The following is a 112,336-nucleotide window of genomic DNA, read 5'->3' as shown; positions in this document are numbered from 1 at the left end:
ATCGCCATTGCGTCACCCTGACCTACGAATGGCGAGGCGAGTGGGCGACAGCCCCCGCGTCTCGCACCGCACCCGACTGATCCGGCCCCGGACTGTTCCAAAATCAGCACGCGCAAGCGTCAATTGTGACGATTTGACTTTTGTAATCGCGAGTGACACTTTGAGCACAGGAACGGCGGCGGCCGTTCTACCGCCACGGAAAATCCCCCTCCCCGGCGGCGAGAGAGACGAACCTCCCATAGCCCGGCCCGTCGTGGCCGGGCTTTTTTTACGCTGCGCTCCTGCTAGACGAAAGGCATGACCCTCCGCCTCGCTACCTGGAACATCAACTCCGTCCGCTTGCGCATCGACCAGGTCGCACGCTTCGTCGCCGAGCGCGCGCCCGATGTCCTGATGCTGCAGGAGATCAAATGCACCACGGACCAGTTCCCGCGCGGCGCCTTCGAGGAGATGGGCATGCCCCATCTGCGCGTGGCGGGCCAGAAAGGCTGGCACGGGGTGGCTATCGCCAGCCGCCTGCCGCTTGAGGACAGCGACACCTTCCAGGTCTGCAAACTGGGCCACGCCCGCTGCGTCTCGGCTCGCGTCGCCGGAATCGACGTCCAGAACTTCTACATCCCGGCCGGCGGCGACGTGCCCGATCGCGCGCTGAACCCCAAGTTCGATCACAAGATGGACTTCTACGAACAGCTGACCGCCATCGTGGCCAAGCAGGACAAGTCACGGCCCCTGGTCATGGCCGGCGATTTCAACATCGCGCCGGGCGAAGGCGACGTATGGAACCACCGCTACATGTCCAAGATCGTCAGCCACACCCCGCTGGAGGTCGAAACGCTGAACCGGCTTCAGGAGACAGGCCGTTTCGCCGACGTGCTGCGCGACCGTTTCCCCGAGCCGCAGAAACTGGCCAGCTGGTGGAGCTATCGCGCCGCAGACTTCCGCAAGTCCAATCGCGGCCTGCGCCTGGACCACATCTGGACCTCGCCCGGCCTGACCCCCGCCGTGGTCAAGGACACCGCCCGCATCCACGACGATGTCCGCGAATGGGAACGCCCCAGCGATCACGCGCCGGTGACGGTCGATCTGGACGTCTGATCCCTAATAGACGGGGACCGGCTTGGTCGCCGTCACGGCCTTGCCGCCCCGGCCGACCATTTTCGCCGCGCGGGCCAGGCGCGTCACCGCCTCGTCCAGATCGGCCTCGGGCAAGGTGTAGGGCAGGCGCAGGCGGCGTTCGAAGGCGCCGTCGACGCCGAATCGGGGGCCGGCGGCGAGGCGCAGGCCTTCGGCTTCGGCCCGGATCGTCAGGGCGGAACTGATCGGCGCGGGCAATCGCGCCCACAACGACAGGCCCCCGGCCGGTCGGGGACAGACCCAGTCCGGCAACTGCTCCGCCAGCCGCGCCCGTAGATGATCACGGCGTGCCCGCAACAAGGGCCGGCGCGCCGCCAGGGCCTTGCCACCGTCGTTCAACAGTTCGACCGCCGCCAACTGTTCAAGGATCGGCACACCCAAATCGAAGCTGGCGCGGCTCTGGGCCAGGCGCTGGATCACTGCCCGGTCGGCGCGGATCCAGCCGATTCGCAGGCCGCCCCAGACGCTCTTGGACATCGAACCCAGCCGAACCACGCGCGGCGCGTCGACGGCGGAGGCGCTGAGCGCCGGTGGTCCGCTCAAGGTCAGCTCGACAAGGGTTTCGTCCAGCACCAGCAGGGTTTCGGACCCCTTCAATCCCGCCAGCAAACGCGTCCGGTCCGCCGCCCGCATCATCCGCCCGGTCGGATTGTTGTGGTCCAGCACCAGATAGGCCATCGCCGCGCCGCTGCTGCGACAGGCCGAGACCAGTCCCTCGACGTCCCAGCTCTCCTCGCCTTCGCCGTCGGGCAAGGCCACCGGCACGGCGCGACCGCCCGCTGCCAGAATGGCGTCGATGGCCTGCGGATAGGTGGGATGATCGAACACCACCGGCGCGCCGGGCCGTGTCGTCAGCCGCAGCAGATGGACCAGGCCGTTGTGGGCGCCGTGGGTGATCAGGATCTGGCCCGGCGAGGTCGGCAGGCCGCGCCGCCGGTATCCCGCCGCCACCGCCTCACGCAGTTCCTCCAGTCCCGCCGTCTCATAGCCGTGTCCCGGCAGATTCGCTGGCAATCGCTCCAGCGCACGCACATAGGCGGCATGGACATTCGGATCGGCCGGCAGGACGGCGGCGGTCAGGTCGATCAGGCCCGACTTTGCGGACACCTCTGCGGCGGCCTCGCGGCCTGGTCCCGGCCCGGCCGGCAGGCTGGTACGCGCCGCCGCCCCCTGCCCGCCCGTCAGAAAGCCGTCATCCCGCAGTCGGCCATAGGCGGCCGACACGGTCGTGCGGCTCAAACCCAGCGCCTGCGCCAGTTCGCGCTCGCCAGGCAATCGCGCCGCCAATGGCAGTCGACCATCAAGAATCAGAAGCCTTACCGCCCCCGCCAGCTGGAGATAGGCCGCCCCGCCTCCCTGCGCGCGCCAGGCGCCGAGATGGCGGGTCAGGGAGACAAGGCCTATGGAACGGAGCGACATGGGGCCAGAATGCCATAACTGGCTCTGTTTTTCATAGCCAGATTGGCTCATTTGGTCTGTTTATGACCCGTCGCCTGATCCAGCTCTTCGCCGGCCTCGTCCTTTACGGCCTGTCCATCGCCCTGATCGTGCGTGCCGATCTGGGGCTGGATCCATGGGACGTGCTGAACCAGGGCGTGTTCGAGCGGTTCGCCGGGCCGGCCGGAATCAGCTTCGGTCTGGTGGTCAATCTGATCGGTATGGCCGTGCTGCTGCTGTGGATTCCCCTGCGTCAAAGGCCAGGTATCGGCACGGTCGCCAATGTCCTGGTCATCGGCACGGTCGCCAACTTCGGCCTAGACTGGATCCCGTCGGACCTGGGCCTACCGCTGCGGGCAGGCCTGCTGATCTCCGGCATCGTCCTGAACGGTGTCGCCAGCGGCGCCTATATCGGCGCAGGTCTTGGCCCCGGCCCGCGCGACGGCCTGATGACCGGCATCGTAGCCCGTACGGGCTGGCCGGTGAAATGGGTGCGGACGGCCATCGAACTGGGCGTCATCGCCGTGGGCTGGTTACTGGGCGGCTCCGTAGGGCTGGGCACGGTGCTTTATGCCGTGACCATCGGGCCCCTGGTCCACGTCTTTCTACCGCTCTTCACGACTCGGCCGAAGACGGCCGACTGAACCTTACGGCTGCAGCCGATATCCGCCCGCATCGGTCAACAGTAGGCGTGCGTGGCCGGGCTCCGGCTCGATCTTCTGGCGCAGGCGATAGATATGGGTTTCCAGCGTGTGGGTCGTAACCCCGGCGTTATAGCCCCAGACTTCGGTCAACAGCTCTTCGCGCGACACCGGCTTGGCCCCGGCGCGATAGAGGTATTTCAGGATGTTGGTTTCCTTTTCCGTCAACCGCACCTTCTTGCCCTTGGCGTCCATCAGCACCTTGGCGGCGGGACGGAACTCGTAGGGGCCGATGGAGAAGACCGCGTCCTCCGACTGTTCGTGGCTGCGTAGATGGGCGCGGATGCGGGCCAGCAGCACCGCGAACCGGAAAGGCTTGGTGACATAGTCGTTGGCGCCGGCGTCCAGCCCCAGGATCGCGTCTGCGTCGGCCGATTGCGCCGTCAGCATGATCACCGGGGTAGAGACCCCGTCCTTGCGCAACAGGCGACAGGCCTCGCGGCCGTCCATGTCGGGCAGGTCCACGTCCAGCAGGATCAGGTCGGCGCGGATCTCGCGCCCCATCCGCACCCCATCGGTCGCGGTCGCCGCCTGCTGGGTCTTGAACTCCTCATGCAGATTCAACTGCTCGGCCAGCGCCTCGCGCAGGTCGTCGTCGTCGTCGATGATCAGAATGGTCTTGGGCGTAGGCATGAACAGACAATGGCGAGGCTTGGCCCCCGCGCCAAGGCTTGGGGGTGCGAATTCACATCGGGTTACGGCCTAGAGGGGCTTTAAGGTCGATTTCGTTCCCCGAACAACGCGGTTCCGACCCGCACATGGGTCGCGCCGCACCGGATCGCAGTCTCGTAATCGCCGCTCATCCCCATCGACAGGACCGACAGACCATTCTGTTCGGCCAGATTGCACAACATCTTGAAATGTGGCTCTGCGTCCTGATCCGCCGGGGGAATGCACATCAAACCGTCGACCGTCAGCCCATAGGTCTCGCGCGCCGCAGCGATCAGGGCGTCGGCCGCGTCGGGCAAGACGCCGGCCTTCTGAGGCTCCATGCCGGTATTGACCTGAACCAGCACGCGCGGCGATCGGCCGCGTTTCTCGGCCGCCTGGGCCAGGGCGCGGGCCAGCTTCTCCCGATCCAGCGTCTCGATCACATCGAACAAGGTGACGGCGTCCTCGGCCTTGTTCGTTTGCAACGGCCCGATCAGCCGAAGTTCCAGGTCCGGCAGCGTCGCGCGGCGTTCCGTCCAGCGCCCCTGAGCCTCCTGCACCCGATTTTCGCCGAAGATTCGCTGCCCCGTCGCCAGGATCGCATCGATAGCCTCGGGCGGCTGGGTCTTCGACACGGCGGTCAGGGTCACGCTCGCTGGGTCGCGACCGGCCGCGCGGCAGGCGGCGTCGATGCGGGCGCGGACGGCGGCGACCCTTTCGGCGATGGACGACGGAGCTAAAGCGGGGGAAGAAGAGGTCATGACCCTGCCGGCCGGTTACAGCGACGATGCGCGCGCGCTCTGGGATGCGGCGACCGCTCTAAACCGCGCCGCCGCCGCTGTCAGCCCGCAGGTCGCCGGCCTGCCGCCTTTGCTGTTCGTCACCGACCCCGATCGCACGCCCCGCCCATGGGAGACGGCGCGTCGCCTGCCGTCCGGATCGGCGGTGGTCTATCGGGCGTTCGGCGCGGCCGACGCGCTCGATATCGGGCGGCGTCTGCGCACAACGACGACGGATCGCGGGGTGAAGCTACTGGTCGGGCTGGACACGGAACTGGCCGAAGCGATCTCGGCCGACGGGCTTCATCTGCCCGAGCGCGAGGCGGCGCAGTCGCCGGCCGTTCGTGCAGCCCGGCCCGGCTGGATCCTGACCGCCGCCTGGCATGGGGCGCAGGACCCTTGGACCCAAAGCCTCGATGCCCTGATCCTGTCGCCGGTTTTCACTGCTGGTGGATCATCAGCCGACAAGCCGAACCTCGGCCTCGCGGAATTCAGAAGCCGGTGTCTAAACGCCAGCCTCCCAGTCTACGCTCTAGGCGGAATCGGACCTGACAATGCCGCATGCTTGATCAGAACGGGCGCCTGCGGCCTGGCCGGCGTGGACGCAATCCAGTCGGCGTTTTGCGCAGACGGATAAACCAGCGCTCGCGTCGAACCCGAGGGCGGCGAAATCAGAACTTGAAGATCGTTTCCAGACGCACGCGCGGTTGGGCGCGGCCATTGGTTTCGGGCGCACGGGCCGGATCGGCCTCGGGTGCGCCCACGGCGGCGGCGGCGCCGACGCGCAGGCGGTCGTTCAGACGGTAATAGGCGCCGGCTTCGACATCGCCCCAGTCGGTCTCACGACCGACGGGCTGGTTCAGGTTGAAGTCCAGGCCCCAGCGACCATTGTCGTTCAGTCGCAGACCGCGACGTTGGGGAGCGGAGGCGTTGCGCTGGGCAGCCTGGGCTTCCGACAGCGACACGGTGGGCGATCCACTTTGGGCAAGCGCCGACGTCGACGCGGCAAGCGCCGACGTCGCCATCATCACAGCCAGGAAACCACCGAAACGCATAACCAAACCCTTCGAACCCCGCCCAAGAGGCGACGTTTCAACCCCGGACCGACCTTATATGGTCGTGAACCCGGCGATTAGACACCGGGCGTCCTTGCGGTCAACGGAATGACCGCTCGATAACAAGGTTCCCCGTCATTGTTGTCAGCGCATGTGTCTCAAGCGTCACGGGATTTGGTCTGAATCCCGCCCGATGACATGGTCCTGTCGCAAAACAGCGCGACGCCGGATGCGACCGCCGCAGACTTCGCCTTGTCATCGCCCCTTTTCGCCGTGTTATAGAGCCACGCAGTCGGCATTCTTCCTTGGCCGTGCGCGCGTGTGGGCGAGGGCTCTCACGTCCCTGAGTTTACGGAGACTTCTCTTGATGAGCCTCAACAAGGCCCTGGTTCGGAACGTCGCGGTCGTCCTGGTCTCGGGCGTGGCCCTGGGGGCGTCCCTGTCGGCCTGCTCAAGCATTCCCTTCGTCGGCGGCAAGAAGTCTGCGCCCAAGACGAACGTGCAACAGGGCATCGGCGTCAACGCCTTTCTGTGGCGCGCCTCGCTCGACACCCTCAGCTTCATGCCGCTGCTGACGGCCGATCCGTGGGGCGGCGTCATCAACTACGACTGGTACATCAACCCCCAGACGCCGAACGAGCGCTTCAAGGCGACCGTCTTCATCCTGGACACCCGTCTGCGCGCCGACGCGCTGAACGTCACGGTGACCAAGGAAGTGAAAGGCGCCGATGGGCAATGGACCGCCGCCCCGGTCGCCGCCCAGACCGAGGCCGATCTGGAAAACGCCATTCTGACCAAGGCGCGCCAGCTGAACCTGTCTAATGCTGGCTGATCGCCAGCATTAGATTCTTTGTAGGCGCTATCGCCCTTCGGGCTACTTGAGCGCGACGCGCCCAAGAGTTTGTGGGACGCATTACTTCTTGGGCGCTGTCGTCCTTCGGGCTAGTTCAGTCGGGAGGGCGTCAGCGCCCTTCTGACTTTCAGGACGACCGTGGCCCGTTACGAACCCAAGACCGCCGAACCTCGCCAACAGGCCCGCTGGGCCGAGGCGTCCGCCTTCGTGACGAAGGACACCGGCCGTCCGAAATACTATGTGCTTGAAATGTTTCCCTATCCGTCGGGAAACATCCACATGGGCCACGCCCGCAACTATGTGATGGGCGACGTCGTGGCGCGCTCAAAACGCGCCCAGGGCTTCGACGTTCTGCACCCCATGGGCTGGGACGCCTTCGGCATGCCGGCCGAGAACGCGGCCATGGAACGCGGCATCCATCCCAAGGGCTGGACCTATTCCAACATCGCCACGATGCGCGAACAGCTGAAGCTGCTGGGCCTGTCGCTGGACTGGTCACGCGAGTTCGCCACCTGCGACCCCGAATACTATGGCAAGCAACAGGCCTGGTTCCTGGAGCTGTATCGGCGCGGCCTGGTCTATCGCAAGGACGGGACGGTCAACTGGGATCCGGTCGACAACACCGTCCTGGCCAACGAACAGGTCATCGACGGCCGCGGCTGGCGTTCCGGCGCCCTGGTCGAGAAGCGCAAGCTGAACCAGTGGTTCCTGCGCATCACCGACTATGCCGACGACCTGATCGACGGTCTGAAGACCCTGGACCGCTGGCCCGAAAAGGTCCGGCTGATGCAGGAGAACTGGATCGGCAAGTCCAAGGGGGCGACCCTGTGGTGGCCTATCGCCGAGGCGCCCGATTTCCTGCCCGCCTCGCCCGAGGGCGAGCCGAACCACGCCCGCGACCCGATCAAGGTCTATACCACCCGCCCCGACACGCTGTTCGGCGCCAGCTTCCTGGCCCTGGCCCCCGATCATCCTCTGACCAAGGCGATTGCCGAACATCGGCCTGACGTCGCGGACTTCATCAAGGCCTGCGCCCAGACCGGGACCAGCGAGGCTGACATCGAAAAGGCCGAGAAGCTCGGCGTCGATCTGGGCGTCCGCGTTCGCCACCCCTTCGATCCGGACAAGACCCTGCCCGTCTGGGCGGCCAACTTCGTCCTGTCCACCTATGGCTCGGGCGCCATCTTCGGCTGCCCCGCCCACGACCAGCGCGATCTCGACTTCGCCCGCAAATACGACTTGGCCGTGACCCCGGTAGTCAAGCCTGACGACGCCGAAACCGTCGAGATCGGCACAGAGGCCTATGTCGGCCCCGGCCGTATCTTCAACTCCGACTTCCTGGACGGGCTGGACGTGGAAACGGCCAAGGCCGCCGCCATCGCCGAGGTCGAGGCCGCCGGCCAGGGCCGGGCCGAGACCATCTATCGCCTGCGCGACTGGGGCGTTTCGCGCCAGCGCTATTGGGGTTGCCCGATCCCCATCATCCACTGCCCGTCCTGCGGCGTGGTCGAGGTTCCCGCCGACCAGCTGCCGGTGGTCCTGCCTGACGACGTCACCTTCGACGTGCCTGGCAATCCTCTGGATCGCCACCCGACGTGGAAACACGTCAAATGCCCGTCGTGCGGCGTAGACGCCACGCGTGAGACCGACACGCTAGACACCTTCGTCGACTCCAGCTGGTATTTCGCCCGCTTCACCGATCCGAGCGCCGAGGCGCCGATCGACAAGGCGGCCGCCGACCGCTGGCTGGCGGTTGATCAGTATATCGGCGGGGTCGAGCACGCTGTCCTGCACCTGCTGTACGCCCGCTTCATCACGCGCGCGCTTTCCGACGCCGGCATGCTGTCGGTGAAGGAGCCGTTCGCGGGCCTGTTCACGCAAGGCATGGTGGTTCACGAGACCTATCGCCGCGCCGACGGCGCCTGGGTCGAGCCGACCGACGTGGACCTGAGCAATGACAATGGCGTCCGTTCGGCCCGCCAGCTGTCGACCGGCGAGACCTTGGTCATCGGCGACATCGAGAAGATGTCCAAGTCCAAGAAGAACGTCGTCGCCCCGGCCGAAATCCTGGAAAGCCACGGCGTGGACGCCGGTCGTCTGTTCGTCCTGTCCGACAGCCCGCCCGAGCGGGACGTGCAATGGACGCCCGGCGGCGTCGAGGGCGCCAGCCGCTTCGTCCAGCGCGCCTGGACCCTGTTCGACACCTACGATCCCACCTTCGCCGGCGAGGACAAGGCCAACGCCGACCTGCTGCGCGAGACGCACAAGGCCATCAAGGCCGTGTCGGAAGGGGTCGAGGGCTTCCGCTTCAACTCGGCCATCGCCAAACTCTACGCCTTCGTCGCCACCATTCGCGACAACGCCCAGGCCGGCGGCGACGCCAAGCGGCAGGCCCTGTCGGCCCTGGCCCGCCTGATCGCCCCCTTCACCCCGCACCTGGCCGAAGAATCCTGGACGCGGCTGGGCGAAGAAGGGATGGTTCTGGACGCGCCGTGGCCCGTGTGGGACGCTGCGCTGGCGGCCGACGACGAGGTGGTCCTGCCCATCCAGATCAACGGCAAGCGTCGCGCGGAAATCCGCGTGCCGCGCGGCATGGAGCCCGCCGAGGTCGAGGCCATCGTCCTGGCCGACGAGACCGTGCAGGCGCGGCTGGAGGGCCTAAGCGTGAAGAAGATCGTCGTGGTCAAGGACCGCATCGTCAATCTGGTGGCCGGCTGATGCGTATCGTGGCGACCTTCGCGGTCCTGTCCGCACTGGCGGTGTCCGCCTGCGGCTTCACCCCCATGTACGCCGAACCGGCCGTGGGCTCGTCCCTGCGCCGCATCGCCGTCACCACCCAGGATGACAGGCTGGGCTATCGCCTGCGCGAACAGCTGGAGGACGCCCTGGCCTGGGATCGGTCAGCCACGCCGCTTTATCGCCTGACCACCCAGGTCCGGCAGAACCGGCGCTCGCTGGGTCGCCGGATCGACGACACCGCGACCCGCTACGAACTGACGGTCAAGGCGACCTGGACCCTCACCCCCGCCGCCGCCGGCGGAACGCCCGTCAGTGGGACCGAGACGGTCACCACCACCTACGCCGCCGCCGACCAGCCCTATGCCGCCATCGCCGCCCAGCAGGACGGCGAGGAGCGTGCGGCATCCGAGCTGGCCCGGCTGATCCGGCTGGACCTGATGCAGGCGCTGTCGAACCCGTGATCCTGGCCAAACGCCCCGAGATCGATCGCTTTCTGAAGGCGCCCGATCCGGCGATCCGGGCGGCGCTGATCCACGGCAAGGACCGGTCCGGCGTCGCCGAACGGGCCGAGGTCCTGTGCCGGACCGTCACCCCCGACCTGAACGACCCCTTCAACGTCACCGTCCTGACCGACAGCGACATCGACGGCGATGAGACGAAGCTGGAAGAGGCTCTGACGGCCATGTCCCTGATGGGCGGCCGTCGTCTGGTTCGGATCCGTCTGTCCACGCTGAAACCCGGCGTCGACAAGGCCGTCGCCGCCGCGCTCAAGATTCACGCCGAGGGCGGCTACAATCCCGACGCCATGATGGTGGTCGAGGCCGACCAGCTGGGTCGCGAGTCCGCCTTGCGAAAGACCGCCGAGAAGGAAAACGGGGCCGTCGGTATCGTCTGCTATGAGGACGAAACTGGCGATGTCGCCCGCATGGTCCGCGAGGCCCTGGCCGCCGACAAGGTCGGGCTGACCTCCGACGCCTTGGACCGGTTCGTCGCCCGCCTGCCGCGAGAGCGCGGCCTGATGCGCCAGGAGATCGAGCGCCTGGCCCTGTTCATCGGCCCCGGCTCCGGCAAGACGCTGGATATGGACGCGCTGGAGCATCACCTGGGCGTCGAACCGGACGCCTCATTGTCCGACGCCGCGCTTCAGGCCTTCGGAGCCCGGCCCGGCCCGGCGCAAGCGGGTCTAAGACGCGCCTTCGCCGAGGGGGAGTCCTCGGTTCTGGCTGTACGTTCGGCCGCCATGCATCTGGGAAAACTACGCCGGATCAATATCCTGCAGGCTAACGGCGCAAACGCCAAGGAGGCCGCAAAGGCCGCCGGCGTCTTCTGGAAACAGGAGGCGGAAATGCTGCGTCAGGCGCGATCCTGGCGGCTCGAAGCGCTGGACGAGGTGCTGGACAGCATCAACACGGCCGACGTGGCCACCAAGACCACGGGCATGCCAGATCAACTGATCGCCGAACGCCTGCTTCTGGAAATCGCCGGGCGGGCACGCCGGCTGGGGCTTTAAGAAACGCCCTCTCCCCTGCCGGGGGGAGAAGACGCAGCGTAGTCAGCCCCGCTTGGACGCCTTGCGGAACGCGGGCTGAGCCATGGCGACATTGCGCGCAGAAACGCTCTTCTCTTCGGCCTTGGCGCCGGCTTGGGCTTTGAAGCCGTGGCCCGCCTTGGCCTTCTTGGCGGCGAGCGCCTGTTTCAGCTTTTCGGCGGCGGTAGGTGTGTTGTCTTCGGTCATGCGCCCATCCTAGCACACATGGCCGTTCAACCCCGCATCAAACGGCGGCAGAGATCGTCCAGCTGCTCCAGCGAGCCATAACGGATGGTCAGGTCACCCTTGCCGCCCTTGTCCGACAGCTGGACCTTCAGGCCCAAGGCGTCGGCCAGATCCTGCTGAAGCGCGACCACATCGGCCGCCCCCTCCCCGCCCGAAGACGAGGATGCAGCCTTGGCCTTGATCGGCTTGGGCCCTTCGACCGCGCGACGGGCCAAGGCCTCGGTCTCGCGCACGCTCAACCCATCGACGAAGGCGATGTCCGCCAGTTGGCCCGGGTCCGGCGTATTGATCAGCGCCCGCGCATGGCCGGCCGACAGCTTGCCTTCGCGCACATAGAACAGCACCCGCTCGGGCAGTTGCAGCAGGCGCATGGTGTTGGCCACGTGGCTGCGGCTCTTGCCGACGACGCCCGCCACCGCATCCTGGGTCCGGCCGAACCGCTCCATCAGGACGCGGTAAGCTTCCGCCTCCTCCAGCGGGTTCAGGTCGGCGCGCTGGACGTTCTCGACGATGGCGACCTCGAACACCTCCACGTCGTCCATCTCGTGGATGACGATCGGCACCTCGGTCAGGCGTGCGGCCTGGGAGGCGCGCCAGCGGCGTTCGCCGGCGATGATCTGCCAGACGCCGTCCTCGCCCGGATGGGTCCGCACCAGAATCGGCTGCAGCACGCCCTTGTCGCGGATAGAGGCGGTCAGTTCCTCCAGATCCTCCTGGCGGAAGGTCTTGCGCGGCTGATCGGGGTTGGGCTTCAGGCTCTCGATCGGCACGCGTTGCACGCCGGCCGGCACGGGTGCGTCCGACGCCACGGGGGCCTCGGCGTCCTGCCCCATCAATGCCGACAGGCCGCGGCCCAGACCTCTTTGTCGTTCAGCCAAGATACTGTTCCGTTTCCAATAAAACTCAGGCGGCCAGCTTCAGGCGCTGGCGTTCGCGCTTCACCACTTCCTTGGCCAGACGCAGATAAGCCTGGCTGCCGGCGCATTTCAGATCATAGATCAGGGCCGGCTTGCCGAACGACGGCGCCTCGGCGACGCGGACGTTGCGGGGAATGACGCTCTCATAGACCTTGTCGCCGAAGTGGGCGCGCACGTCGTTGGCCACCTGCCCCGACAGGGCGCTGCGGCGGTCATACATAGTCAGGACCAAGCCCTGGATCTCCAGCGACGGGTTGAGGCTGTGCTTGACCATGTCGATCGTCCGCATCAGTTGGCTCAAGCCCTCCAGCGCGAAGAACTCGCACTGAAGCGGCACCAGCACCGCATCCGCCGCCGCCATCGCATTCAACGTCAGCAGGTTCAGCGACGGCGGGCAGTCGATCAGCACATAGTCATACGCGGTAGGGCCATCGTCATGCGCTCGCAGCGCATCTCTCAGCCGATAGGACCTGCGATCCGCTTGGCTCAGTTCGATCTCCACGCCTGACATATCGGCATCGGCCGGCACGATCCAAAGACCGGGCACCGTCGTCTGAACGGCCGCATCGTCGATGGATCGCTGATCCACCACCACATCATAGATGGTGACGCGGCGTGTTTCACGTGGAACACCCAGGCCGGTGGAGGCATTACCCTGCGGATCCATGTCGACGATCAGCACGCGTTCGCCAATGGCGGCCAAGGCGGTGCCCAGATTGATGGCCGTCGTGGTCTTGCCCACCCCGCCCTTCTGGTTCGACACCGCGAGGACGCGGGCAGGTCTCTTTCTAGCGCTTTGTGTGGGCACGTCGGAGACTCCGAATTGTAACGATACGGCCGCGCACGTCGCTTTGCGACGGGGCCAGTTCAGCTTCGAAATGCCAGGATTTACGCGCCTCGATCAACTCGGATTCGGCCTTCTCTCCCTTGAGGAACAGACCTTGTGCACCCCTTTGGAAGTAGGGCTGTGCATAACCCAGCAGTTTCTCCATCGGCGCCACGGCCCGGGCGGTGACGATGTCGCAGGTCACGTCCTGTTCCTCGGCGCGGCCGATGATGACGGTCGCCGGCAGATCGAGCGCATCAACGACGTCCTGAAGGAACCGGCACCGCTTGCCCAGACTGTCGATCAGCCAGACATGCGCCCCTTCCCGCCGCTTCATCAGGATCGCCAACACCACGCCCGGAAACCCGGCGCCGGCCCCTAGATCAGCCCAGGTCCGCGCCTCTAACGCATGCGCCAACAACTGCGCACTGTCCCAGACATGGCGGTTCCAGAAGTCCGTCAGGCTGTCGGGTCCGACCAGGTTCATCACCGCATTGGCGTCGCCGAGACGAATTCGGAACGCTTCAAGGTCTTCCATCTGTTGCGGCGTCGCGCCCGTCCTGGCCTGGAAAGCGGCCTTCTCCGTATCGAGCATCAAGCGGCGACCGAGGCTTTGGGCGCCTTCTTCGCATGGGCGAGCAGGGCCGTCAGGGCCCCGGGCGTCATACCCTCGATCCGCCCGGCCTGACCAAGGGTGCGAGGCTGGACACGCGCCAGCTTCTCCTTCACCTCGTTGGACAGACCGCCGATGGCGGCATAGTCGAGATCAGCAGGCAGGATCATCCCCTCCTCCGTCCGCAAGGCCTCGGCGTCGAGCGCTTGCCGATCAAGGTAGTTGGCATATCCAGCGTCGATCGCGACCTGCTCGCGAACGTCAGCGCTCCAGTCCGCGATGGACGGACAAGCGGCGATGAAGTGATCAAGGGTGACATCGGGGAAGGCCAGAAGTTCGCGCATCGACCGACGACGCCCATCCGCATTCACTGTGATTCCCAGGGCTCCCGCTTCGTTAGGCGTGAACAGTGTTTCACGTGAAACGGCGCTCGCCCCGGCCAGCTCCGCCGCCTTGGTTTCGAACAGCGTCCGGCGCCTGTCGCCCACGATTCCCAGCTTAATCGCTAGCGGGGTCAGGCGCTGATCGGCGTTGTCCGAGCGCAAGGTAAGCCGATACTCTGCGCGACTGGTGAACATGCGATAGGGCTCGGTCACGCCTCGCGTGACGAGATCGTCGATCATCACGCCGATGTAGGCCTTGTCGCGTCCGAGCACGGCCGCGTTCTGTCCCGCCGCAGCACGGGCTGCGTTCAGCCCCGCCATCAGACCTTGGGCGGCGGCCTCCTCATATCCGGTCGTGCCGTTGATCTGGCCGGCCAGATAGAGGCCTGGCCTCTTCTTGACCTCCAGCGCGGGGCTCAGCTCGCGCGGATCGACATAGTCGTATTCGATGGCATAGCCATAGCGGAACACCTCCACGGCTTCGAGACCGGGGATGGTGCGCAGGAAGGCCAACTGGGTCGGCTCGGACACGGAGGTTGAGATCCCGTTCGGATAGACGGTCGGATCATCCAGGCCCTCAGGTTCAAGGAAAATCTGATGGCTGGTCTTGTCGGCGAACCGCACCACCTTGTCCTCGATCGATGGGCAGTAGCGCGGCCCCCGTCCAGACAGCTTGCCGCCATAGACGGCGCTCTCGCCCAGGTTCTCGGCGATGATCCGGTGCGTTTCTTCCGTGGTGTGTGTCACGCCACAGGCAATCTGCGGCACGGTGATCTTGTCGGTCAGGAAGGAGAAGGCCGACGGGGTCTCGTCCGCCTGCTGCATCTCCAATCGGTCCCAAGCGATGGTGCGCCCATCCAGCCGCGCGGGCGTGCCGGTCTTCAGCCGTCCCATCATCAGATCGGCGGCATGCAGGTCGGCGGCCAAGCCCGTGGATGGCTCCTCGCCGTGGCGACCGGCAGGAATCCGCTCGTCGCCCCGATGGATGACGCCGTTCAGGAAGGTGCCCGTCGTCAGGACAACCGCCCCGGCCCGCACCGTCTCTCCGGCTCCCGTCGCCACTCCGACCACACGATCTCCGTCCAGGATCAGGCTCTCGGCAGTGCCCCCCATCAGGGTCAGGTTTGGCGTCGCCTTCAGTTCGGCCTGCATGGCTTCGCGATACAGCCGTCGGTCGATCTGGCTGCGTGGGCCACGCACGGCGGCGCCCTTCGACCGGTTCAGCAAGCGGAACTGAATGCCCGACACGTCGGCAAGGCGCCCCATGATCCCGTCCATGGCATCGATCTCGCGCACCAGGTGTCCCTTGCCCAGACCGCCGATGGCCGGATTGCACGACATCTCGCCGATGGTTTCCAGCTTCTGGGTCAGCAGCACGGTGCGGGCGCCCGCACGCGCAGACGCCGCAGCGGCCTCACAGCCGGCGTGGCCGCCGCCGATGATGACGACGTCGAAAAGAAGATCGGTGGGAGAACTCATGCGGGGCACATAGTCCAATTGGTTCGACTTCGCCACCTTCAGCCCTGGACAGACCGCCAATGTTTCACGTGGAACACCGGTATTACTTTCCGATGCAAAAGGTCGAGAAAACCTGACCGAGTATGTCCTCGACACCAATTGCGCCGGTCACACGAGCCAAGGCATCCGCCGCCCGACGCAGATCGTCGCCCGCCATCTCCGGCGCGACATCCAAGGCGATGCGTGCCGCGGTCACCGCCGACAGCGCCTCGGTCAGACGCAGCCGATGACGCTCACGCGTGAGTGCCGGAAAATCCGCACCCGCGAGATCGGCGGACAGCCGTGCGGCGATCCAGTCGTGAAGCTCCGGCAAGCCCTGCCCGCTCTCGGTGCTGACCGACAGAACCTCCAAACCGCTGGTGGTGTGAATGCTTCCAAGATCGGACTTGTTGGCGACCACCAGGTCTCTTGGCTGAGCATAGTCGGCCGCCACCCCGTCCGGATCACCGGGCGCGCGGACCCACAGACGAAGGTCCGCCTGTTCCGCACGAAGACGCGCGCGGCGAACGCCTTCGGCCTCGACCGGATCGTCGCTTTCTCTCAGGCCCGCCGTATCCGACAGGGTCACGGCGTAACCGCCGATCACCAGATCGGCGTCCAGCACATCACGGGTGGTGCCGGCGATCGGCGTCACGATGGCCGCCTCTCGTGCGACGAGGGCGTTGAACAGCGACGACTTGCCGGCGTTCGTCTCGCCGATCAGGACGATGCGATAGCCGTCGCGCACCCGTTCGCCCCGCCGCCCGGTATCGACGGCACGGCGCAGATCGTCGGCGAGACGATCCAGCACCGGCCCGGCGGTGCGCGCCAGATTGTCCGGCACCTCTTCGTCGGGGAAGTCGATCTCCGCCTCGACCAGAGCCAGGGCGTGAAGCAGGTCGCGGCGGAAACCGGCGTAGGTTTCGCTGAGTTTTCCGTCCAACTGCCCCAAGGCCTGTTTGGCCTGGGCGCTGGTCTCGGCGTCGATCAGGTCGGCGACCGCCTCGGCCTGGGCCAGGTCCATGCGGCCGTTCTGGAAAGCGCGGCGGGTGAACTCGCCAGGTTCGGCTGGACGAACGCCGAGCGCGATCAAGGCCCGGCTGGCGGCCTCGACCACGGCGCGTCCGCCGTGCAGATGCAGTTCGGCGGAGTCCTCGCCGGTGTAGGAGTTTGGCGCAACGAAGCGCAGGACGAGGGCCTGATCGATGTGATCGCCATCGTGGGTCAGATCGCGAACCGCAGCCATTCGCGGCTTCAGCTTTGTCGCGCCGAGCGCCGTCAATGCTGGTTCGACCGCTGGCCCCGACAGGCGGATGACGGCGATGGCCCCTCGGCCGGGCGGCGTCGCGAGGGCGAAGATGGTGTCGGTCATTGGGATCCTCCCCCTCCCCCGATGGGGGGAGGAGACAGGCGGGTCATGGCTTGACGGCCGCTTCCATCAGGCGACGAAACTGGTCCTGAGCCTGAAGACCGAAACTGGTCCATGTCTTCATCAGCTCCTCGGGCTGCATGGCGGCGACATTGGTCTCCATCCGCTTCTGCATCTCGGCGACCATGGCCTCGTTCAGCGGGGTCACGTCAGGCAGCCCCAGGAAGGCCCGAGCCTCCGCTGGGGTGCAATCCACTTCGACATTGACCTTCATCGCACCGTCTCCTGTTTCACGTGAAACGTCCGAAGACGGATCAGGTGTTCATCGACTGGAAGAAGTCCGAGTTGTTCTTCGACTGGCGCAGTTTGTCGAGCAGGAATTCTATGGCGTCCTGCGGACCCATGGGGTTCAGGATGCGGCGCAGGACATAGGTCTTGGCCAGCTGATCCTTCGGCGTGATCAGGTCTTCCTTGCGCGTCCCGGACTTCAGCACGTCGATGGCCGGGAAGATGCGCTTGTCGGCGACCTTACGGTCCAGCACGATTTCCGAGTTGCCGGTGCCCTTGAACTCTTCGAAGATCACCTCGTCCATCCGGCTGCCGGTGTCGATCAGGGCCGTGGCGATGATGGTCAGCGAACCGCCCTGCTCCACATTCCGCGCCGCGCCGAAGAACCGCTTCGGCCGTTGCAGGGCGTTGGCGTCCACACCGCCGGTCAGGACCTTGCCCGACGAGGGTACGGTGGCGTTATAGGCGCGGCCCAGGCGGGTGATGGAGTCCAGCAGGATCACGACATCCTTCTTGTGCTCGACCAGGCGTTTGGCCTTTTCTATCACCATTTCGGCGACGGCGACGTGACGCGTGGCCGGCTCGTCGAAGGTCGAGGCCACGACCTCGCCCTTCACGGTGCGCTGCATGTCGGTGACTTCTTCCGGCCGCTCGTCGATCAGCAGGACGATCAGGATGACTTCCGGGTGGTTCTTCTCGATCGACTTGGCGATGTTCTGCAGCATCACCGTCTTGCCGACGCGCGGCGGCGCCACGATCAGGCAGCGCTGGCCCTTGCCCAGGGGGGCGACGATGTCGATGACCCGGCCCGAGCGATCCTTCAGCGTCGGATCCTGGATTTCCATGTTCAGCCGCTCTTCGGGATAGAGGGGCGTCAGGTTGTCGAACAGGACCTTGGTCTTGACCATCTCGGGGTCTTCGAGATTGATCGTGTCGACCTTCAGCAGGGCGAAGTAACGCTCGCCTTCGCGCGGCGCCCGCACGGCGCCGTGGACGGTGTCGCCCGAACGCAGGCCGAAGCGGCGGATCTGCGATGGCGACACATAGACATCGTCCGGTCCCGGCAGATAGTTGGCGTCCGAACTGCGCAGGAAGCCGAAGCCGTCGGGCAGGATTTCCAGCACCCCGTCGGCGATGATCTCGACTTCCTCGTCGGCCAGGGCCTTCAGGATGGCGAATAGCAGGTCCTGTTTGCGCAGATTGGAGGCGTTCTCGACCTCCAGCTGTTCGGCGAAGGCGACCAAGTCGGCCGGCGTCTTCTCGTTCAGCTCAGCCAACGTGATGCGGCCGTTGGCGACGACGGGTTCCCCGTCCTCCTCGTCATCGGCCGTGGTGTCCACGCCGGAATCCGCGCCAGCGGCCTCGCCGGCTTCGTGTTCGGCGCCGTGATGGGTCGGGGCTTCAGCCTCGGCGTTCTCGGTCTCGGGGGTGTCGGGATTGGTATCGCGGACGTCGGTCATGATGCAGGCTCGCGGGCGCACACGGCCAAGAGGCTGCGGCGCGGGTCTCTGAAAATGTCTGGCCGTAAGGCCAAAGGGAGGCGCGACGGGCTCCCGCTGGCTCAAGGCCTGCAGGCGTCACGAAAAGAGAGGGACCGGCGACATAGATGCCGAACGGCTCGCCGCCAGCGGAACCACAGCCGGCGGGTCAGGTCAAGCGGAGCCGCTTATCGGAACGTCCACTCCGTCGTCACCGACAGCACCATGATGATGGCCAAGACGAAAGGAACCTCATTGGTCATGCGCCAGAATTTGCCGGAATATCTCGACGTCCCCGCCGCGATCTTCTTCCTCTGCGCCGAAAGGAAACCATGCCAGCCGCTGAGCAGGAAGACCCCGGCCAGTTTGGCGATCATCCACGGCTCGGCCAGGAAGCCCGCGCCGCGCGCCGAGACATCGATGTGGATCAACCAAAGGCCGAACACCCATGCCAGAATCATCGCCGGGTTCAGGATGATACGCAGCAGCCGCGTCTGCCACAGGCGCAACAGACCCTGCATCTCGCTTTTCAGCGGTTCGGGCTTGGCGTTCTGCTCGGCGTCATAGGCGTAGAGCCGAGGCAGGAACAGCAGACCGGCCATCCAGGCGATGACGGCAAGGATGTGCAGGCCGCGCGCCAGGTCGTAGGTATTCATGCCGCCTGTCTCCCGTTGCGATACGGACAGGCCTTCCAGTCCGCCTTGCATCCCTGACCGAACGGCGCGATGCCGGTGCGCGACAGGGCGCTGACCGCCGCATCGGCCAAGGCGTCGATGAACAGGGGTTCGATCCCGACCGCCGGCGCCCGCAGATAAGGACTGGCCTCTTTTTCATGGGCCAGTTCGCCGTATTCGATATCCAGCTCGACCAGGGTCTCAATATGCTCTGAGACGAAGGCGATAGGGGTGACGACCACGCCGACACCGTTACTGGCGGCATGTTCGATGGCCTCGGGCGTCGAAGGACCGAGCCATTTCATGGGTCCCACCCGGCTCTGGTAGCAGATGGCGTGGTCGATCGGTCCGCGACGCGCCTCGATGGCGGCGACCACGGCGGCGACGGTCGTCTCGATCTGTTCCTGATAGGGATCGCCCTTGCCCGTCACCAGCTTCTCGGGAATGCCGTGGGCGGAGAACAGCACCCGCACCGGCTGACCGACAGCCTCGTCCAGCTTCTCGCCTATGGCCTGGGCCTGGGCCTCGACCCAGCCCGTCGCAGCCGGATAGCAGCAGACGGCGCGGCTGACGCCCGAGCCACTGTAGACGGCGTTCCAGGCCTTGAGCGAGGATTGCGTCGTCGTGGTCGAAAACTGCGGATACAGCGGCAGCAGCACCACCTCGTCCGGTCCAAAGGCGGCGACCTCGGCGGCCGTCTCCTCGGTCAGCGGGTCCCAGTAGCGCATGGCGATGAAGACCCGCACCGTGTCGTCCGACAGCCGGGCGTTCAGCACCGTCTCCAGCGCCCCGGCCTGGCGGCGGGTTTCCGGCAGCAGGGGCGAACCCCCGCCCATCAGGGCGTAGTTGGCCTGGGCGCTGGTCTCGCGTCGGCTGGAAATCAGCTTGGCCAGCGGCGTGCGTACGATCCCCGGCAGGCCGATGATGGCCGGGTCGTTGAAGAGGTTGAACAGGAACGGCTTGACCGAGGCCTGGTCGTCCGGACCGCCCAGATTGAACAGCACCACCGCGATGCGGCGGCCTTGGGTCGCTTCGGTCATTGGGCGCCGATCCGTTTCAGAACCTGTTCGACATGGTCGATCGGCACGTCGGGCAGGATGCCGTGGCCCAGGTTGAAGATCCAGGGCCCCTGCCCCCAAGCCTCCATCAGTTGGTCGACGCGGCGGTCCAGCAGGTCGCCGCCGGCGCGCAGCAAAAGCGGGTCGAGCGCGCCCTGGATCGGCTTGATCTGCTGCACCCGTTTCCCAACCTCCAGCGGACAGGCCGTGTCCAAGGCGACGGCGTCCACCTCCACCTCCTGCGCATACCGCTCTGCAAGCGCCGCAGAGCCTCGTGGGAAGCCGATCAGGGGCACGGTGACACCCAACTCCCGCGTACGCCTCACCAGCGCCTGGTGGGGCTTCAGGACCAGTCTTTCGAACAGATCGTCGGGAAGCCCCTCGGCCCAGCTCTCGAAGATCTTCAGCACCTGGGCGCCAGCGTCGGCCTGCATCTTCAGATATCGCGCGGTGGCCTCGACCAGAACCTCAAGCGTCTCGTCCACACGCCTGGGATCGGCATAGGCGTAGGTCCGGGCCTGGGCGCGCTCGCCCTTGCCGATGGTCCGGTGCTCGCCGTCCAGCATATAGGTCGCGACCGTCCAGGGCGCGCCGGCGAACCCGATCAGGGCCCGCTCGGGCTCCAGCGCCGCGCGCACGATCGACAGGGTCTGGCCCACCGCCGACAGATGCTCGCCCGCTCCCGCAGACAGTTCCGCCATCCGACCGGGAATGGGCATTTCGCCGAGCCTTGGCCCCTCGCCCGTCTCGAACCAGACATCCTGGCCCAGTGCGCGAGGGATCAACAGGATGTCGGCGAAGACGATGGCCGCATCGAAGCCGAACCGACGCATCGGTTGCAGCGTCGCCTCTGCAGCCATCTCGGGATTCAGGCAGAAGGCGATGAAGTCCGGCGCCTCGGACCGCAGCTTGCGATACTCGGGCAGATACCGTCCCGCCTGACGCATGAACCAGACCGGCGGACGATCCAGCGTCTCCCCTCGGAGAGCCCGGATCATTAGGGGCGTCTGATCAGCGTTCTGGGTCGGATCGGTCATGCCGGACGATTAAGGTCACAGCCCCCCGCTCTCAATCCCTAATCAGATTAAGAATTAAAAGATTCGAAGTAGCAGGTAGGGCGGTGGAATGGCGGGGATGACTCAAGGACTGCCGGCGGAACAAAAGCGGATATCCACGCTGCGGGTTTCCTTAACGGGGACGCTATGGGCGACAATCCCGTCGGTGGACAATCCCTAACGAAACCTTAACAGGCAAGGGTTTGCGGGGACTTTCGCCTGTGAGCACGGTTAAACGGCGTTAACCCTTCGTTAGGATTTTCCACAGCGATGGAGAAACCGGTTTTCCGCCTTGGGATGATCCGCCATCGGACGGGCATCGCCATCCACCGTCATCCCCGCTCGCGGGCCGGGCGAGGAGCGGCTAAGGAAAACGGCGCCCCGACGGTCCAACGCCGTCCCCTAACTTTCAACAGGGAGACAGACAGTCCCATGAGCCCAGCGAGACCTTCGGGACCGGCCCGTCTGGCCACCTATTTCCATGTGCATCTGGTGTCGGATTCCACCGGAGAGACGCTGAACGCCATGGCCAAGGCCGTGACGGCCCGCTTCGACGGCGTCATTCCCATCGAGCACATCTACGCCCTGGTTCGTTCGGCCAAGCAGATGGACCGGGTGCTGCACGAGGTCGCGGCCGCGCCGGGCGTCGTTCTGCACACCCTGGTGGATCGCGAGCTGCGCGAACAGCTGGAGGAAGGCTGCCGCCGGCTGGACATGCCGCAGATCGGGGCGCTGGATCCGCTTGTCGGCGCCATGTCGCGCTATCTGGGCGCGGCCCTGTCGACCCGCGTCGGCGCCCAGCACGCGCTGGACCACGACTATTTCAACCGGATCGCGGCGCTGGATTACGCCATGGCCTATGACGACGGCCAAGGGTCGCTCGAACAGCTGGAGGGCGCCGATGTCGTCCTGTGCGGCGTCAGCCGAACGTCCAAGACTCCGACCTGCATCTATCTGGCGCACCGCGGCATTCGGGCGGCGAACGTGCCGCTGGTGCCGGGCCAGGAGGACGGCGAGCGGCTGACGAAGCTGAAGAAGCCGCTGGTGATCGGCCTGACGGTGTCGCCCGACCGGCTAGTGCAGATCCGCCGCAACCGGATCGACAATCTGAACGCCAACCAGTCGTCCAACTATACGGATCAGGACGCCGTCCGGGACGAGACCATCAAGGCCAGACGCGCTTTCGAACGGCGCGGCTGGCCCACCATCGACGTGACCCGTCGCTCGGTCGAGGAAACGGCGGCCGCGATCACCAATCTGCTCAGCGAACATCGCAACCACAAGATCGGGACGACCTGGTGAAATCGGAGCTTTCTGGTGCGCTACCGCCCTCCGGGCTGCTTGAGCGCGAAACCCTGATCCTCGCGTCCAAGAGCGCCGCCCGTCGCGCCATGCTGGAAAACGCCGGCGTCGCCTTCGAGGTGAGGGTCGCCAATGTGGACGAGGACGCGATCAAGGCCGTGTCCGGGGATCTGGACGCTGCGACCCTGGCGGTGCGACTGGCGGAGGCCAAGGCGCTGGCCGTGTCGCGCGATGACGAAACCGCCTGGGTGCTGGGTTCGGACCAGACCCTGGCCTTCGATGGCGGCCTCGTGTCCAAGGCGAAATCGCTAGATGCGGCGCGCGAGCGGCTGAAATCCATGCGCGGCAAGTCGCACCAGCTCCATTCCGGCGCCGCCCTGGCGACCAAGGGTCAGATCGTCTGGTCCGGCGTCGATACGGTCGAGATGCGGATGAGGGATTTCTCCGACGCCTTCCTCGACGCCTATCTGGCGGCGGAAGGCCAGATCTTGCTGTCCTGCGTCGGCTCCTACCGGCTGGAGGGTCTGGGGTCGCAGCTGTTCGAGGCGGTGGACGGTGACTATTTCACCGTCCTGGGCCTGCCCCTGTGGCCTGTTCTGGCCGAACTACGGCGGGAGGGAGTGATCGCGGCATGAGCACACATCGCATCACGGGCGCCGCCATGGTCGCCGGGATCGCCGGCAATCCGGTGGCCCATTCGCTCAGCCCCGTGATCCACAACGCCTGGCTGGCGGCGGGCGACATCGACGGCGCCTATGTCCCCTTCGCCCCCGCAGATGCGGCCGGGTTCGAGGCCTTGGTCGCGGCGGGACGCGCCGGGCTGATCATGGGCCTGAACGTCACCGCGCCTTTCAAGGAACAGGCCTTTGCTCTTGCTGACGAGGCGACGGCGGCGGCGCGACTGACCTCTTCGGCCAACATCCTGCAGTTTGAAGCCGGGCGTGTGCTGGCCGACAGTTCCGACGGCATGGGCCTGATGCTGGGCCTCAAGGAACAGGCGCCGACGCTAAACGTGTCAGGCCGTCCGGTGGTGATGCTGGGCGCGGGCGGCGCGGCCCGTGCCGGATCGGGCGCTCTGGTCGAGGCCGGGGCCGAGGTCCGCATCATCAACCGCTCGCCGGAACGAGCCCAGGTCCTGGCCGCAGACCTGGGGGGGGCGGTGCAGGTCATGAGCGCTTCGGAAGCTTTCGACGGCGCAGCCCTGGTCATCAACGCCCTCAGCGTCCCGCCGCAGATCGATTTCAACCGGATCGCGCCCGGCACCGTGATGATGGACATGACCTACAAGCCGTTGGCCACGCCCTTCCTGACGGCGGCGCGGGAACGCGGCTTGCCGACCGTTGACGGTCTGGCGATGTTGATCGGCCAGGCTGCGCCGTCGTTCCAGGCGCTTTATCGCCGCCCGCCGCCTCCGCTGGACTTGCGCGCCTTGCTGCTGAGCCATCTGGGCGAGACGCCATGATCCTGCTCGGCCTCACCGGCTCAATCGGTATGGGCAAGTCCACGACGAGCGCCATGTTCGCCGACCTTGGCGCCGTCGTCTGGAACGCCGACGCCGCCGTTCATCGGCTCTATGCCGTCGGCGGTGCGGCCGTCGAACCCGTCGGCGCGGCCTTTCCCGAAGTGGTCGTGGACGGCGCGGTTGATCGCACCCGTCTGGCCGAGGCGCTCGGCCGCGACGAGACCGCCTTTCATCGACTGGAGGCCATCGTCCATCCGCTGGTCGCGCAGGGACGGGCGGCGGACCTTGAGGTTGCGAGTGCGGCAGGCGCCAGACTGGCCGTCCTCGACATCCCCCTGCTGTTCGAAACCGGCGGCGACGCGACGGTCGATGCGGTGGTCGTCGTCACCGCCGATCCCGGCATCCAGGAGGCGCGCGTTCTCGCCCGTCCCGGCATGACGCGTGAACGGTTCGACGCCATCCTCGCGCGCCAGATGCCGGACGCCGAAAAGCGCGCCCGCGCGGATTTCGTGATCGACACCGGCCGTGGCCTCGACGCTGCGCGAGCGGAGGTCGAGGCGATCGTCGCCACCGTTCTGGACCCGTCGTGGATATCTCCCCGGCAAGGCGCGGCTGGCCTTTCGCACTGAGGCGAATGTCTCCATTAAGGGGACATGGCGCGCGAAATCGTTCTGGATACCGAGACCACCGGCTTCGACCCCAAGACGGGCGATCGGCTGATCGAGGTCGGCTGCATCGAAATTCAGGATCTGCTGCCGACTGGCCGGACCTTTCACCGCTTCGTCAATCCCGAGCGGCTGATCCCGCCCGATGCGATCCGGGTCCACGGCATCACCGACGACAAGGTCAAGGATGCGCCCAAGTTCGCCGAAATCGCGGACGACCTTATCGAATTCATCGGCGACGCGCAGATGATCGCGCACAACGCCGCCTTCGACCGCAACTTCATCGATCATGAGTACAAGCTGTGCGGCCGGCCGATCACCGGCGAGGCGCGCTGGATCGACACGCTGAAACTGGCCCAGACCCGGTTTCCAGGCATGCCCAACTCGCTGGACGCCTTGTGCAAACGCTACAAGGTGTCGCTGGTCGAGCGGACGCTGCACGGCGCCTTGATCGACGCCCGCTTGCTGGCCGAGGTCTATCTGGAGCTGCGCGGCGGCAAGGAGCGGGTGCTGGACCTGTCGTCCGGGCCGGTCGGTCGCGGTCCCGGCGGCGCGCTGGAAACCGCCGTCTATGGCCAGCGTCCGCGCCCGCTGACGCTCCGCTCCACGCCCGAGGAACAGGCCGCCCACGTCGCCTTCCTGGCCAAAGCGCTGAAGGATCGCTCGCTGTGGGAGGCCTATGGCCTGCCAGCGCAAGAAGACGCGGCCTGACGGCCCACCAGCTTCGAACCCGGACGATCATGCGCTCAAGTCGAGGGCGACTGCGGCGCGAAGCGCCCTCAGATATCAGGCTTGGCGAAAGCCAAGCACGTCCTGCATGTCGTATAGACCGGCCTTGCGGGTGCGGACCCAAGCAGCGGCCGCCACGGCGCCCCGTGCGAACAGGGACCGGTCTATGGCCGAGTGGCTGAGGGTCAGCACCTCGTCTTCCGACGCGAACAGAACCGTATGTTCGCCGATGATGCCGCCGGCGCGGATGGAGGAGAAACCGATCTTGCCGCTTTCGCGCTCGCCCTGGACCCCGTCGTAGGGTTTGGACTGAAGGTCCGCCAGATCGGCGAACCGACCCTCGGCGGCGGCTTCGCCCAGCATCAGGGCGGTGCCGGAAGGCGAATCGACCTTGCGCCGGTGATGGGCCTCGGTGATCTCGATGTCCCAGTCCTGGGCGTCCAGCCGCTGGGCCGCATGCTGGACAAGGCCGATCAGGATGTTCACGCCCAGGGAGAAGTTGCCGCTCTTGACGATGGCGATCTTCTCGGCGGCCTTCATCAAGTCGGCCTCCTGTTCCGGCGTGAAGCCGGTGGAGCCGATGACCAGGGCCGGGCCGCCGCGCTCCGCAGCACTTTGCGCCAGGGCGACCGAGGCGGCGGGCGTCGAGAAGTCGATGATCACGTCGCACAGCGACAGGTCGGCGGTTTCGCCCCAATCGAAGCGGGCGGCGACCACCACGTCCTCGCGGGCGTCCAGCACTTGGGAAACCGCGCGACCCATCCGGCCGCGATAGCCGGAAATGCCGGCGTGGAAGATTGCGCTCAAGCCGCCGTCTCTTTCGATCCGTCCGCGTCCTGATTGCCCAGGATGTCGGCCCAGAAGCGCTTCGCCTTTCCGGCGAAGCTGGAGTTGCGAGGGTTCTGCCCCTCGCCGAACGACAGGGCAAGCTCTTCCAGCAACTCACGCTGGCGCGCGGTCAGGTCCGTGGGCGTCTCGACGAACAGCTCGACGACCAGGTCGCCCCGGTTGCGGCCGTTCAGATGGGGCATGCCCTTACCCTTGATGCGGACGGTCTTGCCGGTCTGGGCGCCGGCCGGCACCGTGACGGCGGCCTTGCAGTTACCATCGCAGGCGGCTGACACCAGGCAGGGCGCGTCGATCTCGCCGCCCAGGGCCGCCACCGTCATCGGCACGGGCACGGTCACCAACAGGTCCAGGTTGTCACGCTCGAACAGATCGTGCGGCGTCACCGATAGGAAGACATACAGGTCGCCGCGCGGCCCGCCGCGCTGGCCCGCATCGCCCTCGCCCGACAGGCGGATGCGCGAGCCATCGTCCACGCCGGCGGGAATCTTGAGGTTGAGAGTGCGGTTTTTGCGGACCTGGCCATGACCGTGGCAGGTCGTGCAGGGATCGGCGATCATCTGACCCTGGCCGTGGCAGCGGGGGCAGGTGCGCTCGACCTGGAAGAAGCCGTTGGCCTGGCGCACACGGCCTGCGCCTTGGCATGTGGTGCAGGTGACGGGCTTTGTGCCGGGCTTGGCGCCGGACCCTTCGCAGGTGTCGCAGGTCATGGTCGAGGGGATGTCGATTTCGACGTCCTCGCCCTTGTAGGCTTGCTCCAGCGTGATCTCCAGATCGTAGCGCAGGTCCGAGCCGCGACGCGGTCCGCCCTGCTGGCCCCGGCCCTGCTGACGGCCGCCGAAGGCGTCCCCGAAGGCATCGCCGAACACTTGCGAGAAGATGTCGTTGATGTCCGAAAAGCCCTGCTGGCCCTGGCCGAAGCCTCCGCCACCGCCGCCGTTCACCCCCGCATGGCCGAACCGATCATAGGCCGCGCGCTTGTTCTCGTCCGACAGGACCGTATAGGCCTCGGACACTTCCTTGAACTGGGCCATCGACTCTTCCGAGCCGCCATTGCGGTCCGGGTGATGGATCATGGCCAGCTTGCGGTAGGCGGCCTTCAGACCGGGCGCGTCGATCGTGCGTTCGACGCCCAGAACCTCGTAATAATCACGCGCCATCGGGCGTCCGTCCTCATACTTCCCCTGCCGTTCGCCTCGGATCTCTGCGGACCCTGGAGGAAAACAGTGTCCCGGCTGACATGGGGGCCGGGACGAATGATGCAAGTTTCATGAAAAGACCCCGCCTATCGCAAGACAAGCGGGGCCGTATCATTTCAGCGACCTGTTGCGGATCAGGCGCTCTTCTTGTCGTCGCCGTCCCCAAGATCGGAATCTGACGAGACTTCCTCGAACTCGGCGTCGACCACGCCGTCGTCGGCCGGGGCGGCTTCACCTTCGCCCGCGCCCTGTTGCTGGGCGTACATGGCCTCGCCCAGCTTCATCGAGGCCTGGACCAGGGTGTTGGTCTTGGCGCGGATGTCCTCGGCGTCCGTGCCTTCGCGCGCGGTCTTCAGCTCGGTCAGGCCGGTCTCGATAGCTGTCTTCTCTTCCGCGCCGACCTTGTCGCCGTGTTCGGCCAGGGCCTTCTCGGTCGAGTTGATCAGGCTGTCGGCGGCGTTCTGGGCCTCGACCAGGTCCTTGCGGACCTTGTCGGAGGCGGCGTTGGCCTCGGCTTCCTTGACCATCTTGTCGATGTCGGCGTCCGACAGGCCGCCGTTCGCCTGGATGCGGATCGACTGTTCCTTGTTGGTCGCCTTGTCCTTGGCCGAGACGTTGACGATGCCGTTGGCGTCGATGTCGAAGGCGACCTCGATCTGCGGCATGCCGCGCGGCGACGGCGGGATGCCCATCAGGTCGAATTGACCCAGCATCTTGTTGTCCGACGCCATCGGGCGCTCGCCCTGGAAGACCCGGATCGTCACGGCCGACTGATTGTCGTCGGCGGTCGAGAAGGTCTGGCTCTTCTTGGTCGGGATCGTCGTGTTGCGCTCGATCAGCGGGGTGAAGACGCCGCCCAGGGTTTCGATGCCCAGGGTCAGCGGGGTCACGTCCAGCAGAAGCACGTCCTTGACGTCGCCTTGCAGAACGCCGGCCTGAACGGCGGCGCCCAGGGCCACGACTTCGTCAGGGTTCACGCCCTTGTGCGGCTCCTTGCCGAAGAAGGCCTTCACGGCCTCCACGACCTTGGGCATGCGGGTCATGCCGCCGACCAGGACGACTTCGTCGATGTCCGACGCCTTCAGGCCGGCGTCGGCTAGGGCCTTCTTGCACGGCTCGATCGTGCGCTGGACCAGGTCGTCGACCAGGGATTCCAGCTTGGCGCGCGTCAGCTTGATGTTCAGGTGCAGCGGACCGGACGCGTTCATGGTGATGAACGGCAGGTTGACCTCGTACTGGGTCGTGGTCGACAGTTCCTTCTTGGCCTTTTCGGCCTCTTCCTTCAGGCGCTGCAGGGCCAGCTTATCCTGGCGAAGATCGACGCTCTGTTCCTTCTTGAACTCGTCGGCCAGATAATCGACCAGGCGAAGGTCGAAGTCCTCGCCGCCCAGGAAGGTGTCGCCGTTGGTCGATTTCACCTCGAAGACGCCATCGCCGATTTCCAGAACCGAGACGTCGAAGGTGCCGCCGCCCAGGTCATAGACGGCGATCTTCTGGCCTTCGTTCTTTTCCAGGCCATAGGCGAGCGCGGCAGCGGTCGGCTCGTTGATGATGCGCAGCACTTCCAGGCCGGCGATCTTGCCGGCGTCCTTGGTGGCCTGACGCTGGCTGTCGTTGAAGTATGCGGGAACGGTGATGACGGCTTGGGTCACCTTGTCACCCAGGAAGGCCTCGGCCGATTCCTTCATCTTCTGCAGGATGAAGGCCGAAATCTGCTGGGGGGAATAGTCCTTGCCGAAGGCGCGCACCCAGGCGTCGCCGTTCGGACCCTTGACGATCTCGTAGGGCACCATGCCCTTGTCCTTGGCCACCACCGGATCATCGAAGCTGCGGCCGATCAGGCGCTTGATGGCGAAGAAGGTGTTGGACGGGTTGGTGACGGCCTGGCGCTTGGCGGGTTGGCCGACCAGCGTCTCTGCACCGTCCTGGATCGCCACGACCGACGGGGTCGTGCGGTTGCCCTCGGCGTTCTCGATGACCTTGGGGGTCTTGCCGTCCATGGCGGCCACACAGGAGTTGGTGGTGCCGAGGTCGATGCCGATAATCTTGGCCATGTGTTCTTCAGTCTTTCTCATTCAGCGGGCGATGCGGCGGCCTTCGAAGAAGCGCCGCGCGTGACCGCCCCCGGTTGGGTTGGCGTGGATCGGTTTGGATAGCCCCAGTTTTCGCGGGGTTTCTCCGAAGCTGGCCCCGATATGGGAAAATCCCCCCGGCCTGCAAGGGCGATTTGCGATTCAACCCACCTCACAGAACGACGAAACTCAAAGATGCGGGGTTCGCTATTGTGAGGCATAAGAATTTTAGTCGCGCTCAGGGGGTCGCGATCAAGGAAGGGAGAGGAAACAATGATCAAGACCATGCTCAAGGCCGCGGTCGCCGCCGCCGTTCTGGTCGGGGCCGCCGCGGCTGCACCGGCCCCCGCGACAGCGCCGACGGTTCAGTCGCGCGACGGTTACGACCATCACGTCACCATCAAGAACCGCACCGGCTGGACCATGTTGCGCTTCTATGCGTCGGATTCGCGCAAGGACGACTGGGAAGAGGACATCCTGGGCGACGATGTGCTGGAAAACGGGCAGAACGTGCGCATCAATATCGATGACGGCTCGGGCGCCTGCATCTATGACTTCAAGGCCGAGTTCACCAACGGCGAGGAGCTGACGCGTTCACGCATCAATGTCTGCGAAATCGGCGAATACAGCTACACCCGTTGAGGTAAAGACCGCCGTCGAGGGCTTTCGGCTATGGCCGGGGGCGCTCGATGCGGCGGCGCAGGCCGATCTGGTCGCCGACGTGTTCGCGCGGCTGGATCAGGCCCCGCTCTATCGACCCATTACGCCCGGCGGGCGGGCGTTCTCGGTGATGATGAGCAATTTCGGGCCGCTGGGCTGGGTGTCGGATCGAAGCGGTTATCGCTATCAAGCGACCCATCCCGAGACGGCCCGGCCCTGGCCCGCGATCCCGCAAGTTCTATTGGACCTGTGGGACGCCACGGTCGGCTGGTCCGAGCCGCCGGACGCCTGTCTGGTCAATCTGTATCGCGAGGCCGCGAAGATGGGCCTGCATCAGGATAAGGACGAGGCCGACCTGGGCGCGCCGGTGCTTTCGGTGTCGCTGGGCGACGCGGCCATGTTCCGCATCGGCGCGGCCGAGGGCGGAAGCACCACGACGCTGAAGCTGGAGAGCGGCGACGTCTGCGCCCTGACGGGACCGGCGCGACTGGCCCGACACGGGATCGACCGCGTGTTGGAGGGCTCGTCGCGCCTGATCCCCGGCGGAGGTCGGCTGAACCTGACCCTGCGTTGCGCGGGTAAGAGTTCAGTCCTCGATGACGTCGTGGGCGCCGACGCCGCCCAGGCGCCAGTAGCCGGCGGCCTTCATGGACTTGGGCGAGAAGCCGAAGTCGAGCACCCGAGCCCGTAACGCCTTGGCAACGGCGGATTCAGCGGCGATCCAGACATAGGCGTCGGCCGGGTCGATACCGGCCAAAGCCGTTTCAAGCGCGCCCAACAGGGTCTCGGCCCGGCCGCGCTTAACGCCGTCGCGGACGGACCAGGTCACCGAAACCTCGGCGGCGCTGTCGAAGCTCAGCGTCTGGTCTGCGTCCTCGACCTCGACCACCACATGGGCGCGGACGCCGCCGGGCAGTTCCTCCAGCCGTCTGGCGATGGCCGGCAGGGCCGTCTCGTCGCCGATCAGCACATGATCGGCGAAATCGGTCGGCACGATGAAGGAGCCGCGCGGACCGCCGACGCCCAGGATCGAGCCGACCTTGGCCGTCATGGCCCAGTCGGTCGCCGGACCGCCGTGGCCGACGACGAAGTCCAGCGTCAATGTCCGGCCCGCTGGGTCATGGGCGCGAGGGGTATAGTCGCGGGCGACGGGGCGCGGCTCGGGAAAGACCGGACCGTCCGGCCCGACGGTGGGCAGGACCGGCGCCCGGCCCTCGGCGACCGGGAAGATTTTCACATGGTCGTCGAACCCCAGGGACACGAAGCTGTCCAGATCGTCCCCTGTCAGGACCACGCGGCGATAGGCCGGGGTCAGATCCTGAACCGAGGCCACGGTCAGGGTGCGGAACTTCAGTTCGTGCCGCACCCGGCGGGCTTCACGCATGCTCATGCCTTTTCGACCCTGTCGGCGGCCTCGGCCAGGATGCCGGCGATGGCCTGGACCTGGGCCTCGGTCAGGGCGGTCTCGCCGGTCAGACGGCCGTGGATCGTGTGGCGCAAACGGCCGATGGCGTCCTGGATGGCGGTGGGACGCAGGGCGCGGGCGGCGAACTTGTCCATGGTCGCCTCGGCGGCGCGCAGGATGTCTTCGTTCTCGGCCAGCAGGGCGCGGCCGGGGCCGGTGATCGAATACAGCTTCTTGCCGCCCTGCGCCTCGGATTCCAGCGCGCCCATTTCCTCAAGCTGGGTCAGGCTGGGGTAGATGACGCCGGGGCTGGGCGAATAGGCGCCGCCCAGTCTCGTCTCGACCGCCTTGATCAGTTCGTAGCCGTGGCTGGGCTTCTCAGCGATCAGCGACAGCAGCACCCAGCGAAGCGTGCCGTGGTCGAACAGACGACCACCGCCGCGCCGGCCATGGCCGTGACCGCGTCCCCGCGCCTCGCCGCCTTCCCAGCCAGGACCGAAGTCCGCGCCGCGTCCGCCGCGCATGTCTCTGCCGAAAGCATGGCCGAAGCCGCCATGATGACCGTGTTTTTCGCCGCATCCGTCGCGGCGTCCTTGAAAGATCCCCTTGGACCTCATGATCGATTCCTTTTCGATATATCTATTCACGAACGGTTAGATATATCTGAATGACGAAATCCGCATGAGGGGCTGGTGTTCGGGCGCAAGCTGCGGCGTAAATCGGGAATGGACGACCTCAAGAGCCGCTGGGCCCGCCTCGAACCCCACATGACCGTCGTGGGCCCTGACGACGACCGGCCCCGGCCGGCGGTGCTGCTGTTCCACGGCTGTGGCGGTCTGCGCGACCACCTGCCCCGCTATGCCGCGGCGGCCAAGGCAGCGGGATGGCGGGCCTTCATCATCGATTCCTACGGCCCGCGCGGCTGGGGACGCGCCTTCACACTGACGGCGGTCTGCACCGGCCTGTCCTTCCGGGGCTACGAGCGGGCCGGTGACGTGCTGGCGGCGATCCAGGGAATCTCGGCCCGGCCGGACGTGGACGAAACCCAAGTGACCCTCGGCGGCTGGAGCCACGGCGGCTGGTCGATCATGGAGATGATGAGCGCCGAACCGCTGCCCAACACCATGGGCGTCACGAACCCGGCCGACGCCGACCTGTCGGGCATACGCGCCGTCTGGCTGATGTATCCCTATATCGGCCCATTCGCCTTCAACCGGATGAAGCCCTGGCGGCACTGCCCTAAGGTGCTGGCCGTGACCTGCAAGCGTGATCACCTGACGACCGAGCGCAACGCCGAACAGGTCAACGCCATGATCCGCAACTGCGGCGCCGAGGTCGAAAGCTGGGTCGCCATCGGCACCCATGCGTTCGACGAGCCGACCAACAACGGTCCGATGCGCCATGACCCCGAACTGACCGAAGAGGCCCTGCGCCGGTTCCGCGCCTTCCTGACCGACGTCGCCCCTCACGTCTGAAAAGAATCTCGCCGACCTGTCTTGACGCGCGGCCATTCACGTAACAATTGAAGTTACATGAAAAGAGATTCTCGCCTCTCCAACATCCTCCACGCCCTGCTGCACATGGCCGAGCATGAGGCGCGGACCGGCGCGCCCATGACCTCGGATCAGCTTGCTGTCTGCCTGTCGACCAATCCGGTCGTGGTGCGCCGGACCATGGCCGGCCTGCGCGAACAGGGAATGGTGGCCTCGGAAAAGGGGCATGGCGGCGGCTGGCGGCTGGCCCGGCCGCTGGACCAGGTCACCCTGGGCCAGGTGAACACCGCCCTGGGCGAGCCGGGCCTGATCCCCGAAACGCCGCCGGTCGAGGCCGAGGGATGTCTGGTCGAGGCGGCGGTCAACGACGCCCTGGGCGAGACCTACGCCGCCGCCCGCGCCCTGCTGGTCGCGCGGTTGAACGACATCACCCTGGCCGATCTGGCGGCGGACTTCTCGCGCCGGATGGCTGAACACCCGAAGAGAGACCTGTTCCATGCCCACAGCCACAAGTCCTGAGCCTATGCCGCACGACGCCCTGATCATCGGCGGCTCCTACGCCGGCCTGTCCGCCGCAATGCAGCTGGTCCGCGCGCGGCGCAGGGTGCTGGTCATCGACGACGGGCGGCCGCGTAATCGTTTCGCCGCCCGCGCCCACGGCGTCCTGGCCAATGACGGCAAGCCCGGCGCCGAGATCGCCGCCGCCGCCCGCGCCCAGGTCGCCGCCTATCCCACCGCCGCCTTCCGCATGGCCGAGGCCGTCGGGGTCGAGCGGATTGAGGGCGGCTTCTCGGTCACCTTCGCCGACGGCACGCGGACCCGGGGCCGCCGCCTGCTGCTGTCGCACGGGGTCGAGGACGTGCTGGCCGATATTCCCGGCGTGAAGGAACGCTGGGGCCGAACCGCCCTGCACTGCCCCTGGTGCCACGGTTACGAGATCGGCGGCGGCCCCATCGGGGTGCTGGGGCGCGGCGACCACGCGGTCCAATATGCTGCGACCGTCGCCGAATGGGGCCAGGTGACGCTGTTCATGGGGTTGGAGGTCGGTCTGTCGCCGGAGGACGCCCATCTGCTCTACCGGCGTGGCGTGACCATCGAAACCACGCCCATCGCCCGGCTGGAGGGCGAGGCCCCGACCCTGACCGGAGCGCGGCTGATGGATGGGCGGTTTGTGGATCTGAAGGCCATCTTCGTCGGCGCCAACGTCCGCGTCGCCAGCCCCTTCGCCGAGCGGCTGGGCTGCGAGATGACCGACACGCCGATGGGCCGGGTGATCAAGGTGGACGGTATGCAACAGACGACCCAGCCAGGGGTCTTCGCCGCCGGTGATCTGGCGCGAGCCGCGTCCAACATCACCTTGGCGACCTCGGACGGGATGCTGGCCGCCCACGCCCTGTTCCGGTCCCTGGTGGAGGAGGAGACGGCGATCGCCGCCTAACCAATCGTCGCCTCGACCGTGATGGTCGCCCGCACCGAATGGGCCATTTCACAATGGTCATGGGCCTGGTGGTGCAGGGCGTCGATCTCGGCCTGATCCGGCTCGCGGCCGGTGAAGCTGGTGAAGGGGCGCAGCGTCACCTCGGCAAGGTAGCGTTTGTCTTTCTCGTCCTTGCCCATCTTGCCCGAGGCCTCGTCGATATAGGTGTCGACCACCAGGCCGGCGTTGGCGGCGAAGGCCAGGAACCACAGCATGTGGCAGCTGGACAGGGAGGCGATCATCGCCTCCTCCGGATCGACCGCCGAGGCGTCGGACATGGGCAAGGGCACGCTGGACGGCGCCGACGAACCAGGCACGACCGCGCCCCCGTCGAAGGTCCACGAATGGGCGCGGCTGTAGCGCTTGTCGAGAAAGGGCTGGTCGCCCCGGCTCCAGGCGATCTTCGCTTCGTACTGACCCATCACGCCCTCCAGAAGCCGACGATCTTCTTGACCTCGTCCACCACCGGGTCGGCGACGGCGGCGGCGCGTTCGGCGCCGTCCTTCAGCACGCGGTCGATCTCGGCCGGGTCGTCCATCAGGCGGCGCATCTCGGCCGTGACCGGGGCCAAAGAAGAGACGGCCAGGTCCGCCAGCGCCGGCTTGAAGGCGCCGAAGCCCTGACCGCCGAACTGGGCGATCACCTGTTCGCGGGTCAGGCCCGCCAGCGCGGCATAGATGGCGACCAGGTTCTTCGCCTCGGGCCGGTCGTTCAGCCCGTCCAGGGTTTCCGGCAGGGGCTCGGGATCGGTCTTGGCGCGCTTGATCTTAGACGCGATGGTGTCGGCGTCGTCGGTCAGGTTGATGCGGCTGTTGTCGGACGGGTCCGACTTGGACATCTTGGCCGCCCCGTCGCGCAAGGACATGACGCGCGTCGCCGGCCCCTGGATGATCGGCTCGGGCACGGGGAAGAAGCCGGGAACGCCGAAGTCGTTGTTGAACTTGGCGGCGATGTCGCGGGTCAGTTCCAGATGCTGCTTCTGGTCCTCGCCGACCGGCACCTCGGTCGCCTTGTAGAGCAGGATGTCGGCGGCCTGGAGCACGGGGTAGGTGTAAAGGCCGACCGAGGCCCGTTCCTTGTGCTTGCCCGACTTCTCCTTGAACTGGGTCATCCGGTCCAGCCAGCCGAGGCGGGCGACGCAGTTGAAGATCCAGGCCAGATCGGCGTGGGCGCGCACGGCCGACTGCGGGAAGATGATCGACCTGGCCGGGTCCAGGCCCGAGGCCAGATAGGCGGCGGCGATCTCGCGCGTCTGGGCGGCCAGCTTGGCCGGATCCTGCCACACGGTGATGGCGTGCATGTCGGCGACGAAGACGAAGACGGGCGCGCCCTGGTCCTGCAGTTCGACGAACCGCTTCAGGGCGCCGAGATAGTTGCCCAGGTGAAGCGCGCCGGAGGCCTGGATGCCGGACAGGATGCGGCGTGGGCCGTCGTATGTCGCAACGGCTGGGGTCTGGTCGGTCATGGGGTCGGGTCTCGGAAGGTCGAAAGGCAGGCGTGGTGAAGGCGGCGGCGGTTCAGCCGCGCCATCGCCGGTCGAAAATCAGGTCCGAGGTCGTCATGGCCTCGCGCTTATCGGTTCCCCGTCTGTCAGTCCAGACCGGAGACCGCGCCGCCGCCCGGCTCGCGCCGCAGGGTCGCCTTCAGTTCCGACAGGGTGACGGCGCGGAAGGCGAAGAGGCAGACGCCATAGGCGGCCGCGCCCAGGCCGCAGACGACGAGGACGGCGATCTCCTTGGCCAGCAAAATCCGGCTCAGCAGGCCATAGTTGATGCTGGCCAGCAGCAGCAGACCGGCCATCACGGCGCTGGCGGCCAGGACACGGGCGATGCGCGAGACGAAGGCGGGCGACGGTCGCCAGGCGTTCTCGTGGATCAGCACGCCGGCCAGCAGGCCGACATTGACCCAGGCCGAGACGCTGGTGGCGATGGCCAGGCCCAGCACCCCGTCCCAGCCCTGGGTGCGGAACCAGAAGAACAGGCCCGACCCCAAAACCACGGTGATGACCACGGCTGTGACGGCGAAATACATCGGCCGGCGCGTGTCCTCTCGGGCGAAGAAGGGCGGGGTCAGGACCTTGGCCAGGACGAAGGCCGGCACGCCCCAGGCGAACTGACGCAGCACGTCGGCGGTGCGGGCGGCGTCGGCGCTGGTGAAAGCGCCGCGCGTCACCGTCGCGTCGATGATGAAGAAGGGAATGACGAACAGGGCGACGGCGGCCGGCAGGGTGAAGGCCATGGCCAGGTTGATCCCGTCGTCCAGTGTCTTCTGGCCGCCCTCGTGATCGCCGGAAACGAACGCCCGGGTCAGGCGCGGCACCAGGGCCAAGCCGATGGCGACCCCGACCAGGCCCAGCGGCAGCTGGTAAAGACGGTCGGCGTTGTAGAGCACCGAACGGGCGCCGGCGTCGGACCCGGCCAGAACCTGGGACACGACCGAGTTCACCTGCATGGCCCCCCCGGCCATGGCGCCGGGCACGGCCAGGGCCAGGGCGCGCTTCACGTTCGGGGTCAGGCGCGGCAGGCCCAGCTTCAGCCGCACGCCCAGACGCCGCACGCCCCACCACAGAAGGCCGGCCTGGATGACGCCCGAGACGGTGACCGCCGCGCTGGTGGCCAGCAACACCATGGCGGGCGAGACCGGCAACAAGAAGCCGCCCAGCAGCGGCGCCAGGGTGCAGAGATTCAGAAAGACCGGCACCGCCGCCGACAGGGCGAACCGGCCGCCGGTGTTCAGCACTCCCGACAGCAGGGAGGCGATGGTCATGCAAGCCAGGTAGGGCATGGCCAATTGCGTGGCGATCACCCCGACCCGCATCACCTCGGCGTCGTCCTTCCAGGCCGACAGCAACAGAGGCACGATCCACGGCATGGCGACCTGCAGCAGGATGCAGAAGGCCGCGACCACGGCGAACATGAAGGACATGGCCTCGGAGGCGGTGACGGCGGCGGCCTCGTCGCCCTCGCGCGTCTTGACCCCGCCATAGACCGGCACGAAGGCCTGGGCGAAGGCGCCCTCGGCGAACAGGCGACGGAACATGTTGGGCAGCATCAGGGCCGTGGACCAGACGTCCATCATCGGCCCCTGGCCGAAGTTGGCCGACAGGGCCAAATCGCGGCCGAAGCCCAACAGACGACTGCCCAGCGTCAGGGTCGACTGCACCAGGGTGTTTCGGGCGAGGCTCATGCGGACATTCGACAGGGCGCGGAAAGAAGGCTTTCGCTTAGCGCGCTTCCCCGGCGGGCGATACCGGCTTCGCGCGCGGGCTGCGGCGGCCCAGGTCGGAGACGTCGCGGGCGCTGGCGCGGGCCGAGGCGACCTTGCGTCCGGCCGGCGCGGGCGCGCGGCTGTCAAGCACCGCCTCCAGGGCCGTGCGCAGTTCGGCGATGCTCTGTTCCGAGGTGACCTTTCGCCCTTTGCGGTCCACCACATAGAAGCTGTCGACCGCCCGTTCCCCATAGGAGGCGACGTGGGCGGAGCGGATGTTCAGGCCTTCGTCGTTGAACACGCGCGACAGGGCCGCCAGCAGGCCGGGCCGGTCGGCGCACGACACCTCGACCACTGTGGCCAGTTCACTGGCGTGATGATCGACCATGACCACGGGCCGGACCTCGAAGGCGGCCTTTCGGGCGTTGCCGGTCGGGTCGGGCGCCTTGCCGATACGGCCGTCGCCGCGCGCGGCCTTTTCCAGCGCCTCGACCAGGGCCTTGATCCGGCTCGGCTCGGCCTGGCCATACGGAAGTCCCGCCCCGTCCTGAATGCGGAAGACGTCCAGCACCAGACCTTCGGATGTGGTCGCCACGCGGGCGTCGGTCACGTCGGCGCCCAGGGCGGCCATGGTCTGGGCCAGGTCCGCGAACAGGCCCGGCCGGTCGGCGGCGGCGATGGAGATTTCGGTGGTCTGGACCGCCAGCCCCGTGACCGGGGCGGTGGGCGCGGCCTCGGCGGCGGCGCCCGTCTGGCGCGCGCGTTCGACCAGGGCCGGATGCGCCGCCAGCGGATCTTCGCGCGCCACGTCCTCGCCCCGGAAAAGGCCGGCGACCTGATTGTAGAGGGTGCGCATCAACTGCCCCTTCCAGCCGTTCCACACTCCCGGCCCCACGGCGCGGATGTCGGCGACGGTCAGCACCAGCAGCATCCGCAGCCGCTCGGGATCGCCCACCAGTTCGGCGAAGGCGCGGATGGTGGCCGGATCCGAAAGGTCGCGCTTCTGGGCATAGTCCGACAGGGCCAGGTGGCTGCGCACCAGCCAGACCACCAGTTCGATCCGGCGCGGATCGACGCCCAGACGTTCGCAGGCCCGGCGCGCGGCGATGGCGCCGTCCTCCAGCTGTCCCCGCTCGCCGCCCTTGCCCACGTCATGCAACAGCATGCCCAGCATCAGGGCCTCCATGTCCGAGATCAGCTGGACGATCTCCGTGGCCAGCGGATGGTCGCCCTTCAGCTTGCCCCGCGCGATGTCGTTGATGATGCCGATGGCCTGCAGCGTATGCTCGTCCACCGTATAGGCGTGGTACATGTTGAACTGGGTCTGGCCGACGATCCGCCCCCATTCGGGCAGGAACCGTCCCAGCAGGCCCGTCTCGTTCATGATGGTCAGGACGCGATAGGGCCGCTGCCCATGCGCCAGCACGTTCAGGAAGGCCCGCGTCGCCGCCGGATCGCGCCGCAGCCTGGGCGTCACCAGCGACAGCGACCGGGTCACGGCCGAAAAGGCGTCGGGGTGCAGATCCAGGTCGTGCTTGTCGGCGCAGACGAACAGGGTCAGCAGCTTGACCGGATCGGCGGCGAACACCTCCGGCCCCTCGACCGACAGCCGGCCCTGATCGACCCAGAACCCCTCGACCTCCAGCTTGCGCCGCGTGGATCGGAACGAGGTCATCAGCCGCGACAGGCCCTGCGCCGTCTTCTGGTGACGCGCCTCCAGCTTGGCCGACATGGCGCGGGTCAGGGCGCCGACGTCGCGGGCGACCAGGAAGTAGCGACGCATGAACCGTTCCACCGCCGGTTCGTCGCCCCGCCCCTGCCAGCCCATGCGCCTGGCCACCTCGGGCTGCATGTCGAAGGTCAGCTTCTCCTCGGCCCGTCCCGCGATCAGGTGCAGATGGATTCGTACCCGCCACAGGAAGTCGAAGGCGTCGTCGGAGGCGCGACGCTCGCGCGAGGTGAACATCTCGTCCATCACCGTCGCGCCCAGCCGGCTGTCGGGCGCCAGGGACCGCGCGATCCAGTACAGGGTGTTCAGGTCGCGAAGCCCGCCCTTGCCGTCCTTGACGTTGGGTTCGACCTTGTAGCGCGTCACGCCCGCCTTCTGGTGCCGGACGGCCCGTTCTTCCAGCTTGGCGGCGATGAAGGGGCGTGGGTCGGATTTCGACACCATGTCGCGGAACCGGCCGATCATCAGTTCGGCCAGGCCTGAGTCCCCCGCCAGGGGCCGCGCTTCCAGCAGGGTGGTCCGCACCGTCATGTCGGTGCGCGACAGGCTGAGGCATTCCTCGACCGAACGCACCGCCGGCCCGACCTTCACCCCCAGGTCCCACAGCACATAGAGGACGAACTGGATGACGTTCTCGCCGCGCGGCGTGGCCTTGGCAGGGCGCAGGAACAGCAGGTCCAGGTCGGAAAAGGGCGCCAGGACGCCCCGGCCGTAACCCCCGACCGCCACCAGGGACAGCCGCTCGCTCTCGACGGCGGAGACGGGGAACAGGACCTGGGTCGCGACCCGCCACAGGCCCGCCAGCATGTCGTCGGCGGCCGTGGCGTAGATGCGGGCGACATCGCGCCCCTTCATGCCGCCGTCCAGCTTGCGCTCGGCGCGGGCGCGGGCGGCGTCATAGATCTCCCGCAGAACGACAGAGACCGCCGCGCGCGGATCTCCCGCGCGGGCGGCCTCGTCAAGGCGGTCATCCAGACTGGGCGAAACGGTCATGTCAGCCACCTATAGGCCGCATCCCCGTTCGCGTCAGTCAGGGATTACTGACTATTCCGGGCGAACGCGCTTCTTGCGGAACGACGGGTTCAGCGTCTGCTTGCGCAGACGGATGGACTTCGGCGTCACCTCGACCAGCTCGTCATCGTCGATATAGGCGATGGCCTGTTCCAGCGACATCTGGCGCGGCGGGGTCAGGCGAACGGCCTCGTCCTTGCCGGAGGCGCGGACGTTGGTCAGCTGCTTGCCCTTGATCGGGTTGACGTCCAGGTCGTCCCAGCGTGCGTTCTCGCCGATGATCATACCCTGGTAGGTCTTCTCGCCGGCGCCGACGAACATGACGCCGCGATCTTCCAGGTTCCACAGGGCGAAGGCGGCGGTGTCGCCGTCCGAGTTCGAGATCAGCACGCCCTTCAGACGACCGGCGATGGCGCCCTTGTAGCCTTCGTAGTGGCTGAAGACGCGGTTCAGCACGCCCGAACCGCGCGTGTCGGTCAGGAACTCGCCCTGATAGCCGATCAGCGAACGCGAAGGGCATTTCAGGCTGATGCGGGTCTTGCCGGCGCCCGACGGGCCCATGTCGGTCATTTCGGCCTTACGAGCCGACAGCTTTTCGATGACGATGCCCGAGAACTCGTCGTCGACGTCGATCATGACGTCTTCGATCGGCTCCAGCTTCTCGCCGTTCTCGCCTTCTTGGAAGACCACGCGCGGACGCGAGATCGAGACCTCGAAGCCTTCGCGACGCATGTTCTCGATCAGAACGCCCAGCTGCAGTTCGCCACGACCGGCCACTTCGTAGGCGTCGCCGCCTTCGGTCGTGGTCACGCGGATGGCGACGTTGGCTTCGGCTTCCTTCAGCAGGCGGTCACGGATGACACGCGACTGGACCTTGTCGCCTTCGCGACCGGCCAGGGGGCTGTCGTTGACCGATACGGTCATGGAGATGGTCGGCGGATCGATCGGTTGGGCAGGCAGAGGCTCGGTCACCTCGATGGCGCACAGGGTGTCGGCCACGGTGGCCTTGGACATGCCGGCGATGGCGACGATGTCGCCCGCTTCCGAACCCTCGTCCAGAGCCGTGCGCTTCAGGCCGCGGAAGGCCAGGACCTTGGTGATCCGGCCGCGCTCGATTTCCTTACCGTCGCGGTCCAGGGCGTGGATCGCCATGCCCGGGATCGCCTTGCCGCTCTCGATACGGCCGGTCAGGATGCGGCCCAGGAAGGGATCGCTTTCGATCAGCACGTCCAGCATGCGGAACGGCTTGTCCTTGTTTTCCTGAACCTTGGGCGCCGGCACGTGGTCGACGATCAGGTCGAACAGCGGGGCCAGGTTGTCGTTGGGCTGGTTCAGATCCATCGTCGCCCAGCCGTTGCGGCCCGAGGCGTAGATGTGCGGGAAGTCCAGCTGCTCGTCCGTCGCGCCGATGGCGGCGAACAGGTCGAAGGTCTCGTTGTGGACGCGGTCCGGATCGGCGTGGGCGCGGTCGACCTTGTTGATGCACAGGATCGGGCGCAGCCCCATCTTCAGCGCCTTGGTCAGCACGAACTTGGTCTGGGGCATGACGCCCTCTTCGGCGTCGACCAGGATGACGCAGCCGTCCACCATTCCCAGGATGCGTTCGACCTCGCCCCCGAAGTCGGCGTGGCCAGGGGTGTCGATGATGTTGATGCGGGTTTCACCGGCCTTGCCGTTCCAGAGCACCGAGGTGCACTTGGCCAGAATGGTGATGCCGCGCTCTTTTTCCTGGTCGTTGGAGTCCATCGCGCGCTCGGTCTGCGCCTCGTTGGCTCGGAAGACGCCGGACTGGGCGAGCAGTTGGTCCACCAGGGTCGTCTTGCCGTGGTCGACGTGGGCGATGATGGCGACGTTGCGCAGGTTCATTTGATAATCGCGAAAAGGCGCGGCCGGCATACGGGCGGCCGCTGGTCATGAAAAGGCATGCGGGAGGCGCGCGCCTCTTACAGGCATGTGGACAGAAACACCATAGCGGGCGTTCGCGGCGATTATTCCAAGCTTACCGATATTTCATCCGCAGGGCCGCATCCGATGAAGTCGGACGTCTCCTCTTTCCAGCGAGGGCCTGAAGGCAGGCTCTTCTAATGCGGGAGATTGTGACGATGGGCCTGATGCTGGAATTGATGGTGGCTGGCGCTTTGCTCGCCGGCGCAGCGCCGGACATGCATGTCGATGCCCAGGGCTTGCAGATGGCTCGATCGGGAGACGCGTTGATGCTGGCGGGACGCATTCGGGTCGCCAGTCGTGACTGGTGCGCCGCGAACCGCGCCTTTCTGACCCCGAATTCTGTGGGCGACCCCCTGATGTGCGAGCGGGAGATGAGGCGTCGGGCCTACAACGCCCTGCCTTGGTCCAGCCGCCTGGACTTCGTGAGGGCGGGCGGTCAGACCGCCCTCAACCGGCCTTAGAGCGGCCTGAGCATATAGCGGGCGTCAGAACCGTAGCTGGCCAGTTTCGCCGCCATGGCCTCGGCCGGCTGTTCGACGAAACCGTGCCGTGACCAGAAGCCGACCGCGTCGTTGACCGCGACCAGGGCGATGGCGGGCCAGCTGTCTTCAGCCGCCTGTTCAGCCAGCCGCTCGATGATCCGGCCCGTGACGCCCCCGCCCCGCGCTTCGGGATGCAGGGCCAGGTCGTGCAGATAGATCAGGGCCGGTTCGGCCGGCAGTCCCTCGATCACCGTGTTCAGCGCAGGCGCGCTTTCGGCCCGCCACGGATAGGCGATCAGATAGCCCCGGACCCCGCCATCCCCATCCGCCAGCACGAAACAGCCGCGCGGATACAGCGCCAGCCGATTTTCAAAACAGGGCCGGTCCTCGAAATGGTTCGGGAAGGACAAGCGCGCGACCTCGACCACGGCGTCGATGTCGGTCGGCCGCATGGGCCGCCAGTCTAGCTGGGGCAGCGGGCGTTCAGTTCCGCCTTCTGGAAGCGCCATCGGATGATCCTTTCCTGACCGTCCATCACGCCTTCGATCCGGGCGTTCAGGACATCGCCCTCGCGTTCATAGACGACGCGTTTGGGAAAGTCGTCGTCCGCCGCCTGTTCGAACACGACGCGGGTCGGACCGGACGCGATGACCGGAAACAGTGTCGCAGCCTGCCCTTCGGGATGCGCGAAATAGGCCAGAGGGGCCGCCGGGGTCGGATCGACCGGCGCGATGCGTGACAGCTCCCACCCCGCCCGGCCGCCGCGCACCGTCAGGGATGTTCCCAGCATCAGGTTCAGGCGCGGATCGGTCCAGGTCTCGGACACCTCGCGCCCTGGTTCGCATGACAGCCAGTAGCCGGACATCCAGCCCAGGTCGGGGCGCAGGTCCGCGTGAAGCGCAGCGGCGAGAAGCAGCGGGGTCAGCATGGTCGTCATCCCTCTCCAGTCGAGGCGCATAAGCTAGACGGGATGCGGCCCAGACAGCTTGTAGGTTTGCGACGCGATGGCGCGGGCCAACTCATGCTGTTCACGCGCCCATTCGGTGGCGGTGCAGCCCAGAAAGCGTCGGAAGTCGCGCGCCATCTGCGGCTGATCGAAATAGCCGGCCTCCAGCCCGGCCGCGAGCCAGCTTTCGCCCCTGTCCGGGTCGGCGGCATGATCGAACACGCGGCGAAAGCGAAAGATCGAACGCAGCAGGCGCGGCGACACCCCGACCCGATCGGCGAACCGGCGCTGAAGGGCGCGCTGTTCGGACGGAGATCGGATCGGCGCCGGACGATCGTCGGCCGACAACTCGATCTCAGCCCGGATCACCGGGTCTATCGTCCAGTCCGCACCACGCCTCTGCGCGTCAAGCCAGGCGGCGATGGCCGCGACCTGCCCCGTTGGATCTCCGGTCGGAGCGACGAAGCCGGCCAGGCGCTCGACCATGTCCAGCCGCCGGTCGGTCGCCTCGTTCAGCGGCCGCCCCAGAAAGCCGCGCGCGCCATCGGGCTCGAACCGAACGGCGACCAGTTCGGTCGGACCGGTCGGCCGCATGACCAGAGGCCGGGTCATCTGCCCCGCGAACAGGGCCGAGGGCTGCAGGCGGAATTCGCCATCGTCGCCCTGTTCCGCATAGGGGGCGCCCAGGTCGAAGATCAGCTCGGGACAGCCATCGGGCGCAATGCGCTGGATGGTCGGTGAAGGATCGGGTGCGGCATAGGTCCAGATCACGCGGACGAACGGCCTCAGGGCCGGCGGCGGCGCGAACTCCTGATACCGTTCCTCCCCCGAGGCCACCTCAGTTGACCTTGGACGGGTCCGGTGGGGCGTCGGGCAGGGCGGAAACCGGCACGCCGTCGTCCTTGAGCTTTCGCACCTCGGCAGGCGTCGCCTCGCCATAGATCTCGCGCTTTTCGGACTTGCCCTCATGAATATCGCGGGCCTCGCGGGCGAACGTGTCGCCGACATAGTCGAAGTTGGCCTCGACATGGGCGCGCACCTCGCGGGCGGCGGTCATCATCAGAGTCTGCATCTTGGCGGCAACATCCGAGCCCAGATCGGCCTTGCGCGCCCCGCTGACGGCCGGGGCCATGACCGCCTTCTGAACCGAATGCGAGCCGCAGAACGGGCATTCCACCAGGCCGCGCCCTGCCTGGTCGTCAAAGTCGGACGAGGAGCCGAACCAGGCCTCGAAGCCGTGGGCCTGGTCGCATTTCAGGGCGTAGCGGATCATGGGACAATCAAACGGCGGGCAGGAAATCGCGATCATGGGTCAGGGCGGGCACGGCCGCACGCGCCCTGGCCACAGCCTCCATGTCCAGCTTCGCCGTCACGATGCAAGGGTCGTCGTGATCCGCCTTGGCGATCACCTCGCCCCAGGGTCCGACGACGGTGGACCGCCCCCAGGTGGGGCGACCGTCCTCGTGCAGTCCGCCTTGCGCCGGCGCCAGGACGAAGGCGCCCGTCTCGATGGCGCGGGCGCGCAGCAAGGTCTCCCAATGCGCCTCGCCGGTCGGGGCGGTGAAGGCGGCCGGAACCGTGATCATCGCCGCCCCCGCCTTGGCCAGCTGGCGATGCAGATGCGGAAAGCGGATGTCGTAACAGATGGTCAGGCCCAACCGACCCCAGGGCGTATCCGCCACCGCCGCACCGTCGCCGGGCCGCACCGTCGCGCTCTCGCGATAGGTCTCGCCATTGGGCAGGTTCACGTCGAAGACGTGCAGCTTGTCATAGCGGGCGACGATCCCGCCCGCCGGGTCGATCAACAGCGACCGATTGGCGGCGCGGCCGTCTCCGGCATGACCCGACCTCACGATGGCCGAACCGATCAGCAGCCAGACGCCCAGTTCCGCCGCCAGACGACGCAGACCTAGCACGACGAGATCGGCGTCCTCGGTCGTGATGGCGGCGTCGCGACGGTCCCGGCGCTGTTCCAGGACATTGGTCCCCTCGGGCGTCAGGACGAACTTCGCCCCACCCGCCGCCGCCTCGCGGATCAGGGGCTCGACATGGGCCAGCGCCGCCTGCGCCGTCGCCGGCGTGCGGGTCTGGATCAGGGCGATGTCGAGCCCGCCGCTCACGGGATCAGGCCGCCAGAAGCGCGTCGAGCTTGCCGTCGCGATCCAGGGCGTGGACGTCGTCGGAGCCGCCGACGTGCTGGCCGCCGATGAAGACCTGCGGGAAGGTCATGCGGCCGCCGGACTTCTCGACCATCTCGGCCTTCTTCTCGGGATCGTTCGAGGCGACGATCTCGGTATAGTCCACGCCCTTCTTCTTCAGCAGCGCCATGGCGCTGTAGCAATAGGGGCAGCCGGGCTTGGTGTAGATGATGACGTCGGCCAAATCAGGTCTCCAGAACTAGGGGCGCCCGATCCGTCGCGGGCGATTTCGATCTACATAGTCAGTTCACGGGCGTTTCGCACCCGCGCGATGACCGCCAGGTCCACGCCGCGCGCTCCGGCGTCGAGCAGGGCGCGCGCGCAGGCCTCTCCGGTCGCGCCCGTGGTCAACACGTCGTCGATCAGAAGGATGCGCCGTCCCCGGATGCGACGCTGCCCGGTCTCGGTTACGGCGAAGGCCTTTCTGACGTTCAGACGCCGCCCGCGCTGGCTCTTGCCGCCCTGGCTGGTCGTATGGGTCGTGCGGACCAGGGCGTCGGGCAGATAGTCGCGTCTCGCGTCGCGGGCCAGCGGTCGGGCGATCTCGGCGGCCTGGTTGAAGCGGCGTGACAGCAGACGCAACGGATGCAGCGGCACGGGAACAACCGCATCGGCCGCCTCGACCAGATCGGCGGCGGACCGGCCGATCCAGCGGGCGAACAGGGGTGCGAACTGCTGCTGGTCCCCATGCTTGAACCTCAGGATCAGCCCGCGAGACGCCTCGTCGTACAGGCACGCCGCCCGCGCGCGCTGAAAAACATAGGGCTGGGCGATACAGGCGGTGCAGCGGTCCTCGGCGAAGGCGCCGCCGTCATATTCGAACGCGGCCCCGCATCCGTCGCAGACCGGCGCCTCCAGAAACTTGATGCGGCTCCAGGCGTCCGGCGTCAGACCGGCCGCAGCCGTCGCCTCGCGGCTGTCATGCGCCATCGGCGGCAGGATCAGATCCGCCAATCCGCGTCCGGCGCCGCGCAACTGTCGCCCTGCCCCTTCCCAGGCGCGCCGCCAGCCCCCATCCTGTGCGTTCATGACCGTCCCCCCATCCTCGTCCGAAGGCCCCCCGCGCATCTTCGACGCCGTTCGACGTCAGGCGCGACTGGCGCGGTCCGCCGCCCGGTTCGACCAGGCCGACTTCCTGCACGCCCGCGCCGCCGCCAACGCCGCAGAGAGTCTGGAAGCCATACTGCGCGATTTTCTCGTTGTGGTCGATTTATCCGCCCATCCAGGGGTGTTCGAGCGCGCGGTTCGATCCAGCGACGCCGCCGGTCGCGTCGGATCGATCCTGACGCCCGTCTCCCTGGCCCAACGCGCGGCGCCGGGCGCGGAAGCCCTGCCGCTTGAGGATGGATCGACCGATCTGATCGTCTCGCTGCTGACCCTGCACTGGGCCAACGATCTGCCCGGCGCCCTGGCCCAGATCCGGCGGGCGCTGAAACCGGACGGCCTGTTCATAGGCACTTTGTTCGGCGCGGGCACCCTGAAGGAGTTGCGCGCCATCCTGACCGAGGTCGAACTGGAGGAACGCGGCGGGGCTCAGGCGCGGGTTTCGCCCTTCGCCGACGGCTATGACGGCGCGGCCCTGTTGCAGCGGGCGGGTTTGGCCTTGCCCGTCTCCGACGTGGACCGGTTCACCGTCCGCTATGCCGATATGTTCGCCCTGATCCGCGACCTGCGCGCCATGGGCGAGACCAATGTGCTGCATGGATCGGTCCGACCGCTGAACCGCCGCATCGTCGCCCGCGCCGCCGCCCTCTATGCCGAACGTCATGCCCAGCCGGACGGTCGTATCCTGGCGACGTTCGAGATCATCCATCTGGCCGGCTGGAAACCGCACGAGAGTCAGCAGAAGCCCCTGCCCCGCGGCTCGGCCAAGACGCGTCTGGCCGATGCCTTGGGCGTCAGGGAAATGACCGGCGAGTCGGATTAGTTGCCGACGACGGCCTTCATGGCGGTGGTCAGTCGTTCCACCGTCACGGCCAAGCCGCCGTTCTGGGTATTCGCCAGGGCGCTGAACGAGGTGACGATCGCCAGGAAGATGAGGGCGCAGATCAGGCCGTATTCAATGGCGGTGGCCCCGCTCTCATTACGCAGGAATCGGCCGATAAGACGTCGCATGGCCGGCCTCCCTGGTCGGCGGTGATCAGAGCAGGTCGCGCAACCAGGCGACCAGAGGTTCGTCCGCCGGCGGCATGGGATAGTCCGAAAGCTTCTCCGGCTTCACCCAGGCCAGACCATCGTGTTCACGCGCCGTGACCACGCCGTCCCACCGTCGGCACAGATACAATGGCATCAACAGGTGAAACGAATCGTAAGCGTGGCTGGCGAAAACAAATGGCGACAGACAGTTTTCGCTGACGTCGATGCCCAGTTCTTCCCTAAGCTCGCGGATCAGGGCCGCCTCGGGCCGCTCTCCCGGCTCGACCTTGCCGCCCGGAAACTCCCACAGACCGGCCATTTTCTTACCCTGCGGCCGTTTGGCGATCAGCACGCGCCCGTCCACGTCGATCAGGGCGACGGCGACGACCAGGACGGTGGGGAGAGGTTCAGTCATTGTTGGCCGAGATAGCGAAATTGGGACAGTTGCACTTCAGTGTCTGTCACGGCGTAGTTGACGCGGACCCGTCGATCAAAGGTGAATTGATACATCCGCCCATCATGACTGCGGCCCATGAATGGAAAATCGGCGAAGGCTTCGCAGCGATGGCGGATGTTTTCGACGAAATCGTAGGCCGCCTTGGGCGAGTCCGAGGCGATGAGGTCGTAGATCGCCTCAAGATCGAATTCTGCGCTCGGAAGCCAGACGAGCTTGTGGCTCACGCGTTGGCGTCGCGCTTCAACCGCGCCTCGTGTCGGGCCAGAAGGTTCAGCCGAACCTGTTCGGACGTCAGGGCCGGCCGGGGGTCTGCAAGCGCGCGATCATGCTGAAGCCTAACCCATTCCAGAGCGTCCTCGGACGGATGTTCGCTGTCGAGATCCGCGTTCAGTTCGCTGCTGACGAACGGCGGGAATTCCTGGGCGTAGCGATTCAGTGGTTTCGGTTTGGCGCTCATGACCTCACCCTATCACGAAATCAGCTGCGATAATCGCCGTTGATCTCGATGTAGCCCTTGGTCAGATCGCAGGTCCAGACGGTCGCCGAGGCCCGGCCCGCGCCCACGTCGACGGTGATGTCGATTTCGGGGTTCTTCATATAGGCGCTCATCTTCGCCTCGTCGTAGGTCGCGGACGGAGCGCCATCCACGGCGGCGACGTTGGGTCCGAACCGGATGCCCAGGCGGTCGCGATCCACCGGCTCCTCGGTCTTGCCGACCGCCATGACGACCCGGCCCCAGTTGGCGTCCTCGCCGGCGATGGCGGTCTTGACGAGGGGGCTGTCGGCGATGGACTTGGCCAGTTTTCGAGCTGATGCCGGGCTGGCCGCGCCGTCCACCGTCACCTTGACGAACTTGGTCGCGCCCTCACCGTCGCGCACCAGCTGGTGCGCCAGATCCAGCATCACCTTGTCCAGTGCAGCCGAGAAGCTCTTCAGGCGACGGTCGCCGACCCGCCCGATGCGCGGCGCGCCCGAGGTTCCGGTGGCGAACAGCAAGACCGTATCGTTGGTCGAGGTGTCGCCGTCCACCGTCACGCTGTTGAAGGTGGTGCGGACGTGCAGGCCCAGCAGCGCCTGAAGCACGTTGGGATGGATGTCGGCGTCGGTGACGATGAAGGCCAGCATGGTCGCCATGTCCGGCGCGATCATGCCCGACCCCTTGGCGATGCCGGCGATGCGGACCTTGTAACCCTCGATCTCGGCCTCGGCGTACGACCCCTTGGGGAAGGTGTCGGTGGTCATGATGCCCCGCCCGGCCCTGGCCCAGGCGTCGGCGTCCAGCCCGTGCTCGATCTCGGGCAGTTTGGCGACGATCTTCTTTTCGTCCAGCACCACGCCGATCACCCCGGTCGAGGCCAGCATGACGTCGCGCTGGCGACAGCCGAACCGTTTGGCGACCTCGGAGGCCGTGCGGCGCGCCGCGTCGGCGCCGGCCTTGCCGGTGAAGGCGTTGGCGCAGCCGGCGTTGACCACCAGGGCCCGCACGTCCTTGCCACCGTCCGGCCCCGCCAGATGCTTCTTGCACCAATCCACGGGCGCCGAGCCGATCTTGTGGCGGGTGAAGACCCCGGCGCAGCTGGTGCCGCGCGCGAAATGGAACACCACCAGGTCGTCGCGCCCGTGCTTGTAGAATCCGGCGCGGGCGGTGGCGATCTCGACCCCGCCGATGGGCGGAATGGTCGGGAAGGGCACGGCCAGGGGCGAGATGGCCAGGCCGGGCTTGCCGGCGGCGGGCGCAGCCGCCGCGACGGCCGTGTCCGAGCCGGGGGTGCGCGTCGCGCGCTTCAGGGCCGTGGCGAACGGATCCAGCGCCTTTTCGAACACATGTTCGATCTTCTGGCCGGTCGTGGAGGGGGGCTTGGTCATGTCAGGCGGCCGGTGCGGGAGACGGGGTGGACGCCGGGGCGGGGGCGGCTGAGGCGGCGGGCGGCGACTGTGCGGGCAGGCGCACATCGACCTTGGCCTTTCCACGCAGCTGTTCCAGCAACTGGCGCACGCCTTCATAGGTCAGATAGCGCACGATCTGGGGACGCGCCTGCTCCAGCGTCGGCGGGTTCTCCTTGCGCCGATCCTCGACCCGCAGCACGGCCCAGCCGCCCTCGGTCTGGAACGGGCCGACGGTCGAACCGGCCGGCTTGTCGCGCAGGGCGTCGGCATAGGCTTGCGGCATGACGTCCAGCGTCGAATAGCCCAGGTCGCCGCCCGAGAACCGCGTCGCCTCGTCCACCGACCGTTCCATGGCCACCGCCTCGAACCCGGCGCCTTGGCCCAGGATGCCGATTACGGCGTCGGCCTCGGGCTTGGTGCGCGACAGGATCAGGCGCACCCGGATTTCTTCCGAGGTCTTCGCCAGCCGAAGCTGTTCATTATAGAGGGTCTGCACCGCCTGGTCGGACACGGCCTTGTTGACCACGCTCTCGACCAGCATGTCGCCCAGGATCCGCTCGCGGGTCGCCTCCAGACGTCGCTGCGCCAGGGGCGAAGAATCCAGCCGGCGGCGTTGCGCCTCGCCGGCCAGCAGTTTCTGGTCGATCACCTCGTCCAGCACGCGACGGAAAAGATCCGAGGTCGCATCCAGCGCCTCACCCTCGCCGATCAGGCCTTGCGCCACCGCCTCGCGCTTCACGTCCGACGCCCAAATGGTCTCGTCCTGAACCGTCGCCACGGCCTGGTCGCCCTGTTCAGGCGGCCGGTCGTCGCCGCCGCGTGAACAGGCGCCCGTCGCCAGGACAGCCGCCATAAGCGCCGTCGTCAGAAGGTTTGAAGGTCGCCGGAATGGGGTCAAGGGGGCGCTCCGTCGAAGGCGGCCGAAAGCCCCTCGCGTTGACAGGGGTTAGGCCGGTGCTTAAGTCCCGCCTGCGCCCAAGTCGAGGGGTTTTGATCGTCTGCGCGGCCCTTCGCGCGCGCCTGATGCGGCGCTCCGGGGTCGTGATCGTTCAGGGCCTCTCTCGCGGCGTCCGTATCGCCGCCCCTCACGGGATTTCAGAGCCGCTCCTCATTGACGCTCGACCTTTACCGGATCTGACATGCTCGGCTTCGCCAAGAAACTTTTCGGCTCTTCCAACGACCGCAAGGTCAAGGCCTTCCAGGACCACGCCCAGCGCATTAATGCGCTGGAGCCCAAGTTCGCGGCCCTGTCCGATGACGAACTTCGGATGATGACCGACGCCTTCCGCGACCGGCTGGCGAATGGCGACACGCTGGAGAAGATCCTGCCCGAGGCCTTCGCCGTGGTGCGCGAGGCCTCCAAGCGGGTGCTGGGCCAGCGCCAGTACGACGTCCAGCTGGCCGGCGGCATGATCCTGCACGAGGGCGGCATCGCCGAGATGCGGACCGGCGAGGGCAAGACCCTGGTCGCCGTGGCCCCCGTCTATCTGAACGCCCTGCCCGGCAAGGGCGTCCACGTCATCACCGTGAACGACTACCTGGCCCGCCGCGACGCCGAGACGATGGGCAAGGTCTATCGCTTCCTGGGTCTTGAGGTCGGCGTCATCGTCAACGGTCTCAGCCAGGGCCAACGCCAACAGGCCTACAACGCCGACGTCACCTACGGCACGAACAACGAGTTCGGCTTCGACTATCTGCGCGACAATCTGGTCTATGACCGGCGTGAGATGGTGCAGCGTCCGCACAACTTCGCCATCGTCGACGAGGTCGACTCCATCCTGATCGACGAGGCGCGCACGCCTCTGATCATCTCGGGACCGACCGAGGACCGTTCGGACCTCTACAAGGTGCTCGACGGCCTGATCAAAGAGTTGATCAAGGACAAGGAGACCTTCGAACTCGACGAGAAGCAGAAACAGGTCCTGCTGACCGAGCTGGGCTCCGAGCGGATCGAAGAGTCGCTGGAAAGCGGCGGGCATTTCGCCGCCGACACGACCGGCCTGTACGACGCCGCCAACATCAGCCTGGTCCACCACGCCAACCAGGCCCTGCGCGCCAACACCCTGTATCAGCGCGACAAGGACTATATCATCAAGGGCGGCGAGATCGTCCTGATCGACGAATTCACCGGTCGCATGATGACCGGCCGCCGCCTGTCCGAAGGTCTGCACCAGGCCATCGAGGCCAAGGAAGACGTCAAGATCCAGCCCGAGAACCAGACCCTGGCTTCGGTGACGATCCAGAACTACTTCCGCCTGTACGAAAAGCTGTCGGGCATGACCGGCACGGCGGCGACGGAAGCGCAAGAGTTCGGCGACATCTACAAGATGGACGTGCTGGAAGTGCCGACCAATCGGCCGATCCAGCGTAAGGACTATGACGACGAGGTCTATCGGACCCACGCCGAGAAGAACCAGGCCATCGCAAAACAGATCGCCGAGTGCCACCTGGCCGGTCAGCCGATCCTGGTCGGCACGGTCTCGATCGAGCGCTCGGAACAGCTGTCGGACCTGCTGAGCAAGTTCGAATACAAGGTCGAGGTCTCGCGCACGCTCAAGCCTGAGTACGCCGGCAAGGCCAAGGAAGCCGAGAAGATCGGCGACGCGGCCTATGACATCAGCTACGAAACCAAGCTGCGCGGCATCCCGCACTCCGTCCTGAACGCGCGTCAGCACGAGCAGGAGGCCTATATCGTCGCCGACGCCGGTCTGCCGGGCGTGGTGACCATCGCCACCAACATGGCCGGCCGCGGCACCGACATCCAGCTCGGGGGCAACCTCGAAATGAAGATGCAGAAGTGGATGCTCGAACAGCGCAATATGGCTGTCGAAGTCACCCACGAGATGGAAGTGGCCCAGGAGGCCCAGTTCAAGGCCGACATCGCCGTCCAGAAGAAGATCGCGCTGGACGCCGGCGGCCTGTTCGTCCTGGGCACCGAGCGCCACGAGAGCCGCCGTATCGACAACCAGCTGCGCGGCCGCACCGGCCGTCAGGGCGACCCCGGCACCTCGAAATTCTACCTGTCCTGCGAGGACGACCTGCTGCGCATCTTCGCAGGCGACCGTCTGGACTCGATCATGAAGACCTTCGGTGTGGCCGAAGGCGAGGCCATCACCCACCCTTGGCTGAACCGCGCCATCGAGACCGCCCAGAAGCGCGTTGAGACCCGCAACTACGACATCCGCAAGAACCTGCTGAAATACGACGACGTCGTGAACGACCAGCGCAAGGCCGTGTTCGAGCAGCGCCAGGAGTTCATGGACTCCGAGGACCTGTCGGAACTGGTCGGCGACTTCCGCCGCGACGTGGTCTCCGACCTGGTCGAACGCTACATGCCGCCCAAGGCCTATGCCGAACAGTGGGACATCGACGGCCTGGACGAGCGCGTCCGCTCGACCCTGGGTCTGGAACTGCCGCTGCATGACTGGGCCGCCGAGGAAGGCGTGTCGAACGAGGAGATCGAGGACCGGCTGCTGGCCGCCTCCGACGCCCGCGCCGCCGAACGCCTGGAACAAATCGGCGCCGACCAGACGCGCGGCCTCGAAAAGCAGTTCATGCTGCAGATGATCGACATGCAATGGCGCGAGCATTTGGTCCACCTGGACCACCTGCGCGGCGTCATCGGCCTGCGCGGCTATGGCCAGCGCGACCCGCTGAACGAATACAAGACCGAGGCCTTCTCCCTGTTCGAGAGCCTGCTGTACGACCTGCGCCACAACGTCACCCGCTGGCTGATGACGGTCGAGTTCCGCTTCCAGGCCCCGCCCGAACTGCCCGAGTTCCAGGAAATCCACCTGAACCCCGGCACCGGCGAGAACGAGATGGCCAATCCGTCGGCCCAGAACCCGGAAGGCACGCTGATCGGCGACGATCGCTCCAAACTGCCGATCGAGGTTCTGCCCCCCGGCTGGGAAATGACCGGCCGCAACTCGCCCTGCCCCTGCGGCTCGGGCCGCAAGTTCAAACACTGCCACGGCGCGCTGGTCTAGGCGGCGCCGCTTGCCTCGGCGCGGTCTCTGGACGATCCTGATCTAAAGGAGACCGCTATGGGCAGGCACGAACGGATATCGACGGACCTACCGGCCTATATGATCGGCGAACTGCGTGCCGCCGTGGACGCCGGCGAGTTCGCTTCAACCGATGAGGCCGTACGCGAGGCCCTGACGCATTGGCTCGTCGGCCGATCCACGACCCCGATGACCCCGGACGAACTGCGCCACCACCTTCAGTCCGAACGCGATGGCCCCGACGAAGACGCCGAGGCGGTGTTCGACCGGCTGGAAGCCAAATACAGTGCCCTTGTCGCGGCGGATCAGTCCAAGGGATGAAGGTCGTCTTCTCGCCCGGCAGCGAGAGGGATCTCGAACAGATCGCCGATCACATCGCGCAGGACAGTCCGCGCCGCGCGCTGAGCTTCGTCCGTGAGCTTCGCGCCGCCGCCCGCGCCTTGGCGCTAGATCCCGAAAGCCGTCCAAAGGCGAACTTCGATCCGCGCATCCGCCGATCCGTCCATGGCGCCTATAATCTCTACTACGCCGTCCTTCCGGGTGAACTTCGCTTTCTGGCCATCGTTCATGGTTCGCGAGCGGACGACGCCGTTCTGTTCGATCTGGTCAAGCGATGAGCCACAAGTCCCTCTTCTCCCGCGCCCTGTCTGCGGTCCCCGAGCGGCTGCACTTCGCGGCGCACAGCCATCACCTGTGGCCGGACGCCAGTTTCGAGGCGCAGCAGCAGGCTTGGGTGGACGCCAATCTGCATGCCGACCACAAATGGGATCTCGTCTTCGGCCAGGTGATCCCCGAGGCCCAGGCCCATGTCGCCGCTGAGTTGGGCCTGTCGTCGCCCGACAGTATCGTCTTCTCTTCCAACACCCATGACTTCCTGCTGCGCCTGTTCTCGGGCGTGGAGCGGACGCCGGTCCGCATCCTGGCGACGGACGGCGAGTTTCACTCGTTCCGACGTCAGGCCGAGCGGTGGGAGGAGATCGGGGCTGCGGTGGTCACCCGCATTCCCCTGGCCCCCTTCGACACCTTCGCCGACCGCTTCGTCGCCGAGGCGGCCAAGGGCGGTTACGACTGGATCGTGGTCAGCCAGGTCTTCTTCCGCACCGGCGGCCTGTTCGACCGGATCGAGGACCTCGCCGCCCTGGCCCGGCCCGAGGGGCCGTGGGTGTTGGTCGACGGCTATCACGGCTTCATGGCGACCCCGACCGACCTGTCGTCGGTGGCGGACCGGGTCTTCTATGTCGCCGGCGGCTACAAATACGCCATGGCGGGCGAGGGCGCCTGTTTCCTGCACACCCCGCCCGGCTTCTGTCCGCGCCCCGTTGTGACCGGTTGGTTCGCGGAGTTCGGCGATCTGTCGGGACCGCCCGGCGGGGTCCAGTATCGCAGCGACGGCGGCCGCTTCTGGGGGGCGACCTTCGACTGTTCGGCGCTTTATCGGTTCAACGCCGCGCGCCGGATGCTGGAGAACCAAGGGCTGGACACCGCCGCTGTCGCCGCCCACGCCGGCGATCTTGCCGGCCGCTTCCAGACGGCGGTTCAGAACGGCCGCGCCGGTGTGCTGAGCCAAGCCGAAATTCTCAACCCGGTGATCGGCGACGCGCCGCGCGCCCGTTTCTTGGCCCTTCGTCACCCCGACGCCCAGGCCTGGTGCGCCGGTCTTCGCCAGGCGGACGTGGTCACCGACGTGCGCGACGACGTGATCCGCTTCGGCTTCGGTCTGTATCAGGACGCCGAGGACGTCGATCGCCTGATCGCCGCCTCCCGAACCCTCTGATCAATAGAAGGTCGTGTCGTCCTGCTTGGTCGGGGCCGGCGCCGCGCGCGGCGTCGAACCCGGGCGGTTCGGTCGAGACGGCGCGGCGGGCTGGGCCTGGGGCGATCCCGGCGTCGGCGTCGTGTTCGCATCCGGGGCATCGACCGGCGGGATAGCCGGAAGCGCCGGATAGGGCATGGCCGGCGCCTCGCCTTGCGCCGTCGGACCCTCGGTCTCGGCATCGGGCGCGATCGGCGCATCCTCGGACGCTCCCAACCGATCCGGCGCCCCGACATCGTCGCGGATGAAGGCCCAGGCGCGACGGTCGGCGCAGCCGCAGGCTTTCAGGAAGCCGTTCTGATCGCGCCACAGGATCAGCGGATAGCTGATCTCGACCCCGGACTCCTTCAGCAGCCGGCTCAGTCGCTCGTCGAACCGCCGTCCGGCCTCGACCACGGCCGTGCGCGCCAGATTACCGTCGGCCTGGGGCAGGCCGGCTGCGGTCCAGCCGCTCGCCGGCGTCGCCATCCAGCGCTCGTACAGGGGCCAGTCGCGGGTCAGCCACAGTTCGGCGACCGTCGCGCGCTCCGCCGCCGTCGATTGCGCCGCGCCCTCCAGATCGGGGCGGGCGAACAGGATGAAACGGGTCTCGATCCCTGCGGCCTTCAGCTTGGCGACCTCGTCGCGTTCGTAGCGATGGGCCGAGGCGCTGTCGCGATAGGTGACGATATAGAGGGCCTGCCCGCCGCTGCCGTCCGACACCCATGAGGCCTCGTCGAGCAGTTGCTGGACTTCGGCCTGATTGCGGCTGATCGTGACCGGCTGGAACCGCGAATAGAAGTTCCAGTAGGCCCAGTATCCCGCGCCTGCGAGCAACAGGCCGACCACGGCCGCCACGATCGATCCCATAAGAAAGCGACGCATATGATCGGGTGCTCCAGCTTCACCGTTGACCCCTCACAACGCATAGCATCGAAATCCGTTGTCCACGCCAGCAGTCGGCGCCGGACAGAGGCCAAAATGTCGCGAAGAATCCCCAGCGCCCGCTCTTGAACGACGACATGGGCTTCCCATTTTTGTTTTCGACGCTGCGGGACACTCCCCCTCCGAACCGCAGCGAAGCGAGACCGGCGCCCTCCCCTCCCCTCCAGGCGCCGCTCGCGCAGGCCGCCGGACTCCCCCAGTCCGGCGGCTTTCTGCTTTGTGGCGCTGCACAATAATTCCAACCTGATCGCTGATCATCACAACGATCGGTCGCCAGGGGCTTCCCGAGCGACCGGACCTGGCCTAGTCAGCGGGGGTGGCGCCGCGTCGCGCCGCATTTCTTGCGGCCCTGCCGCGTTGTTCGAGACTGCTCGTCCATGACCGCCCCCGATCTGCGCCAAACCTCCGTTCAGCCGATCACCAAGGCCGCGCTGGAGGCGGCCTTCGCCAAGATCGTTGGAACCGGGCCCGGTGCAGTCGAACAGGCCTATCTGACCCAGGCGCAAGAGGACTATGCGGCCGACGAGACGCCCGAGCTGAGCGGTGAGGATCTGGCCGCCCTGCTCGCCGCCTCCTGGACCGCCGCCAGGACCTATCCGAACGACGCCGCGGCGCCCGTCATCACCGTCGGCCCGCTTCAGGGCGCGGACGGCAAGGCTCTGGACTACGACCTGGTGCGCATCGTCCAGACGGACGCCCCCTTCCTGGTGGACAGCGTCATGGGCGCCTTGGCCGAGGCCGGGGTTTCGGTGCGCGCCCTGTTCCACCCGGTGGTGGAGCTGGACGGCCGTCGCCTTTCGATCATCATGCTGGTCATCGACAGCGTGCCGCAGGAGCGTCGTGACGCTCTCGGCGAGGGCCTGGCCCAGAGCCTGGCGGACGTGCATGCCGCCGTCGCCGACCATGAGGCCATGGCGGCCCTGATGCGCCAGGCGGTTCAGCGGCTGGAGGCAACGCCGCCGTCGGTCGATCCCGCCGTGCTGGCCGAGAACATCGCCTTCCTGAAATGGCTGAAGAGCGACCATTTCGTCTTCCTGGGCGCACGCGACTACGACTATCCGCTGAACGCGGACGGCGACTACGAGGCCGAGGCGCCCCTGGGCCAGTCCACCGACGGCCTGGGCATTCTGGCCGACCCGGAACGCACCGTGCTGCGCCGCGCGTCCGAGCCTGCGGTCCTGACGCGTCAGATGCGCCGCCAGCTGGACCTCAGCGAGCCGGTGACCGTGGCCAAGGCCAACGCCCGCTCGCGCGTGCATCGCCGCGCCTACATGGATTACGTCGGGGTCAAGCGTTACGGCTCGGACGGCAAGGCCACGGGCGAGACCCGTTTCGTCGGCCTGTTCACCTCTGAGGCTTACGACCAACTGGCGACCGAAGTGCCGCTGCTGCGTCGCAAGGTGGCCAACGCCCTGGCCCGCGCCGACAAGGCGCCGGGCAGCCACAATGAAAAACGCCTCAAGAATATCCTTGAGAATTATCCGCGCGACGAGCTGTTCCAGATCACCGAGGACGAACTGCTGTCCATCGCCCTGGGCATCCTTCACCTCTACGACCGGCCGCGCATCCGCCTGTTCTCGCGTCAGGACCCGTTCGACCGCTTCGTCTCGGTCCTGTGCTTCATCCCGCGCGAGAAGTTCGATTCCGCCGTGCGCGAGCGGATCGGCCAGATCGTCGCCCGCGCCTGGGGCGGCCGGATCTCGGCCTGGTATCCGCAACTGTCGGACGCGCCCCTGGTTCGGGTCCACTATATCATCGGCGTGAACCCCGGTGAGCATCCGATCCCCGATCCGGTTCAGCTGGAGGCCGATGTCGCCGAGGCCGGACGTGGCTGGATCGATCGTTTCGAAGGCGCCCTGCGTCGCTCGGGCGTCGAGGAAGTCGCTGTCGGACCGCTGAGCGCTCAATGGGCCCGCGCCTTCGGGACCGCCTATCGCGACCGCTATGACGCCGACGAGGCCGCGATCGATCTGCAATATGTGAACCGGCTGAATGAGACCGGTCTGCCGGGCGAGGGCAAGGCCGTCGCCGTGCGCGCCTTCCGTTCCATTGACGACAGCCGCCTGCAGTTCCGATTCAAACTCTATCGTCGTGGTCCGGCCGTGCCGCTGTCCGACGTTCTGCCGATCCTGGCGGACATGGGCCTGAAGACGCTGGAGGAGTACGGCTATCCGATCCGGCCGACGGGCGAGACCGAGATCCACGTCCACGAGTTCCTGATGGAGGATCCGCGCGGCGAGGCGCTGATCTTCGACGACGTGAAGGGGCCGTTCGAACAGGCCTTCGCCGCCGTCTGGACCGGCCGCAACGAGAGCGACGGCTTCAATCGGCTGGTGATCGAACTGGGCGTCGAATGGCGCGAGGCCGCCCTGATCCGCACCCTGGCCCACTATCGCCAGCAGACCGGCCTGGACCCGTCGCAGACGGTGCAGGAAGAGGCCCTGCGCGAATATCCCGATGTGGCCCGCGCCTTGCTGTCGCTGTTCAAGGCCAAGTTCGAGCCGACCGGCGGCTCGGCCGACGACCGCGCGCCTGCCGTCGCCGAGCTGAACGACAAAATTCTCGCCCTGCTTCAGGACGTGAAGAGCCTGGATCACGACCGGGCCCTGCGCCGGATCGCCGCTCTGATCGGGGCGATCAAGCGCACCAACTATTTCCAGCTGGACGCCGACGGCGCGCCCAAGCCGCACATCGCGATCAAGATCGCCTCGCGCGAGCTGGACGACCTGCCCCTGCCCAAACCCTATCGCGAGATCTTCGTCTGGGCGCCGCACGTCGAGGGCGTCCACCTGCGCTTCGGCCCGGTCGCGCGTGGCGGTCTGCGCTGGTCCGACCGTCGCGATGACTTCCGCACCGAGGTGCTGGGTCTTGTGAAGGCGCAGCAGGTCAAGAACGCCGTCATCGTGCCGGTCGGCTCAAAGGGCGGCTTCTATCCCAAGCAACTGCCCCGCACGACGGACCGTGAGGCCATTCAGGGCGAGGCCATCCGCGCCTATCGCACCTTCCTGTCCGGCCTGCTGGACATCACCGACAATATCGCCGCCGACGGATCGGTGACCCATCCGGCCAATGTGATCGCGTGGGAAGGCGACGACCCCTATCTGGTCGTGGCCGCCGACAAGGGCACGGCGACGTTCTCGGACATCGCCAACGGCGTCTCGGCCTCCTACGGCTTCTGGTTGGGCGACGCTTTCGCGTCCGGCGGCTCGATCGGCTACGATCATAAGGCCATGGGCATCACGGCGCGCGGCGCCTGGGAGGCGGTCAAGCGCCACTTCCGCGAAATGGGCAAGGACATCCAGACCCAGCCCTTCACCATGGTCGGCGTTGGGGACATGTCCGGCGACGTCTTCGGCAACGGCGCCCTTCTGTCCAAGGCCACGCGCCTGGTCGCGGCCTTCGATCACCGCGACATCTTCATTGATCCGAACCCGGATCATGTTACGAGCTGGACCGAACGAAAGCGCCTGTTCGACCTGCCCCGCTCGTCCTGGCAGGACTATGATAAGGCCCTGATCTCCGAAGGCGGCGGCGTCTTCTCGCGTTCGGCCAAGTCGATCCAGCTGACGCCTCAGATCAAGGCGGCGCTGGACATCACCGACGACGTGCTGGACCCCGTCAGCCTGATCCGCGCCATCCTGAAGGCGCCGGTCGAACTACTCTATCTGGGCGGCATCGGCACCTATGTGAAATCGGCGGCCGAAACCGACGCCCAGGTCGGCGACAAGGGCACCGACGCCCTGCGCATCAACGCCGACGAACTGCGGGTCAAGGTGGTGGGCGAGGGCGCCAACCTGGGCTTCACCCAGGCGGGCCGCATCGGCTTCGGCCAGGCCGGCGGCCGGATGAACACCGACGCCATCGACAACTCCGCCGGGGTCGACACGTCCGACCACGAGGTCAACATCAAGATCCTGGTCGGCTCGGCCGTGACCAACGGCGAACTGCCGGTCGAGGAGCGTCCGGCCCTGCTGGCCTCCATGACCGACGAGGTGGGCCTCAAAGTGCTGGCCCACAACTACGATCAGACCCTGGCCCTGACCCTGCAACAGGCCGAGGGCGTCGGCGCTCTGGACGCCCAGCAGCGGTTCATGCAGGCCCTGTCGGCGCGTGGCAAGCTGGACCGCAAGGTCGAGGGTCTGCCCAACGACGCCCGCGTCAAGGAGCTGATGGCCGCCGGCATTCCGCTGGCCCGGCCCGAGCTGGCGGTCCTGATGGCCTATGCCAAGCTGGAGCTGTCGGACGACATCGTCGCCTCGCAAGCGCCCGAGGATCCCTTCTTCGAACAGATCCTGGTCCGCTACTTCCCCGAAGCTCTGGCCCGGTTCGAACCGGAGATGAAGAGCCACCGGCTGCGGCGCGAGATCATCGCCACCGTCATGGCCAACGAAGTCGTCAACATGTGCGGCCCGACCTTCCCCGACCGTCTGCGCGGCTCGGCGGAATGCGACACCACCGCCCTGATCATCGCTTTCGAGGCCGCGCGTCGCGTGTTCCGCCTGGATCAGGCCTGGGACGCCGTCTCGGCCCTGGACCTGAAGATCTCGGCCGAGGCCCAGACGGCTCTGTATCAGGAGATCGCCGTCGTCCTGCGCCGCCAGACCTTCTGGCTGGCCCGTCGCGCCAAGGGCGGCCTGTCGGTCCAGGCCCTGATCGACCGTTATCGTCCCATCGCCGACGCCCTCCAGGCCGAGGGTTCGCTGGTCCTGTCGCGCTTCGAACAGGAGCGTTTGGACGCGCGGGTCAAGACGTTCGCCGACCACGGCGCGCCGGAAGACCTGACCCGCAGCATCGCCATCATGCGTCCGCTGGTCGCCGCCTCCGACATCGGCGATCTGGCGCAGGAGGCGAACTGGCCTGTCGCGGCCATGGCGCGGCTGTATCACCAGGTCGGGGCCGCCTTCGACTTCGACCGTCTGCGCGCCGCCGCCGGCTCCATTCCGTCTGCGGATCATTTCGATCGTCTGGCCGTCCGTCGCCTGATCGAGGATCTGATGAACGAGCAGGCGACCCTGACCCGCGCCGTCGCCCGCGCCTCCGATCCGTCGGTGGGTGTCAGCGAGGATGCGGCCGAGGGCGCCGTGGACGCCTGGATCGGCTCCAAACAGGCTTCGGTCGAGGGCGTGCGCGCCTCGGTGGACGAGATCGAACAGTCCGGCTCGGGCTGGACCTTCGCCAAACTGACCATCGCCAACGCCACGATCCGCGACCTGGCGACGGCGGCGATGAATGGATAAGCGAGCGATCGTCTTCGGCGCTTGACGAAGCGGGCGTCTCACGGCCTCTTCGGCCCTTGATCAGGCTGGGGAGGCCGCCATGCCGAGAAAATTCCTCGTTGTCGTCGACGACAGCCCCGAGTTCGAGGCCGCCCTGCGGTTCGCCTCGCGCCGGGCGAAATCGACGGGCGGGCGCGTGGTCATGCTGCGCGTCCTGCCGACCGACAGCGACGCCCACTGGTCGGGCGTGCGCGAGGAGATCGAGCGCCAGCAGCGCGAAGAGGCGGAAATCCTGCTGAACAGGGTAGGCGAAGAGGCGATGGCCCGTTCCGGCGCCGCCCCGGTCTTCCTGATCGAACGGGGCGAGGCCCAGGCCGCGATCAAGAAGGTCGTCGCCGCCGATCCCGACATCAAGATCCTGGTCCTGGCGGCGGGAACCGGCTCGCGCGGCCCCGGCCCGCTGGTCTCAGCCATCATCAAACAGGGCGCCCAGATCGGCGGGCGTAAACTGCCCGTCACCATAGTCCCCGGCGAACTGACCGAGGACGAGATCGAAGACTTGGCCTGAGGGGAGGGCCTAACCCTTCGGGACCAGGCGCCACATCCGCAAAGGGTGGCGCACGGTCCCGGCCTCGGCCCCGGCCGCGTCGCCGCGCCCCATATAGAGGTCGGCGCGTACGGGCCCGCGAATGGCCGATCCCGTGTCCAGCGCCATGGCCAGGCCGCGATAGCTGGCCGTGGCGCCGCGCAGATTGCCGCCGTCCGCCTCCAGCCAGACCAGCTCGCCATAGCGCCAGTGGGCCGGATCGACAGCGATGGCCCGCCGCTCGGTCAGGGGTATCCCCGCAGCGCCCGCCGGATGGCCGTCGTCGTCCCCGTCCAGCCGGAAGAAGATGTAGCGCGGGTTCAGCGCCATGACGGCCTGGGCCTCATAGCCCCGGTGGTTCGCCAGCCAGCCGCGGATGGCGTCGCCCGAGGTTCCGTTCTGGGGCAGCAGGCCCTGCTGGGCCATGGGTCTGGCGATGCCGACGAACGGCTTGCCGTTGTCGGCGGCGTAGGCGGCCCGGCCGCGCGTCCCGTCCTCGAACGTCAGATAGCCCGAGCCCTGGATCTGCAGGAAGAAGAGGTCTTCGGCCCGCATCCAGGCCAGGGCTTGATCTGGTCGGGCGGCGGATTCGATGTAGGCCCGGTCGCCGGCGCCGCGCGGGTTGGCGGGCTTGGGCAGGACAGGGGTCGAGAACTCGGCGTCCGGCCGGCGTCGCGCCGGATACTCGGGCGCGAAATAGGAGGTCAGAAGGCCTGGCCGTCCATCCACCGTCGCAGCCGGGACCGCGCTGAAGCTGGCCTCGAAAAAGGCGCGGGCGTCGGAAGGGGTGACGGTGGTGGTCGTCGCCATGGCCTTGGCCCGTCCGCAGACGGCGCGTGCGACCGTATCGCGCGCCGCGCCGCAGCCGTCGATATAGGCGCGGAAGGCCGCCAGATGATCCTCTTCGCTCCAGCCCGGCAGGACGGCGGGACTAAGCGCGTTGGACGGCGTGGGCGGTTGGCCCCCCGGCGTCGGGGACGGCGTATAGGGGACAGGCCCCGTCTGCGGCCCTGACGGCGCGACCGGAGTCATGGGCCCGGTCGAGCACGCGGCGACCACCAGCGAACCCGCCAGCAACGGCCAGGCGCCAAACTGGCGCAAGGCGGACATCAGGCGTTGGCCGGCTCGACGCGGGCCAGGACCCAGTTCGGATCGGCCGCGCCCAGGGTGCGCTCGAACGTCCAGTGTTCGGCCGTGCGACGCTCCTCGATCACCGGCTCGCCGGTCTCGACGTCGGCGGGCTCGCCCGAGACCTTGGTCACGCGGCTGCGCAGCTCGGCCAGGAACCGCACCTTGGCCACGGCCCGGTCGCCCTCGGCGACGGCGCCTTCCAGATCGGCGCGAGGCGGGAACAGGAACTCCACCGCCTCGGTCTCGCCGCGCGTCTCGCGCGCCGCGATGCCGGCCTCGAACGAGGCCATGACATTGGGTTTCAGCAGCGGCTGCAGCGCCGCTCGGTCGCCGGCGGCGTAGCCGCGCACGATGGTCTCATAGGCCTGACGCGCCCCGTCCAGGAACCGCGCCGGGTCAAAGGCCGGATCGCGCGCCTTCAGCGTGGCGATGGAGGCCAGGGTGGCCGGGTCGATCGCCGGGATCTTGGCCGTTTCGGCCGGCGCCGGGCCAGGCAGGACGGCCTTGGCGTCTTCCTGCGGCTGGCGGCCCACCCGCTTGCCCAGGACGTTATAGAGCTGGAACAGCACGAAGGCCGCGATGAAGGCGAAGACGACGACCTGGAACTGGACAGGTATGTTCAAGGGGGAGATTCCTGTAGCGAACGACGGGCGCGTCAAACGTGTGTCTGGCGTGATTACGGTGTCATATAGGGTGAGGCAAGGCGAAGCGCGCCCCCAATCGCGCGCGCGACGTTGCGGCCAAGCGTCCCGGCATGGTAGTCGCGGCGCCTCATTGTGGCCTCATCGGCCTCCAATCGCGCCAAAGACCGTTCACATGACCGACGCCGCTCCTCCCGCCGAACAGCCCCAGCAAGGCGAGGCCCAACAGGGCCAGCCCGCCGGGCCCGGCTTCCGCATCCTGGCCCAGTACGTCCGCGATTTCTCGTTCGAGAACCCGCGCGCCCCGGAATCCCTGCGCATCGACGGCAAGCCCGCCATCGACCTCGGCGTCGAAATGGCCGCCCAGGGCCGCCCGGACGGCCTGTTCGAGCTGGACCTGAAGCTGTCGATCAAGGCGACCCACGAGAACCAGCCCGTCTTCCACGTCGAACTGGTCTATGGCGGTCTGTTCCAGCTGGCCAACGTCAACGAGCAGGATATCGAGCCGCTGCTGCTGATCGAATGCCCGCGCTACCTGTTCCCGTTCGCGCGCGAGATCGTTTCGGGCGCCACGGCCGACGGCGGCTTCTATCCCCCGTTCCAGCTCGACCCCATCGACTTCGCCGCCATCTATATCGCCCGCCAGCAGCAGATCGCCCAACAGCCGGTCGAAACCGGCCAGGCGTAAGCCGAACTGTTCCTGCGGCCGGGGCCTTCATCGCCCCGGCCGTATCGAAAGGCGCGGATGGCGCAGGACGTGACGGCGACAGGCAAGGCAGGCGAGGATATCGCGCACGGCATCGCCCTGCGCATCGCGGCGGCGGGTTGTTTCTCGGTCATGGCGGCGGTGCTGAAACTGGCGTCGCTGGACGGCGTCGTCGCGCCCGAGATGCTGTTCTACCGCGCCTTCTTCGGCCTGCCGGTGGTATTGGCCTGGGTGCTGACCCAGCCGGGCGGTCTGGCGGGTCTGACCACGCGCCGCCCCTTTGCCCATGTCGGCCGCATCGCCCTCGGCATCGTCTCGATCCTGTGCGTCTTCCAGACCCTGACGCTGCTGCCGCTGGCCGACGCCACGACCCTCAGCTTCACCGCCCCCATCTTCGCCACCCTGCTGTCCTTCCTGATCCTGAAGGAGGCCGTCGGCCCGCGCCGCTGGGCCGCCGTCGCCGTGGGCTTCATCGGCGTGCTCATCGTCATGAGACCGGGGGCGGACCACGCCGTACCGGTCGAGGGGATCGCCTTCGGCCTGGTCGCGGCCCTGCTGACGGCCGGCGTGACCATCACCCTGCGCCAGTTGCGTGACACCGAACATGTCGCCGCCATCGTCTTCTGGTTCTTCGTCGGCTCATCCACCGTGGGGGCGATCCTGCTGCCCTTCGTCGGCCATTGGCATTCGCCCCTGACCTTCGCCCTTTTGATCGGATCGGGGATCGCCGGCGGCCTGGCTCAGCTGTTCATGACCGCCTCGCTGCAAAAGGCGCCCGTCGCCGTGGTCGCGCCGTTCGACTACCTCCAGATCGTCGGCGCCATCGTCTTCGGCTGGTGGCTGATGTCCACGACCCCGACCCTCAGCACCCTGGCCGGCGCCGCCCTGATCGCAAGCAGCGGCCTCTACACCGCCTGGCGCGAACACATCCGCCGCAAGGCCGCCCTGATCCAGCCGACCGCGCCGCTAGTTTAGGATGGCTTTCGCTGTGGAGTAGCGAAAATCTCACGTTCACGGATATATGGATCAGGCGCAATCCAACCCAAGCCCAATCATGAACGCATCCGCACCGTCCGACGCCGACCAACTTCCTCTTTTCGCCGGCGTCGAGAACTTCGGCGGCGAGGCTGCGGCAGAGAAGCCCAGGTTCAGCGACTACATCGTCTATGTCGATGAAAGCGGCGATCACAGCATGGTCGCCATAGACGACGCCTATCCCGTTTTCGTGCTGTCGCTCTGCATATTTCAGAAGGCCTATTACGCGCGGGCTGTCGTTCCATCGCTTGAAGCGTTCAAATTTTCGCAGTTCGGCCACGACATCGTCATTCTCCACGAGAGAGACATTCGCAAAGAAGTCGGCCAGTTCCGGTTTTCGAACGCGGCCGGAAAGAACCGCTTCATCGGCGCTCTTTCTCGGATCATCGAGGCCAGCAAGTTCGTGCTCGTTGCGTGCGTCATCGACAAGCGTCGCATGGTCGACACAGGCGAAACAGCAAGCAACCCGTATCATGTCGCGCTGAAATTCTGCCTGGAACAGCTACGGGATTTTCTGAGCGAGAAGGGTCAGCTCGACGGGACCACGCACGTCGTGGTCGAGTGTCGGGGAAAGAAGGAAGACGCCGAGCTTGAGCTGGAGTTCAGGCGGATTTGCGATGGCGCCAACAGGTTTGCGGCGCCGTTACCGTTCTCGGTCGTATTTGCCGACAAGAAGGCCAACTCTTCCGGTCTTCAACTGGCGGATCTGGTGGCGAGACCTATAGGCCTCAGCGTCGTTCGGCGTGGTCAGGCCAATCGGGCCCTCGACCTTCTGAAGAAGAAATTCTTCTGTCAAGGCGGCCGAGCCAATGTTGGAAAGGACTACGAGGGCGTGGGGTATCTGATCTACCCGGAGGCCTGAAAAGCGAAAGGCCCCGGTGAACCCACCGAGGCCACGACGCCGACCGGGAACCCCCAATCCACTTGACTCTACGTATAACTCATGAATTGAAAAATTGCAACGGGAGATTTAGTGGGTCCGCACCGGATTCGCCTACCGCCCCGTCGATCCGAACCCGCCGGTCCCACGCGTGGTCTCGTCCAGCGTCTCGACCTCGACCCAGTCCGCGCGTTCGTGTTTGGCGATCACAAGCTGGGCGATGCGTTCGCCCCGGCGGATGACGAAGGGTTCGGCGCCGATGTTGGCCAGGATCACGCCGCACTCGCCGCGATAGTCGCTGTCGATGGTGCCCGGCGCATTCGGGCAGATGATGCCGTGTTTCAAGGCGAGGCCCGAGCGCGCCCGCACCTGGGCCTCGTAGCCCAGCGGCAGGGCGATCTTCAGCCCCGTAGGCACCAGCGCCCGCTGGCCCGGCGCGAGGGTCATCGGTTGATCCTCAGGCACCGCCGCGCGCAGGTCCATGCCCGCCGATCCGGCTGTCTCATAGGCCGGCAGCGGCAGGCCCTCGGAATGCGGCAGGCGCAGGATCTGGATGGCGGTCTCGGTCATTCAGGGCTCTTGAAATGGGCGGCGATACGGGCGGCGACGGCCCGGGCGATGGCGGTCTTGGATTGGCGCGGCCAGGTCTCGGTCTTGTCGGCGGTGACCAGCAGCACGGCGTTGCCGTCCGAGCCGAACACGTCGTCAGACACGTCGTTGCCGATGATCCAGTCACAGCCCTTCCTCGACAGCTTGGCCCGCGCATTTGTCTCCAAGTCCGTGGTCTCGGCGGCGAACCCGATGACCAGGGCCGGTCGTTTCGGTCCCGGCGCGGCGATGCCCGCCAGGATGTCGGGGTTCTCGATCAGAGCCAGGGTCGGCGGCCCGCCTGGCCCCTTCTTGATCTTGCCGCCGGCGATGGTGTCCACGCGCCAGTCGGCGACGGCGGCCGACAGCACGGCGATGTCGGCGGGCAGGGCCGCCCGCGTCGCCGCCTGCATCTCTAGCGCGCTCTCCACGTCGATCCGCGTCACGCCCGTGGGCGCGCCCAGCGCCGTCGGCCCCGACACCAGCGTCACCTCGGCGCCCAGTTCAGCCAGGGCCGCCGCGATGGCGTAGCCTTGCTTGCCGCTGGACCGGTTGGTCAGGCCCCGCACCGGGTCGATAGGCTCGAACGTCGGCCCGGCGGTGACCACGGCCTTGCGACCCGCCAGCGGCCGTCCGCCCGCGCCGGCCAGCAGGCCCTCGATGGCCTCCAGGATCGCTGCCGGTTCCGCCATGCGGCCAAAGCCATATTCACCACAGGCCATCTCGCCCTCGTCCGGCCCGACGACCGCCACGCCGTGGAAGCCGGGGAAGGCCTTGAGCCGCTCCATATTGGCCTGGACCGCCGGATGCTCCCACATCCGCACATTCATTGCGGGCGCCAGCAGCACGCGCTTGTCGGTGGCGATCAGGGTCGTCGAGGCCAGGTCGTCGGCCAGGCCGTTCGCGGCCTTGGCGATCAGGCCCGCCGTCGCCGGCGCCACCACCACCAGATCGGCCCAGCGCGACAGCTCGATATGGCCCATGCTGGTTTCGTCGTCGGGATGGAACAAACCCGAACGCACCGGATGGCCGCTCAGCGCCGCCAGCGACAGGGGCGTCACGAACTCGGCCCCGGATTCGGTCAGGATCACCCGCGTCTGTCCGCCCGCCTTGGCGATCAGCCGCACCAGCTCCAGCGCCTTGTAGGCCGCGATGCCGCCGCCGACGATCAGCAGGATCTTGCGGTTCGAAAGGGAGCGATTGTCCATGATCCTCGTCTAGCCGCCCCGCGTGACGCCGTCGAGACGAGAACATTGCGCGAACAATAAAGTTGTGCTTTCGTCGCGCCCAGCGGGTATCTGGAGGGAAGAATGAGAACGCTGACGAGGGGAGGGGCCGCGCTGGCCCTGTGCGGACTGTTGGGGCTGAGCGCCTGCGACAACAGTTCGGCGGTCGAGACACGGGACCGGACGGCGGAGGCGGCGCCATCTTCGGGTCTCATGTCGGAAACTGTCGAAACCACCACGACGCAGGAGATCAAACCGGGTCTGACGGTGACCCGCACCGAGACGATCGACGCCAAGACGGCGCGTCTTTTTCAGCGCAACGGCGCCGACTTCGACGCCCAGTCGCCTCAAGACTATATTGCCAAGGTGAAGGCCTTCACCTCCAGCCCGCCCAGCGACGCTGAGACCGTCAAACGCCCCAACGGCGACACCCTGATCTATCAGGCCTCGACCAACACCTTCGCCGTGGTGGCCAGAAACGGCTCGCCGCGCACGATGTTCAAGCCGACGACGGGCGCCGACTACTGGGCCGAGCAGAAGGCGGCCGCCCCCACCTTCGGCCAGCGTCGCCAATCGACGGGCGCGGCGGGCTGATATAGAGGGCGGGTTCCACCAAGGATCTCGCCCTCATGTCCGAACCCAAGACGCCGCTGCTGAAGACCGCCCTGATCTATGATTTCGACGGCACCCTGGCGCGCGGCAACATGCAGGAGGTGTCGTTTATCCCATCCGTCGGCATGGGCATCGGCGCCTTCTGGGAGGAGGCCGAGCGCCTGACCAAGGATGCCGACGGCGACGGCATCCTGATGTACATGCAGCTGATGCTGCACCACGCGCGCCAGAACGGCGCCCCCGTGACACGCGAGACCCTGCGCCAGCACGGCGAGGCCGTTGCCCTGTTCGAGGGGCTGAAGGATCTCAGCTGGTTCGACCGGATGAACGCCTTCGGCGCCAAATACGGGCTGGAGATCGAGCACTACATCATCTCGGCCGGGCTGGAGGAGATGATCGACGGCACGCCGATCCGGCCCGCCCTGAACCACGTTTTCGCGTCCCACTATGTCTATGACGAAAAGGGTGAGGCGGCCTGGCCGGCCGTGGGCGTCAACTACACCACCAAGACCCAGTATCTGTTCCGCATCAACAAGGGGGTGAAGAACCACTGGGAGCACGAGCGGATCAACCACTTCATCCCCGACGACGAGCGCGCCGTGCCCTTTGATCGGATGATCTTCATCGGCGACGGCGACACCGACGTGCCGACCATGAAGATGATGCACACCAAGGGCGGCTTCTCGATCGCGGTCTATGATCCGCGCTCGAACGAGAAGGACCAGAAGAAGGTCTATTCCCTGATCTCGGAAGACCGGGTCAACTTCGTCGCCGCCGCCGACTACCGCGAGGGTTCGGCGCTCGATTTGATCGTCAAGGGACTGGTGGGCCGGATCGCCATCAACGCCGGCTCCATGCCCGCCGGGCTCTAGCGGCCCCCGGCCCTCAGCCAGGCCTCGCGCGCTCCGATCAGCCGGGCGGGCGCGAGGCCGCGCAAGGATTTGGCGCCCGTCTGTCTCAAGCCCGCCTCGTTCGTCCTCTGCCACACGACGGTCGCGGGATAGGCCACGGCTTGCTCGACATCGACCACCACCACCTCGCGCGGCAGGGCGGCGCCCCGGTCCAGCCGCACCTTCATGCCGCCGTCCGACAGATCGACGATCAGACACGCCGTCTCCACGCCGGGCGCACAGACGACGCCACGCGCATTGGCCGGACGACGCGTCGCCGACCGTCTGTCTTCCGTGGCGGCGGGTTTGGATCCAAACAAGCTCATGGTTCGATAACGCGCGAGGCCGGCTCCGGCGCCACGCCCCCTGTCGCCGCGAGGAAATCCGCGCCCTCCAGGCCCACGATCCGGCGATCCCGGTCCAGATCGACGATCAGGTCGGCGGCGACGCCGCCTTCGACCATGTGCCGGGTAAGCCGCTCATAGTGCTGGACGAAGACCGCCAGGGCCGCGCGCCGCTCCGGCGGCACGGCGCCGCGTTTCATCAGTCCCGCCTCCTGTTCGCAGCGCCAGTCCAGCACGACATCGAACGCCGGCGCCTTCAGGAAGATCAGGGCGTCGAGTCGCGCGTGCAGCGGCCCATAATCCCGCGCCAGGGCCTCGTTGATCGCGCTCCGCCACAGGCCGTCGGCATCCTGCTCAGCTTCCAGCGCATTGATCGGCGCGACCAGAACCGTCGCCGCCTGCGCCGTCGCCCCCAGGCACCATCCCTCCAGCACGATCACGCTCGGCCGCCCCTGCACGACGGGCCAGTCCGCCTCGGGCGCCCGGTCGTCGGCCAGCTTGTCGAAGCGTGGCAGCGGCGTCCGGTCGCCCGGACCCGCACTCGAAAGCCGGGTCAGAAGTCGATGCAGCAAACCGAGATCGTGCGTGCCCGGCGGCCCGCGCGTGGCGAACAGCGGATGCACCCGCCCCGCCAAATCCGTCCGTTCCGCCTTGGCCAGATAGACGTCGTCCAGCGACAGCGCCGCCCCGCCGAACCGCTCGGCGACCTCATGCGCCAGGGTGGATTTTCCAGACCCTTGCGACCCTGAGATCCCCAAGATCGGCGGCAGTCCGGCCGGGTCGGCTTGTTGGATCCAGCGGCCGATCCTCTCGATCAGCCCCGGCTCGTCCATTTCAGTGCTGGTTCTGCGGCAACCGCACGACCAGGCCGCTCAGCGCGTCCGAGACGCGGATCTGGCACGACAGCCGGCTGTTGGGCTCGACCTCTTCGGCGAAGTCCAGCATCGACTCCTCCATGGCGCTGGGCTTGCCCGTCGCCTCGCGCCAGGCCTCGTCGACATAAATGTGGCAGGTGGCGCAGGCGCAGGCCCCGCCACAGTCCGCGTCGATGCCCGGCACATTGTTGCGGATCGCGCCTTCCATGACGGAAAGCCCCGGCTTCACGTCGACGACGTGCTCGGTTCCGTCATGCTCGATATAGGTGATGCTGGCCATGGGCCGCTCATATCAAGCCATGCCGCCCGCGCAAGACCGTAAGTTGGCGCCAGCATCGCTATATGGCATTATCGACGCATGAACGACATGCGCAAGATCACCGCCATCCTGCCGGCCCGCCTCCTGGCGGCGGCTCAGGATGCGACGGGCCAGGGCGTGACGGAAACCCTGCGTCGGGCGCTCGAAACCCTGGCGCATTCGGATTGGAGTCGTCGCATGCTGGCCCTGGAAGGGCGCGCGCCGTTGGACGTCGATCTCGACGACCTGCGCCAGGATCGCACGCTGGACGGATCGGACCGCGCGGTTTGATCGCCGCCGACACCAGCGCGGTCCTGCATTTCCTGCACGGCTTCGATGGACCCGCACGACCGGCGGTTCGCCGCGCCCTTCTCGACGAGCGGCTGGTGCTGCCGCCGCTGGTTCTGACGGAACTGCTGTCCGCCGCGTCGCCTGAAAGCGATCTCGACGCCCTGCTGGGCGCAGCGCCGCTCGTGCCGGTCATCGACGGCTATTGGGAAAGGGCGGCGCTCAATCGCCGCGCCCTCGCGATGCGGGGCCTCAAGGCGCGGCTGGCCGACGCCCTGATCGCCCAGTCCTGCATCGATGCGGGAATTCCGTTGATCTCCGGCGATTCCGACTTTCGTCATTTCGCCGCCCACTGCGGGCTAAAGCTGGCCGAGTAGAAGACAACAAGAACCCCCGAAGCGCCGCTCCGGGGGGTTTTGAAATCAGGCCGCCTTCTTGCGGCTCGGCGCGACCATCAGCTTCTTGGTCTCGGCGATGGCCTTGGCGGGGTTCAGGCCCTTGGGGCAGACCTGGGCGCAGTTCATGATCGTGTGGCAGCGATACAGTTTGAACGGATCTTCCAGGTCGTCCAGGCGCTTGTCCGTCGCGTCGTCGCGGCTGTCGGAAATCCAGCGATAGGATTGCAGCAGCGCCGCCGGGCCAAGGTATTCTTCCTGGTTCCACCAGTAGCTGGGGCAGGAGGTCGAGCAGCAGGCGCACAGGATGCACTCATACAGGCCGTCCAGCTTCTCGCGCTCGGCCGGGGTCTGCAGGCGTTCCTTCTCGGGGTCCGGCTCATCCGATTGCAGATAGGGCTGGATCGAGTCGTACTGGGCGTAGAACAGGCTCAGGTCCGTCACCAGGTCCTTGACCACCGGCTGGTGGGGCAGGGGGGCGATGGTGATGTTGTGCGACGCGCACTCGTCCCAGCCCTTGGTGCAGGCCAGGGCGTTGCGTCCGTCCACGTTCATCGAGCACGAACCGCAGATGCCTTCGCGGCACGAGCGCCGGAACGACAGGGTCGGGTCGATGGTGTTCTTGATGTGGATCAGGGCGTCCAGCAGCATGGGGCCGTGGTCGCCGGTCGGCACCTCATAGCTGTCCCAGCGCGGGTCGGCGTCGACCTCGGGGTCGTAGCGATAGACCTTGTAGGTCTTGACGTCCTTGGACCCCGGCGCGGCCTTGTGGACCTTGCCCGTCGTCGGCTTGGAGCCTCTGGGGAGAGTAAGCTGGACCATCTTAGTAAACCCGCGCCTTCGGTTCGATATACGCGATGTCGTCGGACATGGTGTAGTTGTGGACCGGACGATAATCGATCTGGACCTGCTCGCCGGGACGCTTCCACGCCAGGGTGTGCTTCATCCATCTTGCATCATCCCTATCGGGATAGTCCTCGCGGGCGTGGGCGCCGCGCGATTCCGTGCGATTCAGACCGCCCTCGATGGTGACCATCGCCTGGGCGATCAGGTTGTCGTATTCCAGCGTCTCGATCAAATCCGTGTTCCAGATCAGGCCGCGATCGGTGGTCTTGATGTCGGCGCCGGCCGCCTCGATGGCGCGCAGCTTGTCGGTGCCCTGTTGCAGGGTCTCGCCGGTGCGGAACACCGCCGCATCGGCCTGCATGGCCTTCTGCATCGACAGGCGCAGCTCGGCGGTCGGGGTCGAGCCGTCTGCGAAGCGGAAGCGGTCCAGACGGGCCAGGTGAGCGTCGGTCTGGGTCTTGGAGGCCGACGGCACGGCCGACGCCTTGTCCACCACCTCGCCGCAACGCAGGCCGACGGCGCGGCCGAACACAACCAGGTCGGTCAGGGAGTTGGAGCCCAGGCGGTTGGCGCCGTGTACCGAGACGCAGGCCGCCTCGCCCACGGCCATCAGGCCCGGAACCACGCTGTCGGGGTTGCCGTCGCGCAGCGTCAGGACTTCGCCATGATAGTTCGTGGGGATGCCGCCCATATTGTAGTGGACGGTCGGCAGGACCGGGATCGGCTCCTTGGTCACGTCCACGCCGGCGAAGATCTTGGCGCTCTCGGAAATGCCCGGCAGGCGCTGGTGCAGGATCTTGGGATCCAGGTGGTCCAGGTGCAGGAAGATGTGGTCCTTGTTCGGACCCACGCCGCGGCCCTCGCGGATTTCGATGGTCATGGAGCGCGAAACCATGTCGCGCGGGGCCAGGTCCTTCACGGTCGGCGCATAGCGCTCCATGAAGCGCTCGCCTTCCGAATTGGTCAGATAACCGCCCTCGCCGCGTGCGCCCTCGGTGATCAGACAGCCGGCGCCATAGATGCCGGTCGGGTGAAACTGCACGAACTCCATGTCCTGCAACGGCAGGCCGGCGCGCAGCACCATCGCATTGCCGTCGCCGGTGCAGGTGTGGGCCGAGGTGGCGCTGAAATAGGCGCGGCCGTATCCGCCGGTCGCCAGAACCACCATCTTGGCGCGGAACTGGTGAAGCTGGCCGTTGTCGAGTTGCAGCGCGGTCACTCCGGTGCACGTCCCGTCCTGCATGATCAGGTCCAGCGCGAAATATTCGACGAAGAACTTCACCTCGCGACGGACCGACTGGCCGTACAGGGTGTGCAGGATGGCGTGGCCGGTGCGGTCGGCGGCGGCGCAGGTGCGCTGCACCGGGCCTTCGCCGAAGTTGCGGGTCATGCCGCCGAAGGCGCGCTGATAGATCTTGCCCTCTTCGGTGCGCGAGAAAGGCACGCCCCAGTGTTCCAGCTCATAGACGGCCTTGGGCGCGTTACGGACCAGATATTCGATCGAGTCCTGGTCGCCCAGCCAGTCCGACCCCTTGACGGTGTCGTACATGTGCCACTGCCAGCTGTCCTCGCCCATATTGCCGAGCGAGGCGGAGATGCCGCCCTGGGCCGCGACGGTGTGGGAGCGGGTCGGGAAGACCTTGGTCACGCAGGCGACCTTCAGCCCCTGCTGGGCGGCGCCGAGCGCAGCGCGGAGGCCCGAGCCCCCGGCGCCGACGACGACGACGTCGTATTCGTGATCGATCAGTTCGTAAGCAGCCATTACGGGATCAGGCTCCGAAGCCGGCGGGCAGCGGCGCAGAACCCAGCGCCAGCCGCACGATGAAGAAGACGCTGGCGGCGGCCAGCACGAGGAAGACGATGTTGAGCAAGATCACCAGCAGACCGCGCGTTCCGGCGCTGGGCACATAGTCTTCCAGGATCACTTTCCAGGCCAGGCTGACATAGCCGAAGAACACCACCACGGTGATGGCCAGCAGGCCCGCGTTCAGCGGATTGGCGAACCAGGCCAGCACAGCGTCATAGCCGGCGCCCGCCAGGGTGAAGCCGGTCGAGGCGGCCCACAGGGCCAGCGGCAGCAGAGCCACCAGCAGGACGCGCTCGATCAGCCATTCGCCGGCGCCGTGGCGCTCGGAAACCTTGACGTTGTTCTTGAACTTGGCGGCGCCGCTCACAGCGAGACCCTCCCGACGGCGAACAGGACGACCCAGAACAGCACGGCCAGCGGGACCGGCGCCCAGACGGCGATGTTGGACAACAGCGTCGCCGACTTCACCGTCAGGCCGTTGCCGGTGTCGTTATAGGTGTGACGCGCGCCGTTCAGGATGAAGGAGAACAGCACCACCGTCAGGCCGAAGCCGATGAACAAACCCAGCGGCGAACCCGCCAGCGACGCGAAGCAGGCGTAGTGCTCGGCGCCAAAGGCCATTGCGCCCAGCCAGCCGATGACGAAGACGGATCCGACGGTGGCGGCGATGATCGTGGCCCGGAACAGGATCGAGGCCGTCATGGTGACGTGCCAGCGCCAGATGCTCATGTGCGGCGAAAGCGGCGCGATGTGACCGTTCGGTTGGGTGACGAAGCGACCGGTCCGGTCGCTGGATGCGCCACCCGGCGTCGGGCTGGGCTGGGTCATGCGAATGGTTCTCAAAAGCGAATGAATTCAATCGCCGTGTGCGGTTGCGAAGGCTTTTGTGACCCTGGGGGGCCGGTGTCAACGCACAGTGGCGAACATCGACGCATTGTCGTTTCTACGATCGTTCCATCACGGCGGATCACGTTTGCGTTCGCAAGCCCATGGACGGCTAGCCGATGCAGGGCGGTATTTGGCACGGTGGGCCTCATGATCCTGTTCGCCCTGATCTCCGTCGTCGCCCTGGAACCCGCCATCCAGACCACGGGTCTGCTGGACGCCACGCCCGAGACCTATCAGGCGCCGGTCATCCGCCCGTTCGAGCCGCCCTCCGACTTCGGTCGCGAAGAGGCGCAGGGCGACGCTGCGACGGATCGCCACCGCCGTCCCCTGACCGCCCCCGTCGAGGTGAACGCCTATGTCGGCAGTTACGAGGTCAGCCCCACCGACGCAGAGATCGCCTATGACCAGGGCGTGGCCCAGGCCCAGATCGACGCGGACGCCCGCAGCGGTCCTCTGGACGGCCGCTGGCGCGTCGTCGGCCATAACGGAAAGCCCCTGCTGTCCCTGGCCCTGACGGATCGCGGCGCAGGGCGAATGATCGAGGGCGCATGGCGTCGGCTGGACGCCCCGTCCGGGACAGACCAGGGCGGCGCAGCCGGCCCGGCCTCCAGAAGCGGCGACATCGCCGTCATTCCTCTGTCCGGTGGGGAACTGCACCTGCATCCCACCGCCAGGGGCTGGGCCGGCGAGTTGATCCAGAACGGCCGCGCCCGGCCGGTGACGGTCTCCCGCGCCGGCTAATTCGCCATCGCCTATTCGTCACCCTATATGTGGCGAATGACCCATCTCCGTCCCGTCCTTCGCCTGCATCCGGCCCACCGCGACGACATCGGCGATCTGATCACGCGCCGTCCCGTGCCCGGCCCCGGTCTGGAGCAGGTCGATCCCTTCCTCTTCCTGAACCACCACGGGCCTCAGACCTATGCGCCCGGCAACGCCGGCCTGCCGTTCGGCCCTCATCCGCACAGGGGGTTCGAGACTGTCACCTTCATCCTCGATGGCGAATTGTCCCACAACGATTCCGGCGGCGGCGAGAGCATCATCAAGGCGGGCGGCATCCAGTGGATGACCGCCGGCTCGGGCCTGATCCACGCCGAACTGTCGCCCGCCGCCTTCAAGCGCGACGGCGGGCCGATGGAGATCCTCCAGCTGTGGGTGAACCTGCCCTCACGGCTGAAGATGACCAGGCCCGACTACATCGGCCTGCAGAAATCCGACATCCCCACCTTCACCACCGAGGACGGCGTCACTGTCGAACCGGTCTCCGGTGAATGGCTGGGCGTTGCGGCCCCGATCCAGTCCCTGATCGACATCCATCTGGCCGTCGTCCGCCTGCCGAAGAACAAGACCTTCCAGACGCCGGTCGCGCCCGGCCGCAACGTCTTCCTTTATGTCGTGAAGGGCGAGGTCTCGGTCGCCGGCACCCCCGTGCCCGAATGGAACCTCGCCGCCCTGTCCGACGGCGACGCGGTCCAGATCACGGCCGCATCCGACGCCGTCGTCCTGCTAGGCCATGCCGAACCCATAAACGAGCCGGTCTTCAGCCACGGCCCCTTCGTCATGAACACCCGCGAAGAGATCATCCAGGCGATCCAGGACTACCAGGCCGGCAAGTTCGGCCCGCCGCCACGCGTTTGAGTGCGACGTGCGGAGGTGATGCGTTCCCAGACAAAACCCTATAAGACGCCGGTTCCTTAGCGACCGCCGAGCCGAAGACCGCCACATGCCCAGCCTGAACGAGATCCGCGCCACCTACCTCGACTATTTCGCGGCGGACGGCCACGCCAAGGTCCATTCGGCCCCGCTGGTGCCGCAGAACGACCCGTCGCTGCTCTTCGTCAACGCCGGCATGGTGCCGTTCAAGGACTATTTCACCGGCGCGTCCAAGCCGCCCTATCCGCGCGCGACCAGCTCCCAGAAATGCGTCCGCGCCGGCGGCAAGCACAACGACCTGGACAATGTCGGCTACACCGCACGCCACCTGACCTTTTTCGAGATGCTGGGGAACTTCTCGTTCGGCGACTATTTCAAGGAACACGCCATCGAGAAGGCGTGGAACCTGGTCACCCAGGACTTCGGCCTGGACGCCAAACGCCTGCTGGTCACCGTCTATATCGACGATGACGAGGCCGCCGCGATCTGGAAGAAGATCACCGGCTTCTCCGACGACAAGATCATCCGCATCGCCGGCTCGGACAACTTCTGGGCCATGGGCGACAGCGGCCCGTGCGGTCCCTGCACCGAGATTTTCTGGGACCACGGCGACAAGATCGCCGGCGGCCCTCCCGGTTCGCCGGACGAGGACGGCGACCGCTACGTCGAAATCTGGAACAACGTCTTCATGCAGTATGAGAAGGAGAACGATCAGATCGTTCGCAACCTTCCCAAGCCCAGCGTGGACACCGGCATGGGCCTGGAGCGGATGACCACCGTGCTCCAGGGCGTGCATTCGGTGTTCGAGACCGACCTGTTCAAGACCCTGATCGCGGCGTCCGAAGACGCCACCTCGACCAAGTCGGACGGTGAGCGCGCCGCCAGCCACCGGGTCATCGCCGACCACCTGCGCTCGTCGTCCTTCCTGATCGCCGACGGCGTCACCCCGTCGAACGAGGGGCGGGGCTATGTCCTGCGCCGCATCATGCGCCGCGCCATGCGCCACGCCCACCTGCTGGGCGCCGCCGACCCCCTGATGCACCGCCTGGTCCCGACCCTGGTGGCCGAGATGGGCGACGCCTATCCCGAACTGGGCCGCGCCCAAGCCTTCATCGAGGACACGCTGAAGCAGGAAGAGGTCCGCTTCCGCACCACGCTCGGCCGGGGCATGGCCCTGTTCGACACGGCGGTTCAGGGCTTCCGTCCGGGCGACATGCTGGACGGCCAGACCGCCTTCACCCTGTCCGACACCTATGGCTTCCCGCTGGACCTGACTCAGGACGAGGCTCGTCGTCGCGGCTTCTCGGTCAATGTGGACGGCTTCGAATCTGCCATGGCCGAACAGCGCCAGCGTTCGCGCGAACACTGGAAGGGCTCGGGCCAGACCGCCAACACCAACGAATGGCTGGCGATCCGCGACCGCATGGGGCCGACCGTCTTCACCGGCTACGACACTATCGAGGGTTCGGGCGAAGTCCTGGCCATCATGAACGCCGGCGCCCCCGTCGAGACGGCCGAGGCCGGCGACATCGTCGAGGTGTTGTTCGACACCACCCCCTTCTATGCCGAAAGCGGCGGCCAGGCCGGCGATCACGGCATTATCGAATGGCCGGGCGGCGAAGCCGAGATCATCGACGTGCGCAAACACGCCGGCGACCTGCATGTGCTGGTGGCCCAGGTCACGGCTGGCACGCTGGAAATCGGAACCCGCGCGGCCCAGTTGGTGGACGCCGAAAAGCGCCGCACGACCCGCGCCAACCACTCCGCCGCCCACCTGCTGCACACGGCCCTGAAGAATGTGCTCGGCCCGGCGGTCGCCCAGAAGGGCCAGCTGGTCGACGCCGAGCGCGCCCGCTTCGACTTCAGCCACGGCGCCCCGCTCAGCGAGGCCGAACTCTCGGCCATCGAGACCGAGGTCAATGCGGTCATCCGTCAGAACGTCCCGACCGAGATGAAGCTGATGGCCCCGCAGGAGGCCATCGAGGCCGGCGCCATCGCCCTGTTCGGCGAGAAATACGGCGACGAAGTCCGTGTCCTGACCCTGGGCCGCGCCCTGACCGGCGACAACAACGCCCCCTATTCGGTCGAACTGTGCGGCGGCACCCACGTCGCCCGCACCGGCGACATCGCCCTGTTCAAGATCGTCCAGGAAACCGGCGTCGCCGCCGGCGTGCGCCGCATCGAGGCCCTGACCGGCGAGGCCGCGCGCCAGTATCTGCTGGCCCAGGCCGGCGTCGCCCGTTCGCTGGCTCAGGGCTTCAAGGTCCAGACCGCCGACGTCCCCGCCCGCGTCGATAGCCTGACCGCCTCGGTCAAGACGCTGGAAAAACAGGTCGCCGAGTTGAAGAAGCAACTGGCGCTCGGCGGCGGCTCGGGCGCCTCGTCTGCGCCTGAGGAGATCAATGGCGTCAAGCTGATGGCCCGCGTCCTGGACGGCGTGGACGGCAAGGGTCTGCGTGGCGTCGCCGAAGACTTCAGGAAACAGGTCGGCGCCGGCGTCGTCGCCTTGATCGGCGTCACCGAGGGCAAGGCCGCCGTCACCGTCGCCGTCACCTCTGACCTTACCGATCGCGTCAACGCCGCCGACCTCGCCCGCGCCGCCGTCATCGCCATGGGCGGCCAGGGCGCCGGCGGCAAACCCGACTTCGCCCAGGGCGGCGCGCCGGATGGGTCCAAGGCCGAAGACGGTCTGGCGGCGGTGCGCGCGGCGCTGGCGGGCTGATCGCCCTCGCTTTCGTCATCCTCCGGGCCGCGCAGCGGAACCGGGGGATCCAGCGGCGCGCGAGAGCGCGACCCTGTCGAGGCTCTGCTGTCTGGGTATGAGTGCGGCAGAGACATCGCCTTCGGCGCCGCTGGGTCCCCCGGTCTGCGCCGCAAGCGGCTTGCCGGAGGATGACGAAGATCGAAGCGACCGGTCGCCTTCCATCCCATCTCAGAGCCGCGTCTCAAGGAACATCAGCGGCTTAAGCCGCCGCAGCGTTCACTTCCTGCCCGCCCTCCGAACCGCGCGTATAATCGCCGCCGGTCATAGGGGAGGACGCGCATCCAGGACAAAAGTGCACCGATTGCACTCAATTTTTTGATCAGCGGCGCATTGTCCAATCAGACAGATTAGACACTTTAGACGGTGTTTTTTGCTCCTCGACCGTCTCAACCCATCGGATCGGGCGTTAGGTCCACCCCCGACAGCTTCCAGGTAAACGGCGTGCGGCGTTTCAGGATCAGCACCAGCGCGTCGTCCGGCCGGTCATCGCGCGTCAGGGTCACGGCGAAGGTGTTGATCCCGAGATAGGCCCAGGACTGGCGGATCTTGTCCTTGTCCACGGCGGGCGTGTCGTCGGCGGGGACCGGGCGTTCGGGCTCGGGCGTCTCGCCTGAGCGCACCATGGCGGCGATGCCCTGGGGCGTGACGAAGTTGTCGACCGCCCCCTCGACCAGCGACGGCGCCAGCAACATCCCCAGCGCCGCCAGACCGCGATCCCCCTTGGTCCGGCTGCGGATTTCCAGCGCCGCTCGCGCATTCAGTTCGCTTTTCAGGCTGGCGCGAAAGGCCGGAAAATCCACCTGCCGTTCCAGCCCCGCCGCATCCCCGGTCCGCGCCGCGCGCACCAGGGCCTGGGCGGCGATGAAGGGCGAGGCGAACAGGGCGACGACCACGCCGACGATGACGGCGATCAGGGCTCCGGTGACGATCTTGCGGTTCATGCAGTCTCCTTGAAAAGCCAACGCGGCTCCCGACCGCCCGGTTGCCTTACGGACGTGTGGTCACGCTCACGGCCGGCGCGGTTCCGTCCGGCAGGCCGATATGGACCAGCTTCCATTCGAACGGCCCGCGCCGCTCGAAGGTAAACAGGGTGCGCGACCCGCCCTGGTCCGTTACCGCCATCCGCGCCCGGTTGACGCTCCAATAGGCCGGGCTGGGCCAGGGCTTGCGCGTCTGGGCCGATGCGGGCGCGACGCCCGCCGCTGTGCGCTGGCTGGCGTATCGTCCCTCGCCCCGTAACAAGGCCGTCAGGGCCGCCGGCGTCAGATAGGCGTCCACGTCGGGTTGGCGCAGGATGGGGTTCTGTTCGATCTGACGCCGGAAGGCGCCGATGGGGTCTTCCAGGAACGACTGCGCGGGCGCCATCGCCTCGGGCCGTCCGGCCAGTTGCGGCCGCAGCGACTGGCGCACGGCGTTGAAGTCGATCAGCCGCGACAGCCCCGCCACATCGTTCGCCTCGGCCGCCGACCGAATGGCGAAGAAGGCCACGGCGGGCGCGGCGAAGAAGGACAGCACCGCCGCCACAACCGCCGCCAGCACCAGATTTCCGAACAGACGCTTCACGACCGCTTCCTCATTATCGCCGATCATGCACGCCCCGGCCGATCACACAACGAAAAGCCCCGCCGGATCGCTCCGGCGGGGTTGGATTCTTGTTTGTCCTATCGCCCTTCGGGCTACTTGAGGACGTTAGGGGCGTCCTGTCGGCAGAGAGTTGCGACCCGATATGGTGACTCAGCCCACGTCCGGCAGGGCGGTCTTCAGGTTCTCGGCGACCTTGTCGAGGAAGCCCTCGGTGGTCAGCCAGCCCTGTTGGTCGCCGACCAGCAGGGCCAGGTCCTTGGTCATGGCGCCGCTCTCGACGGTGTCGACGACCACTTTCTCCAGGGTCTCGGCGAAGGTCGCCAGGGCCGCGTTGTCGTCCAGCTTGGCCCGGTGCTTGAAGCCGCGCGTCCAGGCGAAGATCGAGGCGATCGAGTTGGTCGAGGTGGCCTCGCCCTTCTGATGCTGGCGATAGTGGCGGGTCACGGTGCCGTGGGCGGCCTCGGTTTCCAGCACCTTGCCGTCCGGCGTCATCAGGACCGAGGTCATCAGGCCCAGCGAGCCGAAGCCCTGCGCCACCACGTCCGACTGCACGTCGCCGTCATAGTTCTTGCACGCCCAGACGAAGCCGCCCGACCACTTCATGGCCGCCGCGACCATGTCGTCGATCAGACGGTGCTCGTAGGTCAGGCCCTTGGCCTTGAACTCGGCGGCGTAGTGGGCGTCGAACACTTCCTGGAACAGGTCCTTGAAGCGGCCGTCATAGGCTTTCAGGATCGTGTTCTTGGTCGACAGATAGACCGGATAGTTGCGCTGCAGGCCATAGGCGAAGCTGGCGTGGGCGAACTCGCGGATCGACTCATCCTGGTTGTACATGGCCATGGCCACGCCAGCGCCGGGAGCCTTGTAGACCTCGTGCTCGATCACGGCGCCGTCTTCGCCGACGAACTTGATCGTCAGGGTGCCGGGGCCGGGCATCAGGAAGTCGGTGGCCTTGTACTGGTCGCCGAAGGCATGACGGCCGACGACGATCGGCTGGGTCCAGCCGGGAACCAGGCGCGGCACGTTCGAGCAGATGATCGGCTCGCGGAAGACGACGCCGCCCAGGATGTTGCGGATAGTGCCGTTCGGCGACTTCCACATCTTCTTCAGGCCGAACTCGCCGACGCGCGCTTCGTCAGGGGTGATGGTGGCGCACTTGACGCCGACGCCGTGCTTCTGGATCGCGTGGGCCGCGTCGATCGTCACCTGGTCGTCGGTGGCGTCGCGGTGCTCCATGCCCAGGTCGTAGTAGTCCAGTTCGAGATCCAGGAACGGAAAGACCAGCTTGTCCTTGATCATCTGCCAGATGATGCGGGTCATTTCGTCGCCGTCGATGTCGACGATGGGGTTTTCGACCTTGATCTTGGCCATGCGTGAGGTCCGCCTCTGAACGTTGGGGAAGGGAATGTCGTGGCGGGGATATAGCGGGACCGCGCGCCCACGCAAACCCCGCCGTCCGTTAACCCCGCCCGGAAAAAACCTCCACGGCCACGCTGAACCCTTCTCTCTGTCTTGGCTTCTGCTTGGCCCAGCAACAGCGACGGACGACGCAATGACGAACGAAGAGCGTGACCTGGTCGATCGGTGGATCGTCACCTTCTGCGAGACGCCCCCGGTGATCGATGCGGAACTGATGCGCAGGCTGATCGCTGAACAGGAAGCGACACAGCAGGGAGCGCAGCCATGCCAGACAAGACCTTCAAGGCCGGCGACCGCGTGAAGTGGGATCACAGCCAGGGCACGACGACCGGCACGGTCATCAAGAAGGTCACCGCTGAAACCCACATAAAGGGTCACAAGGTCGCAGCTTCGCCGCAAAATCCCGAGTATATCGTCGAGAGCGCCAAGACCGGCGCGCGTGCGGCGCACAAGCCGTCGGAGTTGAAAAAGGCATGAAGACCCTGTCTCGTGGCGTCGCGCTTTCCGCCCTGGCCCTGGCCCTGTCCGCCTTCGCCGTCGCCGGCTGCGGCGACAAGGACGCCGCCAAGGCGCCCGGCGCGCCCCAGGCCGCCATGCCTGCAACGGTCGCTGCCGCCGCTTCTGCTCCCGTGCTTCAGATCCGCAGCGAGACGAAGCAGTTCCGCGACTGGAGCGCGACCTGCGGCAACGACGGAACCTGCTGGGCCTTCGGCTTCGCGCCGGAGTTCGCCGCCGGCTGGGTGCGCATCACCCTGGCCCCCGGCCCGGACGCCCAGCCGCAGATCCTGTTCGGCTATTGGCCCGACGGCGACGCCAAGGGGTCAAACCAGATCGCGCTGACGATCGACGGCCGCGCCTTTGCGGCGGCGCTCAGCGAAGAGGGCGAGGCCGAAATGCCGATCGGCGAAATCCGCCCCAACGCCCGCGCCGCGATCGACGCCATGGCCCAGGGCAAGGTCATGACGATCCGCGGCGCCTCGTCCCAGGATGTCTCCCTGAGCGGGGCCGCCGCCGCCCTGTTGTGGATCGACGAGAAACAGGGCCGTCTCGACACGCCCACGGCCCTGATCCGACGCGGCGACCGTCCGGCCGCCACCGTTCCGGTGGCCCCGCCCCTGCCGACGATCACGCCCGCACCGGCGGTGGATCAGGCCGGTTTCGGCGACGTAAACCAGACCGTGCCCGCCGCCCTTCGCAGCCGCACCGAGGTCGGAACCTGTCTGAAGGAATCCAGCATGCCGGCGATCAGCGACATGGTCATGTCCGCCCGGCTGGACGCCCGCACAGAGCTGTGGGCCGTGCCCTGTGGTGCGGGAGCCTATAATGTCACCCACAACTGGTATCTGACCGGACCGGGCGGTCGCGACCCTCGGCCTGCGATCCTCGCCGGAACGGCCGGACCCGGCGCCGACCCGACCATGCCCGACAATTCCACCGTCAACGGGGCCTACGATCCCAAGACGCGCACCTTGTCGGCCTTCGCCAAGGGGCGCGGCATCGGCGACTGCGGCTCGGCCCAGACCTGGGCGTGGACCGGCGACCGTTTCGTCCTGACCGAGGAAAGCACGATGGGCCAATGCGCGGGCGTGCGGTCCGACCTGTGGCCTGTCGCCTGGCGCACGCGGTGAACGACCCGGAGGTTCTGATCATCGGCGCGGGTCCGGCCGGACTGACGGCCGCGACCTATCTGGGGCGGTTTCGTCGGCGGACCCTGGTGATCGACGCCGGTGCGCCGCGCGCCTGCTGGATCCCGCTCAGTCACAATATGCCGGGCTTTCCGGCCGGCATCGCGGGAACCGACATCCTGAAGCGGATGCGCGAGCAGGCCGAGGAATATGACGCCGTCATCGCGCCGGGTCGGGTCGAGACCCTGGCCCACGACGGCGAAGGATTCGTCGCCGAGATCGAGGGTCGAGCCATCCGTGCCCGCGCCGTCCTGCTGGCGACGGGCGTCGTCGATCACCACCCCGACCTGCCCGGCGTCGAACAGGCGGTGCAGAAGGCGCTGGTCCGCATCTGTCCCATCTGCGACGGCTATGAGGCGACCGACAAGGCCGTCGCCGTCATCGGCCACAGCGACAAGGGCGCGCGCGAGGCCGCATTCATGCGCACCTATTCCGACCGGGTGACCCTGATCCACATCGGCGCGCCCGACGCCCTCAGCCGCCGCGACGAACTGGAACGCCTCGGCGTCGAACTGATCTTCGCCCCGCTGGAAGCCATCGTCATCGAACAGGATCGGGTGACGGCCCTGATCTGGAAGGGGCCGGGCGGCGCCGCCCAGACGCGGACCTTCGACCTCGTCTATTCCGCACTGGGCACGTCGCCGAACGCCGATCTTGCCAGGGGTCTGGGCGCCCGCCTGTCCGGCGACGGTCGGCTGGAGGTCGATCTGCATCAGGCGACCAGCGTGTCGGGTCTCTACGCCGCCGGCGACGTGGTGCGCGGCCTCAACCAGATCGCCGTGGCGACCGCAGAGGCCGCCGTCGCCGCGACCGACATCCACAACCGCCTGCGCCGCATCGACGGCCTGACCGTCGCCGACTAGGCCCAGATTTTAGATTCGGCCGCTCACGATCCGTTCCAGCACCGCCAACGGCAGGGAGCCGTTCTCCAGCACCTTGTCGTGGAAGGCGCGCAGGTCGAAACCGGGCCTGGCCTCGGCCTCCTTGCGCAGGCGGGCGATGACGGTGTGGCCGACCTTGTAGGAGCAGGCCTGGCCGGGCCAGACGCAGTAGCGGTTGATCTCGCTGTTCGACGCATCCAGCGGCTTGGCGCCCGAGGCCGCCATATAGTCGACCGCCTGTTCGCGGCTCCAGCGTTGGGAATGCAGGCCGGTGTCCACCACCAGCCGCACGGCCCGGAAAAGATAGGACATCAGGAAGCCGACCCAGCCAAGCGGATCGGCCGCATAGGCGTCCAGGTCGTTGGCCGCGACCGCCTCGGCATACAGCGCCCAGCCCTCGTTATAGGCCGAGAAGACGCCCGCCCGCCGCCACTGCGGCAGCTCGCCCGACTCGCGCTGAAGCGCCACCTGCAGGTGATGCCCCGGCGACGCCTCGTGATAGGTCAGGGTCGGCAGGGCGAAGCGCGGCCAGTTCCCGCTGTCGCGCAGGTTGATGTAATAGGCCCCCGGTCGTGACCCATCCAGCGGCGGTCCCTGGTAATAGCCGCCCGGCGCGCCTGACTGGATCGAGACCGGCACGCGCCGGATTTCGACGTGCGATTTCGGCAGACGGCCGAACACCTGCGGCAGTTTCGGCTCCAGATCGGCGACCAGCTGGTTCAGCCAGGCCAGCAGCTCGGCCTTGCCCGCATCGGTATTGGCGAACAGTTGGGCCGGCTCCTTGTTCAGGGCCTGGATGCGTTCGCCGACGGTCCCTTGCGTATAGCCCTGCGCCTTCAGGATGGCGTCGATCTCGGCGCTGATCTCGGCGACCTGTTCGCGACCCAGGGCATGGATTTCGTTGGCCGACAGGGTGGTGGTCGTATTGGCCTTCAGGCCCGCAGCGTAGAAGGCTTCGCCGTCCGGCAGGCGCCATACGCCTGCGTCATGGGTCGCGCGGGGACGCAAGGACTCCAGCGCGGCGATCTGGGCGGCCAGGGCCGGCTTGACCTTCTGGTCCACGATGGCGGCGGCGCGGGCGTCGTATCCGGTCAGGTTCAACCCGGCCGTCTTGCGCGCCAGCGACTTCAGCATGGCCATGTCAGCGGCGGGCGTGTCGTGCAGGGTGCGGATTTGCGGCAGCATGCGGTCGATGATGAAGTCCGGCGGGATCACGCCCAGACCGGCGTCTTCCTGGACCTTGGCGGTCTCGCCCTCCAGCACGCCCGAGAAGGCCTCCAGCCGCGACAGGAAGGCGTCGGCGCCCGCCGCGTCCTCGACCCGGTGCTGGTTATCCAGGAAGTCCGGCGTGCTGAAATAGGCGCCCGACAGCTGGGTCACGACATAGGGCGTCGGCCGTCCCGGTCCCGCCCCATAGTCGAAGCGCGCCGTTTGCGCCGCCGTCTCGGCCCCGAAGGCGGCGATGGCGTAGTTCAGCGCCCCGGCCGGCGACAGGCCGGTCTGGTCGAAGCTGCTTAACTGGCCCCAGCGGGTGACGGCCTTCGCACGATCCTTGCGGATGGCGTCCGGTCCTGTCTCGCTGAGCCTGGACGACAGGCCTGCCCGCGCGCCCCGGTCCAGGCCCAGGTTTGTCGCGCCCTCAGGGTTCTCCTCGATGTCCGCCTCGAACCAGCCGTCCAGCAGGCTGTTCAGCCGCCCGTCCGCATCGGAGAATGCGGTTTGAGCCTGGGCCAGGGACGGCGCGACCCCAGCCGTGGCGGCGGCGGTCAGCAGGAGACGGCGACGATCGATCATGCGGTGAACTCTCGGTGACGGGACCACGCCGCGCCGACGCGGTCCCTGCTTGTCTTTGACGTAGGCCCGGCGCGGCCGGGGCAATCAGGCCTGGGTCGCGACCCAGCCGTCCACGATCCGCTCCAGCACCGACAGCGGCACGCCGCCGGCGGCCAGGGCCGTGTCGTGGAAGCCCTTGATGTCGAACTTCGCGCCCAGGCTCGTCTTGGCCTTTTCGCGCAGACGGACCCATTCGTTGTGCCCGACCTTGTAGGCGCAGGCCTGGCCCGGCCAGCCGCAATAGCGTTCGACCTCGGACGTCGCCGCCCCCTCCTGATCGCCATAGGCCTCCATCATGTAGCGGATGCCCTGTTCGCGGCTCCAGCCCTTGGAATGGATGCCGGTGTCGACCACCAGGCGTGCGGCGCGGAACATCAGCGACTGGAGGTAGCCAATCTGACCCACCGGATCGTTCTCATAGGCGCCCAGTTCGTCGGCCAGCTGTTCGGCGTACAGGCCCCAGCCCTCGACATAGCTGGAGAAGCCCAACAGGTTCATCAGCAGGGGCGCGGATGGGCTCTCCTGTTGCAGGCTGATCTGCAGATGGTGGCCCGGCGTGGCCTCGTGATAGGTCAGGGTCGGCAGGGTCCAGGACGGCCATTCCGCCGTGTCCTTCAGATTGATCCAGTAGATTCCGGGCCGCGTCCCATCCAGGCTGGGCGAGTTGTAGTAGCCCATCGGCGCGCCGGCCTCGATTTCAGGCGGCACACGCTTGATCTCGACCTTGGCCTTGGGCAGGCGCCCGAAAGCGTTAGGCAGCCGCGCCTGCATGTCCGCCATCTGGGCGTTCAGCTTGTCGATCAGCTCGGCCTTGCCCGCGTCGGTGTTGGCGTAGACGTATTTGGGATCGTCCCCCAGGGCCTTGATCCGCTCGGCGACCGAGCCCTGCGTCAACCCTTGTGCCTTCAGCAGCACATCGGCGCGCGCCGACAGCTCGGCCATCTGTTCGACGCCGGTGCGGTGGATCTCGTCCGCCGTCAGCCGGGTCGTGGTGATGTAGCGCAGGCTGTTGGCATAATATTCCTCGCCCTTCGGCAATCGGCGCACCGAACCCTCGTGGACGGCGTTCGGCAGGGCGGCTTTCAGCACAGCGTTCTGGGCCGCCAGGGCCGGATAGACCCGCTCGGTCACCAGCCGTTCGACCTGGGCGCCCCAGTCGCCGGTCAGCCCCTTTTCGCGCGCGCGATCCACCACCGATTTCGTCAAGGGCGAGGTCGCCGCCGGGGTCGCCAGGACGCCGTCCTGCTGGCGGATCGCCTTGGCCAGGATGAAGTCCGGCGGCACGACGCCGAGGGCGTATTCTTCCCGGACCCGGTCCGTCTCGGCCAGCAGCACGTCGGCGAAGGCGTTGACGCGCGCGACATAGGCGTCAGCGTCGGCCGCAGTTTCTATCGTGTGCTGGTTGGCCAGGAAGTCGGGCGTGGACTGATAGGCGCCGCCCTGCTGGCTGACCCGGTACGGATTGGGCCAGCCGCCCTGGCCGTAGGGGATGTCGTAGGTGGCGATGATCCCGTCCAGATTCTGGGCCAGGCTGTCGTAGTAGTTGAGATTTCGCGCATCCAGCTTGGTGCGGTCGATGCGGGCCAGTTCGGCGCGCTGGCGACGGACGAAGGCGCGCTGGTCGTCCTCCTCCGCACGGGTGGGCGCGGTCAGCTTGGACTTGGCGGCGGCGCGGTCGCCCTTGTCCAGGCCGAACATGGTGACGACCTCGGGGCTCATGTCCAGCGTCTGCTCGAACGTGGCGTCCATGAAGGTCTTGAGCTGGGCGGCGGCGTCGCCCTGCGCTGCGCCCTGGCGGGCGAAGGCCGGACCTCCGACGGCGACGAGGCCGGCGCCCAGTGCGGCGGACTGAAGAAGACGACGACGATCGAACATGGAGCGGCCCCTCGAAATTTGGATGCGGCAATGGAGACCGCATGGGCCGGGGCGGCAAGTGAAATTCCAGACAGGCCTCGGGGGCCGCCAAAGAAAAAGGCCCGGCGGATCGCTCCGCCGGGCCTCATCAGTCCTGGATACGCGGTCGCTTAGTCGCGGCGACGACGTCCGCGATCGCCACCGCGATCACCGCCGTCACGCTTCGGACGGCCGCCGGTGTCGTCCGACAGAGGCTCTTCGCCACGCTCGGCGCGTTCGGCGTTGATCTTGTCGGTCAGGTCTTCACCGGTGGTCTGGTCGACGATCTTCATCGACAGCTTGGTCTTGCCGCGATCGTCGAAGCCCAGGAACTTGACCTTCACTTCCTGGCCTTCCGACAGGACGTCGGCCGGGTTGGCGACGCGTTCCAGAGCGATCTGGGACACGTGGACCAGGCCGTCCTTGGCGCCGAAGAAGTTCACGAAGGCGCCGAAATCGACGACCTTGACGACCTTGCCCGAGTAGATGGTGCCGACTTCCGGCTCCGAGGCGATGGACTGGATCCAGGCCTTGGCGGCGTCGATCTTCTCCTGGTCGTTGGCGGCGACCTTGATGGTGCCGTCATCGCCGATGTCGATCTTGGCGCCCGTCTTCTCGACAATCTCGCGGATGACCTTGCCGCCCGAACCGATCACTTCACGGATCTTGTCGACCGGGATCTTGACCGTTTCGATCTTGGGAGCGTGCTCGCCCAGTTCGGTGCGCGGCGCGTCCATGGCCTTGGACATCTCGTCCAGGATGTGGAGGCGACCGGCCGAGGCCTGCGTCAGAGCCTGCTTCATGATCTCCTTGGTGATGCCGGCGACCTTGATGTCCATCTGAAGGCTGGTGATGCCTTCCGACGTGCCGGCGACCTTGAAGTCCATGTCGCCCAGGTGATCTTCGTCACCCAGGATGTCCGACAGGATGGCGAACTCGCCCGACGGCTCCAGGATCAGGCCCATGGCGATGCCCGAGACCGGACGGATCAGCGGAACGCCCGCGTCCATCAGAGCCAGCGAAGCGCCGCAGACCGTAGCCATCGAGGACGAGCCGTTCGACTCGGTGATCTCGGAGACCAGACGGATGGTGTAGGGGAAGTCTTCCTTGCTCGGCAGCATCGGACGAACCGCGCGCCAGGCCAGCTTGCCGTGACCGATCTCGCGACGGCCGGGCGAACCCATGCGGCCAGCTTCACCCACCGAATAGGGAGGGAAGTTGTAATGCAGCAGGAAGCTCTCTTTGTAGGTGCCCGACAGGCTGTCGATGTACTGTTCGTCCTCGCCGGTGCCGAGCGTGGCGACGACCAGGGCCTGGGTTTCCCCGCGCGTGAACAGGGCCGAACCATGGGTGCGCGGCAGGACGCCGACTTCCGACACGATGGCGCGGACCTTGTCGAGGGCGCGGCCGTCGACGCGGTGTGCGTTCTCGATGATGTCGCGACGCAGAACCTCGGCTTCACATTCCTTGAAGGCGGCCGAGAACTTGGAGCCGTCGACGCCGTCCGGGTTTTCGTCGGTCTTCACCAGCTTGGCGGCGGCGGTCTTCTTGGCGGCGTCGACGCCCGAGCGACGATCATACTTGCCGGCGTGGGTGTAGGCGGCCTTGATGTCCTCGCCGACCAGCGACTTGATCGAGGCGACGACGCCCGAGTGATCTTCGGCCTGGAAGTCGAAGGGCTCCTTGGCGGCGTGTTCGGCCAGTTCGATGATGGCGTCGATCACCGGCTGCATGCCCGCGTGCGCGAACATCAGGGCTTCCAGCATCTTCTCTTCCGACAGCTCCTTGGCTTCGGATTCGACCATCATCAGGGCGTCCTGGGTGCCGGCGACCACCAGGTCGAGGTCCGAAGTCGCGATCAGGTCGATGTGCGGGTTCAGCACCAGCTCGCCGTCGATCAGGCCGACGCGTGCGGCGCCGATGGGGCCCATGAAGGGCACGCCCGAGATGGTCAGGGCGGCCGAGGCGGCGACCAGGCCGACGATGTCCGGATCGTTCTCCATGTCGTGCTGCAGCACGGTCACGACGACCTGGGTCTCGTTCTTGAAGCCCTTGACGAACAGCGGGCGGATCGGACGGTCGATCAGGCGGGAAACCAGGGTTTCCTTCTCGGTCGGACGGCCTTCACGCTTGAAGTAGCCACCCGGGATCTTGCCGGCGGCGAAGGTCTTTTCCTGGTAGTTGACCGTCAGGGGGAAGAAATCCAGGCCGGGCTTGGGCGAGCGGCCATAGACGACGGTGGCCAGAACCACGGTCTCGCCGTAGGTCGCCAGCACGGCGCCGTCGGCCTGGCGGGCGATGCGGCCGGTTTCCAGGGTCAGCGGGCGGCCGGCCCAGTCGATCGTCTTGCGTTTGATGTCGAACATATTTCGTCTTTCGTATCCCGGACGGCGTATTCCGCGCGGGGTCCCATCATTGGGGGTGGATGCGTCGGGCGTTCAGTCCTCGGCTCCGGGGGTCGCCGCGCCATCGCGGAAGACCCGATTGAGAGCCGGCATGGCCCTCGCATCTGCGCCGGCAAATTCCGCGGCGCGCGGCAGTCTCTAGTCGCACAACGAGGCGCGGACGTGACCGTCCGCGCCTCGAAAGCGTATTCTACACTGATCCGACGCCTTAGCGGCGCAGGCCCAGCTTGGCGATGAGCGCTTGGTAGCGATCGGCGTCGACCTTGGTGAGGTGGTCGAGCAGGCGGCGACGTTGCGACACCATCTTCAGAAGGCCACGACGCGAGTGGTTGTCCTTCTTGTGGGTCTTGAAGTGTTCGGTAAGGTTGGCGATGCGTTCCGACAGGATCGCGACCTGAACCTCGGCCGAGCCGGTGTCGCCAGCGGTGCGGGCGTTATCGGCGATGATCTCGTGCTTGCGTTCAGCAGTAACCGACATCGTAGAGTCCTTTCTTGGCCTACTGCGCTTTCGCGCGACTTAAGGCCGTGGGGTCTCGGCCCTTGCCGGATGGCGCGGGCCTAGAGGTTGAAAACGCGGTCGGGTTCTAACCGGCCGGCCCGCAACTGACAGAGTGCGACGAGGGTCTGGCCCTGAAAGGCTGAAACCGTGCGCGAACCGTCGCGAAGACGGTCCTTGAGGGTTTCCACCTGACGGGGGAGCAGAACGATCGGGCGTCCCTGCCGAAGCGAGAAGGCGTCCTGTTCCGTCACGGCCAGCTCCGGGATGTCGTCCAGGGCGGTCGCAACGGCAAGCAAGCCTTCCGAGGCGGCGCCCCTATGCACCATTTCCTCCAGAGAATCCAGAGTGACGGCGTTTTCCGTACTGAACGGCCCGACCAGTTCGCGCCGCAAGGCGCTGACATGACCCTCGGCGCCCAGCACGACGGCCAGGTCGCGCGCCATCGACCGCACATAGACGCCCTTGCCGGTGCGGATGGTCAGTTCGACATGATCGGCGTCCGGTGCATCCGACACCTCGGCCGAATATATGGTCACGCGCCGCGCCTGCAGCTCGAACTCCACCCCGTCGCGGGCCAGGTCATAGGCGCGCGCGCCGTCCACCTTGATCGCGGAAAAGCGTGGCGGCGTCTGGTCGATCTCGCCAACGAAGGCCGGCAGGGCGGCCTTGACCTGATCGACGGTCGGCCGCACGTCGGAGCGGCCGATGATCTCGCCCTCGCGGTCCACGCTGTCGGTCGAGACGCCCCAGTTGATGGTGAAGCGATAGACCTTCTGCGCCTCCATCATCATCGGCACGGTCTTGGTCGCCTCGCCCAGCGCGATGGGCAGGATGCCGCTGGCCAGCGGGTCCAGCGTCCCGGCGTGACCGGCCTTCTGGGCGTTGAACAGGCGGCGGATGCGGCTGACCGCTTCGGTCGATCCCATCTCGAACGGCTTGTCCAGGCAGACCCAACCATCGACGATGTCGCCCTTCTTTTTGCGGGCCATCTAAATCCTCCCCCATCGGGGGAGGATCGCCAGCATCAGTCTTCAACCTCGTCGTCGCGGGCCGCCAGGTCGGCCTGGATGCGCGGATCGGCGAACAGCTTGTCCATGTGGTTGGCGGCGCCGAAGCTCTCGTCGTGGCGGAACTTCAGGTCGGGCGTGAACTTCATGTCCAGCCGCCGGCCCAGCTGACCACGGATGAACTTGGCGTGGACGTTCAGGGCCTTGATGATCTCGCTCTCATGGCCGTTGGTCGCAGCGGCCTCGACGCCGGCGCCCAGGGGTTCGACGAAACAGGTGGCGTGTTTCAGGTCCGGCGACAGACGCACCTCGGTCACGGTGATCGACACGTCGGCCAGGGCCTCGTCGCGGATATCCTCCTCGCGCAGGATATCGACCAGGGCGTGACGGATCAGCTCGCCGGCGCGCAACTGGCGCTGGCTTGGCGCTTTTCCTGCCGGGCTGGCGCTGGAGGAACTGCGGGTAAATTGCTTGTGGGCCATCGGCCTCTCCTTCTTGTTCGCCCGCCGGGGCTCGGACCCGACCGGATAAGCGAAAGTCGGGCGGTCTAGTCTCGCGACGGCCTCATGTCCAGTTTTCGCTCCCGTTCGACCGCGCGCACCGACCGCATCACCTCGGCCGAAGTGATCGACTGGACCGGGCGGACAGGAACCCCGCCGGCGTTCAGCACCCCGGCCGTCCAGTGGTTGCACAGGTGCAGGATGGAAAAGGTCTCGCGACTGGCGAAGAAGCGCGCATCGTCGCTGGGGCGGGCTGCTGCGATGCGGGGCGCGCCGTCCGACAGGTCCAGCGACGCCTCCACGCGGGCGGCCAGGCGGTCGAACCGGGCGCGCGTCAGGGTCAGGGTGGCGCTGTCCTCGCCATAGCTGAGGCGTGGATCGGCAGCCACGGGATCCAGCATCACGACGGAAGGGTTGCCGGGGCGGAAGAAGGCGCGGGCGCCGTCGGGCAGCCGGTCTGAGATCGGGCTCTGGTCTACATAGAACCGGGCGTCGCCCCAGCCGACCAGAATCCAGTCGCCGGGCGCCAGCCCCGCGACGACGCGCGCCAGAGGGCCGCCACGTCGCACCAGCGCCTCGCGCGGCACGACCAGATCGGTGTGGAACCCGTTGTCGAGCACCTGAACGACGACGATGTCTGGCGCACCGGAAAGCTTCGCATCGCCTGGTTTCGTCCAGGTCAGCAGCGCGACGATTGCCCCGATCAGGGCCGCCAGCACCAGCCCTCGCATCATCGGCTCAGGTCCAGAACGGTGCAAAGCCGATCATCGGGCGTCAGGGCGCCCGGCGGCGGCCCCTGTCGGACCGGCATCATGACGAAGCCGTCGCGCCGCACCGCCAGCGCCAGCCAGCCGACGGGATGACCCGCGCAAAGCCGGGTGTCCTCTTCGGCCGTAACGCGACGGATCTCGATCTGGGCCTGGATCGGCACGGTCATGGCGCCGGCGAAGAGCGTGGAGACGCTGGCCTTCTGATCCGCGGGGACCAGGCGATGCGGCTCGGACTTCAGCGTCCCGCCGTTGTCGATCGAAAGCGCGCCGCCCTCGATCTCGACCACCAGCGTCGATCCGGCCGTGGCGTATCGGCCGGCCAATACCGCGTCCCCGACCTCGACGCGGCCGGCCGGGCGATGCGGCGCAGGGTCATCCGCCGGTTCGATCAGGTGATGCACCGCCGGCTCCACCACCAGCGCGCCCAGCATGAACAGGGCGAAGGCGCCGACACCGACCGCCACGATCCATTTCAGCGATGGCGGGGCGGTCGCGCTCATGCGGCCAGTCTAGAGGAACAGGGGTTGAGGAATGGTCACCCGCCCCTCAGGGCCTTAGTTTCGGCCGGGACGACGCGTCGGGTCGGTCAGCTGGAACAGTCGCGCCGACAGGTTCGACGCCGGCTGCAAGGCGGTCAGCTGGGTGCGGGTGCGCGCCCCTTGCGGATCGGTGATGGTCCATTCCTGCAGGCGCATCGGATTGCCGGCGAAGGCCAGGATCACCTGTCCGTCGTTCGGACGGTTGGCGTCGCGCGCAGTGATGGCGAAGGCGCCGGACGCCATTCGCGTCACGCGCTCGATGCGCACGCCCTGGTCCAGACGGACGTTGCGCGCCAGGAAGGTGGACAGCGGCGTGCGGCCCAGCGGCACCTGCTGGAAGGTGTTCAGGCGCGGGTCGTAGCGTTTGACGTTATAGCCGTCCGACACGACCAGCAGCCCGGCAGGGCTGGTGTATTCGAACCGCATCTTGCCCGGACGCTGCAGATAGAACCGTCCTTGGCGGGTCTGGCCGCCCGGACCTGTCTCGGTGAAAGTCCCCTGCGCCGAGGTCAGGGCCTGCAGATAGCCCTGCGCCTGCTGAACCACCGCGCGGTCTTCGGCCGACAGGTTGGATTGGGCCTGGGCGGCGTCGAACACGCCCAGAGCGGCGAACCCGGTCAGCAGGCCCGCGCCCAGCAGCAGGCTGCGGCGCTGAAGGTCGGTCGGAGCGATGGCGAGCGTCTTGGAGGTCATGAAGTCCGTCTCCCGTTCGGGATGGTTGTCGATCCTGCCGTCTTGCCCGGTCGGCTTGGCGTCGGAATGACGCGAGCCTGACCATATTCCGGCGCTGCGATGAAGCCCTGTTCATCGAAATGCTGAAGCTTGGGAGAGATAGCGGGGTGGAGAACGGACACGCGCGCTTAGGGTTGCGCGCGATCTTTTCCCTCCCCGCTCCGGGGAGGGTGGTCGCGAAGCGACCGGGTGGGGGCGGCCGGCAAGGCCGTACCGACCTGACGACAGACGGGTGAGCGGGGTTCGCCCTGCCGCCCCCACCCGGTCTCGCCTACGGCTCGACCACCCTCCCCCGCAGGGGGAGGGAAAGTCTAAGGTCTGCCCATCACACCATCGGCGGCGGGCCGGCCAGCACGTCGCGCTTGCCGGCGTGGTTGGCGGGGCTGACCACGCCTTCCTGCTCCATCCGCTCGATCAGGGAGGCGGCGCGGTTGTAGCCGATCTGGAGACGGCGCTGGACGTAGGAGGTCGAGGCCTTACGGTCGCGGGTGACGACGGCGACCGCGCGGTCGTAGAGGTCGTCGCCAGAACCACCGCCGCCTTCGTCCACAGCGCCATCCGCGTCGCCGTCCGGTTCGTCGGTTATCAGGTCGAGATAGTCGGGCTCGGCCTGAGCCTTCAGGTGTTTGCAGACGTCCTCGACTTCCTTGTCGTCGACGAAGGGGCCGTGCAGGCGGGTGATGCGCCCGCCGCCGGCCATATAGAGCATGTCGCCCTGACCCAGCAGCTGTTCGCCGCCCTGTTCGCCCAGGATGGTGCGGCTGTCGATCTTGGACGTGACCTGGAAGGATATCCGCGTCGGGAAGTTGGCCTTGATGGTGCCGGTGATGACATCGACCGACGGGCGTTGCGTGGCCATGATCAGGTGGATGCCGGCGGCCCGCGCCATCTGGGCCAGACGCTGGACGGCGCCTTCGACGTCCTTGCCGGCGACCAGCATCAGGTCGGCCATTTCGTCCATGACCACGACCAGGAAGGGCAGGGGCTCGGGACGGATCTTCTCGGACTCGTAAACGGGGCGGCCCTGCTCGTCGAAGCCGGTCTGGACCGTGCGCTCGAAATGCTCGCCCTTGGCCTGGGCCTCGCGGGCGCGCTCGTTGTAGCTGGCGATGTTGCGCACGCCCAGCTTGGACATGCGGCGATAGCGATCCTCCATCTCCCGCACCGTCCATTTCAGGGCGACGACGGCCTTCTTCGGATCGGTGACGACCGGCGCCAGCAGGTGCGGAATGCCGTCATAGACCGACAGCTCCAGCATCTTGGGGTCGATCATGATGAAGCGGCATTCGGCCGGGCTGTGGCGATACAGGATCGACAGGATCATGGCGTTGACCCCGACCGACTTGCCCGAGCCGGTGGTGCCCGCGATCAGCAGGTGGGGCATCCGCGCCAGGTCGGCGACATAGGGCTCGCCGCCGATGGTCTCGCCCAGGGCGAGCGGCAACAGGTGGCCCTTCTTGTCGTATTCGGCGCTGGACAGCAGGTCGCGCAGGTAGACCGTCTCGCGCTTGGCGTTGGGCAGTTCGATGCCGATAGCATTGCGGCCCTGGACCACAGAAATGCGGCAGGCACGGGCGGACATGGACCGCGCGATGTCGTCAGCCAGGGCCACGACGCGGCCGTGCTTCACGCCCGGCGCGGGGACCAGTTCGTACAGGGTGACAACGGGGCCGGGACGGATCTGGTCGATCACGCCGCGCACGCCGAACTCCTGAAGCACGCCTTCCAGCATCTTGGCGTTCTGCTTCAGCGAATCCTCGTCGATCGCGCCCACGCGCTGGGGGGGCTTGGTCAGTATGCCCAGCGGCGGCAGGTCGAAATCGCCCTCGGGCCGCACGAAGTCGAAGGCCTGCTGGTCCACGTCGTCCTTGCGGGCCTTCGGCGCCTTGACCGCGGCGACGCGCGGCTCGACCGGGCGGGCGGCCGATGGGCGCGGTTCGGGCTGGACGGTGTCGTCCTCCCATGGCGGCAGGTCGTCATAGGCGGTCTGCGGCGCATCTGCGGGCGCGGCTTGCGGCGCCTCCTCGGGCGGGGGCGCGGCGCGGGGCGTGCGGGCCTTGGCCGGCACCTTTTCGCGGGCAGGCTGGGCCGCAGCACGGGGTGCGGCGGCCGGGCGCAGAGACTTGCCCCAATGCAGGGCGTCGATGAAATCCATGGCGCGCAGGCCGATGGCGAAACCGACCAGCCACAGCCCCGCGATCAGGAAGATGACGCCTGCGATGATCCGTCCGCCGGGAATATGCAGGGCGCCGATCCCGCGCGCCGCCAGACCCGTGACCGCATCGCCCCACAGGCCGCCGAGACCGGCCGCCAGGGGCCAGGCGGCGGGCGCGGCCAGCGCCGCCAGGGCGCTGGACAGCAGCAGCGTTCCGCCGGTCGCGGCCAGGGCCTTCAGCGGCGTGGGCTTGAGCCTTTGCTGGATTGCATCGCCGACCGCGCGCGCCAGGCCGAAGGCGACCAGAAGCAGGGCGGCGGGCCAGGCGGCGAGGCCCAGCGACTGCATGAACAGATCGGCGAACAGGGCGCCGTTCGCCCCCAGCCAGTTGGTCGTCGGCAGGCTGGAGGCTGCATTCAGACTGGCGTCCGCCGGATTCCACGACACCAGGGCGACCAGCAGCAGGGTCGCCAAAAGAGCCTGAAGCACCCCCCTGAACCGCACGACAAAGGGCGCGTCCCACAGGATGCGGGCGCTGATCCAGGCCTGACGGCCAACGACGAGGGCGGTGGACATGAAGGGGCGAACCTTCCTGGCGGCTGACGTTCGACCGCCCTTGTCGCACCCTCAGGGTTAAGGGCCTATTTACCAGCTTGACCTTGGCGACGGACAAACCGCCCTCTGGACCTTTGGCGTCGGCGGCGCGACAAGCCTGTCATGGCTGACACCGAACGTTACGACATCGTCATCGCCGGCGCGGGGTTGACCGGGGCGGCGTTCGCCCTGGCGGCGGCGCAGGGCGGGTTGAAGGTCGTCATGATCGATCCGCAGCCGTTCAGCGTCCAGATGGCGCCGACGTTCGACGGGCGTTCGACGGCCGTGGCCTTTTCCACCTTCCGCATGCTGGACGCCCTGGGTCTGGGCGAAAGTCTGCGGCCGCACGCCTGTCGGATGGACCATATTCTGGTGACGGACGGACGCCGGCCGGGCGCGGCCAGCCGCAAGGCCTCGCCGGCCTTCCTGCGCTTCGACGCCGACGAGATCGGCGGCCGCACCGGGGGCGAGCCGCTGGGATATATGGTCGAGAACCGCCGCATCCGGGTCGCTTTAGCCGAGGCCGTCACGCGCGCGGGGATCGAGGTCCGGGCGCCGGCGACCGTCGCCAGGGTCGAGACCGATGCGGGCAAGGCGACCGTGACCCTGGCCGATGGATCGACGCTGATCACGCCGCTGGTCGTCGGCGCCGAGGGCCGGGGCTCGACCGTGCGCCGCGCCGCCGGGATCGAGACCGTCGGCTGGGGCTATGGCCAGAGCGGCGTGGTGGCCACGGTGCGGCTGGGTCGCGACCACGGCAATGTCGCCCACGAATATTTCCTGCCCAGCGGCCCCTTCGCCATCCTGCCCCTGACCGATCAGCGCGCCAGCCTGGTCTGGACCGAGACGACGCGGCGGGGCGAGGCCCTGCGCGACGCCTCGGACGAGGCCTTCCACGCCCATCTGATGCGGCGGTTCGGCGAGTTTCTGGATGGAGCGACGGTCGAGGGGCCGCGCTTCGTCTATCCGCTGGCGCTCAGCCTGGCCGAGACACTGATTGCCCCGCGCATCGCCCTGATCGGCGATGCGGCGCACGGGGTTCACCCTGTCGCGGGCCAGGGGCTGAACATGGGCCTGAAGGACGCCGCCGCCCTGGCCGAGGTTCTGTCCGAGGCTGCACGCCTGGGCGAAGATCTGGGCGCCGAGACGGTGCTGGAGCGCTACGCCCGTTGGCGCCGGTTCGACAATGCGGCCCTGGCGGCGGGCTTCGACGCCTTCGTGCGGCTGTTCTCCAACGACATCGCGCCGGTGCGCCTGGCGCGCGACCTGGGCATGGCGGCGGTCAATCGGATCGGCCCGTTGCGCCGCGCCTTCATGCAGGAGGCCGGCGGCGCGACGGGCGACCTGCCGAAGCTTCTAAAAGGTGAGGCCGTCTGAGCGCCTCTCCCTCCCCGTCCGGGGAGGGTGGCCGAGCGAAGCGAGGTCGGGTGGGGGCGGCAAGGCGACGTCCCCCACAAACCTGTTCTGTATCACGCAGGTGCGTCCCTGCCGGGTCGCCCCCACCCCGTCGCTGGCGCGACGACCCTCCCCGGAGCGGGGAGGGAGAAATCTTTGCTCAATTCAACTGCATCCGGACGCGTTCGAACGTCGTGAACCGCCGCGCTTCTTCCACCCCGTCGAGGCCGTGGGCGCGGGATAGGGCTTGCAACGAACCGGCCAACGCCCCCTGTTTCTCGCGCGCCGAGGCGACGTCGAGCCAGGGCCGGTGGTCCTCGGGGTCCAGCAGGGCGCGGCGCAGGGCAGAGCGTTCTGCGGCCTCATAGTCCCGGCCGCGAATGGCGCGGCTGAACAGGACGTTCTGAAGCCGGATCAGGGACTGTCGATCCGTCACCGGCGCCATCAGGATGTCCAGCCGATCCGCGACGTGCGGCATCAGTCCGGCGCGAAGCGCACGGCGGGTCAGCTCGCTGGGCAGGATCAGCCGCCCTTGGCTGAACGGGTCCAGCGCCACGGGGCCTTCCGGCGTCTCGACACGGATCATGAAATGGCCGGGGAAGTCCACGCCCGCCGCCGTGATCCCGGCCTCCCGCGCCGCATGCAGATAGAAGATGGCCAGGGCGGCGGACAGGCCGCGCCGCCGCTCGGCCACCGCGATGATGTCGGTGTTTCCGGGATGATCGAAATGGATCAGGTCGCCGTTCAGCCGAAGGTCCGCGCACAGGGTCTCGGACAGGGCCTCGTCGGGGCCTTCGCCGCCGATCCGCTCCTTCAGCCGTTCGCAGGCGTTGCGGGCCAGGGCGCGCACGGGCTCGGGATCACGCAAGGGCTGGTCGTGGATCGCGCAGGCGATCGCGGCCTCCAGCAGGGGGAAGGCGTCGTCCTCGGCCTGACCGGCGGCGGTCAGGATGGCCTCGGCCTCCTCGCGCGTCATGCGATCCCTTCGTCAGCGCCTTTCGACGCCGCGAAGATGACGTGGAACGCGCCAGGGAGCCAGCGCCACCATATCAATTCTCAAATCAAGACGTTGCAGGCCGGGTCGATTGCGCCGGATCGCCTCGCCTGCCGCGATCAGCCGGTCATGCTGATCAGGCTTCAGGGCCAGCATCGCCGCCTCCATCGTCGAACGGCGCTTGACCTCGACCACGGCCAGCACCGGCCCGCGACAGACCAGTAGGTCGATCTCGCCGGCCCGGCTTTTGAGCCGAAAGCCCAGCACCCGATAGCCGCGCAGCATCAGCCACAGGGCTGCGATCCATTCAGCGGCATGGCCCGCCTTGAACGCCGCTCCGCCCTTCGCCTGACGCCACGCCGCCTTGGGACGACGGACCGGCGCGGGGCGAGGCAGCCGCTTCACTTGCCCTTCAGCTCCAGCGCGCGGCGATAGAGGATCTTGCGGTTCAGCCCCAGGGCCTTGGCGACCTCCGAGGCCGCGTCGCCGGTGGACAGGGTCTGCAAGGCGTCGATCAGGGCGGCGTCCGCATCGGCCTCGGTCGCCTGAACCTCTTCGCCGGGGCCGACGACCACGACGATCTCGCCCTTAGGCCCGTCCAGGCGCGGATCGACAGCCAGTTCGTCCAGCGTTCCGCGCACGCACTCTTCATAAAGCTTGGTCAGCTCGCGGGCCACGGCGGCGGGGCGCGGGCCCAGCACGGCGGCCATGTCGGTCAGGCTGTCCTTCAGGCGCGGCCCGCTTTCGAAGAAGACCAAAGTCTGGCGCTGACCTTTCAGCGCCTCCAGCGCGGCGGTGCGACCGGCGGACTTGGGCGGCAGGAAGCCGGCGAACAGCACCCGGTCGGCGGGCAGGCCGGCGATGCACAGGGCCGCCAGCAGGCTGGACGGGCCGGGGATAGGATGGAGGGGCAAGCCTTCGGCGATCACCGCACGGGCGACGACGAAGCCGGGATCGCTGACCAGCGGCGTGCCCGCGTCCGACACCAGGGCGACGACCTGACCCTCGCGCAGGCGGGCGATGGCCTGTTCGGCGGCGCGACCGGACGCGTGGTCGTCGCAGCGTTCCAGCTTGGCCTTCAGCCCATAGGCCGCCAGAAGTTTGGCGGTCACGCGGGTGTCCTCGGCCAGCACCAGGTCGGCGGCGGCCAGAACGTCCAGCGCCCTCAGGGTGATGTCGCGCAGGTTCCCGATCGGGGTGGCGACCAGATAGAGGCCCGGCTCCACCCGCCGGGGCGGCGGGGCGGCAGGTGGAAAGGGCGAGGCTTCGCTCAACGTTCGACCACGGCCGCCGGGGGACGCGGCGCCGAGGTCAGGCCCGACCCCTGGAAGGCGGGACCGGCGTCATAGGCGGCGAAGGTGGCGGCCGTGATGATCTCGCTGACCGAGGCGCCCAGCGACACGATCTGAACCGGCTTCTCCAGACCGACCAGCAGCGGGCCGATGACGGTCGCGCCGCCCAGGGCCTGGACCAGCTTGGTCGAGATGGCGGCCGAATGGATGGCGGGCATGACCAGGATGTTGGCCGGCTTGGTCAGGCGGTTGAAGGCGTAGGCCGAGTGACCCTTGGGATCCAGGGCGACTTCCGGCGGCATTTCGCCCTCGTATTCGAAATCGACGCCTTTCTTGTCCAGGATGCGGATGGCCTCGCGCACCTTCTCGGCGCGGTCGCCGGGCGGATTGCCGAAGGTGGAATAGGACAGGAAGGCCACGCGCGGATTGCGGCCCAGCTTGCGCACCGTCTCGGCCGCCTTGACGGCGATGTCGGCCAGTTCCTCGGCGTTGGGCAGTTCGTGGATGGTGGTGTCGGCGACGAACAGGGTGCGACCCTTGGCCAACAGGATCGACAGGCCGATCAAGGTGTCCTCGACGTCCAGAACGCGTCCGACCTCTTTCAGCGCCATGTTGAAGTTGCGGGTCACACCCGCGACCATGGCGTCGGCCCGGCCCTTGGCGACCAGGGTGGCGGCGAAATAGTTGCGGTCCTGGTTGATCATCCGCGCAACGTCGCGGCGCAGATAGCCACGGCGTTGCAGCTTCTCGTACAGCCAGTCGGTGTCCTCGACATTGTGTTCGGAGACGCGGGCGTTGGTGATCTCGATGCCCAGTTCGTCGAAGTTCAGCCCCGCCTCTGCGGCGTTCTGACGGATCAGGTCCTCGCGCCCGACCAGGATCGGCGTGCCCAGGTCGGCCTGTTTGAAGCCCCAGGCGGCGCGGATGACGGCCGGCTCCTCGCCTTCGGCGAAGACGACGCGCTTGTTCGGCCCGCCGCGCACGGCCGAGCTGATCTTCTGCATCAGGGCGGCGGACGGATCGACGCGCGAGCGCAGGGCGTTGCGATAGGCGTCCATGTCCTCGATCTGGACGCGGGCCACACCGGTATCCATCGCCGCCTGGGCGATGAAGGGCGGGATGTACCAGATCAGGCGTGGGTCGAACGGGGTCGGGATGATGTAGTCCGGCCCGAACTTCAACTTGCGCCCGCGATAGGCGGCGGCGACCTCGTCCGGCACGTCCTCGCGCGCCAGCGCGGCCAGGGCCTGGGCGCAGGCGATCTTCATCTCATGGTTCACGCGGCGCGCGCGCACGTCCAGCGCGCCCCGGAACAGATAGGGGAAGGCCAGGACGTTGTTGACCTGGTTCACATAGTCCGAGCGGCCGGTGGCGATGATGGCGTCAGAACGCACCGACTGGACGTCCTCGGGCGTGATCTCGGGATCGGGGTTGGCCATGGCGAAGATGATCGGATTGGGGGCCATGGAGGCCACCATCTCCTTGGTGATCGCGCCCTTGGCCGACAGGCCCAGCACCACGTCGGCGCCGACCATGGCTTCCGCGAGCGTGCGCAGCGGCGTGTCGGTCGCGTGGGCGGCCTTCCACTGGTCCATGCCGTGTTCGCGGCCCTGATAGACCACGCCGTCGCGGTCGCAGATCACGGTGTTCTCGGCCTTGACGCCCGCCGCCTTCATCAGGGCGATGGAGGACAGGCCCGCCGCCCCGGCGCCCGCCAGCACGACCTTGACCTCGTCCAGCTTCTTGCCCGCGACGTGGCAGGCGTTGATCAGGCCGGCGGTCGAGATGATGGCCGTGCCGTGCTGGTCGTCGTGGAATACCGGGATGTCCAGCAGGTCCTGAAGCTCGCTTTCGATGACGAAACATTCCGGGGACTTGATGTCCTCCAGATTGATGCCGCCCCAGGTGTCGCCGATGTTCTTGACGACGGTGATGAACTCGTCCGGGTCGGTCGTCTTGACCTCGACGTCGAAACTGTCGACGTCGGCGAACCGTTTGAACAGGACCGACTTGCCCTCCATCACCGGCTTGGAAGCCATGTGGCCAAGGTTGCCCAGGCCGAGGATGGCGGTGCCGTTCGAGATCACGGCGACCAGATTGCCCTTGGCCGTGTAATCATAGGCCTTGTCCGCATCGGCGGCGATGGCCAGCACCGGCACGGCCACACCCGGCGAATAGGCCAGCGACAGGTCGCGCTGGGTCGCCATCGGCTTGGTCGGCGCCATGGAGATCTTGCCCGGCGTCGGGATGCGGTGGAAGTCGAGGGCTTCCTGATCGGAGAAGGTCTGTTTTTCGGTTTGATCGGGCATCGGTCGTCCAGGGCGTCGTCGGGGCTGTAACCCTTCGTGTCCTAGAGTGTGGGAACGGCCGCGCCAACCCTTGACGCGGAGGAAGCCTGGCAATCAGCCGAGAGGCTTGACGCTGGCGTCAACGTCAAGTCGTCAGATCGACAGCATGCCCGTGCGCTCGATCTCGACCGGCCCGGTCATCAGGACGTGATCGTTCTCGGCATCCCAATCGATGACCAGTTCGCCGCCGTCCACGACCACGGTCGCCTTGCGGTCGGTCAGGCCGCGCCGGGCCGTGGCGACCAGGGCGGCGCAGGCGCCGGTGCCGCAGGCTTTCGTCAGCCCGGCCCCACGCTCCCAGACCCGCAGGCGGATGTGATCGCAGTCCAGCACATTCGCGAAGCCGACATTGACCCCTTGCGGAAACAGCGGGTGATGCTCGATCAGCGAGCCTGATCCGGTCACGAAGACGTCGTCCTGACGGTCGGTGAAGAAGACGACGTGCGGATTGCCCATCGAGACTGCGCCCGGCGTGTGCAGGATCGGCGCATCGATGGGACCGACCTGAAGCTCGATGCCGCGCGTGTCCATCTCCTCGGCCAGCGGCACCTGGGTCCAGTCCAGGCGGGGCTTGCCCATATCCACCGTCACGCGGTGGTCGCCGGCGCGCGTGGCGGTGGTCGGGCCGCCTGCCGTATCGATGACGACGCGGTCCGCGCCATTGGCCTGCATCAACAGCCAGCCGACGCAGCGCAGGGCGTTGCCGCAGGTCTCGACCATCGAGCCGTCGGCGTTCCAGACCCGCATGAAGGCGTCGGCCGTTTCCGACCGTTCGATGGAGATCAACTGATCGAAGCCTTCGCCCGTCGCGCGGTCGCCCAAGGCGCGAATCTCATCCTCATTGGGAGCGAACGGCTGTTCCAGCGCATTGACGACGACGAAGTCATTGCCGGCGCCGTTCATCTTGACGAAAGGACGGGTCATGCAGGCCATATAGGCCTATCCCTGCGTCCCGGAAACCAGCGTGTCCCAGACCGAAACCGACCCGAAGGACGACAGCCTGCGCCTGCGCGCCCGACTGCGATACCTGTATCACGGCAGCCAGCCGGCGGCGGTGAAGTTCCGGTTGACCGTGATCGCCGTCGATTTCGCCATCATCGCCTTCTTCCTGGCCTCGCCGATACTGAAGAACATGGGCTGGGCCTTCTATGCGCTGGACTATCTGGTGGCGACGATCCTGGCGGCGGATCTTGCCGCGCGGGCCTATGCCTATTCGGACATCAGGGATTGGCTGAAGCGGCCCATCGTCTGGATGGACCTGTTCATCCTGGCCACCCTGCTGTTCCCCGCCTGGCTGTTCAATCTGGGTTTCCTGCGGCTGCTGCGGTTGTGGACGGTGCTGAACTCGGATTTCTTCTGGCGCACCATCGGGGCCCGGTTCGACGATACGCGGGTCGAGGGGATCGTGCGCGCCCTGTCCAGCCTGGTCACCTTCGTCTTCGTCACGACGGGCTTCGTCTATGCGACCTTCCTGGGGCATGACGGGATCGCTGGCTATATCGACGCCCTCTATTTCACCGTGGCGACCCTGACGACGACGGGCTTCGGCGACGTGACCCTGCCGGGGTCGCTGGGCAAGCTCTTGTCCATCGCCATCATGCTGGTGGGCATCACCCTGTTCCTGCGTCTGGCCCAGGCCCTGATCAAGCCGCACAAGGTCCGCTATCCGTGCGAGGCCTGCGGGCTTCAGACCCACGATCAGGATGCAGTGCACTGCAAGGCCTGCGGCAACCTGCTGTGCATAGAAGACGAGGACTGAGGCCGGTGTGACAAAACGGTAAGGTCGCACGACTTGCCGCCGACCGCGCCGCCGCTAAGGTGCCGGCGTCGTTTTCGGGGACTGTCCATGATCCGTTATTCCGCCGTCGCGCTCGCGGCCCTTCTCGCCTCCACCAGCCTGACCTCGGTATCCATGGCCCATACTCCTGACGAGTCTTCCGCATCCGCTCCTTCTCCGGCTCCGGGCGGTTTCGCGACCAGCGACGCGACCGATCCCTATCTGTGGCTGGAGGAGGTCGAGGGCGAGCGGGCGATGGAATGGGTCAAGGCCCACAACGAACGCACCTTCGCCGTGCTGCAGGGCGATGCGCGCTACGAACCGCTGCACCAGCAGGCGCTGGAGATCGTCCAGGCCCAGGACCGCATCCCCTCGCCCGGCTTCACCCACGACGGCCATATCGATAACTTCTGGCAGGACGCCCAGCACGTGCGCGGCATCTGGCGCCGGACGACGCTGGACAGCTATCGCACCGCGACGCCGGAATGGCAGACCATCCTGGACGTCGACGCCCTGGCCGCAGCCGAGGGCCAGAACTGGGTCTACAAGGGCGCGACCTGCCTGGCGCCCGAGGAGCGTTATTGCCTGCTCAGCCTGTCGAACGGCGGCAAGGACGCGGTGACCCTGCGCGAGTTCGACAGCGTCGAGCGCAAGTTCGTCGAGGGCGGCATCGTCCTGCCGGAATCCAAGGGCGGCGCGTCGTGGATCGACAAGGACACTCTGCTGATCTCGCGCGACTTCGGTCCCGGAACCCTGACGGACTCGGGCTATCCGATGGTGGTCAAGCGGATGACACGCGGTCAGGCGTTGGATCAGGCCGAGACCCTGTTCACCGGCAAGCCGACCGACGTCTCGGTGTCCGGCTATACGCTGCGCGACGCCGACGGCGTGGTGAAGGCGACGCTGATCAACCGTTCGGTGGACTTCTATTCGTCCGAGACCTGGCGCCTGACCGACGACGGCGCCCTGACGCAGCTACAGCTGCCGGCCAAGTCGGACATCACCGGCCTGGTTCAGGGCCAGCTTCTGGTGTCGCTGAAACAGGACTGGACCGCGCCGTCGGGCCAGGACTTCAAGACCGGCGACCTGATCGCCTGGCCCCTTGAGGCCTGGCTGGCCGATCCGGCGACCCCGGCCCAACTGGTGCTGCGCCCGACCGAGCGTCAGGCGATCGAGGGCGTCAACGTCACGCGCAACCGGCTGGTCGTGGCCCTCTATGACAATGTGCGGGGTTCGGTGCGGGTCTATACGCCGGGTGATGGAGAATGGGCGCACACGACCCTGGACCTGCCGCAGAACGTCTCGGTCGGCATCGGCTCGGCCTCCGAGAAGGACGACAAGGTTTTCGTCAGCGTCACCGGCTATCTGAACCCGTCCAGCCTGTGGCTGGCCGACGCCGCCACAGGCGCAGTCGATCAGGTCAAGTCCATGCCGGCCAAGTTCGACGCTGCCGGCATGACGGTGGACCAGCACGAGGCCCGCTCGGCCGACGGGACGATGATCCCCTATTTCGTGGTCCATAAGGCCGACATGCCACTGGACGGCTCGAACCCGACCCTGCTGTACGGCTATGGCGGGTTCGAAAGCTCGCTGCTGCCCGGCTATTCGGCCACGGTCGGCAAGCTGTGGCTGGAGCGCGGCGGCGTCTATGTCATCGCCAATACGCGCGGCGGCGGCGAGTTCGGCCCTCGCTGGCACGAGGCGGCCCTGCAACAGAACCGCCAGCGGGCGCACGAGGATTTCCAGGCCGTGGCCCTGGACCTGATCGCCCGCGACATCACCAGCCAGCCCAAGCTGGGCATCATGGGTGGCTCGCAAGGCGGCCTGTTCATGGGCGCGATGCTGACCCAGCGGCCGGATCTGATCAATGCGGCCGTCATCCAGGTGCCCCTGTTCGACATGCTGCGCTTCCACAAGCTGCTGGCCGGCGCCTCGTGGATCGGCGAATACGGCAACCCGGACATCCTCGAACAGCGCGCCTGGATCGAGCAATATTCGCCCTATCAGAACCTGCGTGCGGGTCAGCCCTACCCGGAAGTCTTCATCCACACCTCGACCAAGGACGACCGCGTCCATCCGGGCCATGCCCGCAAGGCGGCGGCGCGGCTTGAGGAACTGGGCTATCCGGTCCTGTTCTACGAGAACGTCGACGGCGGCCATGCGGCCGGGGCGAACCTGCGCGAGACCGCGCGTCGCCTGGCGCTGGAATACACCTATCTGTCGCGCCGCCTGATGGACACGCCGGCGCAGGAATAGGACCGATCGATCCTCCCCCGTGAGCGCTTGCGAACGGGGGAGGGGGACCACGAAGTGGTGGAGGGAGCGACCCCGCTCACCCCTGCCTGGTTCCGCCCCCTCCACCGCCTGACGGCGGTCCCCCTCCCCCGCGATGCGGGGGAGGATCGACAAAGCGGAGTTTTCGAATGCGTCACCTGATCCTGTCCGCCGCCATTCCGGCCCTTCTGATCGGGACGACGCCCGTGCTCGCACAGACCGCGACGGCTCCGGCGCAAGACAAGCCGGTCTGTTATGACTGTTCTGGGCCAGATGGCGCCGCTTTGACGACGCAACTTCCCCCACCCCACTTCCCGCGCGACCTGACCCCGGCAGGCGTGGCGGCGGCGGACGATCACCTGGCGCTGGAGCAGGTGGACGGGGCTGAGGCCATGGCCTTCGTCGCCGAGGAGAACCGCAAGTCTCTCGCCGTCCTGACCGGCGACCCGCGCTACGAGACCTTCCGGGCAGAGGCCGAAGCCATCCTGACTGCCACCGACCGCATCCCCACGCCCAGCTTCCTGGGCGATGGCGTCGGCAACTTCTGGCAGGACGCGACCAATCCCAAGGGCGTCTGGCGCCGCACGACGCTGGACAGCTACCGCACCGCGACGCCGCAGTGGGAGACTCTGCTGGACATCGACGCCCTGTCCAAGGCCGAGGGCAAGGACTGGGTCTTCAAGGGCGCCGACTGCCTGGCGCCGGACGAAACCCGCTGCCTGATCAACCTGTCCGACGGCGGCAAGGATGCGGTGGTCGTGCGCGAGTTCGACCTGACGACCAAACGCTTCATGGACGGCGGCTTCAGCCTGCCCGAGGGCAAGCACCGCATTGAATGGCTGGACCGCGACACGCTCCTGGTCGCAACCGATTTCGGCGCAGGAACAATGACGGAGTCGGGCTATCCCTTCATCGTAAAGACGCTGAAGCGCGGCCAGACCCTGGCCCAGGCGACCGAGGTCTATCGCGGCGAACAGGGCGACGGCGGCTACGGCGTCAGCCCCGCCGTCTATCGCGACAAGGACGGCAAGGTGACGGCCGTCATCATCACCCGCCCTCTGGACACCTTCCGGTCAGAGACGTGGATGCTTTCGGATGGCGGCCCAGTTCAACTTGACCTTCCCGAACGTGTTTCGGTTCACGGCGTTCTAGAAGGGCGTCTGATTTTTTCTACAGAAGAGGCATGGACGTTCAACGGCGCCACCATCCCCGCTGGCACCGTGTTGGCCTATCATGCAGGCCAGTTGGTCAAATCGAGTGACCGACTTGTGATTACGGCAGATGGTCCTTCGCCCGTAGTGCTGATGCCGGCCCCACGTCAAGCCGTGCAGCAGGTCGCGGTGCTGAATGACCGCCTTGTTATCGCGACGACCAACAACGTCGCAGGCCGATTGACGATCTATCGCCACCAAGCCGGTCGCCCCGCTCGTTGGGAAGCACAAAACATCGACGTCCCCGACAACCTCGCCGTCGGCCTGGGCGACTCATCCAAATCTCGCGGCGAAGTCTTCGTCTCGACCCAGGGCTTCCTGGTGCCGCCGACCCTCAGCCTGGCTGATGCGGACGCAGCGACCCTGACCACGTTGAAATCGGCGCCGGCCAAGTTCGACGCGTCGCGCGACGTGACCGAGCAATATGAGGCGACCTCGACCGACGGGACCAAGATTCCCTATTTCATCACCCGTCCGCGCGACATGAAGCTGGACGGGTCGAATCCGACCATCATGCTGGGCTATGGCGGCTTCCAGGTCAGTCTGAACCCGGCCTACAAGCCCGAGATGGGCAAGCTGTGGCTGGAGCGGGGCGGCGTCTTCGTCCAGGCCAATATCCGCGGCGGCGGCGAGTTCGGGCCGGATTGGCACCAGGCGGCGCTGGACGGGAACCGCCAGAAGGCTTTCGACGACTTCGCCGCCGTGGCGCGCGATCTGGAGCGGCGGGGCGTCACCAGCCCGCGTCGCCTGGGCATCTATGGCCGCTCGAACGGCGGCGTGCTGACCAGCGTGTCGATCACCCAGCATCCCGAACTGTTCAATGCGGCGGTGATCGAAAGCCCGCTGGTGGACATGTTGCGCTATCACGAACTGCCGGCCGGGGCGTCCTGGATCGGCGAATACGGCGACCCGCGCATCCCGGAAGAAGCCGCCTGGATCGCCCGATATTCGGCCTATCAGCAGTTGCGGCCCGACGTGGCCTATCCGCGCGTCTATCTGACCACCAACACCCGCGACGACCGGGTCCACCCCGGTCATGCGCGCAAATTCGCCGCCCGCCTGGGTGATCAGGGCCACGACCACCTCTATTTCGAGGACACGGCCGGCGGTCACTCCAACGACGCCGACCCGGTCGCCAACGCTCGCCGCTGGGCCAGGCACTATGTCTATCTGTCGCAACAGCTGATGGACTGAGAGCTGAGGAAAGTGGGTCACGCGATTATGAGGCGTTCCGCATCGGGCCTGGGGTAAGAACGACGGCATGAACACCAAGGGCTGGATCATCGCGGGCACGGTCATGGCGGGCGCCCTCATGTCCGTCGCCTCGGCGGCCCAGCCGACTGTGGTGCGTCCGCCGCTTGCGCCGCGTCACGCCGTGACCAACGGCCCGCCGGTGGTGGTCGAACTGTTCACCGCCCAAGGCTGCGGCGGCTGCGTCGAGGCCAATGCGGCGGTCGAGAAGGCGGCGGCCCAGCCTGGCGTGATCGCCCTGACCTATGGCGTCGACTATTGGGACTATCTGGGCTGGACCGACACCTTCGCCCG

111 protein-coding genes and 1 pseudogene (2 of these 112 cut by a window edge) are annotated in these 112,336 nt (G+C 67.1%); 44 read left to right on the top strand and 68 right to left on the bottom strand.

Annotated features, from left to right (window positions below; all coding sequences use genetic code 11):
• Both WC597_RS02870 and xth read left to right on the top strand, forming a co-directional pair.
• Positions 1-80 carry the final stretch of a hypothetical protein gene (locus tag WC597_RS02870; RefSeq protein ID WP_372691701.1) on the top strand. Its footprint begins 424 nt before the window's first position, so only the last 80 of its 504 coding nucleotides appear in the window; its start codon lies beyond the left edge, outside the window; its stop codon occupies positions 78-80.
• Between the two features lie 217 nt (positions 81-297).
• Complete coding sequence (gene xth, locus WC597_RS02865; protein ID WP_372691700.1) at positions 298-1,095, top strand: exodeoxyribonuclease III; 798 nt, start codon at positions 298-300, stop codon at positions 1,093-1,095.
• A gap of 3 nt (positions 1,096-1,098) precedes the next feature.
• Here xth and WC597_RS02860 read toward each other — a convergent pair whose 3' ends face one another.
• Positions 1,099-2,553 (bottom strand): PLP-dependent aminotransferase family protein, encoded by a 1,455-nt coding sequence (locus tag WC597_RS02860; protein ID WP_372691699.1) that lies wholly within the window; start codon positions 2,551-2,553, stop codon positions 1,099-1,101.
• Positions 2,554-2,615: 62 nt separating this feature from the next.
• On the opposite strand from WC597_RS02860, the gene WC597_RS02855 reads away from it, so the two are divergent.
• Complete coding sequence (locus WC597_RS02855) at positions 2,616-3,215, top strand: YitT family protein (RefSeq protein WP_372691697.1); 600 nt, start codon at positions 2,616-2,618, stop codon at positions 3,213-3,215.
• A gap of 3 nt (positions 3,216-3,218) precedes the next feature.
• Here WC597_RS02855 and WC597_RS02850 read toward each other — a convergent pair whose 3' ends face one another.
• Together WC597_RS02850 and WC597_RS02845 are read right to left on the bottom strand one after the other, a co-directional pair.
• Positions 3,219-3,905, bottom strand: coding sequence for a response regulator transcription factor (locus WC597_RS02850; RefSeq protein WP_135194334.1), 687 nt, complete (start codon positions 3,903-3,905; stop codon positions 3,219-3,221).
• A gap of 80 nt (positions 3,906-3,985) precedes the next feature.
• Positions 3,986-4,684 (bottom strand): YggS family pyridoxal phosphate-dependent enzyme, encoded by a 699-nt coding sequence (locus tag WC597_RS02845; RefSeq protein WP_372691696.1) that lies wholly within the window; start codon positions 4,682-4,684, stop codon positions 3,986-3,988.
• On the opposite strand from WC597_RS02845, the gene WC597_RS02840 reads away from it, so the two are divergent.
• Complete coding sequence (locus WC597_RS02840; RefSeq protein WP_372691694.1) at positions 4,683-5,339, top strand: thiamine phosphate synthase; 657 nt, start codon at positions 4,683-4,685, stop codon at positions 5,337-5,339. The genes WC597_RS02845 and WC597_RS02840 overlap by 2 nt on opposite strands.
• 34 nt (positions 5,340-5,373) lie before the next feature.
• On the opposite strand, the gene WC597_RS02835 is transcribed toward WC597_RS02840, so the two are convergent.
• Positions 5,374-5,667: an NtrZ family periplasmic regulatory protein gene (locus WC597_RS02835; protein ID WP_372691693.1), complete on the bottom strand. Its 294-nt coding sequence runs from the start codon at positions 5,665-5,667 to the stop codon at positions 5,374-5,376.
• A gap of 457 nt (positions 5,668-6,124) precedes the next feature.
• On the opposite strand from WC597_RS02835, the gene WC597_RS02830 reads away from it, so the two are divergent.
• The 4 genes from WC597_RS02830 (at position 6,125) to holA (ending at position 10,859) form a co-directional block, all read left to right on the top strand.
• Positions 6,125-6,589, top strand: coding sequence for a DUF3576 domain-containing protein (locus WC597_RS02830; protein WP_017505409.1), 465 nt, complete (start codon positions 6,125-6,127; stop codon positions 6,587-6,589).
• 159 nt (positions 6,590-6,748) lie between these two features.
• Positions 6,749-9,328, top strand: a complete 2,580-nt coding sequence (gene leuS / locus WC597_RS02825) for a leucine--tRNA ligase (RefSeq protein WP_372691691.1) — start codon at positions 6,749-6,751, stop codon at positions 9,326-9,328.
• Positions 9,328-9,810 carry an LPS assembly lipoprotein LptE gene (gene lptE, locus WC597_RS02820; RefSeq protein ID WP_372691690.1) on the top strand — a complete coding sequence of 161 codons (483 nt, stop codon included), beginning with the start codon at positions 9,328-9,330 and terminating at the stop codon, positions 9,808-9,810. Before leuS ends, lptE begins: the two co-directional genes overlap by 1 nt.
• On the top strand, positions 9,807-10,859 hold the full coding sequence (gene holA / locus WC597_RS02815) for a DNA polymerase III subunit delta (RefSeq protein ID WP_372691688.1): 1,053 nt from the start codon (positions 9,807-9,809) through the stop codon (positions 10,857-10,859). The genes lptE and holA overlap by 4 nt, the downstream gene beginning before the upstream one ends.
• A gap of 42 nt (positions 10,860-10,901) precedes the next feature.
• Here the strand turns inward: holA and WC597_RS02810 are convergent, their stop codons facing one another.
• From WC597_RS02810 to hemE, 11 genes are all read right to left on the bottom strand, one after another.
• Entirely contained in the window at positions 10,902-11,084 is a 183-nt protein-coding gene (locus WC597_RS02810) for a hypothetical protein (RefSeq protein ID WP_372691687.1), read from the bottom strand.
• 26 nt (positions 11,085-11,110) lie between these two features.
• A complete protein-coding gene (locus WC597_RS02805; RefSeq protein WP_372691686.1) occupies positions 11,111-12,001 on the bottom strand; it encodes a ParB/RepB/Spo0J family partition protein in 891 nt (296 codons plus the stop codon).
• A 25-nt stretch (positions 12,002-12,026) separates the two neighbouring features.
• Positions 12,027-12,848 carry a ParA family protein gene (locus tag WC597_RS02800; RefSeq protein ID WP_372691684.1) on the bottom strand — a complete coding sequence of 274 codons (822 nt, stop codon included), beginning with the start codon at positions 12,846-12,848 and terminating at the stop codon, positions 12,027-12,029.
• Positions 12,829-13,461: a 16S rRNA (guanine(527)-N(7))-methyltransferase RsmG gene (rsmG, locus tag WC597_RS02795; RefSeq protein WP_372691683.1), complete on the bottom strand. Its 633-nt coding sequence runs from the start codon at positions 13,459-13,461 to the stop codon at positions 12,829-12,831. The genes WC597_RS02800 and rsmG overlap by 20 nt, the downstream gene beginning before the upstream one ends.
• On the bottom strand, positions 13,461-15,341 hold the full coding sequence (gene mnmG, locus WC597_RS02790; RefSeq protein WP_372691682.1) for a tRNA uridine-5-carboxymethylaminomethyl(34) synthesis enzyme MnmG: 1,881 nt from the start codon (positions 15,339-15,341) through the stop codon (positions 13,461-13,463). The genes rsmG and mnmG overlap by 1 nt, the downstream gene beginning before the upstream one ends.
• Before the next feature lie 82 nt (positions 15,342-15,423).
• Positions 15,424-16,731 (bottom strand): tRNA uridine-5-carboxymethylaminomethyl(34) synthesis GTPase MnmE, encoded by a 1,308-nt coding sequence (gene mnmE / locus WC597_RS02785; protein WP_372691681.1) that lies wholly within the window; start codon positions 16,729-16,731, stop codon positions 15,424-15,426.
• Positions 16,732-16,774: 43 nt separating this feature from the next.
• Complete coding sequence (locus tag WC597_RS02780) at positions 16,775-17,002, bottom strand: DUF6489 family protein (RefSeq protein ID WP_372691680.1); 228 nt, start codon at positions 17,000-17,002, stop codon at positions 16,775-16,777.
• Positions 17,003-17,042: 40 nt separating this feature from the next.
• On the bottom strand, positions 17,043-18,476 hold the full coding sequence (rho, locus tag WC597_RS02775; protein ID WP_372691679.1) for a transcription termination factor Rho: 1,434 nt from the start codon (positions 18,474-18,476) through the stop codon (positions 17,043-17,045).
• 206 nt (positions 18,477-18,682) lie between these two features.
• Positions 18,683-19,150, bottom strand: a complete 468-nt coding sequence (locus WC597_RS02770; RefSeq protein ID WP_372691678.1) for a CopD family protein — start codon at positions 19,148-19,150, stop codon at positions 18,683-18,685.
• Complete coding sequence (gene hemH / locus WC597_RS02765) at positions 19,147-20,208, bottom strand: ferrochelatase (RefSeq protein WP_372691677.1); 1,062 nt, start codon at positions 20,206-20,208, stop codon at positions 19,147-19,149. The genes WC597_RS02770 and hemH overlap by 4 nt, the downstream gene beginning before the upstream one ends.
• Complete coding sequence (gene hemE, locus WC597_RS02760) at positions 20,205-21,263, bottom strand: uroporphyrinogen decarboxylase (RefSeq protein ID WP_372691675.1); 1,059 nt, start codon at positions 21,261-21,263, stop codon at positions 20,205-20,207. The genes hemH and hemE overlap by 4 nt, the downstream gene beginning before the upstream one ends.
• 450 nt (positions 21,264-21,713) lie before the next feature.
• Between hemE and WC597_RS02755 the strand changes: the two genes are divergently transcribed.
• The 5 genes from WC597_RS02755 to dnaQ are packed head-to-tail and all read left to right on the top strand — an operon-like array spanning position 21,714 to position 25,421.
• Complete coding sequence (locus WC597_RS02755) at positions 21,714-22,583, top strand: pyruvate, water dikinase regulatory protein (RefSeq protein ID WP_372691674.1); 870 nt, start codon at positions 21,714-21,716, stop codon at positions 22,581-22,583.
• Positions 22,580-23,218: a nucleoside triphosphate pyrophosphatase gene (locus tag WC597_RS02750; RefSeq protein ID WP_372691673.1), complete on the top strand. Its 639-nt coding sequence runs from the start codon at positions 22,580-22,582 to the stop codon at positions 23,216-23,218. The genes WC597_RS02755 and WC597_RS02750 overlap by 4 nt, the downstream gene beginning before the upstream one ends.
• Entirely contained in the window at positions 23,215-24,045 is an 831-nt protein-coding gene (locus WC597_RS02745; protein WP_372691672.1) for a shikimate dehydrogenase, read from the top strand. The genes WC597_RS02750 and WC597_RS02745 overlap by 4 nt, the downstream gene beginning before the upstream one ends.
• Positions 24,042-24,674 (top strand): dephospho-CoA kinase, encoded by a 633-nt coding sequence (gene coaE / locus WC597_RS02740; RefSeq protein WP_372691671.1) that lies wholly within the window; start codon positions 24,042-24,044, stop codon positions 24,672-24,674. Before WC597_RS02745 ends, coaE begins: the two co-directional genes overlap by 4 nt.
• 24 nt (positions 24,675-24,698) lie before the next feature.
• A complete protein-coding gene (gene dnaQ / locus WC597_RS02735; protein WP_372691670.1) occupies positions 24,699-25,421 on the top strand; it encodes a DNA polymerase III subunit epsilon in 723 nt (240 codons plus the stop codon).
• A 75-nt stretch (positions 25,422-25,496) separates the two neighbouring features.
• Here the strand turns inward: dnaQ and dapB are convergent, their stop codons facing one another.
• The 3 genes from dapB to dnaK form a co-directional block, all read right to left on the bottom strand.
• The gene (gene dapB / locus WC597_RS02730; protein ID WP_372691669.1) at positions 25,497-26,246 is read right to left on the bottom strand and encodes a 4-hydroxy-tetrahydrodipicolinate reductase; all 750 of its coding nucleotides are present in this window, start codon (positions 26,244-26,246) and stop codon (positions 25,497-25,499) included.
• The gene (gene dnaJ / locus WC597_RS02725; protein WP_372691667.1) at positions 26,243-27,445 is read right to left on the bottom strand and encodes a molecular chaperone DnaJ; all 1,203 of its coding nucleotides are present in this window, start codon (positions 27,443-27,445) and stop codon (positions 26,243-26,245) included. The genes dapB and dnaJ overlap by 4 nt, the downstream gene beginning before the upstream one ends.
• Positions 27,446-27,618: 173 nt before the next feature.
• On the bottom strand, positions 27,619-29,538 hold the full coding sequence (dnaK, locus tag WC597_RS02720; RefSeq protein ID WP_372691666.1) for a molecular chaperone DnaK: 1,920 nt from the start codon (positions 29,536-29,538) through the stop codon (positions 27,619-27,621).
• Between the two features lie 291 nt (positions 29,539-29,829).
• Between dnaK and WC597_RS02715 the strand changes: the two genes are divergently transcribed.
• Positions 29,830-30,198 carry a hypothetical protein gene (locus WC597_RS02715; RefSeq protein WP_372691665.1) on the top strand — a complete coding sequence of 123 codons (369 nt, stop codon included), beginning with the start codon at positions 29,830-29,832 and terminating at the stop codon, positions 30,196-30,198.
• Positions 30,161-30,793: pseudogene (locus WC597_RS02710) on the top strand (alpha-ketoglutarate-dependent dioxygenase AlkB); the annotation flags it as partial. The gene WC597_RS02715 and the pseudogene WC597_RS02710, both read left to right, overlap by 38 nt.
• A 9-nt stretch (positions 30,794-30,802) precedes the next feature.
• Here the strand turns inward: WC597_RS02710 and WC597_RS02705 are convergent.
• Both WC597_RS02705 and WC597_RS02700 read right to left on the bottom strand, forming a co-directional pair.
• On the bottom strand, positions 30,803-31,600 hold the full coding sequence (locus tag WC597_RS02705) for a siderophore-interacting protein (protein ID WP_372691664.1): 798 nt from the start codon (positions 31,598-31,600) through the stop codon (positions 30,803-30,805).
• Between the two features lie 2 nt (positions 31,601-31,602).
• Complete coding sequence (locus tag WC597_RS02700) at positions 31,603-32,238, bottom strand: PadR family transcriptional regulator (protein ID WP_372691663.1); 636 nt, start codon at positions 32,236-32,238, stop codon at positions 31,603-31,605.
• Between the two features lie 75 nt (positions 32,239-32,313).
• On the opposite strand from WC597_RS02700, the gene WC597_RS02695 reads away from it, so the two are divergent.
• Genes WC597_RS02695 through WC597_RS02685 form a run of 3 tightly spaced genes read left to right on the top strand, consistent with a single transcriptional unit; the run spans position 32,314 to position 34,552 of the window.
• Positions 32,314-33,096 carry a dienelactone hydrolase family protein gene (locus tag WC597_RS02695; RefSeq protein ID WP_372691662.1) on the top strand — a complete coding sequence of 261 codons (783 nt, stop codon included), beginning with the start codon at positions 32,314-32,316 and terminating at the stop codon, positions 33,094-33,096.
• Between the two features lie 57 nt (positions 33,097-33,153).
• Positions 33,154-33,633 (top strand): Rrf2 family transcriptional regulator, encoded by a 480-nt coding sequence (locus tag WC597_RS02690; RefSeq protein WP_372691661.1) that lies wholly within the window; start codon positions 33,154-33,156, stop codon positions 33,631-33,633.
• A complete protein-coding gene (locus tag WC597_RS02685) occupies positions 33,611-34,552 on the top strand; it encodes an NAD(P)/FAD-dependent oxidoreductase (RefSeq protein ID WP_372691659.1) in 942 nt (313 codons plus the stop codon). The genes WC597_RS02690 and WC597_RS02685 overlap by 23 nt, the downstream gene beginning before the upstream one ends.
• On the opposite strand, the gene WC597_RS02680 is transcribed toward WC597_RS02685, so the two are convergent.
• The 5 genes from WC597_RS02680 to typA form a co-directional block, all read right to left on the bottom strand.
• Positions 34,549-35,013: an OsmC family protein gene (locus tag WC597_RS02680; protein WP_372691658.1), complete on the bottom strand. Its 465-nt coding sequence runs from the start codon at positions 35,011-35,013 to the stop codon at positions 34,549-34,551. The genes WC597_RS02685 and WC597_RS02680 overlap by 4 nt on opposite strands.
• Positions 35,013-36,056 carry a tryptophan--tRNA ligase gene (gene trpS / locus WC597_RS02675; protein ID WP_372691657.1) on the bottom strand — a complete coding sequence of 348 codons (1,044 nt, stop codon included), beginning with the start codon at positions 36,054-36,056 and terminating at the stop codon, positions 35,013-35,015. Before trpS ends, WC597_RS02680 begins: the two co-directional genes overlap by 1 nt.
• Positions 36,057-36,181: 125 nt before the next feature.
• Positions 36,182-37,777 (bottom strand): murein biosynthesis integral membrane protein MurJ, encoded by a 1,596-nt coding sequence (gene murJ, locus WC597_RS02670; protein WP_372691656.1) that lies wholly within the window; start codon positions 37,775-37,777, stop codon positions 36,182-36,184.
• A 37-nt stretch (positions 37,778-37,814) separates the two neighbouring features.
• Positions 37,815-40,520 carry a [protein-PII] uridylyltransferase gene (glnD, locus tag WC597_RS02665; protein WP_372691655.1) on the bottom strand — a complete coding sequence of 902 codons (2,706 nt, stop codon included), beginning with the start codon at positions 40,518-40,520 and terminating at the stop codon, positions 37,815-37,817.
• A gap of 51 nt (positions 40,521-40,571) precedes the next feature.
• Positions 40,572-42,404, bottom strand: coding sequence for a translational GTPase TypA (typA, locus tag WC597_RS02660; RefSeq protein ID WP_159847105.1), 1,833 nt, complete (start codon positions 42,402-42,404; stop codon positions 40,572-40,574).
• A gap of 218 nt (positions 42,405-42,622) precedes the next feature.
• Between typA and WC597_RS02655 the strand changes: the two genes are divergently transcribed.
• Positions 42,623-42,946, top strand: a complete 324-nt coding sequence (locus tag WC597_RS02655) for a hypothetical protein (protein WP_372691654.1) — start codon at positions 42,623-42,625, stop codon at positions 42,944-42,946.
• Here the strand turns inward: WC597_RS02655 and WC597_RS02650 are convergent.
• From WC597_RS02650 to WC597_RS02620, 7 genes are read right to left on the bottom strand one after another with little or no spacing between them, the layout of a single operon-like run.
• A complete protein-coding gene (locus WC597_RS02650; protein ID WP_372691653.1) occupies positions 42,943-43,476 on the bottom strand; it encodes a GNAT family N-acetyltransferase in 534 nt (177 codons plus the stop codon). The genes WC597_RS02655 and WC597_RS02650 overlap by 4 nt on opposite strands.
• The gene (locus tag WC597_RS02645) at positions 43,431-43,895 is read right to left on the bottom strand and encodes a DUF6265 family protein (RefSeq protein WP_372691652.1); all 465 of its coding nucleotides are present in this window, start codon (positions 43,893-43,895) and stop codon (positions 43,431-43,433) included. The genes WC597_RS02650 and WC597_RS02645 overlap by 46 nt, the downstream gene beginning before the upstream one ends.
• Before the next feature lie 33 nt (positions 43,896-43,928).
• Positions 43,929-44,750 (bottom strand): DUF6597 domain-containing transcriptional factor, encoded by an 822-nt coding sequence (locus tag WC597_RS02640; RefSeq protein ID WP_372691651.1) that lies wholly within the window; start codon positions 44,748-44,750, stop codon positions 43,929-43,931.
• 1 nt (position 44,751) lies between these two features.
• Positions 44,752-45,186, bottom strand: coding sequence for a DUF1178 family protein (locus tag WC597_RS02635; RefSeq protein WP_372691650.1), 435 nt, complete (start codon positions 45,184-45,186; stop codon positions 44,752-44,754).
• Positions 45,187-45,193: 7 nt separating this feature from the next.
• On the bottom strand, positions 45,194-46,033 hold the full coding sequence (locus tag WC597_RS02630; RefSeq protein ID WP_372691649.1) for a carbon-nitrogen hydrolase family protein: 840 nt from the start codon (positions 46,031-46,033) through the stop codon (positions 45,194-45,196).
• Positions 46,034-46,037: 4 nt separating this feature from the next.
• Positions 46,038-46,295 (bottom strand): glutaredoxin 3, encoded by a 258-nt coding sequence (grxC, locus tag WC597_RS02625; RefSeq protein ID WP_372691648.1) that lies wholly within the window; start codon positions 46,293-46,295, stop codon positions 46,038-46,040.
• Positions 46,296-46,345: 50 nt separating this feature from the next.
• Positions 46,346-47,140 carry a ComF family protein gene (locus tag WC597_RS02620; RefSeq protein ID WP_372691646.1) on the bottom strand — a complete coding sequence of 265 codons (795 nt, stop codon included), beginning with the start codon at positions 47,138-47,140 and terminating at the stop codon, positions 46,346-46,348.
• On the opposite strand from WC597_RS02620, the gene WC597_RS02615 reads away from it, so the two are divergent.
• Positions 47,139-48,038: a methyltransferase domain-containing protein gene (locus WC597_RS02615; protein ID WP_372691645.1), complete on the top strand. Its 900-nt coding sequence runs from the start codon at positions 47,139-47,141 to the stop codon at positions 48,036-48,038. The two genes, WC597_RS02620 and WC597_RS02615, sit on opposite strands and share 2 nt — an antisense overlap.
• On the opposite strand, the gene WC597_RS02610 is transcribed toward WC597_RS02615, so the two are convergent.
• Genes WC597_RS02610 through WC597_RS02585 form a run of 6 tightly spaced genes read right to left on the bottom strand, consistent with a single transcriptional unit; the run spans position 48,035 to position 51,444 of the window.
• The gene (locus WC597_RS02610) at positions 48,035-48,226 is read right to left on the bottom strand and encodes a Flp family type IVb pilin (RefSeq protein WP_372691644.1); all 192 of its coding nucleotides are present in this window, start codon (positions 48,224-48,226) and stop codon (positions 48,035-48,037) included. The genes WC597_RS02615 and WC597_RS02610 overlap by 4 nt on opposite strands.
• Before the next feature lie 25 nt (positions 48,227-48,251).
• A complete protein-coding gene (locus WC597_RS02605; RefSeq protein ID WP_372691643.1) occupies positions 48,252-48,662 on the bottom strand; it encodes a (deoxy)nucleoside triphosphate pyrophosphohydrolase in 411 nt (136 codons plus the stop codon).
• Positions 48,659-48,928 (bottom strand): type II toxin-antitoxin system RelE/ParE family toxin, encoded by a 270-nt coding sequence (locus WC597_RS02600; RefSeq protein ID WP_372691642.1) that lies wholly within the window; start codon positions 48,926-48,928, stop codon positions 48,659-48,661. The genes WC597_RS02605 and WC597_RS02600 overlap by 4 nt, the downstream gene beginning before the upstream one ends.
• Positions 48,925-49,161 carry a hypothetical protein gene (locus WC597_RS02595; RefSeq protein WP_372691640.1) on the bottom strand — a complete coding sequence of 79 codons (237 nt, stop codon included), beginning with the start codon at positions 49,159-49,161 and terminating at the stop codon, positions 48,925-48,927. Before WC597_RS02595 ends, WC597_RS02600 begins: the two co-directional genes overlap by 4 nt.
• Before the next feature lie 20 nt (positions 49,162-49,181).
• Positions 49,182-50,570, bottom strand: a complete 1,389-nt coding sequence (gene argJ / locus WC597_RS02590; protein WP_372691639.1) for a bifunctional glutamate N-acetyltransferase/amino-acid acetyltransferase ArgJ — start codon at positions 50,568-50,570, stop codon at positions 49,182-49,184.
• Position 50,571: 1 nt separating this feature from the next.
• Positions 50,572-51,444 (bottom strand): peptidylprolyl isomerase, encoded by an 873-nt coding sequence (locus WC597_RS02585; RefSeq protein ID WP_372691638.1) that lies wholly within the window; start codon positions 51,442-51,444, stop codon positions 50,572-50,574.
• Between the two features lie 286 nt (positions 51,445-51,730).
• Here WC597_RS02585 and secA point away from each other — a divergent pair, with 286 nt between their 5' ends.
• Genes secA through WC597_RS02565 form a run of 4 tightly spaced genes read left to right on the top strand, consistent with a single transcriptional unit; the run spans position 51,731 to position 56,372 of the window.
• Positions 51,731-54,580, top strand: a complete 2,850-nt coding sequence (secA, locus tag WC597_RS02580) for a preprotein translocase subunit SecA (protein ID WP_372691637.1) — start codon at positions 51,731-51,733, stop codon at positions 54,578-54,580.
• Between the two features lie 57 nt (positions 54,581-54,637).
• The gene (locus WC597_RS02575; protein ID WP_372691635.1) at positions 54,638-54,919 is read left to right on the top strand and encodes a type II toxin-antitoxin system ParD family antitoxin; all 282 of its coding nucleotides are present in this window, start codon (positions 54,638-54,640) and stop codon (positions 54,917-54,919) included.
• Entirely contained in the window at positions 54,916-55,215 is a 300-nt protein-coding gene (locus WC597_RS02570; protein WP_372691634.1) for a type II toxin-antitoxin system RelE/ParE family toxin, read from the top strand. Before WC597_RS02575 ends, WC597_RS02570 begins: the two co-directional genes overlap by 4 nt.
• The gene (locus WC597_RS02565) at positions 55,212-56,372 is read left to right on the top strand and encodes an aminotransferase class V-fold PLP-dependent enzyme (RefSeq protein ID WP_372691632.1); all 1,161 of its coding nucleotides are present in this window, start codon (positions 55,212-55,214) and stop codon (positions 56,370-56,372) included. The genes WC597_RS02570 and WC597_RS02565 overlap by 4 nt, the downstream gene beginning before the upstream one ends.
• Here the strand turns inward: WC597_RS02565 and WC597_RS02560 are convergent, their stop codons facing one another.
• Positions 56,373-57,275 carry a hypothetical protein gene (locus WC597_RS02560; protein WP_372691631.1) on the bottom strand — a complete coding sequence of 301 codons (903 nt, stop codon included), beginning with the start codon at positions 57,273-57,275 and terminating at the stop codon, positions 56,373-56,375.
• A 437-nt stretch (positions 57,276-57,712) separates the two neighbouring features.
• Here WC597_RS02560 and WC597_RS02555 point away from each other — a divergent pair, with 437 nt between their 5' ends.
• On the top strand, positions 57,713-62,572 hold the full coding sequence (locus tag WC597_RS02555) for an NAD-glutamate dehydrogenase (protein WP_372691630.1): 4,860 nt from the start codon (positions 57,713-57,715) through the stop codon (positions 62,570-62,572).
• Between the two features lie 79 nt (positions 62,573-62,651).
• Positions 62,652-63,119 (top strand): universal stress protein, encoded by a 468-nt coding sequence (locus WC597_RS02550; protein ID WP_372691629.1) that lies wholly within the window; start codon positions 62,652-62,654, stop codon positions 63,117-63,119.
• A gap of 9 nt (positions 63,120-63,128) precedes the next feature.
• Here WC597_RS02550 and WC597_RS02545 read toward each other — a convergent pair whose 3' ends face one another.
• Positions 63,129-64,247 carry an MltA domain-containing protein gene (locus WC597_RS02545; RefSeq protein ID WP_372691628.1) on the bottom strand — a complete coding sequence of 373 codons (1,119 nt, stop codon included), beginning with the start codon at positions 64,245-64,247 and terminating at the stop codon, positions 63,129-63,131.
• Positions 64,247-64,885, bottom strand: coding sequence for a TIM44-related membrane protein TimA (gene timA, locus WC597_RS02540; RefSeq protein ID WP_372691744.1), 639 nt, complete (start codon positions 64,883-64,885; stop codon positions 64,247-64,249). Before timA ends, WC597_RS02545 begins: the two co-directional genes overlap by 1 nt.
• A gap of 199 nt (positions 64,886-65,084) precedes the next feature.
• Between timA and secB the strand changes: the two genes are divergently transcribed.
• The 3 genes from secB (at position 65,085) to WC597_RS02525 (ending at position 67,512) form a co-directional block, all read left to right on the top strand.
• Positions 65,085-65,597, top strand: a complete 513-nt coding sequence (secB, locus tag WC597_RS02535; RefSeq protein ID WP_372691627.1) for a protein-export chaperone SecB — start codon at positions 65,085-65,087, stop codon at positions 65,595-65,597.
• Positions 65,598-65,654: 57 nt separating this feature from the next.
• Positions 65,655-66,590, top strand: a complete 936-nt coding sequence (locus tag WC597_RS02530; RefSeq protein WP_372691626.1) for a DMT family transporter — start codon at positions 65,655-65,657, stop codon at positions 66,588-66,590.
• 79 nt (positions 66,591-66,669) lie between these two features.
• Positions 66,670-67,512 carry a DUF3800 domain-containing protein gene (locus WC597_RS02525; RefSeq protein WP_372691625.1) on the top strand — a complete coding sequence of 281 codons (843 nt, stop codon included), beginning with the start codon at positions 66,670-66,672 and terminating at the stop codon, positions 67,510-67,512.
• Positions 67,513-67,644: 132 nt separating this feature from the next.
• Here the strand turns inward: WC597_RS02525 and dut are convergent, their stop codons facing one another.
• Together dut and coaBC are read right to left on the bottom strand one after the other, a co-directional pair.
• Positions 67,645-68,100, bottom strand: coding sequence for a dUTP diphosphatase (gene dut / locus WC597_RS02520; protein WP_372691624.1), 456 nt, complete (start codon positions 68,098-68,100; stop codon positions 67,645-67,647).
• Positions 68,097-69,326, bottom strand: coding sequence for a bifunctional phosphopantothenoylcysteine decarboxylase/phosphopantothenate--cysteine ligase CoaBC (gene coaBC / locus WC597_RS02515; protein ID WP_372691623.1), 1,230 nt, complete (start codon positions 69,324-69,326; stop codon positions 68,097-68,099). The genes dut and coaBC overlap by 4 nt, the downstream gene beginning before the upstream one ends.
• Positions 69,327-69,428: 102 nt before the next feature.
• Here coaBC and WC597_RS02510 point away from each other — a divergent pair, with 102 nt between their 5' ends.
• The gene (locus WC597_RS02510; RefSeq protein WP_372691622.1) at positions 69,429-69,938 is read left to right on the top strand and encodes an S-type pyocin family protein; all 510 of its coding nucleotides are present in this window, start codon (positions 69,429-69,431) and stop codon (positions 69,936-69,938) included.
• Between the two features lie 35 nt (positions 69,939-69,973).
• The gene (locus WC597_RS02505) at positions 69,974-70,828 is read left to right on the top strand and encodes a haloacid dehalogenase-like hydrolase (protein ID WP_346496940.1); all 855 of its coding nucleotides are present in this window, start codon (positions 69,974-69,976) and stop codon (positions 70,826-70,828) included.
• On the opposite strand, the gene WC597_RS02500 is transcribed toward WC597_RS02505, so the two are convergent.
• From WC597_RS02500 to WC597_RS02490, 3 genes are read right to left on the bottom strand one after another with little or no spacing between them, the layout of a single operon-like run.
• The gene (locus tag WC597_RS02500) at positions 70,825-71,172 is read right to left on the bottom strand and encodes a PilZ domain-containing protein (protein WP_372691621.1); all 348 of its coding nucleotides are present in this window, start codon (positions 71,170-71,172) and stop codon (positions 70,825-70,827) included. The genes WC597_RS02505 and WC597_RS02500 overlap by 4 nt on opposite strands.
• Positions 71,169-72,023: a kinase gene (locus WC597_RS02495; protein WP_372691620.1), complete on the bottom strand. Its 855-nt coding sequence runs from the start codon at positions 72,021-72,023 to the stop codon at positions 71,169-71,171. Before WC597_RS02495 ends, WC597_RS02500 begins: the two co-directional genes overlap by 4 nt.
• Before the next feature lies 1 nt (position 72,024).
• Complete coding sequence (locus tag WC597_RS02490) at positions 72,025-72,345, bottom strand: 2Fe-2S iron-sulfur cluster-binding protein (protein ID WP_372691619.1); 321 nt, start codon at positions 72,343-72,345, stop codon at positions 72,025-72,027.
• A gap of 78 nt (positions 72,346-72,423) precedes the next feature.
• On the opposite strand from WC597_RS02490, the gene WC597_RS02485 reads away from it, so the two are divergent.
• Both WC597_RS02485 and WC597_RS02480 read left to right on the top strand, forming a co-directional pair.
• On the top strand, positions 72,424-72,654 hold the full coding sequence (locus tag WC597_RS02485) for a hypothetical protein (RefSeq protein ID WP_372691618.1): 231 nt from the start codon (positions 72,424-72,426) through the stop codon (positions 72,652-72,654).
• Entirely contained in the window at positions 72,651-73,028 is a 378-nt protein-coding gene (locus WC597_RS02480) for a PIN domain-containing protein (RefSeq protein ID WP_372691617.1), read from the top strand. Before WC597_RS02485 ends, WC597_RS02480 begins: the two co-directional genes overlap by 4 nt.
• A gap of 45 nt (positions 73,029-73,073) precedes the next feature.
• Here WC597_RS02480 and WC597_RS02475 read toward each other — a convergent pair whose 3' ends face one another.
• Genes WC597_RS02475 through sdhC form a run of 4 tightly spaced genes read right to left on the bottom strand, consistent with a single transcriptional unit; the run spans position 73,074 to position 76,527 of the window.
• On the bottom strand, positions 73,074-73,868 hold the full coding sequence (locus WC597_RS02475) for a succinate dehydrogenase iron-sulfur subunit (RefSeq protein ID WP_372691615.1): 795 nt from the start codon (positions 73,866-73,868) through the stop codon (positions 73,074-73,076).
• 1 nt (position 73,869) lies between these two features.
• Entirely contained in the window at positions 73,870-75,654 is a 1,785-nt protein-coding gene (gene sdhA / locus WC597_RS02470; RefSeq protein ID WP_372691614.1) for a succinate dehydrogenase flavoprotein subunit, read from the bottom strand.
• A 7-nt stretch (positions 75,655-75,661) separates the two neighbouring features.
• On the bottom strand, positions 75,662-76,066 hold the full coding sequence (gene sdhD / locus WC597_RS02465) for a succinate dehydrogenase, hydrophobic membrane anchor protein (protein WP_372691613.1): 405 nt from the start codon (positions 76,064-76,066) through the stop codon (positions 75,662-75,664).
• Complete coding sequence (sdhC, locus tag WC597_RS02460; protein WP_372691612.1) at positions 76,063-76,527, bottom strand: succinate dehydrogenase, cytochrome b556 subunit; 465 nt, start codon at positions 76,525-76,527, stop codon at positions 76,063-76,065. The genes sdhD and sdhC overlap by 4 nt, the downstream gene beginning before the upstream one ends.
• 207 nt (positions 76,528-76,734) lie before the next feature.
• On the opposite strand from sdhC, the gene WC597_RS02455 reads away from it, so the two are divergent.
• From WC597_RS02455 to alaS, 3 genes are all read left to right on the top strand, one after another.
• Positions 76,735-77,328, top strand: coding sequence for a hypothetical protein (locus WC597_RS02455; protein WP_372691610.1), 594 nt, complete (start codon positions 76,735-76,737; stop codon positions 77,326-77,328).
• A gap of 36 nt (positions 77,329-77,364) precedes the next feature.
• The gene (locus WC597_RS02450; RefSeq protein ID WP_372691608.1) at positions 77,365-78,225 is read left to right on the top strand and encodes a pirin family protein; all 861 of its coding nucleotides are present in this window, start codon (positions 77,365-77,367) and stop codon (positions 78,223-78,225) included.
• A gap of 85 nt (positions 78,226-78,310) precedes the next feature.
• A complete protein-coding gene (gene alaS, locus WC597_RS02445; protein WP_372691607.1) occupies positions 78,311-80,962 on the top strand; it encodes an alanine--tRNA ligase in 2,652 nt (883 codons plus the stop codon).
• A gap of 428 nt (positions 80,963-81,390) precedes the next feature.
• Here alaS and WC597_RS02440 read toward each other — a convergent pair whose 3' ends face one another.
• The 3 genes from WC597_RS02440 to WC597_RS02430 all read right to left on the bottom strand — a co-directional run bounded on the left by WC597_RS02440 (position 81,391) and on the right by WC597_RS02430 (position 83,959).
• Positions 81,391-81,945 carry a DUF2939 domain-containing protein gene (locus WC597_RS02440; protein WP_372691606.1) on the bottom strand — a complete coding sequence of 185 codons (555 nt, stop codon included), beginning with the start codon at positions 81,943-81,945 and terminating at the stop codon, positions 81,391-81,393.
• 46 nt (positions 81,946-81,991) lie between these two features.
• Complete coding sequence (locus WC597_RS02435; protein WP_372691605.1) at positions 81,992-82,567, bottom strand: DUF2939 domain-containing protein; 576 nt, start codon at positions 82,565-82,567, stop codon at positions 81,992-81,994.
• 171 nt (positions 82,568-82,738) lie between these two features.
• Positions 82,739-83,959 (bottom strand): NADP-dependent isocitrate dehydrogenase, encoded by a 1,221-nt coding sequence (locus WC597_RS02430; protein ID WP_372691604.1) that lies wholly within the window; start codon positions 83,957-83,959, stop codon positions 82,739-82,741.
• Positions 83,960-84,271: 312 nt separating this feature from the next.
• Here WC597_RS02430 and WC597_RS02425 point away from each other — a divergent pair, with 312 nt between their 5' ends.
• The 3 genes from WC597_RS02425 to WC597_RS02415 are packed head-to-tail and all read left to right on the top strand — an operon-like array spanning position 84,272 to position 86,555.
• Positions 84,272-84,484: a DUF2945 domain-containing protein gene (locus WC597_RS02425; protein ID WP_372691603.1), complete on the top strand. Its 213-nt coding sequence runs from the start codon at positions 84,272-84,274 to the stop codon at positions 84,482-84,484.
• Entirely contained in the window at positions 84,481-85,635 is a 1,155-nt protein-coding gene (locus WC597_RS02420) for a DUF1176 domain-containing protein (RefSeq protein ID WP_372691602.1), read from the top strand. Before WC597_RS02425 ends, WC597_RS02420 begins: the two co-directional genes overlap by 4 nt.
• A complete protein-coding gene (locus WC597_RS02415) occupies positions 85,632-86,555 on the top strand; it encodes an NAD(P)/FAD-dependent oxidoreductase (protein WP_372691600.1) in 924 nt (307 codons plus the stop codon). The genes WC597_RS02420 and WC597_RS02415 overlap by 4 nt, the downstream gene beginning before the upstream one ends.
• A gap of 9 nt (positions 86,556-86,564) precedes the next feature.
• Here WC597_RS02415 and WC597_RS02410 read toward each other — a convergent pair whose 3' ends face one another.
• The 10 genes from WC597_RS02410 to WC597_RS02365 all read right to left on the bottom strand — a co-directional run bounded on the left by WC597_RS02410 (position 86,565) and on the right by WC597_RS02365 (position 99,482).
• Positions 86,565-88,367 (bottom strand): DUF885 family protein, encoded by a 1,803-nt coding sequence (locus WC597_RS02410; protein WP_372691599.1) that lies wholly within the window; start codon positions 88,365-88,367, stop codon positions 86,565-86,567.
• 84 nt (positions 88,368-88,451) lie between these two features.
• Positions 88,452-90,281, bottom strand: coding sequence for a DUF885 family protein (locus tag WC597_RS02405; protein ID WP_372691598.1), 1,830 nt, complete (start codon positions 90,279-90,281; stop codon positions 88,452-88,454).
• 149 nt (positions 90,282-90,430) lie between these two features.
• The gene (gene pnp / locus WC597_RS02400) at positions 90,431-92,665 is read right to left on the bottom strand and encodes a polyribonucleotide nucleotidyltransferase (RefSeq protein ID WP_372691597.1); all 2,235 of its coding nucleotides are present in this window, start codon (positions 92,663-92,665) and stop codon (positions 90,431-90,433) included.
• 247 nt (positions 92,666-92,912) lie between these two features.
• Positions 92,913-93,182, bottom strand: a complete 270-nt coding sequence (gene rpsO / locus WC597_RS02395) for a 30S ribosomal protein S15 (protein ID WP_135194257.1) — start codon at positions 93,180-93,182, stop codon at positions 92,913-92,915.
• 80 nt (positions 93,183-93,262) lie between these two features.
• A complete protein-coding gene (truB, locus tag WC597_RS02390) occupies positions 93,263-94,192 on the bottom strand; it encodes a tRNA pseudouridine(55) synthase TruB (RefSeq protein WP_372691596.1) in 930 nt (309 codons plus the stop codon).
• A gap of 35 nt (positions 94,193-94,227) precedes the next feature.
• Entirely contained in the window at positions 94,228-94,692 is a 465-nt protein-coding gene (gene rbfA, locus WC597_RS02385; protein WP_372691595.1) for a 30S ribosome-binding factor RbfA, read from the bottom strand.
• Positions 94,693-94,757: 65 nt separating this feature from the next.
• Positions 94,758-95,444: a DUF2459 domain-containing protein gene (locus tag WC597_RS02380; protein ID WP_372691594.1), complete on the bottom strand. Its 687-nt coding sequence runs from the start codon at positions 95,442-95,444 to the stop codon at positions 94,758-94,760.
• Positions 95,441-95,980, bottom strand: coding sequence for a hypothetical protein (locus tag WC597_RS02375; RefSeq protein WP_372691593.1), 540 nt, complete (start codon positions 95,978-95,980; stop codon positions 95,441-95,443). The genes WC597_RS02380 and WC597_RS02375 overlap by 4 nt, the downstream gene beginning before the upstream one ends.
• A 54-nt stretch (positions 95,981-96,034) precedes the next feature.
• A complete protein-coding gene (locus WC597_RS02370) occupies positions 96,035-96,712 on the bottom strand; it encodes an outer membrane lipoprotein carrier protein LolA (protein ID WP_372691592.1) in 678 nt (225 codons plus the stop codon).
• Positions 96,713-97,076: 364 nt separating this feature from the next.
• On the bottom strand, positions 97,077-99,482 hold the full coding sequence (locus tag WC597_RS02365) for a DNA translocase FtsK 4TM domain-containing protein (protein ID WP_372691591.1): 2,406 nt from the start codon (positions 99,480-99,482) through the stop codon (positions 97,077-97,079).
• A 141-nt stretch (positions 99,483-99,623) separates the two neighbouring features.
• Here WC597_RS02365 and WC597_RS02360 point away from each other — a divergent pair, with 141 nt between their 5' ends.
• On the top strand, positions 99,624-100,877 hold the full coding sequence (locus WC597_RS02360; protein WP_372691590.1) for a UbiH/UbiF/VisC/COQ6 family ubiquinone biosynthesis hydroxylase: 1,254 nt from the start codon (positions 99,624-99,626) through the stop codon (positions 100,875-100,877).
• Between the two features lie 178 nt (positions 100,878-101,055).
• Here the strand turns inward: WC597_RS02360 and WC597_RS02355 are convergent, their stop codons facing one another.
• From WC597_RS02355 to dapF, 5 genes are all read right to left on the bottom strand, one after another.
• The gene (locus WC597_RS02355) at positions 101,056-101,871 is read right to left on the bottom strand and encodes a SirB1 family protein (protein WP_372691588.1); all 816 of its coding nucleotides are present in this window, start codon (positions 101,869-101,871) and stop codon (positions 101,056-101,058) included.
• Positions 101,872-101,883: 12 nt separating this feature from the next.
• On the bottom strand, positions 101,884-102,294 hold the full coding sequence (locus WC597_RS02350; RefSeq protein WP_372691587.1) for a YraN family protein: 411 nt from the start codon (positions 102,292-102,294) through the stop codon (positions 101,884-101,886).
• Complete coding sequence (gene rsmI / locus WC597_RS02345; RefSeq protein ID WP_372691586.1) at positions 102,291-103,163, bottom strand: 16S rRNA (cytidine(1402)-2'-O)-methyltransferase; 873 nt, start codon at positions 103,161-103,163, stop codon at positions 102,291-102,293. Before rsmI ends, WC597_RS02350 begins: the two co-directional genes overlap by 4 nt.
• Entirely contained in the window at positions 103,160-105,490 is a 2,331-nt protein-coding gene (locus WC597_RS02340; protein WP_372691584.1) for an NADP-dependent malic enzyme, read from the bottom strand. Before WC597_RS02340 ends, rsmI begins: the two co-directional genes overlap by 4 nt.
• Positions 105,491-105,622: 132 nt before the next feature.
• The gene (dapF, locus tag WC597_RS02335; protein WP_372691743.1) at positions 105,623-106,453 is read right to left on the bottom strand and encodes a diaminopimelate epimerase; all 831 of its coding nucleotides are present in this window, start codon (positions 106,451-106,453) and stop codon (positions 105,623-105,625) included.
• Positions 106,454-106,493: 40 nt separating this feature from the next.
• On the opposite strand from dapF, the gene WC597_RS02330 reads away from it, so the two are divergent.
• From WC597_RS02330 to WC597_RS02315, 4 genes are all read left to right on the top strand, one after another.
• Positions 106,494-107,288 carry a potassium channel family protein gene (locus WC597_RS02330; protein ID WP_372691582.1) on the top strand — a complete coding sequence of 265 codons (795 nt, stop codon included), beginning with the start codon at positions 106,494-106,496 and terminating at the stop codon, positions 107,286-107,288.
• 87 nt (positions 107,289-107,375) lie between these two features.
• Complete coding sequence (locus tag WC597_RS02325; protein WP_372691581.1) at positions 107,376-109,562, top strand: prolyl oligopeptidase family protein; 2,187 nt, start codon at positions 107,376-107,378, stop codon at positions 109,560-109,562.
• 167 nt (positions 109,563-109,729) lie between these two features.
• A complete protein-coding gene (locus WC597_RS02320) occupies positions 109,730-111,985 on the top strand; it encodes a prolyl oligopeptidase family protein (RefSeq protein ID WP_372691580.1) in 2,256 nt (751 codons plus the stop codon).
• A 67-nt stretch (positions 111,986-112,052) separates the two neighbouring features.
• Positions 112,053-112,336: the 5' end (the start) of a DUF1223 domain-containing protein gene (locus tag WC597_RS02315; protein ID WP_372691579.1), read on the top strand. It continues 472 nt past the right edge of the window; 284 of the gene's 756 nt are visible here — the first part of the coding sequence; its start codon is at positions 112,053-112,055; its stop codon lies beyond the right edge, outside the window.

Source organism: Brevundimonas sp. (assembly GCF_041648115.1).
GTDB lineage: Bacteria > Pseudomonadota > Alphaproteobacteria > Caulobacterales > Caulobacteraceae > Brevundimonas.
Note: the sequence above shows the minus strand (reverse complement) of the source record. Positions and strands in the feature narration are given on the sequence as shown.

Bases quoted from the DNA above. Each gene is read 5' to 3' on its own strand.
- xth (WP_372691700.1), top strand. From the start codon at position 298: ATGACCCTCCGCCTCGCTACCTGGAACATCAACTCCGTCCGCTTGCGC.
- WC597_RS02860 (WP_372691699.1), bottom strand. From the start codon at position 2,553: ATGTCGCTCCGTTCCATAGGCCTTGTCTCCCTGACCCGCCATCTCGGC.
- WC597_RS02855 (WP_372691697.1), top strand. From the start codon at position 2,616: ATGACCCGTCGCCTGATCCAGCTCTTCGCCGGCCTCGTCCTTTACGGC.
- WC597_RS02850 (WP_135194334.1), bottom strand. From the start codon at position 3,905: ATGCCTACGCCCAAGACCATTCTGATCATCGACGACGACGACGACCTG.
- WC597_RS02840 (WP_372691694.1), top strand. From the start codon at position 4,683: ATGACCCTGCCGGCCGGTTACAGCGACGATGCGCGCGCGCTCTGGGAT.
- WC597_RS02845 (WP_372691696.1), bottom strand. From the start codon at position 4,684: ATGACCTCTTCTTCCCCCGCTTTAGCTCCGTCGTCCATCGCCGAAAGG.
- WC597_RS02830 (WP_017505409.1), top strand. From the start codon at position 6,125: ATGAGCCTCAACAAGGCCCTGGTTCGGAACGTCGCGGTCGTCCTGGTC.
- lptE (WP_372691690.1), top strand. From the start codon at position 9,328: ATGCGTATCGTGGCGACCTTCGCGGTCCTGTCCGCACTGGCGGTGTCC.
- WC597_RS02810 (WP_372691687.1), bottom strand. From the start codon at position 11,084: ATGACCGAAGACAACACACCTACCGCCGCCGAAAAGCTGAAACAGGCG.
- rsmG (WP_372691683.1), bottom strand. From the start codon at position 13,461: ATGCTCGATACGGAGAAGGCCGCTTTCCAGGCCAGGACGGGCGCGACG.
- mnmG (WP_372691682.1), bottom strand. From the start codon at position 15,341: ATGAGTTCTCCCACCGATCTTCTTTTCGACGTCGTCATCATCGGCGGC.
- mnmE (WP_372691681.1), bottom strand. From the start codon at position 16,731: ATGACCGACACCATCTTCGCCCTCGCGACGCCGCCCGGCCGAGGGGCC.
- WC597_RS02780 (WP_372691680.1), bottom strand. From the start codon at position 17,002: ATGAAGGTCAATGTCGAAGTGGATTGCACCCCAGCGGAGGCTCGGGCC.
- rho (WP_372691679.1), bottom strand. From the start codon at position 18,476: ATGACCGACGTCCGCGATACCAATCCCGACACCCCCGAGACCGAGAAC.
- WC597_RS02770 (WP_372691678.1), bottom strand. From the start codon at position 19,150: ATGAATACCTACGACCTGGCGCGCGGCCTGCACATCCTTGCCGTCATC.
- hemH (WP_372691677.1), bottom strand. From the start codon at position 20,208: ATGACCGAAGCGACCCAAGGCCGCCGCATCGCGGTGGTGCTGTTCAAT.
- hemE (WP_372691675.1), bottom strand. From the start codon at position 21,263: ATGACCGATCCGACCCAGAACGCTGATCAGACGCCCCTAATGATCCGG.
- WC597_RS02755 (WP_372691674.1), top strand. From the start codon at position 21,714: ATGAGCCCAGCGAGACCTTCGGGACCGGCCCGTCTGGCCACCTATTTC.
- WC597_RS02745 (WP_372691672.1), top strand. From the start codon at position 23,215: ATGAGCACACATCGCATCACGGGCGCCGCCATGGTCGCCGGGATCGCC.
- coaE (WP_372691671.1), top strand. From the start codon at position 24,042: ATGATCCTGCTCGGCCTCACCGGCTCAATCGGTATGGGCAAGTCCACG.
- dnaQ (WP_372691670.1), top strand. From the start codon at position 24,699: ATGGCGCGCGAAATCGTTCTGGATACCGAGACCACCGGCTTCGACCCC.
- dnaJ (WP_372691667.1), bottom strand. From the start codon at position 27,445: ATGGCGCGTGATTATTACGAGGTTCTGGGCGTCGAACGCACGATCGAC.
- dnaK (WP_372691666.1), bottom strand. From the start codon at position 29,538: ATGGCCAAGATTATCGGCATCGACCTCGGCACCACCAACTCCTGTGTG.
- WC597_RS02715 (WP_372691665.1), top strand. From the start codon at position 29,830: ATGATCAAGACCATGCTCAAGGCCGCGGTCGCCGCCGCCGTTCTGGTC.
- WC597_RS02705 (WP_372691664.1), bottom strand. From the start codon at position 31,600: ATGCGTGAAGCCCGCCGGGTGCGGCACGAACTGAAGTTCCGCACCCTG.
- WC597_RS02700 (WP_372691663.1), bottom strand. From the start codon at position 32,238: ATGAGGTCCAAGGGGATCTTTCAAGGACGCCGCGACGGATGCGGCGAA.
- WC597_RS02690 (WP_372691661.1), top strand. From the start codon at position 33,154: ATGAAAAGAGATTCTCGCCTCTCCAACATCCTCCACGCCCTGCTGCAC.
- WC597_RS02685 (WP_372691659.1), top strand. From the start codon at position 33,611: ATGCCCACAGCCACAAGTCCTGAGCCTATGCCGCACGACGCCCTGATC.
- WC597_RS02680 (WP_372691658.1), bottom strand. From the start codon at position 35,013: ATGGGTCAGTACGAAGCGAAGATCGCCTGGAGCCGGGGCGACCAGCCC.
- trpS (WP_372691657.1), bottom strand. From the start codon at position 36,056: ATGACCGACCAGACCCCAGCCGTTGCGACATACGACGGCCCACGCCGC.
- murJ (WP_372691656.1), bottom strand. From the start codon at position 37,777: ATGAGCCTCGCCCGAAACACCCTGGTGCAGTCGACCCTGACGCTGGGC.
- glnD (WP_372691655.1), bottom strand. From the start codon at position 40,520: ATGACCGTTTCGCCCAGTCTGGATGACCGCCTTGACGAGGCCGCCCGC.
- typA (WP_159847105.1), bottom strand. From the start codon at position 42,404: ATGAACCTGCGCAACGTCGCCATCATCGCCCACGTCGACCACGGCAAG.
- WC597_RS02655 (WP_372691654.1), top strand. From the start codon at position 42,623: ATGCGGGAGATTGTGACGATGGGCCTGATGCTGGAATTGATGGTGGCT.
- WC597_RS02650 (WP_372691653.1), bottom strand. From the start codon at position 43,476: ATGGCGCTTCCAGAAGGCGGAACTGAACGCCCGCTGCCCCAGCTAGAC.
- WC597_RS02645 (WP_372691652.1), bottom strand. From the start codon at position 43,895: ATGCTGACCCCGCTGCTTCTCGCCGCTGCGCTTCACGCGGACCTGCGC.
- WC597_RS02635 (WP_372691650.1), bottom strand. From the start codon at position 45,186: ATGATCCGCTACGCCCTGAAATGCGACCAGGCCCACGGCTTCGAGGCC.
- WC597_RS02615 (WP_372691645.1), top strand. From the start codon at position 47,139: ATGACCGTCCCCCCATCCTCGTCCGAAGGCCCCCCGCGCATCTTCGAC.
- WC597_RS02620 (WP_372691646.1), bottom strand. From the start codon at position 47,140: ATGAACGCACAGGATGGGGGCTGGCGGCGCGCCTGGGAAGGGGCAGGG.
- WC597_RS02610 (WP_372691644.1), bottom strand. From the start codon at position 48,226: ATGCGACGTCTTATCGGCCGATTCCTGCGTAATGAGAGCGGGGCCACC.
- WC597_RS02605 (WP_372691643.1), bottom strand. From the start codon at position 48,662: ATGACTGAACCTCTCCCCACCGTCCTGGTCGTCGCCGTCGCCCTGATC.
- WC597_RS02595 (WP_372691640.1), bottom strand. From the start codon at position 49,161: ATGAGCGCCAAACCGAAACCACTGAATCGCTACGCCCAGGAATTCCCG.
- argJ (WP_372691639.1), bottom strand. From the start codon at position 50,570: ATGACCAAGCCCCCCTCCACGACCGGCCAGAAGATCGAACATGTGTTC.
- WC597_RS02585 (WP_372691638.1), bottom strand. From the start codon at position 51,444: ATGGCGGCTGTCCTGGCGACGGGCGCCTGTTCACGCGGCGGCGACGAC.
- secA (WP_372691637.1), top strand. From the start codon at position 51,731: ATGCTCGGCTTCGCCAAGAAACTTTTCGGCTCTTCCAACGACCGCAAG.
- WC597_RS02575 (WP_372691635.1), top strand. From the start codon at position 54,638: ATGGGCAGGCACGAACGGATATCGACGGACCTACCGGCCTATATGATC.
- WC597_RS02570 (WP_372691634.1), top strand. From the start codon at position 54,916: ATGAAGGTCGTCTTCTCGCCCGGCAGCGAGAGGGATCTCGAACAGATC.
- WC597_RS02565 (WP_372691632.1), top strand. From the start codon at position 55,212: ATGAGCCACAAGTCCCTCTTCTCCCGCGCCCTGTCTGCGGTCCCCGAG.
- WC597_RS02560 (WP_372691631.1), bottom strand. From the start codon at position 57,275: ATGCGTCGCTTTCTTATGGGATCGATCGTGGCGGCCGTGGTCGGCCTG.
- WC597_RS02555 (WP_372691630.1), top strand. From the start codon at position 57,713: ATGACCGCCCCCGATCTGCGCCAAACCTCCGTTCAGCCGATCACCAAG.
- WC597_RS02550 (WP_372691629.1), top strand. From the start codon at position 62,652: ATGCCGAGAAAATTCCTCGTTGTCGTCGACGACAGCCCCGAGTTCGAG.
- WC597_RS02545 (WP_372691628.1), bottom strand. From the start codon at position 64,247: ATGTCCGCCTTGCGCCAGTTTGGCGCCTGGCCGTTGCTGGCGGGTTCG.
- secB (WP_372691627.1), top strand. From the start codon at position 65,085: ATGACCGACGCCGCTCCTCCCGCCGAACAGCCCCAGCAAGGCGAGGCC.
- WC597_RS02530 (WP_372691626.1), top strand. From the start codon at position 65,655: ATGGCGCAGGACGTGACGGCGACAGGCAAGGCAGGCGAGGATATCGCG.
- WC597_RS02525 (WP_372691625.1), top strand. From the start codon at position 66,670: ATGAACGCATCCGCACCGTCCGACGCCGACCAACTTCCTCTTTTCGCC.
- dut (WP_372691624.1), bottom strand. From the start codon at position 68,100: ATGACCGAGACCGCCATCCAGATCCTGCGCCTGCCGCATTCCGAGGGC.
- coaBC (WP_372691623.1), bottom strand. From the start codon at position 69,326: ATGGACAATCGCTCCCTTTCGAACCGCAAGATCCTGCTGATCGTCGGC.
- WC597_RS02510 (WP_372691622.1), top strand. From the start codon at position 69,429: ATGAGAACGCTGACGAGGGGAGGGGCCGCGCTGGCCCTGTGCGGACTG.
- WC597_RS02505 (WP_346496940.1), top strand. From the start codon at position 69,974: ATGTCCGAACCCAAGACGCCGCTGCTGAAGACCGCCCTGATCTATGAT.
- WC597_RS02500 (WP_372691621.1), bottom strand. From the start codon at position 71,172: ATGAGCTTGTTTGGATCCAAACCCGCCGCCACGGAAGACAGACGGTCG.
- WC597_RS02495 (WP_372691620.1), bottom strand. From the start codon at position 72,023: ATGGACGAGCCGGGGCTGATCGAGAGGATCGGCCGCTGGATCCAACAA.
- WC597_RS02490 (WP_372691619.1), bottom strand. From the start codon at position 72,345: ATGGCCAGCATCACCTATATCGAGCATGACGGAACCGAGCACGTCGTC.
- WC597_RS02485 (WP_372691618.1), top strand. From the start codon at position 72,424: ATGAACGACATGCGCAAGATCACCGCCATCCTGCCGGCCCGCCTCCTG.
- WC597_RS02475 (WP_372691615.1), bottom strand. From the start codon at position 73,868: ATGGTCCAGCTTACTCTCCCCAGAGGCTCCAAGCCGACGACGGGCAAG.
- sdhA (WP_372691614.1), bottom strand. From the start codon at position 75,654: ATGGCTGCTTACGAACTGATCGATCACGAATACGACGTCGTCGTCGTC.
- sdhC (WP_372691612.1), bottom strand. From the start codon at position 76,527: ATGACCCAGCCCAGCCCGACGCCGGGTGGCGCATCCAGCGACCGGACC.
- WC597_RS02455 (WP_372691610.1), top strand. From the start codon at position 76,735: ATGATCCTGTTCGCCCTGATCTCCGTCGTCGCCCTGGAACCCGCCATC.
- WC597_RS02450 (WP_372691608.1), top strand. From the start codon at position 77,365: ATGACCCATCTCCGTCCCGTCCTTCGCCTGCATCCGGCCCACCGCGAC.
- alaS (WP_372691607.1), top strand. From the start codon at position 78,311: ATGCCCAGCCTGAACGAGATCCGCGCCACCTACCTCGACTATTTCGCG.
- WC597_RS02440 (WP_372691606.1), bottom strand. From the start codon at position 81,945: ATGAACCGCAAGATCGTCACCGGAGCCCTGATCGCCGTCATCGTCGGC.
- WC597_RS02430 (WP_372691604.1), bottom strand. From the start codon at position 83,959: ATGGCCAAGATCAAGGTCGAAAACCCCATCGTCGACATCGACGGCGAC.
- WC597_RS02425 (WP_372691603.1), top strand. From the start codon at position 84,272: ATGCCAGACAAGACCTTCAAGGCCGGCGACCGCGTGAAGTGGGATCAC.
- WC597_RS02420 (WP_372691602.1), top strand. From the start codon at position 84,481: ATGAAGACCCTGTCTCGTGGCGTCGCGCTTTCCGCCCTGGCCCTGGCC.
- WC597_RS02410 (WP_372691599.1), bottom strand. From the start codon at position 88,367: ATGATCGATCGTCGCCGTCTCCTGCTGACCGCCGCCGCCACGGCTGGG.
- WC597_RS02405 (WP_372691598.1), bottom strand. From the start codon at position 90,281: ATGTTCGATCGTCGTCGTCTTCTTCAGTCCGCCGCACTGGGCGCCGGC.
- pnp (WP_372691597.1), bottom strand. From the start codon at position 92,665: ATGTTCGACATCAAACGCAAGACGATCGACTGGGCCGGCCGCCCGCTG.
- rpsO (WP_135194257.1), bottom strand. From the start codon at position 93,182: ATGTCGGTTACTGCTGAACGCAAGCACGAGATCATCGCCGATAACGCC.
- truB (WP_372691596.1), bottom strand. From the start codon at position 94,192: ATGGCCCGCAAAAAGAAGGGCGACATCGTCGATGGTTGGGTCTGCCTG.
- rbfA (WP_372691595.1), bottom strand. From the start codon at position 94,692: ATGGCCCACAAGCAATTTACCCGCAGTTCCTCCAGCGCCAGCCCGGCA.
- WC597_RS02380 (WP_372691594.1), bottom strand. From the start codon at position 95,444: ATGATGCGAGGGCTGGTGCTGGCGGCCCTGATCGGGGCAATCGTCGCG.
- WC597_RS02375 (WP_372691593.1), bottom strand. From the start codon at position 95,980: ATGAGCGCGACCGCCCCGCCATCGCTGAAATGGATCGTGGCGGTCGGT.
- WC597_RS02370 (WP_372691592.1), bottom strand. From the start codon at position 96,712: ATGACCTCCAAGACGCTCGCCATCGCTCCGACCGACCTTCAGCGCCGC.
- WC597_RS02365 (WP_372691591.1), bottom strand. From the start codon at position 99,482: ATGTCCACCGCCCTCGTCGTTGGCCGTCAGGCCTGGATCAGCGCCCGC.
- WC597_RS02360 (WP_372691590.1), top strand. From the start codon at position 99,624: ATGGCTGACACCGAACGTTACGACATCGTCATCGCCGGCGCGGGGTTG.
- WC597_RS02355 (WP_372691588.1), bottom strand. From the start codon at position 101,871: ATGACGCGCGAGGAGGCCGAGGCCATCCTGACCGCCGCCGGTCAGGCC.
- WC597_RS02340 (WP_372691584.1), bottom strand. From the start codon at position 105,490: ATGCCCGATCAAACCGAAAAACAGACCTTCTCCGATCAGGAAGCCCTC.
- dapF (WP_372691743.1), bottom strand. From the start codon at position 106,453: ATGACCCGTCCTTTCGTCAAGATGAACGGCGCCGGCAATGACTTCGTC.
- WC597_RS02325 (WP_372691581.1), top strand. From the start codon at position 107,376: ATGATCCGTTATTCCGCCGTCGCGCTCGCGGCCCTTCTCGCCTCCACC.
- WC597_RS02320 (WP_372691580.1), top strand. From the start codon at position 109,730: ATGCGTCACCTGATCCTGTCCGCCGCCATTCCGGCCCTTCTGATCGGG.